62 protein-coding genes and 4 pseudogenes (1 of these 66 cut by a window edge) are annotated in these 81759 nt (G+C 41.8%); 38 read left to right on the top strand and 28 right to left on the bottom strand.

Annotated features, from left to right (window positions below; genetic code table 11):
• The 4 genes and pseudogenes from V7L31_RS20770 to V7L31_RS20760 form a co-directional block, all read right to left on the bottom strand.
• Positions 1-608: pseudogene (locus tag V7L31_RS20770) on the bottom strand (glucose-6-phosphate dehydrogenase); the annotation flags it as partial.
• Positions 609-619: 11 nt separating this feature from the next.
• Positions 620-919: a hypothetical protein gene (locus V7L31_RS20765; protein ID WP_334697996.1), complete on the bottom strand. Its 300-nt coding sequence runs from the start codon at positions 917-919 to the stop codon at positions 620-622.
• A 35-nt stretch (positions 920-954) separates the two neighbouring features.
• Positions 955-1083 (bottom strand): annotated as a pseudogene (locus V7L31_RS32665) (IS982 family transposase); the annotation flags it as partial.
• Positions 1084-1427: 344 nt separating this feature from the next.
• Positions 1428-2669 (bottom strand): hypothetical protein, encoded by a 1242-nt coding sequence (locus V7L31_RS20760; protein ID WP_334697995.1) that lies wholly within the window; start codon positions 2667-2669, stop codon positions 1428-1430.
• Positions 2670-2937: 268 nt separating this feature from the next.
• Between V7L31_RS20760 and V7L31_RS20755 the strand changes: the two genes are divergently transcribed.
• Positions 2938-3207 carry a hypothetical protein gene (locus V7L31_RS20755; RefSeq protein ID WP_334697994.1) on the top strand — a complete coding sequence of 90 codons (270 nt, stop codon included), beginning with the start codon at positions 2938-2940 and terminating at the stop codon, positions 3205-3207.
• Between the two features lie 75 nt (positions 3208-3282).
• Here the strand turns inward: V7L31_RS20755 and V7L31_RS20750 are convergent, their stop codons facing one another.
• The 5 genes from V7L31_RS20750 to V7L31_RS20730 all read right to left on the bottom strand — a co-directional run bounded on the left by V7L31_RS20750 (position 3283) and on the right by V7L31_RS20730 (position 12735).
• A complete protein-coding gene (locus V7L31_RS20750) occupies positions 3283-4017 on the bottom strand; it encodes a glutathione peroxidase (RefSeq protein WP_334697993.1) in 735 nt (244 codons plus the stop codon).
• A gap of 78 nt (positions 4018-4095) precedes the next feature.
• A complete protein-coding gene (locus V7L31_RS20745) occupies positions 4096-5025 on the bottom strand; it encodes an alpha/beta fold hydrolase (protein WP_334697992.1) in 930 nt (309 codons plus the stop codon).
• Positions 5026-5047: 22 nt separating this feature from the next.
• Positions 5048-5872 carry an SDR family oxidoreductase gene (locus V7L31_RS20740; protein ID WP_334697991.1) on the bottom strand — a complete coding sequence of 275 codons (825 nt, stop codon included), beginning with the start codon at positions 5870-5872 and terminating at the stop codon, positions 5048-5050.
• 146 nt (positions 5873-6018) lie between these two features.
• Positions 6019-6504: a glutathione peroxidase gene (locus tag V7L31_RS20735; RefSeq protein ID WP_334697990.1), complete on the bottom strand. Its 486-nt coding sequence runs from the start codon at positions 6502-6504 to the stop codon at positions 6019-6021.
• A gap of 498 nt (positions 6505-7002) precedes the next feature.
• Positions 7003-12735 (bottom strand): PAS domain S-box protein, encoded by a 5733-nt coding sequence (locus V7L31_RS20730; RefSeq protein ID WP_334698002.1) that lies wholly within the window; start codon positions 12733-12735, stop codon positions 7003-7005.
• A gap of 911 nt (positions 12736-13646) precedes the next feature.
• Between V7L31_RS20730 and V7L31_RS20725 the strand changes: the two genes are divergently transcribed.
• Positions 13647-14168, top strand: a complete 522-nt coding sequence (locus V7L31_RS20725; protein ID WP_334697989.1) for an Hsp20/alpha crystallin family protein — start codon at positions 13647-13649, stop codon at positions 14166-14168.
• A gap of 108 nt (positions 14169-14276) precedes the next feature.
• On the opposite strand, the gene V7L31_RS20720 is transcribed toward V7L31_RS20725, so the two are convergent.
• A complete protein-coding gene (locus V7L31_RS20720; RefSeq protein ID WP_334697988.1) occupies positions 14277-14636 on the bottom strand; it encodes a Rieske (2Fe-2S) protein in 360 nt (119 codons plus the stop codon).
• A 279-nt stretch (positions 14637-14915) separates the two neighbouring features.
• Between V7L31_RS20720 and V7L31_RS20715 the strand changes: the two genes are divergently transcribed.
• The 4 genes from V7L31_RS20715 (at position 14916) to V7L31_RS20700 (ending at position 21063) form a co-directional block, all read left to right on the top strand.
• Positions 14916-16760, top strand: a complete 1845-nt coding sequence (locus V7L31_RS20715; protein WP_334697987.1) for a vWA domain-containing protein — start codon at positions 14916-14918, stop codon at positions 16758-16760.
• Positions 16761-17083: 323 nt separating this feature from the next.
• Positions 17084-18127, top strand: a complete 1044-nt coding sequence (gap, locus tag V7L31_RS20710; protein ID WP_334697986.1) for a type I glyceraldehyde-3-phosphate dehydrogenase — start codon at positions 17084-17086, stop codon at positions 18125-18127.
• A 259-nt stretch (positions 18128-18386) separates the two neighbouring features.
• Entirely contained in the window at positions 18387-19817 is a 1431-nt protein-coding gene (gene pyk / locus V7L31_RS20705; protein WP_334697985.1) for a pyruvate kinase, read from the top strand.
• A gap of 241 nt (positions 19818-20058) precedes the next feature.
• Entirely contained in the window at positions 20059-21063 is a 1005-nt protein-coding gene (locus V7L31_RS20700; protein ID WP_334697984.1) for a transaldolase, read from the top strand.
• 188 nt (positions 21064-21251) lie between these two features.
• Here the strand turns inward: V7L31_RS20700 and V7L31_RS20695 are convergent, their stop codons facing one another.
• The 3 genes from V7L31_RS20695 to gyrA all read right to left on the bottom strand — a co-directional run bounded on the left by V7L31_RS20695 (position 21252) and on the right by gyrA (position 26861).
• Positions 21252-21629 carry a hypothetical protein gene (locus tag V7L31_RS20695; RefSeq protein ID WP_334697983.1) on the bottom strand — a complete coding sequence of 126 codons (378 nt, stop codon included), beginning with the start codon at positions 21627-21629 and terminating at the stop codon, positions 21252-21254.
• Between the two features lie 995 nt (positions 21630-22624).
• Positions 22625-24238: an apolipoprotein N-acyltransferase gene (gene lnt / locus V7L31_RS20690; RefSeq protein WP_334697982.1), complete on the bottom strand. Its 1614-nt coding sequence runs from the start codon at positions 24236-24238 to the stop codon at positions 22625-22627.
• Complete coding sequence (gyrA, locus tag V7L31_RS20685; RefSeq protein WP_334697981.1) at positions 24219-26861, bottom strand: DNA topoisomerase (ATP-hydrolyzing) subunit A; 2643 nt, start codon at positions 26859-26861, stop codon at positions 24219-24221. Before gyrA ends, lnt begins: the two co-directional genes overlap by 20 nt.
• A 570-nt stretch (positions 26862-27431) precedes the next feature.
• On the opposite strand from gyrA, the gene V7L31_RS20680 reads away from it, so the two are divergent.
• Entirely contained in the window at positions 27432-28352 is a 921-nt protein-coding gene (locus tag V7L31_RS20680; RefSeq protein WP_334697980.1) for an alpha/beta hydrolase, read from the top strand.
• 304 nt (positions 28353-28656) lie between these two features.
• Here V7L31_RS20680 and arsS read toward each other — a convergent pair whose 3' ends face one another.
• The 4 genes from arsS to V7L31_RS20660 form a co-directional block, all read right to left on the bottom strand.
• Positions 28657-29664 carry an arsenosugar biosynthesis radical SAM (seleno)protein ArsS gene (gene arsS / locus V7L31_RS20675; protein WP_334697979.1) on the bottom strand — a complete coding sequence of 336 codons (1008 nt, stop codon included), beginning with the start codon at positions 29662-29664 and terminating at the stop codon, positions 28657-28659.
• 51 nt (positions 29665-29715) lie between these two features.
• Positions 29716-30675 carry an inorganic phosphate transporter gene (locus tag V7L31_RS20670; protein ID WP_334697978.1) on the bottom strand — a complete coding sequence of 320 codons (960 nt, stop codon included), beginning with the start codon at positions 30673-30675 and terminating at the stop codon, positions 29716-29718.
• Positions 30676-30785: 110 nt separating this feature from the next.
• Positions 30786-31754: an arsenosugar biosynthesis arsenite methyltransferase ArsM gene (gene arsM, locus V7L31_RS20665; RefSeq protein ID WP_334697977.1), complete on the bottom strand. Its 969-nt coding sequence runs from the start codon at positions 31752-31754 to the stop codon at positions 30786-30788.
• Positions 31755-31875: 121 nt separating this feature from the next.
• On the bottom strand, positions 31876-35403 hold the full coding sequence (locus V7L31_RS20660; RefSeq protein ID WP_334697976.1) for an NB-ARC domain-containing protein: 3528 nt from the start codon (positions 35401-35403) through the stop codon (positions 31876-31878).
• A 223-nt stretch (positions 35404-35626) separates the two neighbouring features.
• Here V7L31_RS20660 and V7L31_RS20655 point away from each other — a divergent pair, with 223 nt between their 5' ends.
• The 6 genes from V7L31_RS20655 (at position 35627) to egtD (ending at position 40203) form a co-directional block, all read left to right on the top strand.
• On the top strand, positions 35627-36445 hold the full coding sequence (locus V7L31_RS20655; RefSeq protein ID WP_334697975.1) for a hypothetical protein: 819 nt from the start codon (positions 35627-35629) through the stop codon (positions 36443-36445).
• Between the two features lie 20 nt (positions 36446-36465).
• The gene (locus tag V7L31_RS20650) at positions 36466-36846 is read left to right on the top strand and encodes a DUF1304 domain-containing protein (RefSeq protein ID WP_334697974.1); all 381 of its coding nucleotides are present in this window, start codon (positions 36466-36468) and stop codon (positions 36844-36846) included.
• 200 nt (positions 36847-37046) lie between these two features.
• Positions 37047-37493, top strand: coding sequence for an urease accessory protein UreE (gene ureE, locus V7L31_RS20645; RefSeq protein ID WP_334697973.1), 447 nt, complete (start codon positions 37047-37049; stop codon positions 37491-37493).
• Positions 37468-38160 carry an urease accessory protein UreF gene (locus V7L31_RS20640; RefSeq protein ID WP_334697972.1) on the top strand — a complete coding sequence of 231 codons (693 nt, stop codon included), beginning with the start codon at positions 37468-37470 and terminating at the stop codon, positions 38158-38160. Before ureE ends, V7L31_RS20640 begins: the two co-directional genes overlap by 26 nt.
• A gap of 72 nt (positions 38161-38232) precedes the next feature.
• Positions 38233-38829 (top strand): urease accessory protein UreG, encoded by a 597-nt coding sequence (gene ureG, locus V7L31_RS20635; RefSeq protein WP_334697971.1) that lies wholly within the window; start codon positions 38233-38235, stop codon positions 38827-38829.
• 399 nt (positions 38830-39228) lie between these two features.
• Entirely contained in the window at positions 39229-40203 is a 975-nt protein-coding gene (gene egtD / locus V7L31_RS20630; protein ID WP_334697970.1) for an L-histidine N(alpha)-methyltransferase, read from the top strand.
• 123 nt (positions 40204-40326) lie between these two features.
• Here egtD and V7L31_RS20625 read toward each other — a convergent pair whose 3' ends face one another.
• Entirely contained in the window at positions 40327-40491 is a 165-nt protein-coding gene (locus V7L31_RS20625) for a hypothetical protein (protein WP_334697969.1), read from the bottom strand.
• A 64-nt stretch (positions 40492-40555) separates the two neighbouring features.
• On the opposite strand from V7L31_RS20625, the gene ovoA reads away from it, so the two are divergent.
• Entirely contained in the window at positions 40556-41893 is a 1338-nt protein-coding gene (gene ovoA, locus V7L31_RS20620) for a 5-histidylcysteine sulfoxide synthase (RefSeq protein WP_334697968.1), read from the top strand.
• 38 nt (positions 41894-41931) lie between these two features.
• Entirely contained in the window at positions 41932-42783 is an 852-nt protein-coding gene (locus V7L31_RS20615; protein ID WP_334697967.1) for a sterol desaturase family protein, read from the top strand.
• 590 nt (positions 42784-43373) lie between these two features.
• On the opposite strand, the gene ilvC is transcribed toward V7L31_RS20615, so the two are convergent.
• From ilvC to petH, 4 genes and pseudogenes are all read right to left on the bottom strand, one after another.
• On the bottom strand, positions 43374-44369 hold the full coding sequence (gene ilvC, locus V7L31_RS20610) for a ketol-acid reductoisomerase (RefSeq protein ID WP_334697966.1): 996 nt from the start codon (positions 44367-44369) through the stop codon (positions 43374-43376).
• 599 nt (positions 44370-44968) lie between these two features.
• Positions 44969-45691: pseudogene (locus V7L31_RS20600) on the bottom strand (Uma2 family endonuclease).
• A gap of 140 nt (positions 45692-45831) precedes the next feature.
• The gene (locus V7L31_RS20595; RefSeq protein WP_334698001.1) at positions 45832-47118 is read right to left on the bottom strand and encodes a homoserine dehydrogenase; all 1287 of its coding nucleotides are present in this window, start codon (positions 47116-47118) and stop codon (positions 45832-45834) included.
• Between the two features lie 270 nt (positions 47119-47388).
• Positions 47389-48735 (bottom strand): ferredoxin--NADP reductase, encoded by a 1347-nt coding sequence (gene petH / locus V7L31_RS20590; RefSeq protein ID WP_334697965.1) that lies wholly within the window; start codon positions 48733-48735, stop codon positions 47389-47391.
• A gap of 1200 nt (positions 48736-49935) precedes the next feature.
• On the opposite strand from petH, the gene V7L31_RS20585 reads away from it, so the two are divergent.
• Together V7L31_RS20585 and metK are read left to right on the top strand one after the other, a co-directional pair.
• Complete coding sequence (locus tag V7L31_RS20585; protein ID WP_292846298.1) at positions 49936-50940, top strand: phosphoribulokinase; 1005 nt, start codon at positions 49936-49938, stop codon at positions 50938-50940.
• A 262-nt stretch (positions 50941-51202) separates the two neighbouring features.
• Positions 51203-52477 carry a methionine adenosyltransferase gene (gene metK, locus V7L31_RS20580; RefSeq protein ID WP_334697964.1) on the top strand — a complete coding sequence of 425 codons (1275 nt, stop codon included), beginning with the start codon at positions 51203-51205 and terminating at the stop codon, positions 52475-52477.
• Between the two features lie 247 nt (positions 52478-52724).
• On the opposite strand, the gene V7L31_RS20575 is transcribed toward metK, so the two are convergent.
• From V7L31_RS20575 to V7L31_RS20565, 3 genes are all read right to left on the bottom strand, one after another.
• Complete coding sequence (locus tag V7L31_RS20575; RefSeq protein WP_334697963.1) at positions 52725-53075, bottom strand: Spx/MgsR family RNA polymerase-binding regulatory protein; 351 nt, start codon at positions 53073-53075, stop codon at positions 52725-52727.
• Positions 53076-53419: 344 nt separating this feature from the next.
• Positions 53420-53875 carry a pentapeptide repeat-containing protein gene (locus V7L31_RS20570; RefSeq protein ID WP_292846304.1) on the bottom strand — a complete coding sequence of 152 codons (456 nt, stop codon included), beginning with the start codon at positions 53873-53875 and terminating at the stop codon, positions 53420-53422.
• A gap of 272 nt (positions 53876-54147) precedes the next feature.
• Entirely contained in the window at positions 54148-55038 is an 891-nt protein-coding gene (locus V7L31_RS20565) for an alpha/beta fold hydrolase (RefSeq protein ID WP_334697962.1), read from the bottom strand.
• Between the two features lie 181 nt (positions 55039-55219).
• Between V7L31_RS20565 and V7L31_RS20560 the strand changes: the two are divergent.
• The 11 genes and pseudogenes from V7L31_RS20560 to V7L31_RS20510 form a co-directional block, all read left to right on the top strand.
• Positions 55220-55543: pseudogene (locus V7L31_RS20560) on the top strand (DUF1206 domain-containing protein); the annotation flags it as partial.
• Positions 55544-56156: 613 nt separating this feature from the next.
• Positions 56157-56720, top strand: coding sequence for a DUF2808 domain-containing protein (locus V7L31_RS20555; protein WP_334697961.1), 564 nt, complete (start codon positions 56157-56159; stop codon positions 56718-56720).
• A 357-nt stretch (positions 56721-57077) separates the two neighbouring features.
• Positions 57078-58154: an LLM class flavin-dependent oxidoreductase gene (locus tag V7L31_RS20550; RefSeq protein WP_334697960.1), complete on the top strand. Its 1077-nt coding sequence runs from the start codon at positions 57078-57080 to the stop codon at positions 58152-58154.
• Between the two features lie 104 nt (positions 58155-58258).
• The gene (locus tag V7L31_RS20545) at positions 58259-59899 is read left to right on the top strand and encodes an FAD-binding protein (protein WP_334697959.1); all 1641 of its coding nucleotides are present in this window, start codon (positions 58259-58261) and stop codon (positions 59897-59899) included.
• A complete protein-coding gene (locus V7L31_RS20540; protein ID WP_334697958.1) occupies positions 59896-60291 on the top strand; it encodes a ferredoxin family protein in 396 nt (131 codons plus the stop codon). The genes V7L31_RS20545 and V7L31_RS20540 overlap by 4 nt, the downstream gene beginning before the upstream one ends.
• A gap of 160 nt (positions 60292-60451) precedes the next feature.
• Entirely contained in the window at positions 60452-61267 is an 816-nt protein-coding gene (locus tag V7L31_RS20535) for a hypothetical protein (RefSeq protein ID WP_334697957.1), read from the top strand.
• Between the two features lie 234 nt (positions 61268-61501).
• The gene (locus V7L31_RS20530) at positions 61502-62317 is read left to right on the top strand and encodes a hypothetical protein (RefSeq protein WP_334697956.1); all 816 of its coding nucleotides are present in this window, start codon (positions 61502-61504) and stop codon (positions 62315-62317) included.
• 100 nt (positions 62318-62417) lie between these two features.
• The gene (locus V7L31_RS20525; RefSeq protein WP_292848569.1) at positions 62418-63221 is read left to right on the top strand and encodes a hypothetical protein; all 804 of its coding nucleotides are present in this window, start codon (positions 62418-62420) and stop codon (positions 63219-63221) included.
• A 634-nt stretch (positions 63222-63855) separates the two neighbouring features.
• Positions 63856-64962: an aliphatic sulfonate ABC transporter substrate-binding protein gene (locus V7L31_RS20520; protein ID WP_334697955.1), complete on the top strand. Its 1107-nt coding sequence runs from the start codon at positions 63856-63858 to the stop codon at positions 64960-64962.
• A gap of 134 nt (positions 64963-65096) precedes the next feature.
• Entirely contained in the window at positions 65097-66200 is a 1104-nt protein-coding gene (locus V7L31_RS20515; RefSeq protein ID WP_334697954.1) for an aliphatic sulfonate ABC transporter substrate-binding protein, read from the top strand.
• Positions 66201-66392: 192 nt separating this feature from the next.
• Positions 66393-67286 carry a MetQ/NlpA family ABC transporter substrate-binding protein gene (locus V7L31_RS20510; RefSeq protein ID WP_334697953.1) on the top strand — a complete coding sequence of 298 codons (894 nt, stop codon included), beginning with the start codon at positions 66393-66395 and terminating at the stop codon, positions 67284-67286.
• Between the two features lie 12 nt (positions 67287-67298).
• Here the strand turns inward: V7L31_RS20510 and V7L31_RS20505 are convergent, their stop codons facing one another.
• On the bottom strand, positions 67299-67631 hold the full coding sequence (locus tag V7L31_RS20505; RefSeq protein ID WP_334698003.1) for a hypothetical protein: 333 nt from the start codon (positions 67629-67631) through the stop codon (positions 67299-67301).
• On the opposite strand from V7L31_RS20505, the gene V7L31_RS20500 reads away from it, so the two are divergent.
• The 9 genes from V7L31_RS20500 (at position 67546) to V7L31_RS20460 (ending at position 78130) form a co-directional block, all read left to right on the top strand.
• Positions 67546-68265, top strand: a complete 720-nt coding sequence (locus V7L31_RS20500) for a MetQ/NlpA family ABC transporter substrate-binding protein (protein WP_334698000.1) — start codon at positions 67546-67548, stop codon at positions 68263-68265. The two genes, V7L31_RS20505 and V7L31_RS20500, sit on opposite strands and share 86 nt — an antisense overlap.
• A 72-nt stretch (positions 68266-68337) precedes the next feature.
• Positions 68338-69315 carry a methionine ABC transporter ATP-binding protein gene (locus tag V7L31_RS20495; RefSeq protein WP_334697952.1) on the top strand — a complete coding sequence of 326 codons (978 nt, stop codon included), beginning with the start codon at positions 68338-68340 and terminating at the stop codon, positions 69313-69315.
• A gap of 56 nt (positions 69316-69371) precedes the next feature.
• Positions 69372-70559, top strand: a complete 1188-nt coding sequence (locus tag V7L31_RS20490) for an LLM class flavin-dependent oxidoreductase (protein WP_334697951.1) — start codon at positions 69372-69374, stop codon at positions 70557-70559.
• A 401-nt stretch (positions 70560-70960) separates the two neighbouring features.
• The gene (locus V7L31_RS20485) at positions 70961-71617 is read left to right on the top strand and encodes a methionine ABC transporter permease (RefSeq protein WP_334697950.1); all 657 of its coding nucleotides are present in this window, start codon (positions 70961-70963) and stop codon (positions 71615-71617) included.
• Positions 71618-71734: 117 nt separating this feature from the next.
• Complete coding sequence (locus tag V7L31_RS20480) at positions 71735-72592, top strand: MetQ/NlpA family ABC transporter substrate-binding protein (protein WP_334697949.1); 858 nt, start codon at positions 71735-71737, stop codon at positions 72590-72592.
• 300 nt (positions 72593-72892) lie between these two features.
• The gene (locus V7L31_RS20475; RefSeq protein ID WP_334697948.1) at positions 72893-73099 is read left to right on the top strand and encodes a hypothetical protein; all 207 of its coding nucleotides are present in this window, start codon (positions 72893-72895) and stop codon (positions 73097-73099) included.
• Between the two features lie 29 nt (positions 73100-73128).
• Complete coding sequence (locus V7L31_RS20470; RefSeq protein ID WP_334697947.1) at positions 73129-74343, top strand: MFS transporter; 1215 nt, start codon at positions 73129-73131, stop codon at positions 74341-74343.
• Positions 74344-74685: 342 nt separating this feature from the next.
• Positions 74686-75753 (top strand): NADPH dehydrogenase NamA, encoded by a 1068-nt coding sequence (namA, locus tag V7L31_RS20465; RefSeq protein WP_334697946.1) that lies wholly within the window; start codon positions 74686-74688, stop codon positions 75751-75753.
• 955 nt (positions 75754-76708) lie between these two features.
• The gene (locus V7L31_RS20460) at positions 76709-78130 is read left to right on the top strand and encodes an MFS transporter (RefSeq protein ID WP_334697945.1); all 1422 of its coding nucleotides are present in this window, start codon (positions 76709-76711) and stop codon (positions 78128-78130) included.
• 428 nt (positions 78131-78558) lie between these two features.
• On the opposite strand, the gene V7L31_RS20455 is transcribed toward V7L31_RS20460, so the two are convergent.
• Positions 78559-79383, bottom strand: a complete 825-nt coding sequence (locus V7L31_RS20455) for an ABC transporter permease (RefSeq protein ID WP_334697944.1) — start codon at positions 79381-79383, stop codon at positions 78559-78561.
• 105 nt (positions 79384-79488) lie between these two features.
• Positions 79489-79665, bottom strand: a complete 177-nt coding sequence (locus V7L31_RS20450; protein WP_334697943.1) for a hypothetical protein — start codon at positions 79663-79665, stop codon at positions 79489-79491.
• Between the two features lie 697 nt (positions 79666-80362).
• Between V7L31_RS20450 and V7L31_RS20445 the strand changes: the two genes are divergently transcribed.
• Positions 80363-81759: the 5' portion of a vanadium-dependent haloperoxidase gene (locus tag V7L31_RS20445; RefSeq protein WP_334697942.1), read on the top strand. It continues 445 nt past the right edge of the window; only the first 1397 of its 1842 coding nucleotides appear in the window; its start codon is at positions 80363-80365; its stop codon lies off the right edge, out of view.

The following is an 81759-nucleotide window of genomic DNA, read 5'->3' as shown; positions in this document are numbered from 1 at the left end:
ACAATCTGGATGCTTTCAACATAGTTGCGATTCCAGATGGGTTCGAGAAAAGAGTTGGCAAACCGAAAATAGAGTAAATTCAGCAGTGGTTCTTTACCCAGGTAATGGTCGATGCGATAGATGGATGATTCGGGAAAAACTGATGCCAGAATTTGATTTAACTCACGTGCTGATTTCAAATCCCGTCCAAATGGTTTTTCAATTACCACTCGCGCATTTTTAGCACAGCCTGATTCGCCCAATCCTGACACTACTTGTGCAAACAAGCTCGGTGGAATTGCCAAATAGTAGAGGGGATGAGTAGCATTACCAAGGGCTTGACGTAATTTTTCGTAAGTTTCTGGTTTGTTGTAGTCACCGGCAACGTACTGGAGTAGTCCAGAAAGTTTCTCAAATGCATCTTCATCTATACCACCATGATGTTCTAAGCTATCACGTGCCCTTTCCCTAAGTTGATCCGTCGTCCAAGATCGTCCGGCAACCCCAATCACTGGGACATTGAGATTGCCCCGTCGTACCATTGCCTGAAGGCTGGGGAAGATTTTCTTGTAGGCCAAGTCACCTGTTGCCCCAAAAAATACCAGTGCGTCTGAATCAGGAGTTCCCATGACTAACCTCTTTAAGAATTAGCTTTTTCATCATACCCGCCAAACTGATAGCGTATGGCTGACAAAAGTTGATCGGCAAAGTCTGCCTCCCCACGCGAGTTAAAACGAGCAAAGAGTCCGTAACTTTTCACCGGAGTTGGCACAGATTCGTCAATTGCTGCGATCGCACTCCAGCGCCCTTTGCCAGAATTTGATACACGACCACCAAACTCTTCTAAATTGCGGCTTGTCAGTAAGGCGATCGCTGTCAAATCCAATAGCCAGGAAGCAATTACACTATCCTGCCGCCAGACTTCGGCAACATCTGCCAAATTAAAGTCATACTGATAATAACCTAAGTTGCTAGTTACAAAAATGCCTGCTTTAATGTGAAGGCAAAGATAAAAGCTCTTAGCTTCAGTAAAAAAGCTTTCATAGTCACTGCATGGATTGATTTAGGGAACTTCTGAGTAATGAGACTGAAAACTGTCTCAATAGACTCATCCGCAAAAAGGAAATGCTTGCTGTAACTGAACTTGACGGATTTAGTTGGGGACAGCGATCGCTATCTTAGTCTACGATAAAAATTGGGGTTTTCAGGCATTATGGGACAACAAATTAAAATTAAGGGATATGTCTATTTTGACAATGCTTTTTACTATAAAGAGTGAAATTATCATGCTGATATTCAGCACAAGTTTTTACACAAAATAATCATGTTTTTACTGGTAGTTGAAGAAAAGACACTATACTCTGCGTCAAGAGAGTGAGTTTTGGGAAAAAACAAAATCATAAAGTCTGCATTATTACAAGTATATTAATAAAACTTTGCATTGTGTCCTATTTTGCACCTATCCCGATTGTACTCCCACAATGTTTACAGTACGACAAATGCTTATAAGTAAGATTATGACAGTTTTGGCATTCAACGTCTTGATAATAACCGCAGTGCGGACAGTAAGTATCAAGATGTCGAATTTTCTTGGCACAATTGACACAGCGTGATTTTTGAACTCTGTTAGCTGCCTGGACTTTGACATTGAAGACAAATTTTTGAAAAAACTGGATAATTCCAAAGCCAATAATTGGAATCAGTAAGATATAAATATAATTGATTAGGAAAAGTAAACCACCAAAAAGGGCGCTAACTATATCAAAGAAGAATCTAAATATTACACCTATTTGGAGAAATTCAAATATTTTAACAATTAGTGGGATAAAAAAGATAACTAGCAAATGCCAGCTAATTAGCGAGACAAGTCCATATCCTCTTCTTTGGGTAAAATTGTGAACTGATAAGGCAATGAGAATCAGTGGTAAAAGAAAAAGAGACTGAAAAGTAAGCTGGATACTTGGATACCAAAATGATGCCTGCTGATAACCTTTTTGAACTTCTTGGAATTGATTAGTATCTTTAAGAAAGGTTAAAAAACTAATACTTTCTGGTTTGGTAAGTAGTTCATTTTTAAGAGTAGAAATTTCTTGTTTCAGGGTAGAGATTTGGCGATTATTTTGCTCTAATGTCTGTTTAGCTTTTTCCGCACTAACCTGATTAATTGATTGTTCGCGTCCCTGACCTGCAATTTTTTCTAATAACGTTGAGTCATATTGGGATTTAATAGTGCTATTGGTTTGTTCAAGCCTACTAATTCTTGCTTGTTCCCGATCAATAGTTTTAATAATTTCCTGCTTTTCAGGATTGTTAAGCTTATCTTTATAGTCTGCATATTGCAGGCAAGTTTTAGAAACCTTACCTAAATGTCCTACTTCAACTTGCTGATAGTTTCGCTGAAAACTGAGTTGATTGTTCGGGTTATATGGCAATGAAAGTCTAACAATTTCATAGTCTTTATCTTTAGTGGTTTTTGTCTGATAATTTTGCCACTCTGAATAACATGGATAAGCTGCGGTTGGACTAATATGCCATCTGCTGATATCATCAATTCCTGTAAAGACATTAATCAAGATAAAAATATCAATTATAATAATCACAACCAAACTTACTTTATTCAGTGGTTCGTTGTTGATTGTCCTTGATTTACTAAAAAATTGACTCAAAATTCGGCGAATTCTGGCAAACATATTGTCTTTTCAATAAATGGAAATTCAATCCGAATCAATTTTATCTGATCCGTAGTCAGGAACTAAACAAAAATACATCGATTCATCTGAAGATTTGTTAATTGCTTTGTATAATCAGGGGGTTCATGTTGCCCACCCCATAAGAATTTGATTTAATTCAATTTAGATGTTTTTCAATTTCATCACGAAAACATCCAAGAGATCACTGATGCTATAAAATTAAAATTTTTACACAATATAAGGTAATAAATACTTAATCTCAATCAGTATGGGATTGATTGTGGTGCTTCTGCTGGTTAGCTTATCGCTTGTCTTAATCAAAGTGTGGTCATCTCAACCACGGGGCAATGTTTCTAAGCCATACTTCAGCGATCCGAAAAACAGAAAACTGCAAAAACGTTTACTTATTTTACTTAACGGTGATTTGACAACAGCCGAACGATTACTTAAACAGCAGCGCCAGAAGCATCAGGGTCAATCGGATACATGGTATTTGGAGAAAGTGATTTATGACTTGGAACGCGATCGCCGTTACTAAAATTCACAACACAAGAAGGGCGATCTTTGAATACGTTCTAGGGGCGCACAGCTAGCTATGCGCCCCTAATGAAACCTATTTAGCAGCGAAGTAGGCTTCTAATGCCTCAGAGCCACCAATTAATTTACCATCGATAAACACTTGGGGAACTGTTGTCGCACCTGTAACCGCTCGTAACGAGCGTGTGGTGATATCTTTGCCCAAGGTAATTTCTTCATAGTTAATGCCATGTTCCTTGAGCATCGTTTTAGCGCGCGCACAGAAGGGACAACCAACTTTCGCAAACAGGGAAACTACTTCGGGCTTCACTGCTTGGGGGTTGATGTATCTGAGGATTGTCTCAGCATCGGACACCTTAAAGGGATCTCCCGGCTCTTCTGGTTCAATAAACATCTGGTTAATTACGCCATCTTTAACCAGCATAGAATAGCGCCACGATCGCTTCCCAAACCCCAAGTCTGATTTATCTACTAGCAGACCCATACCTTCAGTAAATTCACCATTACCATCAGGAATTAGCGTGACATTTTCTGCTTCTTGATCCTTGGCCCATTCGTTCATCACAAAGGCATCATTCACAGAAATACAGATAATGTCATCGACACCATTTTCTTTGAAAACCGGAGCCAATTCGTTGTACCCAGGAAGATGAGTTGATGAACAAGTTGGGGTATAAGCACCTGGTAAAGAGAAGACAACCACTGTCTTATTAGCAAACAATTCATCAGTTGTCACATCCACCCACTGGTTATCCTTGCGAGTATGAAACGTGATATTAGGTACTCTTTGTCCTTGGCGATTGGGTAACATAATTTTGCTTGCCTTTAGTAATCAACTCCAGTCATAACCTATCATGGGAGAACTGGCACAATGTAACTATACAATTGGCTAAGAAACTTCATTAACGAATGGAGCGATAGCTGCTACAAATTCAGTAGTTGATTCATAAGGTAAAACATTACGCCCATTTATTTTTATACCTTGAGATTGAGGGAAACAAGCAAGATAGTGAGCCAAACGTTCATCTGGCGTTTCTTTTTTATTGTCTTGGCTAATACTCGATGCAGTTTCCCCCACAACTGTTAATGTTGGTTGCCCAATAGAGGTAATAAAACTAGTATAATCATCTCGCCAAAACCCTGCTAAAAAAGAAAACACTGCATGGCGACTAGCAAGATTTTCTGCACCTGCAATCAATGTATTTAACCACTCTGCATCTACAGCACTTTCAGAAGCAAAGAGTTGACGAGTCGAGAAAGAACGTAAAAATTTTGGGGTGCGTGCATAGCGATAAAAAGGATTTCCAAAAGGCGAATCTAAGACATTCCAAAGGAATTTTTCTTGCCATTTTGGTGATTTATTTGTCATCAAAGCCCACGGTGGCGGCCCAGCAAGTACCAGTCCAGCAATTAAATTTGATTCCTTTTGGACTAATTGGATCGCAACTGGCAATAAAGCACCTTGTACTACTATAATTACAGGTTTTTGCACTACTTCTTGTAAAAAGTACTGCAACTGTTCTGCCCAATCACTAGGAGTGTAAGCCAGATGAGGCATATCACTTTCACCGCATCCTAGTAAATCAGGGTTGTAAATTGAATTTCGTTGACCTCGATTATACCACTCGCGACAAAATCGCTGCCAAAATTGCCGCGATAATCCAACGCCAATCGGATGAATTAGCAGTAAGGGAATGCCCTCAGATGTTGTATTAATTGGTTGATGAACTTCGTAGGCACAACGATAATTCTGCCAACGATAAAACTGGCTAGGAGATGCTGTTAAATTGGTTGTTTTTGCTACAGCAGATGGTTGCATAATTCCTAGTTGTTAATACTTACTAAAAAATCATCTGTGGATGAATCAACTCGTATCCAGCTTCTTTGAGTTTTTCATTGGATACCCAAGCATTATATGGCCGGATACTCTTAACAGAAGTATCCCATTTAACCTTGGGTAAATTATGTTTTTCAAATAAGCTATCTAACAAGTCTCGGCTAGTAAGATGTGCATCATCAACTAAATTGTAAATCCCTTGTAAACGACGGTTACGGGCAAATTCTATCGCACCAACAATATCATCCAAATGAATCCAGTTTGTGATATCTTCGCCACTGCCCGGACGGGTTGTACCAGAGTATCTGCTAAATATCTTTACTAGTTCTCTGCCGGTTCCATAAATTCCTCCTAAGCGGAAGATACAAACACGGAGATATTCGCTAGATGCTGATAGCAATATCTCCTCTGTTTTTCTAAGAATTTGTGCATTTAAATTAGCGGGTGCAAGGGGTGTTTCTTCATCTACCCATACACCATTTCTGTCACCATAGACAGCATAGCTTCCTGTGTATATTAATTGTTTCACACTCTTATTTTGCTGCAAGCATGAAACTAAAGCTTGGGCAGTTTGTAGATAAGTCTCTTCATAAACTTCTCCACTTTTTGCACCAATGCTCAAAAGTACAACATCTTGATTGTGCAAAACTGATTTTAGACCATCTATGTCATTACCGCAGGTAACTATAACTCTTTGAGATACTGATTGTAGTGCAGGTAGACGCTCAGGAGAAGTTGTGGTTACGCTGACAACAAAATTCATATTTTGCTGCCAATATTGAGCAACTTTATAACCAACATAACCACAACCAATGATTGCAACATTCATGACAAATTAGACACAAATAAATTTAACTACTCATTGAGACAATATTCTCAATTAAAGCACTAGACGCAAATAAATTTAACAGTCCAGAGTTAATAGTCAATAGTTAATAGGATAGAAAATTTTACCTAATGACCAATGACCAATGACTATTTTGCTAATTCTTTCTCAATTATGGCAATTATTTCTGGTGAATTTGGCTGCACACTACTATTAAATCGAGCTACTACTTCACCTTGCCTATTAACTAAAAATTTTTCAAAGTTCCAAGCAACAGTTCCCGTTGGCTCAACGGCTTTGGTAAGTCGCTCATAAAGTGGATGCTGCTGTGAGCCTTTGGCATGAACTTTATCGAATAGTTCAAATGTAACACTATATTTACTAGTGCAGAATTGCACAATTTCTTCATTGCTTCCTGGTTCCTGCGCTCCAAAATCGTTACAAGGGAACCCCAAAATACGTAACCCTGCTTCTCTATACTTCTGGTTTAGTTTTTCTAACCCCTCGTATTGAGAAGTATAACCGCAGTAGGAAGCCACATTCACAATTAAGAGTACCTTACCGGTGTACTCGTTTAATTGTTTATCCTCACCGTTAATGGTCTTGACTGCAATATCCGAAATTGTGTTACTCATCTTGAATCTGATTTATAGGGAATATTGCCAAGTCTCCCATATTACAGGTACTCTAAACCCACTTTCTTTAAGGAAATTAAGTTTGTTGGCCTTCTTAACCCTACGATTCTGTTTAACTCAGAAGATGTCTTAAATGTAACAGACGATCTGATGATATGGTTTACCTGCTCGTGTTCCAGTTCTTTCAACCCGAATACAAGTACTTAACTCCAATCCAATACTTGTCGGTTAAGGGAAATAGAGTAAAGGGAAAGGAAAAGAAAAAACCTTTAGGGAGCATCCTAAATGTCTAATTTCTATCAAATCCAGGTGATAAATTGTCATTGCCTACTCCTTCTTGTAAAGTTGGGTAAGAAGCGACAGCGTAGTGTTCGCAATGAAAAAATATGTTCTTGCAAAATTGGAATGCTCCCAACCTCTAACTTTTTCCCCCTACTACTGATTTGTCGTAAAATGCCATTAGGGGGGATATTTATGTTACCAAATCCACAATTCTGATTAACTGGATAATACTCCGGTAATACTCGTCAATTCCATAATTTTCTCAAACTGAAAATCGTGAGCCAAATTCTTGATGAAATTTATTAATACAGCATTCTCAGAAGGGATTTGCTCAATCAATTCTAAAATCAAATCATCACTACATTGGGCTGCGGCAGTATACAGATTTTTCACCCATTCTGGTGACATGGCAGATAATAGAGTCACTAAATCGGTGAGCGTCAACATTAATTTTGATCCTTCTTCTTTTGGGTTTGTTAGCTGATAGCTTTCTTCTTGGTAAATATATTGAACTCCTAAATATTCGCTTAATTTTTCTAGTAATTGTTCTTCACGGAAAGGTTTATTAATATAATCATCACAACCTGCTTTGATCATCGCTTCTCGTTGTTCTTCAAAGGCATTGGCAGTTAAAGCAATAATAATAGTTGTGCGATTTGGGATTGAGGTTGCTTCCCTAGTTTTAATAATTCTTGTGGCTTCATAGCCGTCCATAATCGGCATCCGCATATCCATTAAGATTAAGTGTGGTTGCCATTTCTGCCAAAGTGCGATCGCTTCAGTACCGTTTACTGCTTCCTGGACTGCAAAACCAATGGATGTCAGAATTTTCACTAGTACTAAACGGCTATCTGTGGCGTCATCAACTACTAAAATGCGGTATTCGCTTTGAGCGGGAGCTAAACTAATAACTTGACATCTAGTTTTTTTGACCTGGATTTCGCTAGCTGTGGCGAGATTAATTTGAATATCAAAAGCAAATTTACTTCCCTCGTCAATAGTACTGGCGACGCTAATACTTCCCCCCATTAGTTCCACGTATTTGCGGCTAATTGCTAAACCTAGTCCTGTTCCCTGTTGCGATTTTCTTCCGGTTTCAGTTTGCCCAAAAGCTTCAAACAATAGGTCAATTTCTTGTGGCGCAATCCCGCGACCGGTATCTTGTACCTCGAAGATTAGGGATTGGGGATTGGGGATTGGGGAAGGTGGGGCCCCCTCTGGGGATAAGAGGTAATGGGGATTAGGGATTAGGGATTGGGGATTGGGTATTGGGCATTGGGGATTAATTATTCCCCTCCGCTCCCCTGCTCTACTGCCCCAGTCCCCAGTCCCCAGTCCCCACTCCCCACTCCCCATCCCCACCCGCAACGTCACCCTTCCAGTATCGGTAAATTTGATGGCATTTCCCAGGAGGTTAAGTAAGACTTGACGCAGTTTACTTTCATCAGCTTGGATGTATTGAGGAAGACGAGATGTATATTCAAAGACTAATTCTAATCCTTTGGAGGTGGCACGGAAACGCAACATTTCTTCGAGGTTTTCCAAGAGGCGAATTAAGTCAAAACTGTTGAGATTTAATGTTATTCTGCCGGCTTCGATTTTAGACATTTCCAAAATGTCGTTGATTAAGTTGAGGAGATGTTCGCCAGCACGATTGATGATTGCTAGATTTTGCTGATGTTCAGTGGATAAAGTATGATCGTGGCTCATGACTTGGGTAAAACCAAGGATGGCGTTAAGTGGGGTACGCAGTTCGTGGCTCATGTTGGCGAGGAATTCGCTTTTGGCACGGTTAGCGGCATCAGCAATGATTACTGCTTCTTGCAATGCTTGTGACTGTCTTTGAGTTTGCGCCAGCAATTGTGCCTGCTGTAGTGCAACACCCAATTGATTGCCAATTTGAACCACGATGTTGATCTCTTCTGGTTTCCATTGGCGGGAATCGGAATTTTGATAACTCGCCAGTAATCCCCAAAGCTGACTACCATACAAAATAGGGACAATAATGTAGGCTTTGGCTTGAAAGCGCTCTAAAAGGTTGATATAAGTAGGATGAAATTCAGCCTTGTAAATGTCTGGGACACAGAGGAAACTTGTACCTGCGGTTGCTTGTAGATCGGCATCTTCTACTGGATTACCTGCAATATCCAAAATTTTTGCTAGGCAATGGCCATCTTGTAAAACACCCTCTGTGAGATCGGGATGATTGTTGTGTTCTTCTATGAGAGAAATCCAACCATTACCCACCGACTCGGAGACAAATTCGCCATTCCAGTGGGGATTGAAACGATAGACAACAACCCGATCGCAGTTGAGTACTTGCCGTAATTCTTCGGTTGTAGCTGCAAATATCGTCTCTAGATCGAGTGTTTGGCGCATTCTTTGAATTACTTGGGCGATCGCTCTTTCTCTTTCTGCACTCTCACACAAGGCTTCTTCTGCTAACTTTCTCTCAGTAATATCTGTAATTGTACCAATATAGCCTTTGATTTCTCCATCATCTCCAAATTCTGGCAAAGCCTGACAAATTACCCAGACTACTGTAATATCATCACGCAAGAAGCGATGTTCATACTTATACGTTGACTTAGTGGCTCTTGCTTGATTCCATATCAAGAATAGCTGTTCGAGGTCTTCTGGATGTACAGCATTTGTCCAACCTTTCCCCAGAGACTTTTCTATAGTGTATCCAGTAATTTCACTCCAGCGTTGATTAAAATATAAAGCATTGCAATTCATATCAGTGTGAAATATACAGACCGGTGAGGCTTCTGCTAGAAGTTGATATCGTTGCTGACCTGATTGCAAAGCTAGTTCTGCCAATTTGCGATCGTTAATATCTGCCCAATAACCAACCCATTCGATGGGGAAATTAGCTTCGTCACGAATTAACCTCATCTTTTCGTAGAACCAGTGATAAGTTCCGTCAACGTGTAGCCAACGGTATTCATAAGAAATGTACTCCTGCTCAACAAAATGGGAAAATTTTTCCGAGATCAGTTCAATATCTTGGGGATGGACATGATGAAGCCAAAAACTGGAGTTATTGATAAATTCCTGCGCTTCGTAGCCCACCATTTCTTTAACGTTCTCACTAATAAAGGTAGTGCCAAAATCTTCTGATGTTTTGCTATAAATGACTACAGGGCTAGAGGTGAGCAGATATTGTAGGCGTTCGTTGGCTAAACGTAGTTCTTGTTCGACATGTTTGCGATAGCTAATTTCTACTAACACTGTGCCGACACCAGAGGGGCGATCGTCTTCACCAAGAATCGGAAAATAAGAAGCTAAAAAATGGCGGATAATATCTGGTTCTTTAATTGATGCGCCGCTTAATTCTTGATTAATAATGGGTTGACCAGTTAACAAAACCTGTTGATAAATTGGTTCCACTAGAGGGGCGATGTGAGGTAAAGTTTCATGGATAGTTTTACCAATATGAGCTTTCTGGGGTACTCCATTAATCTCCGCCAGCAGTTGATTAATTTGCACAAACCGCAGTTGTTTATCTAAAATGTTCATGCCGACGGGGGCACTGCTAAAAAAGGCATTGAGACGAGCTTCTCTGAGTGCTAATTCTTGTTCTAGGGTTTTGCGCTCAATCAACCCACCCAACTGAGCCGCAACAGCACTGACTAGCAAGAGTAAACGCCGATCTACCAATACTGGGCTACGTTTAAAAAATACTAAAACAGCTAATACTTGGCTTCCGGCCACTATGGGAACACCAAAACCAGCTTTTAATCCTACCTTGGCTGCTTGTTGCGATCGCAAAAAAATTGGCTCTGTAACTTTAGAAACATCTTCTATCCATTCTGGTTCCTCGTTTTGCCAAACTCTTCCTGGTAGTCCCACTCCCAGAGCAAATTTGATCGCTTGGCTTTGGCGGGAAAATTCTGCTAAACTACACTCCTCACTGTACCAACCTAGACTGTGTTTTAAAACAGTCCCATCTTCATCAGGTATCCACGCTTCACCAAAATCCCAGCCAATGGTGTGACAAATTAAGCGCAAAACTAATGCTAAGGCGCTTTTGACATTACTGGCGCGAGTAATAGCTTGGGTTGTCAACAGCAGTAAACGGCTTTCATTTTCTGCCTGCTTGCGTTCAGTAATATCTTTTGCTGTGCCCAGTATGTACCAACGCCCATCAATCTTAATCATTTCTGCACTCAACAGTGTTGTCCTGATTTCTCCTGTTGTAGTGCAGACATCAATCTCAAAGTTGCGGATGGCTTTTGCTTGTTGCAAGACGTGGGTGAGAAAATTATATTCTTCTGGATTCACCCAAAAATTTAATTCTTCATCGGTGCGATCGATCACCTGAGAACGAGAATAACCAAAAAACCGACAAAAGCTGTCGTTAACTTCAATATAGCGTTTGTTGCGAACCGTAATTAAGGCAATTGGATCGGGAGATGACCGAAAAGCTGATGCTAACTTTTCTTCAGAAGCTCGTCGCGCTGCTTCTGCCCGTTGGCGTTCTTTTGCCTCCAACACCAAGGAGACTAAATTGCCCAAAGAGCGAGCAAAATTTTGGTCTTCTAGCGTCCAATGATGAGTAACTCCCACTGCCTCCATACATAAAACTCCTACAGTCTTACCCTCCAGCCTTATGGGTGTATCGAGTACAGAGGTAACATTTAATTTTAAGTAACATGCAACAAATTCTCTAGTTCTGGGATCGTTATAGGCATCATCTGTAGCGATTGGTTGGTCTTGTTGCAAAGCTGCAAAATAAGCTGGATAGTCTGCTGCTGATAAGGAAAGTCCTTGACTGTGTTGATTGCAACTACCTTCAAATAGATCGAAACACTGGATTTTCATGCCTGTTTTGTCATATAGCCAGACGCTAGCTCGTTCCATCCCAATATTCTTGACAGCTGCTTCTGTGATTTTACTTAAAGCTGTTTTTAAATCACCCTGATAAAGTGTCTGATTTTGTGCCAATTGCGTGAGGACTAGGTTATGGTTGCGGAGCTTAATTGCACTTTCTCGGAGTAATTTTTCCACTCCTCGACGCTGCGTAATATTACTAGCAGTGCCAGTTATGCCTATAACTTGACCTTCTTCGTTGCGTAATGCGATCGCATTAAACATTAGATAAAGTAAAGTACCATCTTTAGCAACACAGGTAGCTTCATGTTGAAAGATCGACTTTCCCTGAAGAACCCCCTCAAACGCTACTTTATCTTCAGCAACTTGTGTAGGCGAGATGAAATCAGTCAAGACACGCCCGATCATTTCTTGGGGTTCATAGCCATAAATCTGTTTGACTGCTGGGTTGACAAAGGTAATTAGTCCATTAATGTCCACCGACCAGATCATATCCTGAGATGTTTCTACCAAGTGCCGATACTGAATTTCACTCTTCTTCAGGGCAGCTTCGACTACAAGGCGTTCGCTTTGGTAAACTTCTCTACAAATGGCTTTGCTAAGGCTAACGGGAATTTCTTTAAAAATATCTTCTATTTGTCTGTCACGAATATTTAACTTAACTGCAACCAGTTGACGCTCTTTAATCTCCTGTTGCAGTTGAGCATTTTGCTCTTTTAATTGTTGTTTCAGCCTTTGGATAGTGAGTTGATTGTGTACTCGTAATAAAACTTCTCTAGTTTTAAATGGTTGACAAATATAGTCAATATTGCCTAAATCGAAAATATCGGTTCTTTCAAAAAAATCATCTAAATCACCGAAAAAAATTATCGGCATCTCTTGAGTTTTATCGTTAGCTTTCAACCTTTGACAAACTTCATAACCATCCATCTCCTGCATGAGAAAATTTAGCAAAAGCAAGTCAGGAGGAGAAGCAAGCGCCGTATTAATTGCCAATTGCCCAGAAATAACACTTTGCACCTGATAACCTTGGTGTTGAAGGATGTCTGATAAAAAATGTAAATTCTCTAAGTTGTCATCAACTAATAAAATTTTGATTTTTTGAGCATCCATATCAGTTCCTAAGTTAATTTTCAATCAAGAATAATTTGTTGAATCAAACTGAACATGAAATTAGAAAGCAAAACTCTATCACCAGATTGTAAATAAAATCATCGTTCCTTACCACCATACTTCAGCATCAGGTGGATAGAAAAATTTCAGATTAAGCAAGAGAACTTGTGAATACTGCCAAATCTCTGTGACGCAAGAAGAGCGAAATACAAAAATACAACAACGCGGACATTGCCCATACACGAATGGCACTAAGTTAAGATGCAGCCCTTCCCCCAACTGGTTCCCCCGAATTTCTCACGCATAGTGTGGGAAGTGTGGGGAGTGTCGGGGGGGGAAGAAGTCTTACTCCCCACACCTCCCACACCCCTTGGATTTCTCACACGTGAGAAATCCAGGTTTCCAACCTCCAGGCTGGGGACGAGGCTACATAAGTCTTTGGGCTTTTCTTCGTGCCATTGCCCACACACCTTGTTTATTTAATGGTTTCGCATTCACTGCTTGTTCTTTTCCATTTACAGCAAGCTACGTGCAGTGTATCTATCGACACAATATCAGCAGCTTTAGCCCTTAGTATTGGCTAGAGCTTCTGACTACAAACGAATGTAATTAAATTTACATTACGTAACGCAGTTTAATTTATTATTGCATACTTACTTTGATATCAGCTATTCTCAAGATTTTCATCCTTTTTTTCTTTGATACGGTAAATCCAACCGATGCTTGTACGGTTTACCCAACTGTTTTGAGATTTTGATTTTATTAAATTACTTACTAGAGAGAAGAAATAAAGCTCCTCTCAAAAAAACTAGAGGTTCGATAATTACTTAAATATCTGAAACTTCTAGATACCTCTAAAACTTTGTTTGATTACCCAAAATTGAATTAGAAAGTTAAGGAGAGATTGAAATATGGCACTCATTCGTTGGGAACCATTCCGTGAAATTGAGATTCTGCGTCGTCAAATGGATCAACTATTCTCTGATCTGACAGTCGCCGAGCGCGGCAACTCTGAAATTTCTCCATCATCGAGAACAGCATGGGTTCCTGCTGTTGAATTACATGAGAATGGTTCCGAGTTGCTATTAAAAGTTGAGATTCCAGGCGTTGAAGCTAAAGACCTGGATGTTCAAGTCACTCAAGATGCAGTTTCGATTGTTGGCGAGCATCGTTACGAAAAGCAATCCCAATCTAACGCTAAAGTTCATTCTGAATTCCGGTATGGCAAGTTCACGAGAGTAATAGCTCTACCAACCAAAGTTCAGAATCAACAAGTTAAGGCAGACTTGAAAGATGGGATTTTAATTTTGACTTTACCCAAACTTGAGCAAGAGCAAAGCAAGGTATTCAAAGTCAACTTAGGTCAATCTCAAAGTGCTACAGCTTCTATCGAAGCCGGCAATGCTAACACACAACCCAAAATTACATCATAATAAAGCGTTCAAATTGCGTAAATTTTAATAGAAACCCCAGCTAAATTTATTAGCTGGGATTTTTCTTTTTTGACTCAGAATTGTTTCGGCAAATTCAGTAAGAGGGTACTATTCCTCTTGCACATCAACCCAGATGCTACCTTCTTCCACACGAATTGGAAATACTGGTAGTGCTTTTGGTTGTGAAACTAACGAGAGTACCTTACCTACACCAGGGGGCCAAGAACACCAATCTTTAACCTCACCAGTCCGCAGGTCAAAAGCACTGCGATGGAAAGAACAAACAATTGCCCCACTTTCGGTTATTTTCCCACTTTTCAGGGGTAATTTTAAGTGAGGACAGGTATTATCTACAGCATAAAGCTGATTTTCGTGATTCAAAAGCAGAATTTTCCGATCGCCAACTTTCACTACTTCTCGCGCACCTGGGGAAAGTGCTTCGACTGCCAGAACTTTAGTCCAACTCATTCGGTTCTCCTCTCCTAACATCTCTGCTTTCAGTTTCCCGCAATTGTTACCAATGCGATCGCCTTTCAGCACCAGAGAGTGGAGAAGGATAAAGTTAACAGATCGCCAACTTTTCCCAAAAGAGCGATTATTGGGGAAATGCAAAAACTATAAAATCTTACATCAAATTCTTCTTTTACACTGAATAAACTTATTTCTGGGTAAACTAAATAAAGCACTGACTGTCCCGGCATCATAAGGCTTGTGGGTTCTCAAAGACAATTTGAAGGGATATAAAAAATGATTAAGACAAGTTACGAATTTGACCAGTCTATCCTCCCCGCAGGATCTTCATTAAAGACTAATATTTTGCTACGTTTTCGTGTTGACATAGCTGAATCTCCCCGACGTAACCTTAACCTTTCTCTTGTAATTGACCGTTCCGGCTCTATGGCAGGCGCGCCCTTGCATCACGCCCTAAAAGCTGCTGAGTCTGTAGTAGATCAACTTGAGCCTGATGACATTCTCTCAGTAGTTGTTTACGACGATGAAGTGGATAGCGTTGTGCCACCCCAGCCTGTAACTAACAAAGCTGCACTCAAAAATTCTATCCAAAAGGTGAGAGCAGGCGGTATTACCAATTTATCGGGCGGATGGCTCAAAGGCTGTGAACACGTAAAAGCGCAACTCGATCCGCAAAAAATCAATCGGGTTCTGTTGCTTACTGATGGTCACGCCAATATGGGCATTCAAGACCCCAAAATACTGACGGCGACATCGGGGCAAAAAGCTGAGGAAGGCATTATCACGACTACCTTAGGTTTTGGTCAGGGTTTCAATGAAGACCTGTTGATCGGGATGGCAAGGGCTGCTACGGGCAACTTCTACTTCATTCAGAGCATCGATGAAGCAACCGAAGTGTTTAGTATTGAGTTAGACAGTCTCAGAGCAGTAGTAGGACAGAACCTCAAGGTAACATTGGAATTGGCTGATGGTGTCAGCCTGGTTGATACCTTAAGTCTGGCTAAAGTTAGCCAAAATAATGCCAGTCAACCTGTCCTCACCTTGGGAGAACTGTATGAAGGTGAAGATAAACTCCTTGGTTTAAGTTTAGCGATCGCTAGCGCTAAAGTTGGTGATTTACCTGTGATGAAACTGCATTACAGCGCCGATGTTGTCCAAGATGATGTTATTCAAAATATCTCAGGTACAGCAGATGTCATCGCCAAAATTGGCACTGTTGAGGAAGCTGCTTTTGCCTCTACCAGCCAGATCATTCTTGAACTGAGTCGCCTCACCATCGCGAAAGCCAAAGAGACTGCCCTTAGTCTTGCTGAACATGGTAAGCATCAGGAAGCGGAAGAAATCCTCCGTGACCTTGTGAAAGATTTGCGAGATAAAGGGTTAAACGAGAATTTTGAAATAGCTGAAGAGATCGATCAGCTTGAGTATTTCGCAGGTCGAATCGCCCAAAAAGCTCTAGGCAATGCCGGACGCAAAGAGATGCGCGATCAGACTTACCAAACGATGACGCGCAATCGCAGCGATTTAGTAGGTCGCGGTGTGACTGCTGGCGATGAAGTGTATGCAATGCCGATTGTCAATGAAGTCGGTTCAGGTGTTGAATTGCACTGCGTTCGTGAAGGGGGTAAACTACGGGTGAAAGTCGTGTCTGATGGCTACGATTCCACCAAGAACGTCCAGTTTCCCCGGGCCATTCGTGCCGAGGGGGCACGCTATGTTGTTGAAGGATTGGAACCTTCAAGCGATGCCACTTTCTACCGTGTACGTGGTGATATCACCCGTTTTGCTCAACCCGGTCAAACAGATATTTTCGTTGCCCCTAGACAATCGAATTTCACTAACACAGGTAAAGCTTCCAAAGGCCCCGCCAGTGCCGCCGATCTTCCCTCAACTGATAGTGTCGGGGACAATATTTTAGTTCAGTGTGTTAAAGATGGCAGTAAGCTACGTGCGAGGGTAGTTTCCGACGGATATGAACCAGATTGGAACATGCGTTTTCCGCGATCGGTTCGGGAAGAAGGAATGCTTTACGTCGTTGATGAAGTCAAAACCGCACCCGATGGCAAGTCTTATATTGCCTGTGGTGAAATTAAGCGATTTGTTCAAGGGACTTCCAAATAAAAAAATATCCAATTCACTCTTGTGGGGTGGGCATCTTGCCCGCCATACAGACTGGGCTATCGTGTCGCCCACCCCACAAAATAGGATAATTTATTTCTTGGAGTTCCCCAACCAACTTGAATTGGGGAGCCGAGAAGAAGCAAGGGAGAAGAGTTTTCCTCTGCACCTCTGCCTCTTCTAACGCCCAATCCTTAAAATATGCCAAGTAAATATGCCTTAGCCGACTGAGACTGTCAGGATCAGAGAGTAAAGAGTAAAAGGCAATCTATTTTGACTTTTAACCTTCTCCTTTTGTTCAACTTTCCACAACGGGAGGTTTAATCTTGACTAAATTAAAAGTCGGTATCAATGGCTTCGGTCGAATCGGGCGACTTGTGCTTCGGGCTGGTCTCGATAATCCCAACATTGAGTTTGTGGGCATTAACGACCTAGTACCACCAGATAACCTCGCTTATCTATTAAAGTACGACTCAACCCACGGTAAATTAAAGCACAAGGTTGAAGCCAAGGAAGACGGCATCCTGATTGACGGACATTTCATTCCTTGTGTGTCAGTTAGGAATCCCGCCGAGTTACCTTGGGGAAAATTAGGTGCAGATTATGTGGTGGAATCTACGGGACTCTTCACTGACCATGAAGGAGCCGCAAACCACCTGAAGGCAGGTGCGAAGCGAGTGATAATTTCCGCTCCCACCAAAGATCCAGATAGAGTTGCTACCCTGTTGATGGGTGTTAATCATCACCTGTTTGACCCTAGCAAAGATATCATTGTCTCCAATGCTAGCTGCACTACAAACTGTCTAGCTCCCATTGCTAAGGTCATTAATGACAACTTTGGGTTGACTGAAGGGTTGATGACCACAGTTCATGCTATGACTGCCACTCAGCCAACTGTAGACGGCCCCAGCAAAAAAGACTGGCGGGGTGGTCGAGGTGCATCTCAAAATATTATTCCTTCTTCCACAGGTGCAGCTAAAGCCGTAGCACTGGTTTTACCAGAATTAAAGGGTAGGTTAACTGGTATGGCATTACGAGTTCCGACTCCTGATGTCTCTGTAGTTGATTTAACTTTTAAAACTGCCAAAGCCACCAGCTACAAGGAAATCTGTGCTGCTATGAAAGAGGCTGCCGCAGGTTCACTAGCAGGTATTTTGGGCTACACGGATGAAGAGGTAGTTTCCACAGATTTTCAAGGCGATACCCATTCCAGTATCTTCGACGCCGGTGCTGGGATTGAGTTGAATTCTAACTTCTTCAAGGTAATTGCCTGGTATGACAACGAGTGGGGTTACTCAAATCGCGTGATTGACCTGATGTTGTCTATGTCACAGAAGGAAAAACTCGCCCCGATCGCGGCTGTGGTTTGATTAGTCATTGGGAATTGGGCATAGGGCATGGGGCATAGGGCATTCTTGATGAAGTTTCTTCCCCAGTCCCCAGTCCCCAATTTGGGATTTGGGTCAGATGGTAAATACCCTGAAAATAAAACGTAATCTAGTATCTTTTTTAGCAAATCAGTGATATGAAGCACGTGTAAATTTGGATGTTTTGGGCGATGTCTACGACGGGCTACGCCTACGCTCAAGGCATCCAAATTTGCAGGTTACTCCTCAACCCCCAATCCCTATGCGTCGAACCAAAATCATTTGTACTGTTGGGCCGGCTACATCTGCACCTGAAAAGCTGCAAGCCTTAGTAGAAGCTGGAATGAATGTAGCGCGGCTAAATTTTTCCCACGGAGCTTATGAATTCCACGCCCAAACGGCTCACTATCTCAGACAGATTAGCACTGATCGGCAAAAGCCAATCGCAATTATGCAAGACTTGTGTGGCCCCAAAATTCGCTTGGGAACTTTACCACCGGAAGGGTTAAATCTGGAAGCTGGTACTGAAGTCACTTTTGTTTTGCAAGAAAAGGGTGAGAGTATTGACGAAATACCTCTACCGTTGCCGACTTTGTTCGCAATGATGCGACCAGGCGAACCAATTTTAATTAATGATGGTCGCGTCAAGTTAATTGTCACCAATCGTGATGCCGATCGCATTCGGGCACAAGTAAAAATTGGCGGTTTAATTTCCACCCACAAGGGAGTGAACCTTCCCCAAACTCCTTTACCTGTCAGTTCCATCACCGAAAAAGACTTACTGGATCTCCGCTTTGGCATTCAGTTGGGTGTAGACTGGGTAGCGGTGTCCTTTGTGCGATCGCCACAAGACTTAGAACCCGCCAGACGAATGATTGAAGCCGCTGGTGCTTCGATTCGTTTAATTGCCAAAATCGAAAGAGCAGAGGCAGTCGAGGAATTTGACTCCATTTTGAAGGTCGCCGACGGCATCATGATTGCCCGTGGCGATTTAGGCGTAGAAATGCCCATTCATGAAGTCCCTCTGATTCAAAAAGATATAACTCGCCGTTGTAATCATGCTGGTAAACCGGTGATTACAGCCACGCAAATGCTAGAGTCAATGATTAGTTCTCCCGACCCCACCCGCGCCGAGGCAACGGATGTTGCCAACTCTATCCTCGATGGTACGGATGCAGTAATGCTTTCTGGTGAAACAGCTGTCGGACAATATCCCGTCGCCGCTGTCCAGATGATGCACAATATTGCTGTGCGGACAGAACAGGCTCTAGATGAAGGTAGCAGACATTCCTGGTGTCATGAGGCAGGCAGTCTCAGCGTCACCGAATCTGTGGCAGAATCGGTATGTCGCATCGCTTATGAAACAGGCTCACGAGCAATTCTCTGTAACACTTCTTCAGGGAGTACAGCAAGAATGGTGTCTAAATACCGCCCAACTTCTCCGATTATTGCCCTAACCTCTGACATTACTGCTTATCGCCAGCTAGCCCTTTCTTGGGGTGTGGAACCTTTACTGATTCCACCAGTTCACAATGCCGAAGAGATGTTTACCAATGTCGTGAACACAGTTGTAGATATGGGTTTAGCAAATAAGGGCGATAAAGTGGTAATTACCTCTGGCGTTCCAATTGGTAAATCAGGAACAACTAGTTTAATCAAAGTGCATTCCATTGGACAGCCAATTTCGGCATAAGGCACTTAGAATAGGGCTGTGGCTCTGAATAGTAAGCAAACTTGGGCAATGATTCCAAAACAGAATTGAAGGGACTGGGGACTAGGGATTGGGCGCTGGGCACTGGGAAAGAGAATAATAACTCCTAACTCCTAACTCCTAACTCAGCACTTCTAACTCCTAACTCAGCACTTTTCACTAAGCACTCACTAAAGACCTGGGGAATTAAGTAAATCCTGTAACATTCATCACGGAGTATTTTATGTCTAAGAATTTACTAGAACAATTGCGAGAAGTGACTGTTGTGGTCGCAGATACGGGGGATATCCAGGCAATTGAAAAATTCAAACCCCAAGACGCCACCACCAATCCTTCTTTGATTACTGCTGCGGCGCAGATGCCGGAATATCAGGGAATTGTCGATCAAACTTTACTTCAGGCAAAGAAAGATGCTGGAGCCGGAGCCACCCAAGCACAGATCGTTTCTTTAGCTTTTGACCGTTTGGCAGTTGCTTTTGGATTAAAGATTTTACAAATTATTCCCGGTCGCGTGTCTACAGAAGTGGATGCTCGCTTGTCTTACGATACCGAAGCTACCTTGACAAAGGCACGGGAATTAATTGCCCAGTATAAAGCTGCTGGAATTGGTCGCAATCGCGTTTTAATTAAAATTGCCACTACCTGGGAAGGCATTCGCGCTGCGGAAATCCTGGAAAAAGAAGGTATTCACTGTAACCTTACCTTGTTATTTGGTCTTCACCAAGCGATCGCCTGTGCCGAAGCTGGCGTTACTTTAATTTCTCCCTTTGTTGGTCGGATTCTCGACTGGTACAAAAAAGATACCGGACGCGATAGCTACCCAGCAACCGAAGATCCAGGAGTTTTGTCTGTCACCAAAATCTACAACTACTACAAGAAATTTGGCTATAAAACCGAAGTTATGGGAGCTAGCTTCCGTAACCTTGGTGAAATTACTGAACTTGCAGGTAGTGATTTGCTGACAATTTCTCCATCACTTTTGTCTGAATTGCAGTCAACTGTCGGAGAACTCCCACGTAAGCTTGACCCTGCGAAGGTAGCAAATTTGGAAATTGAAAAGATATCCATTGACAAAGCTACTTATGACAAATTGCACGCCGCTGACCGCATGGCAACCGACAAACTAGACGAGGGCATCAAAGGTTTCACCAAGGCACTAGAAGACCTTGAGAAACTTTTGGCAGACCGACTGGTTCGCCTTGAAGGAGAGGTAGTAGCAAGTCATTAGGGACTTCCAATTAAAACAACATCTAAGCAATAGCGTGTGTTACGGCTAAAGCCGTAACGCACCATTATTTTATGGGTAATTTATTTTTTGGTATTTCTTGAGAACATAACAATAGCTAATGGTTAATGGTTCATAAAACAACCACTAAGGGACTTCCAAATAATTGATTTATTGGAAGTCCCTAACCATTAATACCGTCGTCGGATTATCTGCCGTTCGCCAAAGGGCTGCTGACGTTGGATTCTTTGCCGTTGTCTGAACTCCTGGCGTCGTCGAATCGTCTGATATCTTCCGATGGGCTGCCTTCGTCGGATTATCTGCCGTCCTCCAAAGGGTTGCCGGCGTTGAATTATTTGCCGTCGTCGGATTCTTTGGTATCGTCCTTCTCGCCGTTGAGCAATCAAAAACTCTCCGGTTTTATTTCCAACCAGGTTAGCATCTGGTGCAACGCTCTGTTCATTCAAAGCATTACTTTGAGAAATATTTTTTGCTTCAGCTAATGAGGGCGGAGACACAAAGGCAAATAGCAACATTGCTATTGAGGATAGCTTCCTGAAACCTTTCATGTTTTTGCTTCTCTAAACTTCGGTAATAACTTTATTAAAACACTTTCACGTCTGAAAATTATCACTTACACGCTTTTTTTAAACCGAATTTGGTATGAGATTCTGATATAGAATTTCATCCTTATGAATAGTTGCAATTTTGTTTAAATTGTGTGTATAAACATTCAACATTTAGCAGAATGTAATTTTTTCTACATCTAGAGTAAATAGATTATTAAGTGAATAAACGAAATTTATTTTGTTGCAAAATGGGGTTAAAAGCTTTACTCAGCATGGATTAAGACCATCTATTTTATTTAAGAAAGTCTTAGCTTGGACATCTCTCTACCCCACAAAATGTATCAAAGCTGTATGTATGTATGTAAATGATAACTGCTAAATATTTTTAGTAAAAACTGTAAATAATAAGCTATTATCAGGTTTTTAAATCCAACCAAACCGACTCAAATAAACCCTAAATATTTTGATATACGATATGCGATCAAAATACCTACAATTCCCCCGATAACACTCCATAGGATCGAGGTAATCGATAGCAAACTTCCACCCCATAATATCGGGATATAACTGCCAATAGTAGTTCCTAAAAACATACCAATTCCGATCAGCAATTTATTCATTTGCAAAAAGCCTCAAAAATAGTTGAAATGAGTGGCTATGAATGTCCAGAATTTAGCTTGCAAAGGAAAATTCCGTACTTCTACCTTGCTCAACTTTTGAGTCACTGGCAAGGGTAAAATTACAGCAGTTTTCATCTATTTGAACGACATCCATCGTCAGGGTACAGCAATGTTTATTGGTGTCAACTTAACGTGAAATTAAGTCTAGGACTGGCTTTTAGATTGCTTCGTTTCCAGCCTACAACTGGGAATGCTTGTTGTTGAGGCTCCGCCTCCCTTACTGACGGCAGAGCCGCTTTTGAGTTGCATTTCACGAGGTTTTAAAGGAGTTTCAGCTTACAGCTATAGACTCAATACACTAAGGTTTATCCAAAATTACTGAGATTTATTTATACTGCGAATTACCAGCCAAGCTCCTCCAGAGGAGATAAATAACAATGGTGTTAACCAATCACCCCAACGCACATATAAAGTCTGTGTCTGTCGCCGATAAATTGTTTCAGCATGAGTTTCGTAGGTATTATATCCAGATATCCACAAGGTTCCACCATGAGGATTTACAAAGGCTGAATATCCAGTATTAGTTGCACGTGCTGACCAGCGATCGCTTTCAATAGCCCGCATGATATCCTGTGCATGATGCTGAAATGGCATCGATGCAGTGTAATGAGCATCGTTAGAAGAACTGAGGATAAATTGTCCACCCGCCGCCGCTTGACGGCGAAATTGTTCAGGAAAAGCAGATTCGTAACATATACTAGCGATCGCACGACCGAATGGAGTGTCAAATATCTGATTTGCTGAACCAGCAACTTGATGTGCATCCAAAGGCGACAAGCGCTGAACTAGTCCACCTAAAATTCCTTCAAAGGGAATATATTCTCCCAGAGGTACTAGTTTGGCTTTATCGTAGCGGCTGACAATTTCACCTTTGCTATTGAAAGTAAACAAGCTAATTGTATAACTATCTCCCCGTTCGCCAAAAGACCCAATCCAAGCAACTACGCCTTTTTCTTTCACTGCTGCGACTAAGGCAGTTCCCAGCAAGTCACGCTGGAAAATAGGTAAGGCTCCTTCTGGGGTGAGGACTGCATCTACACCTTGATTTGCTAAAGTTAGATACCCATTGGTGTAATTTTCTTGAGCGCGACGAAACCCTTCAGAACTTCTTAAAAGTCGATTCGGGATATTACCTTGAATAATCCCCACTTTCAAGGCTGCTTCTGATGGTTGGGCGATGGGACGACTGTATAAGATAAAACCGATGAGGTGTAAGGTAATTAATAGTCCTGTGGCAGTAACTAAGTATTTATTAACGAACCACAGAGGCGCGGAGGACACAGAGGTTCTTTCTGCGCTCTCTGCGTGTTGGCGGTTCATCCATCCTTCAGCAATTAACCCATTAACAGCAACAATCGCCGCTGTCACAGCATTAGGCCCAGAGAGTTGCCCCAGATGTACAATTACGAGATTGTGCGGACTCTGCGTGTAAGCAAGTGAACTCCACCACAGAGGCCCAGCACTCCACAGACTTTCTAAGCCGCACCAGACGGCTGTACCAATCAATATACGTAACCACGGTTTTTGTCCGCCCACGCGAACCATCACAGCCGCCCAAATAGTAAGGAATAGCCCACCCAAGACACTGATAAATCCCCAACAAAAAAGGGTGATTGCCAAACTCGGCAACCACGGAACGCCCAACCAAGTCATCGGATGAATTCCGGTAATCCAGAATAGGGCGACACCGTGATAACCAATACCCCAGAAGAAAGCCGGGGGGAATTGGTTTTTACCTTTGGCTGAAGTAACAACTAGCACCCATAAGGGAACCACGGCAATCCAAGCTAACAACCATGCACCCACTGGAGCGACGGTTAGCCCCATTAAAATGCCGCTAGCTAAGGCAATCAAGTAAGGCAGTAAAGAGGTTAACCTCTCCCCCTGCCTCCCGTGCCTCCCCTGCTTTTTACTCTGCTTCTTCTGCATCGACAGCATCAGGTGGAACTATTGCCACTCCGGTAATAGCGTCATCTTCGTCTAAACGCTGCACTCTGACTCCAGTCGCCGATCGCGATTGGATAGAAATCGCATTCACCGCTTGCCGGATGATAATACCGCGATTTGTCACCATCATGATTTCATCATCATCATTGTTGACAATGCGTAGGGTTGCCAACTTATCTTTGGTTTTGCGGTTTTTGAACTTGGTTGCCATTAAACCCTGACCAGCACGATTTTGCAGTCGGAACTGGGCAACTGGTACGCGCTTACCATATCCTCCCATTGTAATTACCAACACCCAAGGGCCAACAACGCCACTGGTAGGCACTTCTGCGGACTCTTCATTAATTTCGGTAATTTCGATATCTTCTGTTTCGATTGCTTCGATTGTTTCGATTGTTTCGATTGTTTCGATATCTTCTGTTTCGGCTATTTCGGCTTCTATAACTGTATCCAAAGTTTCAAGAATTGCTGCGGGCAGAATATCCATACCCACGAGTTCATCTTTATTTTTGAGTTTCATGGCTTTCACTCCACGAGTCGCCCTACTTAAAGGACGCAGTTGTTCGTGGTTGCACCGGAAGTTAATCGCCATCCCGTTACGAGAACCAATGATTACACTGTCCTCGACTCTGGCACGTCGCACCCAGCGCAGTTGGTCGCCTTCTTCTAAGGAAATAGCAATCAAACCATTGGCGCGAATGTGACTAAAGGCTGCCAATTCAGTTTTCTTGATATTGCCACCCTTGGTAAGCATGACCAAATATTCTTCGTTGCTAAACTCGTCAACCGGTACAATTGAGGTGATTTTTTCCTCTTTGGGAATCGGTAGCATTTGGACGATTGGTGTGCCGCGACTGGTACGCGAACTTGCTGGAATTTGATAAGCTCTCAGGCAATAAACAACACCACGTTCACTAAAGAATAAAATACTGTCGTGATCGCAGCAAGTTAAGAAATGCTCAATGGTATCATCATCTTTGACCTTGGCTGCGGCTTTACCTCTAGTAGCACGGCTTTGCGCCTCAAAGGTGTTCACTGGCATCCGTTTGATGTAGCCTTGCTCTGTCACCAAAATAATCGCTTTTTCATTGGCAATGAGGTCGCGATCGTCTAATTCTCCTTCTCCTGGTAAAATTACCGTGCGCCGGGGTGTGGCAAAGCTAGTTTTGAGTTGCCCAACTTCAGTTTCAATGATTTCTAGCACTCTCTCCCGCCGGGCCAAAATATCCTGCAAGTCGGTAATCTTCGCTTGCAATTCATCGTGTTCCAGACGAATTTTGTCTGCTTCTAGGGCAGTCAAGCGCCGCAATTGCATCTGCAAAATGGCATCTGCTTGGACTTCCGAGAGTCCGTAATTTGTGATTAATTCACCTTTAGCTGTGGGTGCATCGGGTGCATGGCGAATCAAGACAATAATTGGATCTAACTGAGCCAGGGCAATTAATAACCCTTGGAGGAGATGGTCGCGTTCCTCAGCTTTTCGCAATTCGTAGCGGGTGCGTCTAGCAATGGATTCGATGCGGAAATCCAAAAAGACGGTTAAAAACTGCTTGAGGGTGAGTACTTGGGGTTCGCTATTCACCAACGCCAGCATATTTGCGCCGAAGTTGGCTTGCAGTGGCGTTTGCTTGTAAAGGTTGTTCAGAACGACGCGGGGATAAGCATCACGCTTGAGTTCGATGACAACTCGCATCCCGTCGCGATCGCTTTCATCCCTTATATCTGCGATGCCCTCTAGCCGCTTCTCGTTCACCATTTCGGCGATTTTTTCAATCAGCGCCGCTTTATTGGTTTGATAGGGCAATTCAGTAATGATAATTGCTTCTCTATCTGGGCGTCCCCGTTGTTCAACGGTTTCAATGTTAGCAACACCACGCATGGTAATGGAACCACGCCCAGTAGTGTAAGCTTCTCGAATAGCAGATGTCCCCAAAATTTGCGCCCCAGTCGGAAAATCTGGGCCGTGGACATACTGCATTAATTCGAGATCGGTGATTTCTGGATTGTGGATTACAGCCACCAAAGCATCAATCAATTCGCCCAAGTTGTGCGGCGGAATGTTGGTGGCCATACCCACGGCAATCCCAGAGGAACCGTTGAGCAATAACTGGGGAATCCGTGCGGGTAAAACTGTCGGTTCTTGCTGAGAACCGTCGAAGTTATCGGCAAAGTCTACAGTTTCTAATTCGATGTCGTGGAGTAAACCAGCACTAGTTAAAGCTTGCAAGCGGCATTCTGTGTACCGCATCGCCGCTGGCGGATCGTTATCTACCGAACCAAAGTTACCATGTCCATTAACTAGGGGCGATCGCATAGAAAAATCCTGCGCCATCCGCACCAAGGCATCATATACTGCCGTGTCGCCGTGGGGATGATATTTACCTAATACTTCCCCTACGACACGGGCGCATTTCTTAAAGGGGCGATCGTGGAGCAGACCTAGCTCGTGCATTGCGTAGAGAATGCGACGATGCACAGGTTTTAGACCATCCCTGGCATCTGGCAACGCCCGACCCACTATCACGCTCATGGCGTATTCCAGATAAGACTGCGACATTTCGGTTCGCAAGTCAATCGGGATAATCCTCTCCTGTGAGGTTGTCATAACCTAAAAATCTCCAAAAATCGTAGATTTTAGCTTTTTTACTCAACAAAGCGCAAAATTATTCTAAATTGCTCTTGAATAATTGCTATATTTTGATATAATCTTAGCATATATTGCTTTTTATTGCCTAAGCAGCGAACTCAAGCGTTTTAGTATAGTAGATTGCTTCTTGGTTTAATCTAAGTTGTAGTTTGATCGCTTGTAATGGTAGGTTATGTGAAGCAATCGCAGAACTAAACAATAGGTTATATTAGTTAGTCTTGCTAATTTTTACCCAACCTGGGGATCACTATTTGATCTGGCTTGATCTAGCCTTTGATAATTGCTTTAGCAATGTTGATATAGGAATATATCAAAAAACTTTGTCATACACAGATACCACAATTTACTCTACTTTTTGTATTTTCTGACCTGCTGCTCTAAGCCGTATTAGGGGGTCTTACCCCCTAATCACCAGCTGTATCCGTAAAAGTTGTCGGGGATATAAGCCTGGCAATTCTCGAAACTATTTTTACTACAATAGTTGACATGTTAGTAGCTTGCTGGGAAAATGGGTAAAAAATTAACCAGATGATTGACCATAGCGATCGCCTCGCATCTCATAGAGAAGGTACATTCCCAGGTGTTGGAGGACTTGACCTGTATTACCAAAGCTGGCATCCAGAGGGTAAAGTACGGGCAATATTAGCTATTTCGCACGGACTTGGAGCGCACAGCGATCGCTACAATAATGTAATTCAGCATTTGATACCCAAGCAATACGCACTCTATGCCTTAGATTTGCGTGGTCATGGACGCTCACCAGGTCAGCGAGGCTATATTAGCGCTTGGAGTGAGTTTCGCGAAGACTTGGGAGCATTTTTAGAGTTAATTCAGACTCAAAATCCTGGATGCCCAGTTTTTATCTTGGGTCATAGTTTAGGCGGGGTGATTGTATTAGATTACATTCTGCGCTATCCCCAACAAGCATCATTATTGCAGGGTGCGATCGCGATCGCACCAACCTTAGGCAAAGTTGGGGTTTCGCCGATTCGGATACTTTTAGGAAAAATGCTCTCACAGGTATGGCCGCGTTTCACCCTGAATACAGGTATTGACATCAGCGCTGGTTCACAAGATCGGCAAGTTTTAGCTGCTTATGCCCAAGATACACTGCGACATACCCGTGCTACCGCCCGTCTGGCTACAGAATTCTTTGCAACAGTTGATTGGATTAACGCTCACGCCGCTGATTGGCAGTTACCACTATTGATTCTCCACGGTGGCGCAGACCGAGTTGCTTTACCTGCGGGAAGTGATATTTTTTACCAAAGAGTAAACTACAGAGATAAGCTGAGAATCGAATATCCAGGAGCTTATCACGAACTTCAGAGTGACATCAATTATCGCGAGGTACTGGCTGATTTAGAAGATTGGTTGGAGCGACATCTACCATCTGAGGTGGTGCAGGTGAGACGGAGAAGCACTGAGTTAGAGTTTCCTAATTCTTAGACATCTCCAGAAATTAAATATGCGTTACCTATAACCCTTGTAGAGACGTAGCAGTGCTACGTCTCTACATTCTTTTTCGGAGGTCTACTCAGCACGGGCTAAACCTTAGCTATCCGCTAACAGCACTGTTTCGGTGAGGCTTGAGGGAACTCCAAGAAATAAATTATCCAATATTGTGGGGTGGGCAACATGAGCGCCCAGTCTGTATGGCGCTCATGTTGCCCACCCCACAAGAGTTAATCAAGAGTTAATTGGATGGATATTTTTTTATTTGGAAGTCCCTGATTAGCGAAACCTGCCCCCTTCACAGCAAAGCGCCACCACAACTAGAACCACACCCAGCAGTACAACCATAGCAATAAGCAGCAGTTTGTACCTCACTAATCAGGTCTAAACTGCCAGCTTCTAACAATTTGCCAACTGTTAAAGTTTCACCATTGCGAGTTTTTGCAGGCAAATTCATCATTTGGTTAAAGTCACAATCATATACATTGCCCAGATAGTCAATTGAAAGTTCGTCACGACACATTAAATGTTCAACGGTGCTGGGATTAAAATGCAACTCTAAAAACTGCAAATAGCTGGTGTATAGCTTTTTCCGTTCTAAATGCATTTTAGTTCTACCAACTGGTAGATTAGTAATGGTGAAGAGGTTGTTAAACACAATATCAAAATGTTCTTGTAAGAACATTTTGTAATCTCGTTCTAAGTTACCCTGTTCGGGAGCTAAGGAAAATTTGTCACCACTGGGTAATTGGGGATTAAATACCAAGTCCAAAATTAGATTTTGGTCTTTACCATAGCCAATTTTGTTAAGCCACTGCAAAGCTTTGACTGAACTATCAAAAACACCTGCACCGCGCATTTTATCAACATTATCTGCTAGATAACAGGGTAGAGAAGCCACAACTCTTATCTGGTGTTTAGCAAAGTATTCTGGTAAATCACCAAATCCATCTTCAAAATAAATGGTCAAATTAGACCGGACAATCACTTGTTTTCCAGTTGCTTTTGCTGCTTCCACCAAGGGCTTAAATCCATAATTCATTTCTGGTGCGCCACCAGTCAAATCCACAATTTTAATTTCGGGGAATTTATGAATTAGCGAAATCAATTGTTCGCAAATTTCAGGAGAAAGTTCTTCTGTACGCTTTGGCCCCGCTTCGACATGACAGTGTGTACAGGCAAGATTACAACGCTTACCGAGATTAATTTGTAAAACAGTGATTCCTTTTTTTGTTAAAGGGGAAGTGAGTTTGTGATTAAACGGTGTTACTGTTGGATCTAGTGTAATTATTGATTGAGTTTGCATTGTTTACTTATCCTTAAAAATTGCACAAACAAATATATTTAGACAATTTTTCTAGCCTTGCAATAATCTATAGACTATTCCACTAATAATTGCAGCAGTTGGTAAAGTTAAAACCCATGATAGTAATATCTGAGAAAAAACACGTCTATTAGCTTTTTTGCTAATCAATCCTACCCCAAAAATAGAACCAACTGAAACGTGCGTGGTAGAAACCGGAAGCCCAAATCGGCTAGCTGCAATTACCAAAACTCCGGTTACTATGTTGGCTGATAAGCCTTGAATATGATTCATTGAGGTAATCTTTTCACTCATGGTAACAGCAACTCTTTGGGAGTTGAGTAAACCGCCAAGTGCCATTGCGATCGCTATTGTAATCATTCCTCCTTGAATCGAAAAATACTCAATAATCAGAATGAGTGAAACAATCTTAGGAGTGTCATTTAATCCTCTAGCAAAACTGACAATTCCAGCACTGAGAAAATGGCAAGTATCAATCGTTTTTTGATTGATTGGTAGATGCCATTTGGAATTAATATAACCAGATAAGCTGTAAATTCCTGCTCCCAAAGGAATAGCCAGGATTGGACTAAGTAATAAAGGCAAAATAAAGGAAGTTCCTAAAATTGCAAAATTCAGTTGAAGTCCGATCGCCACTAATCCAGCGCCAACAATCGCACCTGTTAAACTGTGAGTTGTAGAAATGGGAAACCCCATGAGGGTAGCAATGAGTACAGTTAAACCAGCAGCGATCGCTACTGCAATATGAAACTCTGGGGCATTAGCGATCGCATCAGGTAATAGTCCTTTTCCAGAGAAGTTTTTAATTAGTGTCTGTGCTAAAAAAGTTGCAGTGATTGCGCCAGCAAAAGTTGTAAAAGTTGCCCACAAAATTGCTGTTTGATAGCTAGTTGTTCTACTGCCAAACAACGTTGCTACACCCTTAAAATTGTCATTTGCACCATTTGAATATGCTAAAAAAAGCGTAGCTAAAAATAGAATAATTAACAACATTTCGGGGTTTATCAAGAAGAAATCAGAATCCAGAATGAAATTAGTGAAATATTTAATTGTGCATTCATTTCCCAGTCGTACAGAATTATTCTGAATTCTTTCTGAAAAATTTAACAGCAACCACCACCGCTATAGTGCCAAGTTGAATTAGTAACAATAACTTCTTGTGGCTTGATAGCAGCAAGTTTAGTAGCGGTCTTATCACACACTGCTGCGGGAATACCTCGCTGAAGTAGATGACCTGCTGAATCATCAAAGAAAGGTTCAGTACCAGCATAAATTGCTGTTTTGCCAGTAAAAATGCAAGCACCATCCTCTGGAATTACAACTTTAAAAGAGACAGAATCTAGACTTTCTAAAAGTAGGTTTTCTTCTAAATTATAAGTTTGAGAATCTAGGAGACGGTAAGGACGACGAGCGCGAATTTCAACTTGACCAAAACCAGCATCTATAATCCGTTCAGTATACTGTTGATATGTGAGTGCGCCTGATAAACACATCGCTCTCAGTCGTTCATCTTGTTGGAGATGTTCTGGAATTGGACGAGTCGCAATTGGATCGCTCATCTGCAACCGTCCACCTGGTTTTAATACCCGATATGCTTCTTTCAAAGCACGAGTTAAATCTTCTGGTTCAAAGATGTTGAAAAGGCAATTCTGTGCCACAATATCGACGCTAGCATCAGCAACAGGTAAGTTAAAAGCATCACCTTCGCGGATTTCTACAAAGCTGGGGTCAAACCAAGGGTTTTCTTGAGCCGCAATTTCTAGATTACGTGTGGCTGCTTCCCGCATCGCCGCAACCGGTTCAATGGCAATTACAGCACTTGTATAGCGGGAAAAATAAGCGAATTGCAACGCTTCTAAGCCGCCACCAACGCCAACATAGAGTACAGTAGGCTGGTTTCCTAATTCTGTGGGGTGAACAGTAGTGCCACAACCATAATTCATTTCTTGCATTGGCAAAGGAATTTTCAATCCTGGTAGTTGCAGGGGCGTACTTTGCACACAACAAAGTCCAACTTGTGGGGTTTGGGCAACTTCGCGGTAAAACTGCGCTGCTGTTTCTAGATAGGTCATACCATTTTGGATTTTAGATTTTAGATTATGACAGCTTTGTGCATCCTAGTATAGTTAACTCCGAGTTGGATAAGTTTTTGCTGAGATTGCCAAAAACCCTAAATTTTCATAAGATGGAGGCTCAATTAGCACCTAATGCCTGCAAAGTTGCTAATTGAGCTTCTGTTAACCCTTGAATTTCTTCAATTTTCATACCTTCGTAGGGACGAGGCGCTCTCCAAGTTTGCTGACATTTACCAGTTTGCAAATCCCAGACTTTGAGAGTTGCGTCTAAGCTACCACTAAAAGCAGTCAGTCTGGCAGAAGTTGCATCTCCAATTGAGACAGAGGCTACTACTAAACTATAAATAAGCTCTGAGTGACCCACCAAAGTTTCATAGCATTCTCCTGTAGAGATATGCCAAAGCTTCAAATTGCGATCTAAACTACCACTCACAATAAACTGAGCGTCTGGACTAAACTGTGCCACCATCACCGGGCCTTCGTGTCCTGTAAAAGTTTGCAAACATTCTCCTGTGGAAACTAACCACAGTTTTAGGGTTTGGTCAAAGCTTGTACTTAGTAACCACTCTCCGTTAGAGTTAAAGGTAACTGACCATACACTGTTAGTATGTCCTGTTAAAGTTTGGCTGCATTCGCCAGTGTTAACATCCCACAGCTTAATTATCCCGTCAAACTCGCTACTAGCAAGCTGTTGACCATCTGGACTAAAGGCGACTGAAACAACTGAACTGGTATGTCCTTTGAAGGTTTTCAGACATTCACCTGTGCTAATATCCCAAAGTTTCACGGTTTGGTCATAGCTGCTACTGGCTAATTGTTTGCCATCTGGACTAAAAACTACTGTCCAAACCCAACTAGTATGACCGTGCAAGGTTTGTAAACAGGTTCCTAACTTCCAGTTCCATAATTTGATGCTATGGTCTGCACTACCACTGGCGAGTAAAGGATACTGGCTATTAGGTTGAAATGCTACTGACCATACGCGGTTAGTATGTTCCCGTAATGTTTGTACTAAAGTACCATTTTTGATGTCCCATAACTTAATTGTTTGGTCTTCGTGTCCACTTGCCAGATAGTCGCCATCTCGATTTAATGCCAGGGACAATACACTATTGGTATGTCCTTTGAATGTTTTTGTGCAGCGCCCTATTTGAATATTCCATAGTTTGGTGGCGTGGTCATCGCCACCACTGACCAATTGTTGCTCGTTGGGATGATAAGCAACTGTCCAAACGCGGCTGCTATGACCGAGAAAAGTTTTCAGACAATTTCCGGTGACGACATCCCATAATTTTACTGTGCGGTCAAAACTGCTGCTGGCTAACTGTTGACCTTTGCGACTAAATGCGATCGCTGTGACTGTTTGTCGATGTCCGCGTAAGGTTTGAAGACATCTTTGGGTTTTAACATCCCAAAGTTTGATGGTGTTGTCATAGCTACTGCTTGCAAGTAATTCACCATTTGGACTAAATGCTACAGATCGCACCCAGCGATCGTGTGCTTGCCAAACACAAAGGCAATTTCCGGTAGCAACATCCCACAGACGAATTGTACAATCTTCTCCACAACTGGCCAGGATTTGACCATAAGGATGAAAAGCGATCGCCCATACTCGACCTTCATGACCAACTAAAGTCTCAACTTCTGGGTTAAGCTTTTCTGATCCAACCTGCCACAAACGAATAGTTACATCTTGACCGCAACTCGCCAGGATATTACCATCAGGACTAAAAGCAACGGCATTAACTGAGTATGTATGTCCTTTGTATGTGTGCAGACATTGCCCAGTTTCCACATCCCATAACTTCACCAGATAATCATCAGCAGCGCTGGCCAGATACCGTCCATCTGGACTAAAAGTTACAGCCCATGTCCAATGTTGGTGTCCCCGACAACGAATTAGTTGTTTGCCTGTGCTACTATCCCAAATTTGAATTTCACCTTTGGTATCACCGGTAGCTAAATACTCTCCATCTGGACTAAAAGCAGCACTGAGTACACCGCCAAAAGTTTCTGCGAAGACGGTTTCGCTAATATTAACGCCAGTAAAATTAGTGTTGTGCAATGTAGCGTTGGCTAAGTAAGCTTGGCGAATAGCCAGATGAGAAAAATCAAAGCCACTCAGATCGGTTTGCAATATTGAGAATAGATTCAGCAAATTGCCCCCTGCATAGCCTACTTGTACTGCTGTTTGGTGTCGCAATTGGGCTAAAATTTGGCAAAGGTGCTGCTCAAGTCGGGCTTGGGTGTCGAAGTCGGTTAAAAGTCGTTCTACTAAGGGGTGCAGAATAAATTGAATTTGGGCTTCGCGCAGGTAATCTTGAGTTTGGGCTTCAATTAAGGCATGAGTTCTGAATAAGTTAAGTTCGCCTGTAATAATCTCCCGCTCAATAGTTTGGATAAATTGTTCTGTAACATATTCCATAATTACGGGTTGTTGCGTTAACCCTGTGGTTCTTGTTTCCACGAGAGAACGCCCCTTAAGTGATTCTAAGGCTTCTAAGAGTTCTCGCCAAAATACTTGCGGTAATATTTCGGTTTGTAACTTTGTTGGTGTTACCCCTTCTCGGTTAATCGCTAGCCAGTACATAATCTGCTGTTGCAGAGGCGATAAACGCTCGAACTGTTGCTTGAGTAAGTCCCACAAATCGCTAAAAAGGGTATTACCTTGTGCCAAGAATGCTTGTGTGTCACCGCAAAATATATCTTGAATAGCGGTTGCGGCAATTTTGAGGGCGAGTGGATTACCACCAAAATAATTGACCAAGGTTTGATGTTTTTGTGTTTTATCTAACCCTTTGACGGTCAGTATTTGCTGACCCTCTATTGCTGAAAGTCCTGACAAACAGAGCGATCGCACTGGTAAATTTTCACCCGATCGCGCCGCAATTTTAGCCGGTTTTTCTCGTCCGGTGACTATCAAACAACTTTGGTGGAGTTCATCGCAGATTCGCTCAAATAGCTGTTGATATGCTTCAAATCCTTGTTGGTATTGTCCTCCTCGGTTACCACTTTGTAAAATTGACTCGACGTTATCAAGAACTAATAAACAACGCTTTTGCTGCAATTGTTTCATCAAAAGATTAATTGAACTATCAATTGTTGCCTCTGAACCCATTAAAATCGGCAAAATCTCGCCCAGTAAAGTATTTAACGGTAGTGCTTGCTGTAAACTACGCCAAATCACATATTGAAACTGAGACTGGATTTGCTCTGCAAGCTTCACCGAGAGAGTAGTTTTGCCAATTCCACCTAGTCCAAAAATCCCAACAAAACGACAATTCTCATCTCCAATCCATGTTGCTAAAGTTTGCAGTTCTGCTTGGCGGCCGTAAAATCGGGAAACATCGATGGCCTCTCCCCAATCTTGGATACTGCTTTGGGATTGCTGATAGCGATGCAGAATAGCTTGGATATTTTTTTTAGAGACTTCTTCACCGATAACTTGGGAAAGCGATCGCCACAATTGCGAACCGACTTGTTTTACATAGTCGTAATCATAACCTATCTTATCCGCAATTTCCCCATAAGTTCGTCCGAGCCAACTTTCGAGAAAGACTACAGAGTGAACATCATTTAGCCCTTGATCCAACATAGTAGAGCTTAAAACAGCATCGACTATTTTGAGTGCCTCTTCTCCGGTCATGGCTCAACAAGATCCAGGTATCGTTTAAGTATTTAAACTTGTCTGTTCTTCGTGGAAAAATTATGGCGAAATTTACAATTCTTTACACAAGCAAGTTTACGTAAATTTACATTAGCTACTTACTTTTACTTACCTTTTCTCACCGACAGAGCGATCGCACTTGGGTTTTGATTAAGTTAAGGCAATAGAGATTTTTGTAAACAATTTAAAAATTGGAGCAATAATGAGCAAAAAAGTTACTTCTAGAGAATATAAGGTTCTGCTCAAAAAGGAATTGTTTATTGGTAGTGAGCAAGAACTTTTAGAATCCGCCAAAAACTTTTGGCACGCTTTTTCACAAGCTATCAATAATCTTGTAATTGAGGTCAATGGCGATTTAAACCAGATTGCAGACCAGCGAACTATCAGATTTTATGATACTGAGGAGTATATTTTATATAAAAACAATTACATTCTTCGTGAGAGGATTGATGTTAATAATAATGAGAGGGAAGTTACTCTAAAATTTCGTGATAGAGATCGATATATTGCTCAAGATCGCAATATGAATAGAGGAGAAGCGAAATTTGAGGAAGATATTAAGACTCCTTTTGAAGTATTGTATAGCTTTTCAGATACGCAAATAATCTCTAGAGAGAATAAACTGAATAAAATACAAGATGCTACACAATTATATCCAGATTTGCTAGACAAAGTAAGTCTTTTAAAAGCAGACGAAAAAATCAGAACAATAGGATTAATTATCCGTGAAATAGTAATTAAAGGGGCGAAATTCCAGATTAAAAATCAACCCAGACTAGACTCTAAGTGTGCTTTGATTATTTGGTATGATAGCAATAATGATCCAAAAAAACCAGTAGCAGTCGAGTTCAGCTTTAAATATGGGGATGAAAACGAAGTTTATAGCAGAAAATTGGCTCAAAGGGCTTATGATGTATTCCATATATTGCAAGAAATACTAACGTATTGGGTAGATTTAGATTCTGATACAAAGACGGCTTACATCTATAAGTTAGACAAAGCAAAGGTATCCGATTATTAATATTGAGGAGTGCAGTAACGGTGGAAAAAGTTGTTAATATACTTATAGGTATTATTGCATTTATACATATACTTTTTCTCATAGTGCAGATATTTTTCTGGAATACAGAGTTTGTTCAAAAAAGAATAGTCGGAAATTTCACTCCAGAGGAAATTTCTGCAATTCTTGCTAAAAATCAAGGGTTATATAACGGGTTTCTTGCTGCTGGCTTAATCTGGGGATCTTTTATATTACAAAAAGTTCCACAAATTGAGCCTTCATCGATTGTGATTTTCTTTTTAATTTGTGTAGCGATCGCAGGCATTTTTGGTAGCATTACCTTGAAACGCCCAACAGCATTTTTAATCCAATCACTACCTGCAATCTTGGCTTTATTCTTGCTATGGTATCCTCATTTTTAACGGTTAGGTTTCCAGACATATTTTCAAATTTTCAATTAAATCGTGAATTGCCCAGCGTACTCCCTCAATGGCTTGGTTCATAAATGTCCCCCTTTGGCTTGCTGCCTTCTTTACTTAATTTTATCTTTCCTTTGGACAAGGCAGTTATGGTATTTAAATTAGAACCATAATGAAAAGCTGAAGATCAAGCGAAACTCTGTATGCTGACATTTACCGAACTTAAACCACCTAATGACGATACTGCGGTTACTTTTACTCTGGCGCTGACAGCAGAAGAACGCACCCGCAGCCGTCATCGTTTTGAAACGGAAGATGGTAAAGTTGTGTTTTTACATTTACCTAGAGGAACTGTCTTACACGATGGCGATATTCTGCAAGAAGAAACCCATCGCAATTTAATCAGAATTACTGCTAAACCAGAACTAGTTTTGACTGCCTTTGCCCAAACACCACTTTTATTACTACGCGCTGCATATCATCTAGGAAATCGCCATGTACCTGTAGAAATTACTCCGACTTATTTACGCTTGTCTTCCGATTCGGTTTTACGTTCAATGTTGGAACAACTGGGGTTAGAAGTTAAAGAGGAAATTTTACCATTTCAGCCAGAATTAGGAGCTTATGGACAACACCATCATGCTAACTGATAGCCATCTTTTGAGCATTTTGCAGTTGGCTAGCCCTGCTTTACCTGTGGGAGCATATAGTTATTCTGAAGGCTTGGAAATGCTGGTGGAGAATGGTACGATCGCTAACCACACACATCTCAAAGATTGGTTAAAAGCCGAGTTGCTCTACGGGGCAATTCGGTTAGAGGCGGCTGTGATGGTACGATCGCAGCAAGCCGCCAAAATTGCTGATATTGAGTTGCTATGCCGTTGGAATCTGTGGTTATCCGCCGCTAGAGAAACAGAAGAATTACGCGCCTCTAGTTGGCAGATGGGGCGATCGCTGATCCAATTACTTGGTAAACTAGAACCGCAGATTGTACCTATTGCTAATACTGTCGGTAATCCTTGCAATTATGCGATCGCTTTTGGTATTGCCGTTGCCCATTGGCAAATTAGCATCCAAGCTGCATTACTCGGATATCTGCATAGTTGGGCAAGTAATTTGATTACTGTCGGCGTGAAACTTATTCCCCTTGGACAAACAGCAGGACAACGGTTATTGCTAGATTTGCAACCATTACTCAGTGCTGCGACCTTAGAAATTCTCGCGTTAGAGGACGATCAACTCGCCTGTTGTAGTTGGGGTTTGTCGCTAGCGAGTATGCAACATGAAACGCAGTATACAAGGTTGTTTAGGAGTTAGTCATTAGTCATTAGTCAAAAACTAAGAACTAGTAACCATCTACCAAGGGAAAGTGACAAAGGACAAATAAAAATGAATGCATTTCGAGTGGGAGTTGCTGGCCCGGTGGGTTCGGGGAAGACGGCTTTGGTGGATGCTTTGTGTAAGGGGTTGCGTGAGCAGTATCAGATTGCCGTAGTGACAAATGACATTTATACTCAGGAGGATGCTCAGTTTTTGGTGCGTTCTCAGGCGTTGGCAAGCGATCGCATTTTGGGTGTAGAGACTGGTGGTTGTCCTCACACTGCTATCCGCGAAGATGCTTCGATGAATTTGGCGGCAATTGAACAGTTAGAGGAACGTTTTCTCGATTTGGATTTAGTATTTTTGGAAAGTGGCGGTGATAATTTAGCTGCTACTTTTAGTCCCGAATTAGTGGATTTAACGATTTACGTCATTGATGTTGCAGCAGGCGATAAAATTCCCCGCAAAGGTGGCCCCGGTATTACTAAATCTGATTTGTTGGTGATTAACAAAACTGACTTAGCACCTTATGTTGGTGCAGATTTAAGTATGATGGAACGAGATGCTAGAAAAATGCGCGGCGATAAACCTTTTATTTTTACTAATTTGAAAACTAAGTCTGGACTTGCAGATGTAATTAACTTTGTTTGCACAAATATCTGTTGAAAAAGAATTCAGAATTCAGGAGTCAGAATCAAGATAACTAAACCTGCGTATGTTAGTGCGGATGCAAAAATACCGTTTATTCAGACGCTAGCTAACTCGCTATCCGCCACTCGTACAGAATTCATGCTGTTAGCGGTAGCGGAACGTTTAGCCCATTCTAACTCCTTACTCCTGAATTCTGCTTCACTATAGTTATCTTTATTTGTACTGACTTATTTGTTGGCTCATAATCTGATTATTCAATAAATATTAAAGCAGTCAAATCCTCGATGCTACTACAGTAAACCGATAAAGTTTTAGTATTATTAGAAAAACTAATTACGGAAAAAGGAGTATTGCCATTAAACAGTAAATCTGTCATATTTAAGAATCTAATTTAAAACCAAAAGCATTTACATTATGTTAGCGACATCTATAAAAATTCTTAATGAGCATTATCAATCTCTCAACAACGAGGGTATAGATGTCATTCAAGGATTAACTCGAAGTCCAAAAACCTTACCTCCAAAATATTTTTATGACGATCGTGGCTCAGAATTATTTGAGCATATATGTGAATTACCAGAATATTATCCAACACGAACAGAAGCATGGATTTTGCGCCAATATGCTGATGAGATTGCTCAGATTACAGGTGCTTGTGAACTTGTCGAATTAGGTAGTGGTAGTTCTACAAAAACAGAGTTTTTGTTAGATGCTTATCAAAAATTTGCTAGTTGTTGTAGATATATACCCATTGATGTTAGTCGGGGAATCCTTAAATCTAGTGTCATCAAGCTACAGCAAAAATATCCGACTTTCTTTATTGAGGGATTAATAGGAACCTATGAACAAGCACTCATAAAACTAGAATCTACTTTTGCAGCATCACGGCTAATTTTTTTCTTGGGTAGTTCTCTGGGTAACTTTAACCCACGAGAATGTGATGATTTTTTAAAACAGATTACTAAGACTTTAGAAGTAGGTGACTACTTTCTTTTGGGGATTGATTTACAAAAACCCAAGGAAATTTTGGAGCCAGCTTATAACGATACTCAGGGAGTTACAGCAGCTTTTAACATAAATATACTCTCTCACTTAAATTGGCGTTTTCAAGGCAATTTTGACCTCAATTTATTCACTCATCAAGCTATCTATAATGAGACTGATGCTCAAATTGAGATGTATCTGCATTGCCAAAAGAGTCACAAGGTATCTTTAGAAGCATTAGACTTACAAATTTTGTTTGCAGATGGAGAAAGTATTCTTACTGAAATTTCTCGTAAGTTTGATTTAGTCATTATGCAAAAGCAGCTAGAAATACACGGACTTAAAACACTTAAGACTTGGACAGATCCCAAGCATTTATTTGGATTAATTCTTTGTCAAGCTTAAATTTTATATCATGCTTGGTTAAAGAATTTTAATTACGTTCACAACAACATATCACTAGTAATTTGCTGGATATGATATTACTTATTGAACAGAATTCAGGAGTCAGAATAGGCTAAACCTTAGCTATCCGCTAACAGAATGAATTTTGTATGACTGGCGGATAGCACAGCGGTAGCGAGTATTTTCGAGTCGCGTCTGAATAATCGGCGTTTTTGCACCCCACCAAATTGGAAATTTGGCGATCGACAAGTGTTTTGAGATAAACCAGGGATATAAATTGTATGTCATTTAATTTTTATTCCAAAATAATTCCTCATCTGTACATTTTTTAAATATCAATTTAATTGACACCATGAACAGTTTTCAATCTACTTATCCGCCAAAACTTGATAGTTGCAATTCTCAAGTAATTCTAGATTACTTTAACAATGCTTGGCAGATAGAAGATATACTATTGAAAAGTCTAGTTGGGGAAGAGACATTCTATATAAATCCAGATCCTTTAAGAAATCCTCTAATTTTTTATCTGGGACATTCGGCAATTTTCTACATCAATAAATTAATTCAGGTAGGGTTATTAGAAAAACGCCTCAATCCAGAGTATGAAATTTTGTTTGAAATTGGAGTAGATCCAGAAAAACCAGAAGAGTTGAATGCAGCGATCGCTCATTTACAATGGCCGCAAGTTGCAGAGACTTGGAAATATCGAGAACAAGCATATACTGTAATTTCCGAACTAATTAAGACAACCCCAATTACTCTACCAATTCATCCCACTCATCCCCTCTGGGCTTTAATGATGGGGATTGAACACCAACGTATTCACATTGAAACCTCTTCGATGTTAATTCGCCAACTACCGATTGAGAGAGTAAAAAGTCCTCAAAATTGGCAATATGCTCCTTTTAATGGTTACACTCATCAGAACGAAATGCTCGAAGTAGCTGGTGGGATAGTGAAACTTGGAAAAGCCTTTGATGATTCGACTTATGGATGGGATATTGATTATGGCGATCGCACTGTTGAAGTTGCACCCTTTTTCGCCAGCAAATATTTGATTACTAATGGCGAATTTAGCTATTTTGTCAAAGCTGGTGGTTACGAAAATCAAGACTATTGGGATGAAGAATCTTGGAATTGGAAAACTCGATACAATATTCAATGTCCCAAATTTTGGTTACATGAAAATGGTAGCTACAAATATCGAGCCATGTTTAATGAAATTGACTTCCCCCTAGATTGGCCTGTGGAAGTCAATCATTATGAAGCAATGGCTTATTGTCGTTGGCAAGGAAAAGACACTCGCTTGATGAGTGAAGCAGAATACCATTTAGCAACTTATGGCAATAGTTTATTAGATGATGTAGAAAATTATAATCTCAATTTAAAATTTGGCTCACCTAGTCCCGTTGGGATGTTAGAAACAGCCAAAAGCTCTTCGGGACTGTATGATTTACGAGGTAATGTTTGGGAATGGTTGAGTAATAACTTAAACCCTCTTCCCGGATATCAACCTCATTTTCTTTATGAAGATAATTCTGCGATATTCTTTGACGATCAACATCAAATGATGTTAGGAGGATGTTGGATAACTAATGGTACAGAAGCTTTAAAATATTACCGTAATTGGTTCCGTCCCAATTTTTATCAGCACGCTGGTTTTCGGATTGTTCAAGATATTAAAGATTAACAGAATATGCCTTGGTTACATACTATAAGGTTACAGAGATGCAAAACTTTTTGAATTTCTGTTCTGAGATCGAATTTTATCTCAAGATCGCTATTAGTTGTACGATTGTTCAGCAAGTATTTTATTTGCTGTTAAACAATATTGAGATCGACTTGATAACGCAGGTGCTATTGTACTGGCTCTTTGGTTCTATCTCATTTTATAGTATTGGCATCCTCATTGAAAAAGGAATTAAAAGCAACGATGTTTTAAGAGATAAGCTGACTGCAAGAGTCAAGACAGTTAAAAATCAACCATTTCCTTCCTTTACTATTCAAGGCATCATTACAGGAGAAATTAAAGCTTTTTTATCAGCATTAATTATTCTATATTTAGCTCCAGAGGTTCATAGAGGAAATAGCTTACTCTTAAACTTTGGATGGTTTTTGATGAGAATAGTTGCTGCTGATTTCTGTTTTTATATTGCTCATCGGCTTTTGCACACCAGATTCTTACAGAAAATCCATCTTAAACATCATGAGTTTCGTGACTCATCAAGTTTTGTTGCTGGACATAAGAGTTTGCTTGAATATATTATTGTTGCGATCGCGGATATTTTGCCTATTTTTATATTTGGATATGACATCACTCAACTGCTTGCATGGAGCGTTATAGGCAATGCTTACAACCTAGAAGGACATAGTTCTTTATCAATATTTTTCATTCCATCAGATTTCCACGATCTTCATCACACTTGCTTTAATGGAAACTATGGCATTCAAGGATTTTGGGACAGAGTATTCAACACACTAAATCCTGTTACTAAGAAGCAAAGAATTATGTTTCCAGTAAGTTTTATCGAGCATATAACTATTAATTCGTCTATTAATAATGACACCGAAAAAATATAATTATTGTCAAGACGGCGATTCATTGCATCTCTTGTCTTAAGCAAACAGTATTGCCTCAAGGTTCTCATGCAGATATCTGGATTTGAGCGATTACGGCATTATTAGCAACTAAAAATCCTATATTCTGAAGGCACTAACAGGACGGGACAAAACCAACATTCCCTATGCGATCGCATTCTCTATGGGTGTAAAGAAACATTATTCAATCAATTATTTTGATGCCAACTGAAAACAACTTGCGTTTCAAGGGAATAATACTGCTTATTTTTGTTAATCTAATCGGTGCTACTACTTTTCTTTCCATTGACTAAAGACATAAATGTATCCTACTTTTTATTTAAGTAAGTCGGCGCAATTAAAGCTAACTAGTGAAGTTCATCATTTGTCATTTTTCATTAATCATTTGTAAGGGTTTTAAGCCTGTTTACGTTTGTCCACATAACTTTGTTTATTCCCGCCGACTTACTTAGCGAGCAAAGATTAGATTAATCCATACTTACTACTTTTTCAATCTTGCCTAAGCTTGTTGGTTCCTCAACTGGAGCATTTTTGTGGAGACGTAGCACTGCTACGTCTCTACATTCTTTTGCTTAAGCTTTTTTCAACCAGCTAAACATAGCGCGTAAATCTTTACCAACTTCCTCAATTTTGTGTTCAGCTTCTTTGCGACGCAAGGCGGTAAATCCTGGTTTACCAGCTTGGTTTTCCAGAACGAATTCTCGTGCAAATTGTCCAGATTGAATTTCACTAAGAATCTTCTGCATTTCAGCTTTGGTTTGTTCGGTGACAATCCGCGGGCCACGGGTATAATCGCCATATTCAGCAGTGTTAGAAATGCTGTCGCGCATTTTAGCTAAACCGCCTTCTACAACCAAGTCAACAATCAGCTTGACTTCATGCAGACATTCAAAATAAGCCAATTCTGGTTGATAACCAGCTTCTACCAAAGTTTCAAATCCGGCTTTGATTAAAGCACTCAAACCACCGCACAATACCGCTTGTTCGCCAAATAAATCTGTTTCAGTTTCTTCGCGGAAAGTGGTTTCAAGAACACCGGCGCGAGTACCACCGATACCTTTAGCATAAGACAAGGCGCGATCGCGTGCCTGACCACTGGCATCTTGATAAACTGCAAAGAGCGCTGGTACACCTTCACCACCTTCATAAGTCCGCCGTACCAAATGCCCCGGCCCTTTTGGTGCAACCATCACCACATCTACGTTAGCTGGTGGTACAACTTGCCCAAAGTGAATATTGAAACCGTGAGCAAAGGCTAATACATTTCCTTCTTCTAAATTGGGTTCAATCTCGTTTTTGTAAATCGTTTTTTGGACTTCATCAGGTAACAAAATCATGATGAAGTCAGCAGCATTGGCCGCATCTGCAACATTTTTCACAGTCAACCCAGCTGCTTCAGCTTTTGCCACTGACTTACTACCCGGATATAGTCCCACAATCACATTCAAACCACTATCTTTGAGATTGAGAGCGTGGGCATGACCTTGGGAACCATAGCCGATGATAGCAATAGTTTTTCCAGCCAAAAGGTCTAAATTGGCATCTTCGTCATAATACATCCGGGTCATAGAAGCATCTCCTGTCAGCAAGCATCGTCATTTATTGGCAGGCTTACGATTGTACCTCAAATTGAGTAACACAGATGAATTATCAATCATTGAATTTATCTCTTTGAACTCAGGGGAAGTGTTTACGACGGCAATAATCGCCTAAGAGACCATTTATAAAGTAAATCTTTAGACGACTAGACGACGTAGCATAATACGGATTTACTTTATAAATAGCCTCTAATTGATAAAGTCCTTGGACATGGGGGATTCGGGATTACTTATAAGGCATTGCATGTTGAGCTAAACCAGACAGTTGTCATCAAGACACCCAATGAACATCACAGCCATGACCCAGAATATGACAAGTATATATTGTTCCAAAGCTCGGTGCGCCTTTATCTCGCTTCGCTGATGAAGATTCCCTGCGATCGCCTTGATTCCTCATGCTCAATCTACGTAAAAATATTTAGAAAAATATTTTACAACTATAAAACCTGCTAGTTAACAATTGGACATTGGAGAAAGCAGATTAGGATTCTGGGTAAACGCCAAGCGATCGCAATTTAGCTCATCAATTAAGTTAAAAAGGGTTTTTTTCATACCAATCAGCTAAAAACCTATGCTTCTGGTTCAACACCGAGCGATCGCAATTGAGCAGTCAAGCGATCGGCTCTTTCATCACCAGTCAACAACAAATTACCCTGCAAATCCCACCAGCGTAGCCAAGGTAATTCCGCATTTTGATAAACTCCTTGCCAAATACCTAACTCAACTCCCAAGCGCGTAATCGGATAATGTCCGCGTTCATTTGCTGCTAATAACTGATATTGTCCACCAATTAATTCATAAACTTCTACACTGGCTTTATTCACTTCATAAATGCCATAATAAGCCGGATGGATTACTTGCTCATAAATCCAAAATTTCCCCTGCCAAGGGGTTTTATCTCGTTCTTCACTACCATCCCCAGAAACAAATTCTAAGGCAATTAAGGGGGCAATAAATTCTCACCACAGTACATAAGACCTCCGCGTTTGTCCATCAAGCAAAGGCGGTACATTTCTTACATAAAACCAATCTGGTGCTTCTGCGCTTCGTTCTGGCGGGTCTGTTAAGCGCCAGTAAATACCTAAGTCCTGACCTATACAATATTGACCTTCAGGATGTAATTTCTTAAGGATAGGTGTAATTGAGTCAGTGAGTAAAATGCTTTGGGGATGCTCTTGCCAATTTTTGCCTCCGGCACGCTCCGCGAACACGAAAGTACTATCTGACCCTGGTAGCTGCGTATGATCGGGGAAAGGAGTGAGGGCGGTGGATGGATCGGTTGCAGAGGTCATAGGTCTAGCCTCGCGCTGGGTGAAGTTTATTTTTTAGTTTAGCTTGCGTACTTAACCAAGTTTTACTCCCAGCTAATAATCCTTTGAGCTAATTAAAAATTGGAGCAAAGCAAGTTGACGAGCTTCACTCCCGACTAATCTCAAAGTACACGCAGTAAGCTAGGAATGCTTTCAATTGCTGATAAATCCCGAATTTCTGCCAAAGCTTGCCGAAAATTTCCTTCTCGCACATCATGAGTGACAACCACAATTTCTGCAAGTTCCCCTTGAAAGCCAGTTTGGACAATTGACTCTAAGCTAACGCCATAGTTACCAAAGCAAGTCCCCAATTTACCGATAACTCCAGGCTGGTCATTGGTAAGGAAACGGGCGTAAAATCGAGTTATCAATTCTGCCATCGGCGCAATTTGACAGTATTCTTGATGTCCACAAGTTAATAAGGGATTTGCAACTGCTGTATTAGTTTTGAGGACAGCAACTAAATTCAAAATATCCGATGTGACAGCACTGGCGGTTGCACCAGCACCAGCACCGGGGCCAAAAAACATTACCTGACCGATGGGTTCTCCTTCGACAAGAATGGCATTGTAAACGCCGTTGATGCTAGCCAAAGGATGGGCTTTGGGCACTAAGGTAGGATGAACTCTGACGGAGAGGGGAGATGCGGGAATATCACGTTTAGCGATCGCTAATAATTTAATCACAAATCCCAATTTTTCGGCGTAGGCAATATCTGTCTTACTGACTTGCCGAATCCCTTCAGTATAAACATCTTGTAAGTTGATGCGTCCACCAAAACCCAATGATGCGAGGATAGCAATTTTATCGCCTGCGTCTAAACCATCGACATCAGCAGTCGGGTCAGCCTCAGCGTAACCCAAACGCTGGGCATCAGCTAAGACATCGCTGAAGTTGCTGCCTTCTGTTTGCATCCGCGTCAGGATGTAGTTCGTTGTACCGTTTACGATACCGGTTATTGTGTGAATCCGGTTAACGCTTAAAGACTGTTTCAGGGGTTGAATCACCGGAATCCCACCACCCACAGCAGCTTCTAGCATGACGTATACGCCTGCTTGATTGGCAGTGGTGAAAATTTCTGCCCCAAAGCGGGCGATCGCTGCTTTATTGGCTGTAACTACATGCTTACCATTACTTAAAGCTTTGAGAATAAGCGATCGCGCCGGCTCTAGTCCGCCCATCACCTCGACAACTATATCTACCGCCGGATCGTTGACAATTGACTCTAAATCTGTAGTTAATACTTCCGTAGACAATTCTACACCACGGGGTTTATCTAGCGATCGCACTCCCACCCGATAAATTTCTATCTCTTGCAACAATGGGTGACGCCCAGCGCTATCTTGCAACAACTGCACTGTTCCCGTTCCCACGGTGCCTAATCCCAGTATTCCTAGTTTCACACCCACAAATTTTGCACCCAATTTATTTTTTAGTGCTGTTAGCGGATAGCTAAGGTTTAGCCCGTGCTGAGTGCTGAGTACTGACTAGTAATAAGTATTATTTAGTACTCTACTCTTCAGAACTGAGAACTCTTGCCTCAGCTATCTACAATATTCATAACAAAACAATTGTAGGTAGAGCGTTTGCCCTACCTACTGATTATCCTGCTTCCTTTGTCATTTGTCCTTCGTCTTTTGTCTAAAACTAATGACTAATGACCAATGACTAATGACAACTTAATAAGTTTCTACGTGCCAGCGATGAGCTTTCTTGAGTTGCTTCTGGTAATCACTCCAGGTTACGCCTTCTTTAGCAGCAGCAGTTGTTAAGGCTGCATCAATGCCTTCTTCCATACCGCGCAAACCGCAGATGTAGGTGTGGGTTTTTTCATTTTTAATCAATTGCCACAATTCATCAGCATGTTCTGCTACGCGGTCTTGGATGTACATCCTACCGCCTTGGGGATTTTTTTGTTCCCGGCTGATGGCAGCAGTCAAACGGAAGTTATCAGGATATTTTTGTTGAATTTCTTCCAGTTCTTCCTTATATAAAAGGTTTGGAGTTGTGGGCACGCCAAATATTAGCCAAGAGAATCCTTTAAATTGGTATTCTGGGTTAGCTGCTCTTTCTGCATCTTTAAACTGACGCCACAGATAAGCCCGCATCGGGGCAATACCCGTTCCAGTTGCCAACATGATGACATTAGCTTCGGGATCTTCGGGTAACAACATTTCCTTACCCACAGGCCCGGTAATTTTTACCTCTTCCCCTGGCTTGAGGAAACACAGGTGCGTAGAGCAAACCCCGTAGACTGTTTCGTTAGTTTCTGGGTGCTTGTACTCCAATTGGCGGACGCACAGTGATACTGTCTTATCATCCACATCATCGCCATGACGAGTTGAGGCGATGGAATAGAGTCTAAGTTTTTCTGGCTTGCCGTTCTTGTCTAATCCTGGTGGGATAATCCCAATACTTTGACCTTCTATATACTTCAAATCCCCGGCGGAAATGTCAAATTTGAGGTGTTGAACAATACCAATCCCACCTTCTTTGACTAGCGGTTCATTAGATACTACCTTGCCAATGAACGGAGCATTGGGACGGTAAGTGTTAACAGGAACGTCACCGTGGTCTTTTTTGGCTTTCGCTTGAGTCATGGTGTTGCCTTTCTTGTCCTTGTTCTTGAGCTGTTCTTCAGCTGGTGGTTTAGCAAAACCTTTGGTTTCACTATCAGCTTTTACAGGTGTGGCTTTACCATTCCCTTCACTGTTAGCAGTTTCCCCAGATGTAGCTAACTCGCTGACAACGCCTGTAGCATTCCCAAGTGAGGCTTTACCATTAACTGGCTCTAGCGCAGTTACAGGCTGGATACTAACAATTGTGCCGCCTAGACGAGTGATACGTCGCATTTCTTGATTCATGCGGTTGTAAGGCACTCTGATGAACACACTGCCACTTTTCCGAATTGGGTAGTTAGTTTGATCGGTTTCTTCACTCTGACGCAAACCCACTACTTCATAAAGGAAGATGCGGCTACCTAATTCTGTGTTGGCAGCACCCTCAACAGCACCTTGATTGTACATTCGTTCTACCACTCCGATAATTTACTTAACCGTTTTTCAAAAAAACTATTTCCCATCCCATGCCAGCTTTAGTTTACCGGATTTTCGTTTCACAAAACTGGAGAAAGAAGGAAAAACGGCATCATTAAATTAATGCCTTGCTAAGTACACTCACCAAAGACATGCAGGCATAGCAAAAAACACACCTGTTCACCTTCCAAGGTAAAGGATAAGTCTTGTGGAGAATGTTAATAATGAATCAATTTAATCTTTTTTTCGTTAACTAGCACCTCCATCAGGGAGATAGCTTTTTACCTTACTACTCAAGGAGTAACTTAAAATAGTAGATATTGTTAGAGGAATGCTTTAATTAGAAAAAGCTACCGCTCTGTTTACTTACCTCCAAAAGTTGCCGTTGTGCTTGCCTATTTCAAGAGTTGAAATCTAATAAATCCAAATCCCGGAAGGTTCTCTCCCGATTGGTTTTACTTCTCTAAATCTACTAATCTACCAGAATATTGTTTAGCGATAATTCATAACCCTTCTATGGATAATTACGTGGATAGGACAAATCTCACTACAGACATAACCATGATTTAAGCAACTATAATTTAGTTTCACTTGATGTGAAAAATCTGTCAACCTCTATCAGTACTTTGCCATAACACCGACACTTCTATTTGAGCATATCCATAAATTTACAGGCAATAATTTGACTAGTGCAAGTTGTTGACTCATTCGTTGGATAGATTTTGGCTTTGAATAGCTCAAGCATTGTCAAGCCAGAATTACAATTTAGGAAGATCAAAAAACTCGCTGCCAGAGTAAATTATACCTTATCTACTTGATTAGATAGAGTAACAAGTAGCAGAATGACAGCGCTGCAACACTTACGGCAATGGCGATCCCCATTTTTAAATTAACAACTAAATCAACAAAATCATTGATAAATCACGTTAATTCTTCTTGAAGGCAAATCTTGTATGGGATACCCCCTTCTGTTAAAATCAAATATACCACTAGGATTAAATACTTACCGGCACCAACATTCAGGCTAGTCCGGCGAGTAGCAACTTATTACTTTGTTGTCTACGCGTTTGGTGTCTTATAGATGTGCTAGGTAGCAAGAACGCAGGATAAACCAAAAGAGGTAAACTCCTGGCTTCGGAATCTGCTGTGTGAACAATTATTGACACAACTTTAGTATTTTAGAGGAGATTTATGACAAGTAAGCCGGAACGCGTGGTACTGATTGGAGTAGCCGGAGACTCTGGATGCGGTAAATCTACGTTTTTGCGTCGTTTGATAGATTTGTTTGGTGAAGATTTAATGACAGTCATCTGTTTGGATGATTATCACTCCCTGGATCGTAAACAGCGCAAAGAAACAGGGATAACAGCACTAGACCCCAGGGCGAACAATTTTGACTTGATGTATGAGCAAATTAAAGCGCTCAAAAGTGGTCAAGCTATTGATAAGCCGATTTACAATCACGAAACCGGCTTGATTGACCCGGCAGAGCGGGTAGAGCCGAATCACATTATCGTTGTTGAAGGACTGCATCCTTTATATGATGAGCGGGTGCGATCGCTAATCGACTTCAGTGTTTATTTTGACATTAGTGATGAAGTCAAAATTGCCTGGAAAATCCAGCGAGATATGGCTGAACGCGGTCATCGCTACGAAGATGTCTTAGCGCAAATCAATTCCCGCAAACCTGACTTTGAAAAGTTTATCGAGCCACAAAGAGAATTTGCCGATGTAGTTCTCCAAGTATTGCCCACAAACTTGATCAAAAACGACACCGAGCGTAGAGTCTTAAGGGTACGTATGCTCCAGCGCGAAGGTAAGGAAGGCTTCGATCCAACCTACCTATTTGATGAAGGGTCAACAATTAATTGGACTCCCTGTGGACGCAAGCTGACCTGTTCTTACCCTGGTATGCAGTTGTACTACGGTTCAGATGTTTACTACGGCCGCTATGTCTCAGTACTAGAGGTTGATGGTCAATTTGACAACTTAGAAGAAGTAATTTACATCGAAACCCATCTCAGCAATACATCCACCAAATATCAGGGTGAATTGACTCACTTGTTACTCCAGCACCGCGAGTATCCAGGTTCCAATAATGGTACTGGTTTCTTCCAAGTGCTTACAGGTTTGAAGATGCGTGCTGCCTATGAGCGTTTGACAGCTACGGAAGCAAAGTTAGCGGTTCAGGTTTAAAGCAGCAGTGTTTGTGTCAAAGCTTGTGGGGACGCTTCCGGGCGTCCCCCTTTTTTTGTGTCATTAAATACATTTTAACTGAAAAAGAATCACCATATATTTATATTATTTACGGATATTTATCTTATAGTTAGTGGTTTTTATCAATATCAAAAAGATACTAACGACTGAAGTATAAATATTGTTATGATTTCATAAATTAGTAGTTGAACTAAATACTCACATTTAGTCAACGAAAAAACTCTCGATGGAGGAATTTCCTTTGTCTCGTCGATATTTATTTACCTCCGAGTCAGTCACCGAAGGTCATCCAGATAAAATTTGCGATCAGATTTCTGATACTATTCTGGATGCTCTATTGACACAAGACCCCAGTAGCCGTGTTGCAGCTGAAGTAGTAGTTAACACTGGTTTGGTGCTAATCACTGGTGAAATAACCACCAAAGCCAATGTGAATTTCGTCAATCTCGCCCGCAAAAAAATTGCCGAAATTGGCTATACCAATGCCGATAATGGCTTTTCTGCCAATAGCACCAGTGTTCTGGTAGCTTTAGACGAACAATCACCTGATATTGCTCAAGGCGTTAACACCGCCCACGAAACCCGCGAGCAAGATAGTGATGAACAATTTGATAAAATTGGTGCGGGCGATCAAGGTATAATGTTTGGTTTCGCCAGCAACGAAACACCAGAACTGACACCATTGCCCATCAGTCTCGCGCATCGCATTGCCCGCCGATTAGCAGCAGTCCGCAAAACAGGTGAATTGCCATACCTGCGTCCTGACGGCAAAACCCAAGTAACTGTAGCTTACGAAGATGGACGCCCAGTAGGTATTGATACTATTCTGATTTCTACCCAACATGCAGCTACTATTGGGGAAATCACAGATGAGGTGGCTGTACAAGCCAAAATTAAACAAGACCTCTGGTCAGCAGTGGTCGAACCTGTTTTTGGCGATATTGACATTAAGCCTAACGATCAGACACGTTTTTTAGTCAACCCCACTGGCAAATTTGTCGTTGGTGGCCCTCAGGGAGATTCTGGTCTGACAGGACGGAAAATAATCGTTGATACCTACGGTGGTTATTCACGACATGGTGGCGGCGCTTTTTCTGGTAAAGACCCCACAAAGGTAGACCGTTCTGCTGCTTATGCGGCTCGCTATGTGGCGAAAAATATTGTCGCCGCCGGATTGGCAGACAAAGTTGAAATCCAGCTATCCTATGCGATTGGTGTAGCACGACCAACAAGTATCCTAGTGGATACCTTTGGTACTGGCAAAGTGGATGAAGAAACCTTACTGGACTTAATCAACAAGCACTTTGAACTCCGTCCAGCGGGGATTATCCATACTTTCAACTTACGCAACTTACCAAGTGAACGAGGCGGACGTTTTTATCAGGACGTCGCGGCTTACGGTCATTTTGGGCGGGCTGATTTAGACTTGCCTTGGGAACAGACCGATAAGGCCGAATTGTTGAAGCAAGCAGCAAAGGATTCACTTTCGGCAGTAGTTGCTCAGGCTGTGACTTAGACTTATACGCTACTGCAAAAACTTAGTTTATATACATGAGGGTATTGGCAACTTGACAAGTTACCGATGCCCTCATTTTTTTGCTAGCCGACTGCATCAGTGTAAGCAAAGTCCGTTGTAGACATCGCACTCAATACGGTTCGGTTAAGGCAAGAGACGCGATAAATCGCCGTCTCTACAAGGGACTGATTATTTATGTTGGGTTACGCTTTGCCCATTTAAGCTTGTCACGCCACTACATAGCGCTTTAATCTAATTTTTCTTTAACTACTGTCTCATCTCTAAAGCCAACCAGTACGGCTGTTCCATCTTTCACAAAAAGCGGACGCTTGAGCAGCATTGCATCAAGAGCGAAGGCATCAATCCACTGTCGATCAGTCCAAGTCTTTTTTTGTTCTCCTAAAGCGCGGTAGGATTGACCGGAGGTATTTCGCATGGCAGCGTAACCCAGAGACTTTACCCAGTTTTGGATCTGCTCACGGGTAGGTGGAGTATCTTTGGTGTTGATGAACTCATAGTCAATGCTTCTAGCTTGGAGCCACGTCAAAGCTTTTTTGCAAGTGCCACAGTTGGGGATGCCGTAGACTTCAAGAGACATAAACAGTTAAGCAACTATCTCTATATATTACATAACTGGTGTAACTTCTGCGACTAATTGTCTATCCTTGGATTTCTATTATAAATATTTATTACCGATGGCGATCGCATACTAAGTTTTCATACTTTCGTTGCCACTATACGCATTAACTTAATCACAAAAAGAAACCCTCTCTGCTTTTGTCATAGTAAAGTCATTACAAGACAGAGGGGTTTCATTTATCTTAATATTTCTGTAGAGGCAGGTTTTAAGGATAATTCTGGCAACAAAAAACTAGTTTATTTGATTTAAGACCCGCCAAGACTGAATGTTGTGTTGATTTTAACCTGCCAACTTAGTTGAGCCTATTTCCAATCGGGAATCTCGGCATCTTCACCACCAATCCCGATTCCAGTATTAAATACTTCTGCATCGGTCAGGTTGAGATCGTTCATTGATGCTTGATACACATTAGAATCGTGAATTGTAGCGCGAGTAAAATTTACTCCGTTGAGATTGACTTGCTTCAAATTCACATTCGTTACATAAGCAGATGTTAGGTTAGCACCTGCCAAGTTTGCACCAGTTAAGTCAGCACCTTCGAGGTTTGCTCCGACAAGGTTTGCTCCTTGGAGTTTCGAGCCTCTCAAGTCAGCACCAATTAAATGAGCGCCACTGAGGTTAGCTCCCGATAGATCGCACTTAACACATTCCCCAGTTGAAAGCAGCTTTTGTAAATCCTGTGGATTCTCGGCTCTAACCGAGCTAGCGAAAAATAGGGGTGTTGCTAAGGCCATGGCCGCTAATAGCTGGAGTTTCATAATTTTCCCCCTTAATAATCAAGTTGCGTCCGTTCTGTCCCTCACAACTCTATTATCTCACTAAACTTCGTGAGGTCAATCTATCTTGTGACAATCTATCTCCTGACAGGTTTGTTGCGATCGGAAAGAGGAATATAAAGTAATGTCACAAACACCATTAATTCGGATTTATGGCGATTTTACCTGATAATTCCGCACAAAAAGCCAGTATTAAATCACTATTAAATCTTTTGAAAAGCTGGATTTACTCACATAGTTGGGTTGATAAGTATTTATACTTTATCAATTGATGGTTGAGCTTCATTCCTCAGAAATTCTCGCATATACTGATTAACCAATTCCGGCTGTTCTTGCTGCACCCAATGGCCACAATTAGGAATGTACTTGATTTGAAAATCCCTGACATAAGCTGCGGTGTTGTAGGTTAGTTCCTTGCCGAGTGCGGTGTCATTTTCTCCCCAAATCATCAGTGTTGGCACTTCCAGAACGCCCCAATTTGGATTTAGCATTCTCTGCTGAAAAATATTGCGGTAATAGTTCAACATTGCTGTTAGGGCACCGCGTTTGGCAGCAGCATCTTTATATGCGTCAATATCAGCTTTGGTGAAAGCACTCTTGTTAACTGCTGTACCTTTAAAAATTGTTTCAATTGCTTGATAATCTGAAGATTGTAAGAATATTTCTGGCACCCAGGGTAGTTGAAAGAGGAAAATGTAGTAACTACGTTGCAACTGTGGAAGAGTGCGTAAGCCTTGGGCAAATTTGGCAGGATGAGGCAGGTTAAGGATAATTAATCGCTCTACAATTTCGGGATGAGTGTATGCAAAAGCCCAAGCGATCGCACCGCCCCAATCATGTCCAGCTAAAACACATTTTTGGTATCCTAAGGCTTTAATTACTCCTGCAACATCTTTGATAAATTCATCCATTACATAAGCTGATTGCTCTGTTGGTTTATCACTATCGTTGTATCCACGCAAATCAATGGCGACGACTTTAAAATCTTGAGCAAATTCCGATATTTGATGCCGCCAAGAGTACCAAAATTCAGGAAACCCATGCAACATCAACATTAAGGGGCCTTCACCTTGGGTAACGTAGTGTAGCTTCACCCCATTAGTAGTTATATATTCGTGTTTCCAAGTTGTTTCGATTACAGACATAATTAATCCCAATTCAGCATTACAAAACACTAAATAATAATATTTTACTTAATAAGTGTAATATGATTTTTAGGAACCTCACATCTATTAAAAGACAGTACTACAATAGTGATTTATTACAAAATAATTAAACAATTTGCCCTGGGATCAGGGCAAACGCATCTAATTTGGCAGGGATGGTAAAACAACTGATACCCAAGGCGCTCTGCAAACAATTGTCAATCAGCCATTTGGAAAGTTTTTGCTGGTTTTAGTTGCAATTGGCTTGATTGGATATGTAATCTGGCGTTTTGTACAGGCAATTAAAGACCCAGAAAATAAAGGTAACGATGCCAAAGGTTTAGCAGTACGAATTGCTTACGCAGTTAATGGCTTGATTTATGCAAGTCTAGCCTTAAGCGCTGTGCAAATCGTTATGGGTACAGGCAGTGGTAAAAATAGTAGGCGAGCAACGCGATTTGGTGAGATCGGGGAAAAAGGTGCGATCGCTAAAAATTTAATTTAGATACAATGTAATTTTATTTACAAGAGAAATCCTGCATCACAGGATAATTGATCTTGATGAGATATCTCAAAAAGATTACTAGCAAGCTATTTGACAATTATTTATAGACTACTTTAGTCATTCACTTTCCCGTTTAACATAATTCACTAATTATAAGTTCAGTAAAATTATTGAAATATAATTCAATTGATAAATTTACTACTGTATAAAATTATCAATTTTTAAAATAATTTGCTATTTATCATACGGTAACTATATCGATGTATGAGTGTATTAAGTTAGCTAAAATACGGTAACTATATCGACCTATGAGTGTTTGACTACGATAAAAGTCCGGTAAAATCATCGACTTTTGAGGGAATTTACTAATAAAAACTAGCTTAAAATTACTAATTTAAACTTAAATTTCAATATACGTTTTTATTCCTGGACAACTTAAAAGCGCGTGTTAGAATTACAGCAAAAGCGCATAATAAATAGTCGGTAAGCTTAATTAACTTACTAACTTTAAGGACTGTAATAATTGGTTTACTCAGGCTTGATTATGGGTATTTGAAGCAAGACTAAAATTATTGAGTCTTAAATAAAAAACATTGAGGTAAAAATATAAATCATGAAGTACGTAAATCGTTTTTTTAGTACTCTATTTGTTGTCAGCACTGGACTATATTTACTACCTCATTCGGTAGCCGATGCAGTTACCTTAAGCAATGGCACGATTGCCTTTGCCGAACCACCACGTTTAGTTAGTGCCAGTACTCCATACCGCGATACAAGTATTCCCAATACGACATACTATTTCACTCTGGAAGTGCCAGCGACAGCCGGGGAACCCTTGCAGGAGGTTACTTTTAACCAGATTCAGGGGGCTGAAGATATTGAATTCAATCAAAAAGATACTTTTGCCTTTGAAGGCACACGCAATCGAGAAGGTTCAAAATTAGCACTCAAAACTGTAAAAGGTAACGACAAACAGCAGACTATCACAGTAACCTTTGATACTCCCATAGCACCAGGTAAGACGGTTACTATTGGTCTGCAAACTTACGAGAATCCTTTTAATGATGGCGTCTATTTATTTGACGTTAAGGCTTTTCCCTCTGGTGAGAAAACTGCTGGCCAATCTCTCGGCATTGGGCGCTTTCAATTTTATGGGCCTATGGGTACAGAGAATTAATTTGATTTGGGACTGGGGATTGGGAAAGAGTTTTCCTAATACCCAATACTTAGTCCCTTTTGTCTGACCTATTCGATGGAAAATCTGTTATTTTAAGCATTGGGGACAAGTATAATTCTTGTCCTTTATTTTTTTGAGAAGTTTTCGCCACAAACTAAACTCTCTTCAGGAGTAATGTCAATAAATTTTAATAACCTCTTGTTTTTTACCACAATCTATGCAAATCTCATAACTGTATACTACGGCATATTAATCGGTTTACCGTAGATTCACAGTAAATTAGGTGGGTTATCCGATAAACTCAAAATTTAGTGCCAAGTAAACTTTTAGCGTCCATTACAAGGGTTCTTGAAAGCTATGTCTGAGCCACGCTACGGGATCTGGATTCCCGTTTACGGCAACTGCGGCGTAATGAACCATCCTCTTGAACCTCGTGATGCCAGTTATTCACGAGCTAAGGATCTTATCCAGTTGGCTGAACAGTGTGGGTTTACTACAACTTTGATCGCAGAACACATCATTAATCCCAGAAATCAACAACTAGATCAGCTGGAAACTTGGACAGCAGCAGCAGCCCTTGCCGAAGCCACAAATTCTATCGAAATTATTGCCGCTGTGAAGCCTTTACTTTTTCATCCAGCAATCTTAGCGAAGATGGCATTAGGTATTGATGCGATAAGTGGTGGGCGTTTTGCAATCAACTTAGTAAGTGCTTGGTTTAAGCCAGAAATGGAGAAATCAGGCATATCTTTTCTTCCCCACGATGAGCGCTACCGCTATTCCAATGAGTGGATCAGAGTAGTCAAGGCGCTGTGGAGTGGAGAAAGAGTTAACTTTCAAGGAGATTATTTTCAGATCAGCGATCTCAGCTTTAATCCTCCTCCCGTAGCTAATCCTCATCCACGCGTGTATGTGGGAGGTGAGTCAGAATCAGCGCAGGCATTAGCGGCAAAAGAGGCAGATGTATTTTTTCTCAATGGTCGTCCTATAGAAGTGATCCGAGAAACCATTGCTCAAGTTGCAAAACAGCCGCGCGATCGCTCCAAACCACTGGGCTTTGCAATGTCCGCATTTGTGATTGCTCGACCCACAGATGAAGAAGCCCAAGAAGAATACCACAACTTGCGGGCAATGGTAGTAGCACAAGACGATCGCTCAGAGTTGCTCAAAGGAGTCGATTCGGAAGTTGTGATGTTTAAGAACTTGGCCAAGTACCCAGGCGTAGGAAGTAACGGTGGCACGGCTGCTGGCTTAGTTGGTAGCTATGACACCGTGGCTAGTCGCATTGCCGAATTTAACAGAGTGGGAATTGGCACATTTATGCTGCAATTTCAGCCGTTCGCGACTGAAATGAGGCATTTTTCCGAGGAGGTAATGCCACGAGTGCGTAGGCGTAGCCCGCCGGAGGCATCGCTAGAACTGGTGGCAGGATAGGGACTGGGAAAGAAGCAAGGGAGCAGGGAGCAGGGAGAAAGGGAGAAGAGTTTTCCCCTCTGCCTTTTTTCAATTCCCAATTCAATAAGTTAGGAGGTGTAATAGTGAGTTTATATCAATCTGAGTCAGGCAATAGTACTACATCACAACTGAATTTAGAGACAGATGTTTTAGTCATCGGCGGTGGCCCATCGGCAACTTGGGCGGCTTGGAATGCTGCCGCCCAAGGGGTAAGAGTGATACTCGTAGATAAAGGCTACTGCGGTACGAGCGGAGCAACAGCACCTTCTGGTACTGGTGTTTGGTATGTTCCACCTGACCCAGAACAGCGGGAAGCGGCGATGGCGAGTCGGGAAGCTCTAGGGGGTTTCCTCTCAGAGCGTCCTTGGATGGAACGTGTATTAGATCAGACTTATACAAACCTGAATAAACTGTCAGATTGGGGCTATCCTTTTCCTGTAGATGATGAAGGGCGTCCCCATCGGCGATCGCTACAACAAGCTCATGATTATATGCGCTTGATGCGGAAAAAGATTACTAGAGCAGGCGTGAAAATACTTGACCACAGTCCAGCTTTAGAATTGCTGGTAGATACAGAAGATGTCGTGGCGGGTGCTAAAGGTATTTGTCGCCAAACGGGCGATCGCTGGACAGTAAAAGCCGGAGCCGTAGTAATTGCTACTGGTGGTTGTGCCTTCCTCAGTAAAGCTTTAGGTTGTAACGTTCTCACAGGCGATGGTTACTTAATGGCAGCTGAAGCAGGTGCAGAAATGTCAGGAATGGAATTTTCCAATGCTTACGCCCTATCACCAGCTTTTTCTTCCGTTACCAAAGGCGCTTACTACCGTTGGGCAACCTTCTATTACCAAGATGGTACAGAAATTGAAGGGGCAGGTTCTCAAAAAGGGCGATCGATCATTGCCCGTACCCTGCTTACCCAACCTGTTTATGCTTGCCTAGATAAAGCAACTCCCGAAATTCAAGCGATGTTGCGGACTGTGCAACACAACTTCTTGTTACCCTTTGACCGTATGGGTATCGACCCCTTCACCCAACATTTCCCCGTAACTCTGCGTCTAGAGGGAACAGTACGCGGTACAGGTGGCATTCGGATTACCGATTATACCTGTGCTAGCACCGTACCCGGACTCTATGCTGCTGGTGATGCCGCAACACGGGAATTGATTTGTGGTGGCTTTACCGGTGGTGGTAGTCATAACGCCGCCTGGGCAACCTCTTCAGGATATTGGGCAGGTGAAGCAGCAGCCAACTACGCCCGCCAACTGGGAACTCAAGCCAATCAACGCACCGTCCGCGGACTTGGAGAAGCTGGAGTGTCTGCCAATAACGCCAGCAGTAGCAGCTTTGCTCCCTCAGAAGTGATTCGAGCAGTCCAAGCAGAAGTATTCCCCTACGATCGCAATCTATTCCGTACAGAGCAAGGATTGACAGAATCTCTTGGTCGCCTAAATCACCTCTGGAAAGAAATTCGCAATAGTCAAGGAGTGTCAGAAGATCAAGCTGTTCAAGCTAGAGAAGCCACTGCAATGGTAGCGACAGCCCGGTGGATGTACTCTAGCGCCCTAGAACGCAAAGAAAGTCGTGGTATGCACAAACACTTAGACTATCCTGAGCAAGATCCAAATCAATACCACCGTTTACTAAGTGGTGGTTTAGATCGAGTGTGGGTAAAGCCTCAAAAACTAGAAACTACTGCTAAAGAGAGGGAATTAGTAGCACTGTGATTGAACTAGTTAGTGAATCTCGATGTATTAAATGCAATATCTGCGTTTCGGCCTGTCCCACCAACGTCTTTGACAAAGTGCCAGACGGGCCACCAAGAATTGCTCGTAAAAGCGACTGCCAAACCTGCTTTATGTGCGAACTGTATTGTCCAGTAAACGCATTGTTCGTTGCTCCACAGGCAGATGAGTCTGTGGAAGTTGATGAAGAAACTCTCATAGCAGCAGGATTGTTGGGCGGATACCGAGAAACCCTTGGTTGGAATCCCGGAGGCACTCCAGCAGGTGTCAGAGAACAATCAGCCAAAATATTTATGGGTCGTAACAATTTGCCCAGCGACCCCCAAGGCAGGATTCTTCCTTGGAGCAACTCATCTAATTCCCAGTCGAATTAAGGCGAGGGATTGGGGACTGGGGATTGGGGACTGGGGACTGAGGGAAAGTTTTCCAAATACTCAATGCTCAGTACCCAATACCCTCAATAATTGGGCGATCGCTCAACCAAAAAGTACTGATTAGCTTGTCTTATTTAAAACTCACACACAGGAAAAAACCATGACTGCAATTCTCACACGTCCAGCTTGGACAATTGAATTTGAAACTGAAACTATTGACAGACTAATTGATAAGCACGCTCCGCATATTCCGAAAAAGCGGTTGTATGAACAAAGAGCGATCGCTACAAAAGAAGAAATAGATAATTTCTACCCCTTCCGCGTTGGTGGAGCAGCTCACGATCTATTTATTGTGCAAGTTGTCGCCAACATCATCGATAAAATTCCCGACCCGGAATTGCAGCTATTTTTAAGTCGGCAACTTGGTGATGATGGCGCACACGCTGAAAATACCCGTCGGCGTATAGAAGTATTATTTGGCCACGACCCCATAGACGATATTCAAAAGCAAGTACAAAAGCATTGGGACTATTTGGGAGACTTGCCCATACGTGATTGGTTAGGCTGGTTAGCCTGGGAACTACATTATGAACATCATATTGTTGCCCCTGGCGTGTTAAATCGGCGGCTGTCAAGATTGTACGATCCAATCTCGTCAACCTTTGCTACAGAGAGAATCATTCCCGATGAAACATACCACCGTGCAGGAGTCGCGCAGTGGTGGCACCGTAAATTTGACAAAGCCTCATCAACTGAAAAAGCCGATTTAGCCGCACAAGTAATAGAAGCAGACGAAGAAGTTCAACGCCGCCGCAATCCCTATCTTAAAGAGCATGGACAGATTACCCGCCGTGCCCTTGGCGTTGAAGTTGAAGGAGGAGATGTAATTTACGACACTTGGCGACAAGAGGTACTATCTTACTTCTTCGATATTCCTGTTTCCAAACTACCAAAACTCGTGAGTATTAACGATTAAACAAGGGACTGGGGACTGGGGATTGGGGACTAGGAACTGGGACGTATTTTCAAACTACTCGTTTAGCCTCCTAAAGTTTGAAAATCCTCTAAATTCTCCATTCTCCTTAAAAAGGCTCAGAGCAAGCCTTTTTAAAGAAGGTCGAGTGGATCTAATACTTTGAAAACACGTGCTAGGAAGCGCTAATCCCCATTCCCCATTCCCCATTTCCCAATCCCCAATCCCCAAAAAAATATGACAGCAATCCTCACACGTCCAGCTTGGACAACTGAATTAGAAGTTGAAATTTTCAACAAACTGATTGACAAGCACGCTCCTCATCTTCCCAAAACACGTCAGGAAGATCCCAGACCACCAGTAACACCAGAAGAAAAACAGAATTTCTACCGATATCGTGTTGCTGGTGCAGCCCATGATTTATTCATTGTCCAAGTTTGTGCCAAAGTAATAGACCAAATTTCCGACCCAGAATTACAGCTGTTTTTGAGCCGACAACTGGGAGATGACGGCGCACACGCTCAAAATACTCGTCTCAGAGCGCAAGCTATATCTGGATATGACCCTATTGAAGATATCCAAAAGCAGGTACAAAAGCATTGGGACTACCAAGGAGATTTACCCATTCGTAACTGGCAAGGTTTCTTGTCTTTTGAATTGCATTACGAACTCCATATCGTATCTCTGCTTTTGCTCAACAGTCGGATTAGCAAAATCAATGACCCAGAATCAGCAAAGTTTGCTGCTGAGAGAATCTTGCCAGATGAAGCAGTTCACCGTCTAGGAGTTGTGGATTGGTGGCAGCGTAAATTTGACAAAGCCTCGCCATCTGAGAAAGAGGATTTAGTCGCACAAGTCCTAGAAGCAGATGAAGAAGGTCAACGCCGCCGCAGTACCTATCTTAAAGATCATTGGCAGCTAGCTAACCGCGCTATTGGCATTGAAGTTGATGATTTGCCAGTAATTTATGATGCCTGGCGGCGGGAAGTACTCTCTTACTTCTTGGATATTCCCATCTCCAAACTGCCCAAACTTGTGAGTGTTAACGATTAGGTACTAGAGATGAGGGAGCAGGGAGAAGAATTTTCCCCTCCGCCCCCTGCCCCTCTGCCTCTTTTCAATGCCCAATTCCCAATTTCCAAAAAGAAACTTTATGACTGCAACTCTAACTCGGACTTGGAATGTAGAGTTTGAACAAGAAACTCTAGAAAAATTGATTAGCAAGCACGCGCCTCACGTTCCCCTGACTCGTGAACACGCTAGCCGTCCCCCAGAAACAGAAGAAGAAAAAGCAGGTTTTTATCAGTACTGGGCTGCAACAGGTGGACACGACTTGTCTATTGTGCAAGCAGCTAGTAAGGCAATTTTGTTGATTCCTGACCCCGATTTGCATTTAATTTTAAGCAGACAAATTGGGGATGATGGGGCCCATGCGATCGCCTTTCGGGAACGAATTATTGCTCTCACCGGACGCGATCCCATTGACGATATCCGCAAGGAAGCTGAACGCCATTGGGAGTTTTTAGGAGATGTACCCTATCGCAATTGGCTAGGTTTTGTTGCCTGGGAACTGCATTACGAGCATTACATCTTGCCTCAAGTTTGGTTCAATAAACTGACATCCACAATTGGAGACGAGGAATTAGCCCAGAAGAGTAAAGAGCATTTCAATGATGATGAAGCGGTTCATCGGATTACGATCGCTAATTGGTGGCGCAAAAAGTTTGAGCAAGCCTCACCGACTGAAAAATCGGAAATCGCCGCACAGTTATTAGAACTCGACGAAGAAATTCAGCAACGTCGCGCTCCTTATATTAAACAGCGCTGGCAAGATGCTGAAAATTTCAATGGTGCTAATACCAAAGGCATCGAGCCAGTATACGATGCTTGGCGTAAAGAGGTAATTTCTTACCTACTTGATATTCCTAATCCTCAACTCACTTCTATTAGTCAATAAGCAAGTAGAACGAACCATTCAGAGGGAAGCACAAAACTTTTGTTGCTGGAAGGGGAGTCGCCCGCCAGGGAATAAATTCCCTGGCTAATAGCTTAAGTCTACTGAAGTAGACTGGAGATTTTTGTCGATATTTAGTCATCTTCAGATGACTTTAGTTATGAGACGGGAATTTCAATTCCCGGCGGACGATCGGTTTCGCGTTAAGTTGACACCAATGGGCACTGCCGTGCCCCTACGGGTGTACTCACGAGATCGGGAAACCCTATATACTCTTTTTATTATTTTTTTAGGAGCATAACTATTCCGATAATAGTTATGAATTTTGCTGTTTACCAATAAGGCAAAGAAAATTTAAAACTTAATATTCTTTATAAAAATATTTTTTATATTATCAAATTTAGTTATCACGAACACTACGCCGTTAGACAGATTAATTGTATTATCACTCAGCTAAATAATTGCAATCAAACTTTTTCTGAAGTTTAAATTTATTCTTTCAGAAAAAATATTCGTAGATAGGTTTTCAACATAGTGATTTTCTCTAAGTTGAGGCTCGTGCTTCTTAATTATTTATAACAAATTATTCCCTGGTTTGGATGCCAATCAAATTTTTCTGTAACGCCAAGGAGGAAGGATGTTAAATCGACTTGTGAATCAGTTTTTAGCTTGGATAAATCAGAGAAGCTTATTGAAGTTTACGAAACAACCTGGCATACAAGCTTTTGCTCTACTATTTGTAATTGGTTTGGGCTTGAGTATTGCGATCGCATCTTGCACCCCGAATAATGCCGCTAACTCTGTCACTGCACCGAAACAAGAACCCCAAAAAAGTCAGCTAACAGTCCTGAAAATGGGGCATCAAAAAGGGGTAGCACTACTAAATATTCTCAAAGCACAAGGAAGCCTAGAGAAGCGTTTAAAACCTCAGGGTATTTCTGTCACCTGGAATGAATTTTCTTCTACAGCACCACTACTTGATGGGATGGGTGCAGGTGCAATAGTCTTTGGTGCTGGTGGTGGTACAGGAAGCGTCTTTGCTCAAGCAGGCGATAAACCATTTGTGCGCGTAGCTGTATCACTCAGTAGTGGTACAAAGGGTTCACCAATTTTAGTCAAGGAAAATTCACCCATCAAAACCGTTGCCGATCTCAAAGGTAAAAAAGTTGCTTTTGCTAAAGGCTCCGGTCAGCATTACATCATAGTACGGGCTTTAGAAAAAGTAGGTTTAACATATAACGACATTAAACCTGTTTTTCTCACACCAGCAGAAGCTTTACCTGCATTTGAACGTGGTGATATCGATGCGTGGTTAATTTGGGACCCATATACCGCTCAAGCCGAACAAAAAATTCGCACTCGTTCAATTGCAGACAATGGCACTATCTTTGGTGACAAAGCTGCAATCGAAAGTCCAGGTTTTTATTACGCTTCTCAAGACTTTGTACGCGACCATCCAGACCTTTTAAAAATCATTTTGCAAGAGGTGGAAAAGGCAGCTGATTGGTCTAATAAGAACACTAATGATTCTGCAAAACTGCTTTCTAAGGTGTACAAGATTGATTTGGCAACAATGAAAACTGTTGAGGAACGCAGTGGAACTAGACAAGTAGTACCTGTGAATGACGAATCACTCTCAGGGTTACAACGTATGGCGGATGAGTTCTATAAGCTAAAAGTTATTCCCAAAAAAATTGATGTCAAAGATAAAAATTTCAACTGGATTCCTGACCAGAAGTGGTAAACCTACTACCATTTTGGATTTGGGGTTTTAGATTTTGGATTGGGAATTACATTGATGTGAACTCATCTGTCGAATCATTTTTCAAATTGGTATAACCTGTTTACCTGAATAAAGCAAGCAACAAAGGAATAATTATGTTCACTCGATTGATGAATCAGTTTTTAGTTTGGATAAATCAGAGGAGGTTGTTAAAGTTTGTTCAGCAACCTGGAATGCGATCGCTGGTGCTACTATTTGTAATTGGTTTAGGTTTGAGTTTTGCGATCGCATCCTGTACCCCGAATAATGCGGCTAATTCTGCCAGTCCGCAGAAACAGGAACCACAAAAGAGTCAGCTAACAGTGCTGAAAATGGGGCATCAAAAAGGGATGTCTCTACTAAATATTATCAAAGCCCAAGGTGCGCTAGAAAAACGCTTACAACCTCAAGGGATTTCTGTAAGCTGGAATGAATTTTCCTCGACTGCACCTTTACTTGAAGGGATGGGAGTAGGTGCGATCGTTTTCGGTGGTGGTGGTGGTACCGGAAGTGTATTTGCTCAAGCGGCTGATAAACAATTTGTACGGGTAGCTGCGAGTACAAGTAGCCCCAGAAGTTCAGCTATTTTGGTGCTAGAAAATTCACCGATTAAAACTCTTGCCGATCTTAAAGGCAAAAAAGTTGCTTTTGCAAAAGGAGCGAGTTCGCAATATATGATTGTCCGCGCTTTAGAGAAAGCGGGTTTGAAATACAGCGACATTCAACCTGTTTTTTTGACACCAGCAGAAGCTTTACCCGCTTTTCAACGTGGTGATTTTGATGCCTGGGTAATTTGGGACCCTTACACTGCTGAAACAGAGCGCAAACTGCGGACTCGTCTATTGGCAGACAATACTACAGTATTTGGTGACAAAGCTATTGTAGAAAGCCCAGGTTTCTACTTTGCCTCTCCAGATTTTGTACGCGATCATCCAGATATTCTAAAAGTAATTTTGCAAGAGTTAGAAAAGGCTGGTGTTTGGGCTAAAAACAACAACAAAGATTCTGCTAAACTGCTTTCAAAACTCTATAAAGTTGATTTGCAAACAATGGAAATTGTCGAGGGACGTGGTGGAACTAGACAGGTTTTGCCTGTAGACACTGAAGTTCTGACGGGCTTACAAAATATGGCAGATACATTCTATGAATTAAAAGTTATTCCCAAGAAAATCGATGTAAAAGATAAAAACTTCAACTGGGTTCCTGACCAAAAATGGTAAAGCAGAAATGAATTCTGAATTCAGAATTCAGGAGTCAGAATTCAGGAGTCAGAATCAATATCCTTGTGGACTCCCTAACTATGAAATTTGCACAGAATCTCATTCTGTTAGCGGTAGCGGGGCGTTTAGCCCATTCTGACTACTGACTCCTGAATTCTTCTTTATTAATTGACAGAAAAAAGAGGCGATCGCATGAAAATTCCTTTAATCCAAATTAACCGCCGCTTCTTTTTAATCGCGGCTACATCATTTGCAGCATCCACAGTATTTACTAGCTGTAGCTCACCCAATTCTGCTTCTAATCCCGCACCAAATCCGGCAGCAACACCAGCAGCTAATACCGTCGCTACGGCAACAAAAGAGAAAGTCAAAATTGGAGTTACACCTGTACCCGCAGGAGAAATTTTAGAATTTGTCAAAAAGAATTTAGCACCAGAGGCAGGATTAGATATTGAAATTGTTACTTTCAATGATTTTGTCCAAAATAACTCAGCGCTTAGGGATGGACAAATCGATGCTAATTACTTTCAGCACGTTCCCTTTATGGAAGACTATGGCAAGCATAACAATATTAAAATGGTTGCTTTTAATCCTCCAATTCACTTAAATCCAGTCGGAGTTTATTCTAAGCGCCATAAATCTTTAGCTGAAGTTCCGCAAAATGGACTTGTAACTATTCCTGATGATGCTAGCAACGCTAACCGAGCTTTGAGAGTGCTAGAAAGCGCTAAATTAATCAAACTAAAAGACAATATTAAAGGAGTAGCAAGTGTCAAAGACATTGTTGAAAATCCCAAAAAACTCACAATCAAAGAAATACCAGGAGCGCAGGCAATTCCCTCACTTCCTGATGTGGATTTAGCAGCAATAACAGGTAACTGGGTTGTCCAAGCAGGGATGCGAACTGATAAAGATGCCTTAGCGTTGGAATCTGCTCGAAACCCAATTTATGCAGTTACTCTGACTACGTTACAAGGAAAAGAAAACGACCCCAGAATTAAAAAAGTCTATCAATTGCTCCGGGATCAAAAAGTTAAGAATTTTATTAAAGAGAAGTACAAAGGTGCTGTGCTGGCAATTCCCTAATGATGTAAGTTTTTAGATGGAATTTTGGAGTTCAAAAAGCAAGTTAATCTTTTTAACTCCTTCAACACTATACAAAGGCGATCGCATGAAAAATCCTTTAATCAAAATTAACCGCCGCTTTTTTGTAATAACTGCTATATCATTTACAGCATCAACATTATTTGCTAGCTGTAGTTCACCCAATTCTGCCTCTAATACCGCAGTCAATACATCAGCAAAAACAACTGCTAATACAGTTGCAACTACACAAGAAGAGAAAATAAAAGTTGGAGTTTCACCTGTCCCAGCCGGAGAGATTTTAGAATTTGTCAAAAAGAATTTAGCACCAGCAGCAGGACTAAACATCGAGATTGTTACTTTTAGTGATAGCGTGCAAGACAACTTCGCACTGAGAGATAAACAAATAGATGCTAATTACTTTCAACACGTCCCTTTTATGGAGGACTTTGGCAAGCAACACAATATCAAAATGGTAGCCTTAAACCCTCCAATTCATTTGAATCCAGTTGGCATTTATTCCAAACGGCATAAATCTTTAGCTGAGGTTCCTAAAAATGGGTTAGTGATTATTCCTGGCGATATCAACAATGCTCATCGCGCGTTGAAGGTACTAGAAGAAGCTAAGTTAATCAAGCTGAAAAATAATCCTGGGGTTTTAGTAAGTATTAAAGATATTGTCGAGAATCCCAAAAATTTGCAAATCAAAGAAGTTATATCTGGTCAGTTGTTACCCTCTCTTCCTGATGTCGATTTAGGTGTGATGACAGGTGCAACAGTTCTAGCAGGAGGAATGCGAACAGATAAAGACGCTTTGGCATTGGAATCAGCGAAAAACCCACTCTATGCAGTTACTCTTACTACTTTGCAAGGGCAAGAAAATGACCCTAAAATTCAGAAACTTTACAAATTGCTCCGGGATCAAAAAGTCAAGGATTTTATTAAACAAAAGTATCAAGGTGCAGTGATTCCTATTCCTTAGCAAAAAAAGTCAATTCAAGTTTTTTACTTTATCAAACAAGACATATATCCTTTTTTTGGAGTAATTATTAAGATGATCACATTTACTGATGTACGCAAAGTTTATCACCAAGGACATCAAGAGATCGTAGCACTGGATGGCGTGAGCTTTGAGGTCAAACCAGGTGAGATTTTTGGGGTTTTAGGACAGAGTGGTGCAGGTAAAAGTACCTTAATTCGTTGTGTTAATCAATTAGAAAAGCCTACATCGGGTTATGTCACAGTGGATGGACAGGAAATCACCAAACTCTCCGGTATCAGGTTGCGCCAAAGTCGTCAGCGAATTGGAATGATTTTTCAGCACTTCAACTTACTCAGTTGCAGAACTGTGGCAGAAAATATCGCTTTTCCTTTGGAAGTGATTGGTTACAGCAAACTGAAGCAACGGGCAAAAGTTGAAGAATTAATCTCACTAGTTGGTTTGGCAGGTAAAGCTAATGCTTATCCAGCACAACTTTCGGGCGGTCAAAAGCAACGGGTTGGTATTGCCAGGGCGCTAGCTGGTGAACCAAAAGTATTGCTTTCTGATGAAGCGACTTCAGCACTCGATCCTCAAACGACGCGATCGATTTTAGAACTATTGCGCGATCTCAATAAGCGTATGGGGCTAACAATTTTGCTGATTACCCATGAAATGGGCGTGGTTAAGCAAATCTGCGACAGTGTAGCGGTACTCAATGCTGGCAAGGTTGTAGAACAGGGGCGAGTCAGCGATTTAATCGCCAAGCCAGAATCACTTCTCGCCCAAGAAGTTTTCCCACGTCGCAATGGACACTTAGCACGTCCTGGCGCAGTGCTAGCAACGATCGCCTTTGCCGGAGAACAAGCTAAACAACCAATCTTCGCCACTTTAGCACGTCGTTTTGATGTTGATATCAATATCCTCAGTGGTAGCGTCGAAACCGTAGGCGATCGCCGCGTTGGTCAATTTCACATCGAACTAGAGGGAGCAAAGATCACGCAAGCCTTGAAATATCTACACGAATCAGAGTTTGAGGTAGAAGTGCATTAGAGTGCTGAGTGCTGAGTTAGAAGTTATTATTCCCTTGCCCAATCCCCAATCAAACTATGAATGCAATTGATACTACTTTACTTAAAACACGTGCCACGCCGGCTAGTCCAGCAGATTATCCTGATAGCCCGTTGTCGCAAGCTTTACGACAGCCCGTTTTGCTCGGATTATTCTTACCTATTCATCATGGTGGTTGGAGTTCGTCAGCCTTACCGCGCACTACCGACTGGTCATTTGACTATAATGCCAAGCTGACCCAAAAGGCTGAGGAACTCGGTTTTGACCTCGTTTTCGGTTATTCTACCTGGCAGCCTAAAGGTGGACAAGGCCCGACACGAACGGAAGCGGGTTTAGATGCCTTCATCACCACTGCATCCCTTGCCAGTATTACCTCACGCATCTTGCTAATCTCGACAATTCACGTCCTCTACGGGCCGTGGCATCCGATCCATCTTGCCAAATTTGGCGCAACCCTTGACCACATTTCCAAAGGTCGATGGGGTATCAATGTCGTCACCGGACACCGGGCTTATGAGCATGAACTATTCGGCTGGAGCCAGATCGAACACGATCGCCGCTACGAACTCGCTGATGAATTTGTCTCCATCCTCGAAAGACTCTGGTCTGAAACCGAAAACTTTTCTTATCAGAGTCAGGCTTCCTGGCAGTTCAAGGATGCTTACATTAGCCCGCGATCGCTTTATGGTCGGCCGATTTTGGTCAACGCCACTGGCTCCGATGCAGGTATCAATTTTGCAGGTCGCCACTCTGATATCGTGTTCATTACTAGCCCAGGTGGTGGCGATATCGAAAGCGCCCTATCCTCGCTACCCGCTCACACTGCCCGTGTCAAACAGTCTGCGATCGACAATGGCCGACAAGTACGCACTCTCCTAAATCCGCTAATTGTCGTCCGCGAAACCGAACGAGAGGCGGAAGAATATGCTCAAGCGATCATCGACCACGCCGATCGCGAATCAATCGCTGGACGTTCTCAGTTCACCAGCGATGCACATGCCTGGAAGGGGCATCAAAAGGGCAATCTGCGGCATGGTGTTGGTAGTGCGATCGGCGGTAACGTCCAACTGATCGGCTCCCCTGAACAGATTACCGACCAACTTCTGCAACTAAAAGAAGCTGGTGTTGATGGCTTCCAACTCGCCTTCTACGATTTTGAACCCGATCTCGATTTCTTCGGCAAGCGCGTTCTCCCACTACTAAAACAGGCAGGATTGCGACTCTGACGCGAATGGCACTAAGTTAAGTTGGAGAGTAAACATTGTTTGGATTGCAGAGGGGCAGGCGTGCAGAGGAGAATTTCTAAATATCCGAACGCAATACCTTAAACTTCTTCTTTCTCCCCTGCTCCCCTGCTCCTCTGCCCCTCTGCCCCTCTGCCCCTCTGCTCCTCTGCCCCTCTGCCTCCTTCAATTGGAAGTTCCTAGAGGCCTACATCCATAAGCCCCTACCCTTGTTTTTTATCTTCATCTATGCAAATCTTATAGTCAATACAACGCTAACTCTATTGATTTATCGTAGTATGCAATCGCCGCGTTGGTCAATTTCACATCCAACTAGAAGGATCAAAAGTAACCTAAGCCTTGAAATATTTACCCAAATCAGAGTTTGACGTGGAGGTTTATTGATGCAAGGGCAAGAATTGCTACAAAGTTTATGGCTGGCTACTGGTGAAACCTTTTACATGGTGAGTATATCAGCGGTAGTAGCGATACTTTTAGGTTTGCCTTTGGGCTTAATCTTGGTGATGACAGCCCCAGGGAACCTGCTAGATTTTCCACAGGTACATAAAGTGTTGGGTGCGATCGTCAATACCGGGCGATCGTTTCCCTTTATTATTTTGCTAGTCGTCTTGACACCAATAACGCGATTGATCGTCGGTACTTCCATCGGTAGTACAGCCGCGCTAGTTCCCCTAACCCTCGCCGCCATCCCATTTTTCGGCCGCATCGCTGAAACCAGCATTCTGGAAGTTGATAAAGGACTAATAGAAGCCGCTCAAGCAATGGGTTGTAACCATTGGCAAATAGTTCTGAAAGTATTGATTCCTGAGGCTTTCCCATCCCTGCTATTGGGTATGACAATTCTCGTTGTGAGTCTACTGAACTCTTCCGCAATGGCAGGGGCCGTTGGTGGTGGCGGCTTAGGTAATTTGGCAATTCAATACGGCTACCAACGATTCGATGTTGGTGTGATGATTTCCACCATTGTGGTTCTGATTGCCCTAGTGCAAATCGTACAGTTATTAGGCGATTTACTGGCGCAGCGAACAAGAAAACGATAAATCGATCGCCATTTTGCCAAAATTCGTAAACTTTTCAATCTTCTCTCTGCATCTTCCGCATCTTGTAGAGAAATCGGTTAGTTTACCTCCGATCTTGAATCACCAAGAATATTGCTCATGAACAGACAACATCCAAAAATTAACCGCCGATTTTTTATCACAGCTTTCGGCTCATTTACTGCTTCTATACTCTTTGCTAGCTGTAGCCAACAACAAGCTCAAGTAACTTCAAATACAGCCCAAGCAACGGCACAAAAAGAAGTCATTCAAGTTGGAGTGACGGGAATTATATCTGAAGATATTTTGAAGTTTGTAAATACTAAGCTAGCACCTCAAGAAGGATTAGAAGTAAAAGTTGTCATGTTTAACGACTGGATACAACCAAATACAGCTTTAAGAGACAAAGTAATTGATGCCAATTTTTTCCAACATCGACCTTTCATGAATAATGCAGTCAAGGAACTCAAAATCAATTTAGTCCCATTAAATTTAGTTTCCTTAAGCACACTTGGTCTTTTCTCAAAAAACCTTAAATCTGTGAATGAGGTTCCTCAAAATGCTACTGTCACAATTGCCAATGATGTGATTAATAATGACCGAGGATTGAGGTTACTGGCAAGCAATGGCTTAATAAAACTTAAGGAAAATACCAAACAATTTGTAACTCAAAGAGACATAGCTGAGAATCCGAAAAAATTGCGAATCAAGGAAGTAGAAGGAGTCCAGGTAGTTCGAGCTATTAATGATGTAGACTTCATTGTTTCTTCGGCTCAAACCGTTGCTCTAGCAGGAATAACACCGCAATCTATGGGACAGGAGACAGCTAAAGATAAAAAATATGCTTTGGCATTAGTTACATTACAGGGTCGAGAAAATGAGCCGAAAATTCAGAAGCTAAATAAGTTACTTAACGATCCACAAGTTAGAGATTTTATTAACAAGCAGTATCAGGGACGAATAGTACCTGTATTTTAAAGGTGAAGAAGAATTCAGGAGTCAGAATTCAGAAGTCAGGAGCAAAGCCAAAGATGCTACACGTAGCTTGCTTCTCTGTAAGGGTACGCCGACTTGCTATTAGTCGGGGATACACTGCGGGAAGTAAGCTAACCAAATTCTCAATTTGGTGTGAGTGCAAAAACCCACGATTATTCATTCTGAATTCTGGCTCCTGACTCCTGAATTCTGTTCGATGAAAAATGACAAATTTATTACTTCATCTTTCCGAAATTAGGATTTACGAAACTTAAACTTTGAGCATTAATGGAGAGTAAAATTATGCTTTTTGGACAAATCGAAAAAGAATTACTTTGTGGAGAAATTTGGTCAATTTGGCAAACAACGAAATTACCAGATCATCTACAGTTATTAGCGGATCAAGAACTAGGAAAACGCGATATTTGGGAATTACAGACCCAAAAGCCTAAGAAAAAGCCTAATCATCTAAATCTTGAGGATGATTCTAGTCATTCAACAAGTATTTAAGCTACTATTCAATATTTTGGTGCATCATAATGAGTTCTAAAGAGCATACTGCTCTAACCACTGATAGCAATTCGCTAACGCAACGGAGTACTGTTTTAACTTTAGCGATCGCTTGTGGTTTAGCAGTGGCTAATGTCTATTACAATCAGCCGCTACTAGCTGATATGGGACGTAGCTTGAATATCTCTGTCCAACAAGTGGGATTTATTCCCACTCTTACCCAAACTGGCTATGCAGTCGGACTACTGTTATTAGTTCCTTTGGGCGATCGCATGGAACGCCGTTGGTTAATTGTTAGTATGCTAGGTTTGCTGGCTGGTATCTTAGTCGTGGAAGCCACAGCACCTAATATCGCTTGGCTTTCTGTGTCAAGTTTCGTACTTGGTTTCTGTAGCATAGTAGCACATCTAGTTATTCCACTAGTCGCCCAACTAACACATCCTTCAGAACGGGGTAAAGTTATTGGAACCCTACTCAGTGGTATGATCCTCAGCGTTCTTCTTGCCCGTTCAGTCAGTGGGATAATTGGCGAATATCTGGGTTGGCGAGCCGTATATGGCATCTCAGCAGGTGTAATGCTGATCTTAGCTTTTGTGATCCAAGGGCGGATACCTGTAAGTAAGCCTTCATCTACCCTGTCATACCAGCAACTAATGCAGAGTCTTGTGCAATTAGTTCGTGAGCAGCCTGTATTACGTGAAGCGGCGCTGAATGTTGCACTAGTATTTGCAGCCTTTAATGCTGCGTGGGTAACTCTAGTTTTTTTACTAGAATCTCCCGCGTATAATTACGACAGTCGAGTTGCAGGTTTATTTGGCTTAGTTGGCTTAATCGGCGTTTTTACCACCCCAATTGTTGGACGAGTAGCAGACAAGCGGGGCCCCAGAATGTTAATTGGCGTAGCTGTTGTGGTATCTCTATCAGCTTTTGTCATCCTTTGGATAGCTGGTGGAACTCATTTGCTCGGTCTTATATTAGGGGTGCTTATTCTGGACTTAGGAATGCACACTGGTTATGTTTCAAATCAAATCCGCGTTTACAACTTAGTTCCAAATGCTGAGAGCCGTTTGAATACGGTATACATGGTGACAAACTACACTGGCGGCGCACTTGGCTCTTTTCTTGGCACTTATGTCTGGGGCTTGTGGCAATGGAACGGCGTTTGCGCCTTGGGATTATTTTTGTTGACAGTGGCGTTTATCGCTCATTTCAGTGTACGTAAGAGAAAATCTACAGTAGTTTAACTGGTTGTGGAGACTGGGGATTGGGGACTGGGGACTGGGTACTGGGAAATTATTTCAAAACTTGGGAGGGTTCAAAATCGAATAGGACTAAGAAAAGCCGAAAGGCTTGTGTCACCTTGTTCTCAATCTGAAGGCTGGGAATGTATTCCCAAAGGCTCTGCCCCTAGTCAGCCTACTGGAGACGGAGCCTCTGGAAACCAGTCAGTCTAAGGGCTGTATCTTAACTTAGTGCCATTCGAGTCAAAGTCCCTTACATAATTCTTACGAGTAAAATCCCAGCCCCTAATCCCCAATCCCCAATCCCCAACCCCTTTTACCTAGCAAGAGAAGGAATCAATATCAATGGCACATCTGTTTGAACCATTCAAAATTCGTGAAGTTACCTTTCGCAACCGCATCGCCGTTTCACCGATGTGTCAATATTCCAGTACAAATGGATATGCTAATGATTGGCACTTTATTCATCTAGCCTCTCGCGCAGTGGGCGGCGCTGGGATAGTGATCACAGAAGCGGCAGCGGTGGAGCCACGTGGACGCATTAGCCCGCAAGATTTGGGAATTTGGTCAGATTCACATATAGAAAGTTTAGCTAAGACTGTGGCATTAATTCATAACTTTGGTGCTGTTGCGGGTATTCAACTTGCTCATGCAGGTAGAAAGGCCAGCACTGCCAAACCGAGCAAAGGAGGAAAAGCACTAGATGAATCTCAGGAAGGTTGGCGGCCGTTAATTTCGAGTAGTGCGATCGCTTTTAGCCAAGATAGCCCAGTTCCAGAAGCCCTCAGCCTTGAGGGAATTCAAGAAGTGATTGATGCCTTCGCCCAAGCCGCTAAACGTTCTCTACAAGCTGGTTTCAAGGTCGTGGAAATCCATGCTGCCCACGGTTATCTACTGCACCAATTTCTCTCACCCCTTTCTAACCAGCGTCAAGATGATTATGGTGGCAGCTTTGAAAACCGGACTCGTCTCCTCAGAGAAGTAGTTCAAGCAGTCCGAGAAGTTTGGCCCCAGACACATCCACTCTGGGTACGCATCTCCGCCACCGATTGGGTAGACAATGGCTGGGACATTGAGCAAAGTATCGCTTTAAGCGACAAACTCAAATCTTTAGGAGTCGATCTCATCGATACTTCTTCAGGAGGTACTATACCGGGCGTTCATATACCAATTAAACCTGGTTATCAGACTGAGTTTGCCGAACGCATCCGCCGCGAAGCTAATATTCATACAGGAGCCGTGGGCTTAATTACATCCCCTGAACAAGCTGACGAAATTATTCGTACAGAAGTAGCTGATATAGTGCTGTTAGGACGTGAACTCCTCCGTAATCCTTACTGGCCTCATCTGGCAGCCAAACAACTAGGACACGATAAACTCTGGCCTGTTCAATACGATCGCGCTTGGCTATAATTTCACCCATACTAAATTCTTACTTTTCACGTCATCTGAAAAGCTCTTTTCTCTGTATTTTCTGTGCCTCTGCGGTTAAACAAATTGCTTTAAACCGCAGAGACACTGATAGTGCTGAGAAAAACAACAGATTTTAAGCTGTTCCACATTTAAATTGCATAAGCTGGGCGCTCATGTTGCCCACCCACAAGATTTATGTTTGATTCGATTATGCAATTCAGATGTTTTTTAGCTTACATACAGCGCTTCCGGCAGCTATGAGGTACATCCTCAAAGCTGAAAGCTATGATAGGAAAGGGCAAGAAGAAAAACTGTACTGTATTGCATAATAGCTGTCAGTGCTTTAACCCAAGTTTTTCTAGTCCTCTTCTAGAGGACTTGCACCATTAGACAGGGAATTCTATTCCCTGGCTGTCTGTATTGCATAATAGTATATTTATTCCCGCCGTGCAGTTACAACATACTTACATATTTGACCAGACATGATATGATACATACTCTAATCATAGTCTCGCCATTTTTTTTGTTCTAATAGTAAGTATACAAACTTTCTGTTTTACGAACATTAAGTATTGCTAATACTCATTCAGGGCTGGTAATATGCAGGTTTGCTAAAACTTCATCAGAAAAATTAATAGAGACGTTGCCTTGCAATGTCTCTATTAGTGTCCTTGTCTGTGCGAATTATCTTATCCAAATGAAGGAAGAAGCATGAACAGAGTGAACGCAAAGCGATGCTACGTAAATACAACGAAGTAAGATGAAAATTTTTGGGCTATGGTAGTCTGTCTCATTAATTTTGAGGGATTAGAAAAGTTTCTAGCTAAGTACAGCCCACCACAAAAAGAGTCAAGATCCCCGTAGGGGTACGCAGTTAAACCCAACATCAACCCTCAATTTTTCCGAACCAATTTTACGGTGACGTGTACTTAGTAAGGGGCTTTAGGCTTTGAAATTGAGCGATAAATCGCTGAATACAAATTACCAACTCAGATTTTCAAGTGAAATCTATTCTGACAGAACAGGGCTGCAAGAACTTTTAATCAGGGAAAGAATCATGATACCAAGTAATAGAGAACACTTCCAAAAAGACAAACTAAAGTTTACTTCTTTTGAACTTCCACCTGCGCTTAAATCGGTAAACTTTGCTTGTTTTGTTATTGGCGAAAGTTTATCTTTTTTTGGGTCTTGGATGACTCAAATTGCTTTAGTATGGCTAGTATATCAACTAACTAATTCGGCTATCTTAGTAGGTGTAGCTGGATTTACAAATCAAGCAACGGGCTTAGTTATTACTCCTTTAGTAGGAGTTTTGTTAGATCGTTGGAACTTACGATATGTCTTATTAACTACTCAGTTAGTATCTATTTTGCTCTCTTCTACCCTAACCTTTCTAACTCTTAGTGGTAACATCAACGTTGTATGGATTATTCTCATTGGTACACTTCAGGGAACGGTAAAAGCTTTTGATTTACCAGCACGTCAGGTAATTATTCCCAGACTTTTGGATAAAAAATCAGATACTTATAGTGCAATGGCTTCTCATTCATTCTTGATTAATACGGCGAAGTTTGTTAGTCCGATGATTGGGGGTTTAGTGATTGCTAGGTCTGGTGCAGCTTCCTGTTTTCTCGTAGATAGTATTAGTTATTTACCCTTTATATCTGCAATCTTAACTGTCAAAGTAAACCCAGTTATACATAATGCATCTAATCACAAGTCCCAAATTTGGAACAACCTCAAAGAAGGGTTTGTTTATGCATACAAATTCTTGCCAATTAAATACTTATTGATATTGCAAATTATTGTCTGCTTTATGGGGATGACCTACGTCAATTTAGTACCAATTTTTGCTCAAGAAGTTTTGAAAGGTAACGCAGAAACTATGGGTTATCTGATGACAGCTTCGGCACTTGGTTCTATAATTTCAGGTGTTTATCTCATTTCCAGAAAAAATATCATCGGATTAGGAACAATCATCGCAAGTTCTACAGCAATTTTAGGTTTAGGGTTAATAATTTTTTCAAGGTCGACTAATTTAAATATTTGTCTAATATTCATGTTTATCATCGGCATGAATAATAGTCTTACTTTGGCTTCAATTAGTAACTTTATGCAATCGATTCTGCTTGAAGAAGATAAAAGAGGTAGAGTAACTAGTATCTTTACAACTGGTTTTTTAGGAATACTGCCTTTTGGTAATTTATTTTTTGGAGCATTGGCAGGTTACTTTGGCGTTAGCAATGCTTTAATGTTTGGTGGTATCTGTTGTATTCTCGGAGCATATTTCTTTAGTAGACAACTCCCCAAAATAGGAAAAATAGTAGATCCAATTTACGCCCAGTTGGGGTTATTTCCACAATCAAATAAAGGCTAAGTACAGCTCATCCAAAAAAGAGTATGGAATTTAATCATTCGTAGGTTGGGTGGTAGCTTGCTTTCCCGTATGGGTACGTAGTGAAACCCAACATCAACCTCGATATTTTCGAACCTCTTTTATGGTGACGTGTACTAAGTACAACATTTTATTAATTCATAGCCAATTAGCTTTGGCAAAACTCTGCGTAATAATGTACTTTTAATTTGCATAACTAGGGCGGGCAAGATGCCCACCCCACAAGAGTTTTAATGCCAGGTAAGCTGTTGTGATTATAGTTTGCACATTGAGGCGGCAGGGGAGCAGGGTGCAGGGAGCAAGGGAGAGGATTTACAGGTTTTGCCTAATCATACTTGTGATGCAATTTGCAGGCGCAACAGCTTAATGTGCAAGTAAAATGTCCAACAGCGCCTAATTATATCAACTGTTTAATTACGTTTCATACCCCATTTTTGTACTGTGTTTATTTCAATTAATCGAAAAAGATAATTGACAGCTAAACCCAAAATTGCAATTACCACTAATCCGGCAAATACGCGATCGGTTTGTAGGAAGTAGCGACTGTTATTAATCTGCCATCCCAAACCGCTGGTAGCACCTCCTGAACCAAATATTAATTCAGCGGCAATCACGGTACGCCAACCAAAAGCCCAAGCAGTTCTTAAGCCTGTTAAGATGTGAGGTAATGCCGCCGGGAGCATAATTTCTCTAATCAGTTTAAAACCATCTAGGCCAAGGTTTTTTCCCACCATAAGAACCGTTGGGTTGATAGTACTGAGTCCCATTTCTGTATTCAGGGCAATTGGCCAAATTGTCGCATGGGCAGTAACTATGATAATAGAAACAGAAGTGAACCCAAACCAAATCATCACTAGGGGTAAAATAGCGATCGCAGGTAAGGGATTCAGCATCGAACTCATCACAATTAGCAAATCTTGACCAAAACGAGAAACTTTAGCGAAAGCTGCTAATGCCGTACCTACAATCACACCCAATACCATACCGATACATAACACAGACAAAGTACTGAGTGTTGCTTGCAGCAGTTTTTGACTCAATAAGTCGTGCCATAGTACTTCTAAAACTGCTATTGGGCCAGGAATCAGCAAGGCGGGAACTTGGGCAATCCATATATACAATTGCCAAAAAATCAATAAGCTACAAAAAATTATTCCACGCCTGAAAGTACTACTAGCTTTGAGATCGGCATATAACTTCTCAAATTTATTGGAATTTGCTGTTGTTCGACTCACAAATTTCATACTCTAAAAGCCAATACAGTTCAGTTAAACTTCTCTTCCTTTTTTTTCTCTTCTTTATACAAAGCTTTACGAGTCCTGATGCGTAAAGCCCCCGCTTCAAAAACGAGAGAGTATGTCAATTGGCTCAATTCCATAAGCAACTGCTTTATTATTAAGCAACTTTTTATACTGTTCCTGTGAGACTTTTCCGCCATCTATTTCTGAGAGAATTTTGGCTGCTTCATCAGGTTTTTCATTCACGAGTTTAGTAGCATTGGCGATCGCAGTATACAAAGCTTTACCAAACTAGTATTATTCCAATTAATAAAATCCACGTTCTAAATCTCTTGAATATCATGGTTATTTTTTACCTTGTTTAAGAGATTTATGTTATCTGTTAATTTAAACGAAAGTATCACACAGCTAGCAGCAAAAAACAAGGTATTTGCAAGCTAGACCCCACGGAAGGTTCGGCCAGAACGAGAGAATGAAAACTTTTTCCCCCACTCCTCATCCTGTTCTGACGTAACTCCTCTGGGACTTTCAGGCTCTTGGTAAGTTTATTGTAAAAACCTCTTGATTTTGATCGCCGTTTGTGAGAAAGTCTCATTTAACATCAAAAATACGGTAAATCGATAGACTTGCAGATATTTGCAGTCTGACTGGAAGAAAGTGCAGCTCATATAGCGACTCTTGAATCTTGGCAACAAGCTATCGGACTGATTCAGACTACGGAAGTGTAATAACCATACGATGAGAGCTTGAGTATTAGCATTAAATACTTACATAATTGTCGGGAGAACAATCTCCAATGCAAGTTACTTGCTAGTAGAACAATCCCAGATTGCATCACAAATTCAGTGAGATTGCCATCTTTTTATAGAGGTGGGTATTCCGTGTGTGGCTCAAAGTCATTCTAGCTTTTAGCCGCTCATGTATTTACTCATGCCTGGATTTTTGAATTATTTTTTGCCAGTGGAGAACAACTTAGATGCAAGCAGATCCCAATTCTCATCAAGACTCTGAAGAAAATGCTCAGGCTGATAGTGAAATAAGACAAACTAAGCAATTTCAAACTAACGCAGGTAGTAGAAAATTATCCCTTGGTCGCGCCAGCAGACGCTCATTTCTCGGCCGCGCCGGCTTATTTAGTGCAGCTAGTGTTGTCGCTGGGGTTTTTAGCTCATCCTTTTCCTCGAAGAAAGGAGAAAATATTGTCCAGGCCCAGGAACCTGCTGTCAAGCCAAACTATAGCGACTTACGCGAAAAAGCCTTTCAAGTACGTACAACCGCAGCCAAGGTTAATCGGGAAATTCCCATTCCTCCCCATCCCACCAACGGAGATGAGGCCAAGTACGCCAACAAAATTGCTACAGATACACGAGGATTGCCCCATAATCAACTGGGTGAAGTGGATCTGAAGGCTTATCAATCTTTGATTAATGCGCTGAAATCTGGCGATCCCAACGAGTATGAAAAAATCATTCTGGGCGGCAAACGGAAGCTGGTACAACCTCTCACTCCATTAGCAATTAGCTTGAGTGGGGTGAATACTTCTCAATTGGCGATTCCAGTACCACCCACCCTGGATAGTGCAGAACAGGGGGCTGAGTTCCTGGAAATTGCTTGGCAACAACTCTTACAGGATGTACCTTTTAGCGAATTCCGCAATGATACAACTAACCCGCTGATTCTGGCGGCGGTTAAGGATCTGAACCGGTTATCAGCATTTAAAGGGCCTAAACAAAACGGACGAGTTACACCCGAACTACTGTTTCGAGGCACCGCAATTTACGTTGACGCCTCTGGGAAAACGATTTATCACACCCTACCAGGGGTAGATGTGGGCCCTTATGTCTCCCAGTTTTTACTGCGTCCAATACCCGCAGGAACCCATAGTTATGCTCAACTTAACCGTGTTCCTCTAGCTATTCCCGAAAATAGTTTCCAAACTAACTATGACGAGTGGTTGTTAGTACAAAATGGTGGCGATCCTGGTCGAACGATTAAGTTTGACTCAACCCGTCGCTACTTTATCAACGGGCGCGACCAGTCAGAGATTGCCCACACGCCGCCACCAGTCTATACAAATGCAGCTTTGATTCTACTTGCCAAGCCAGTCAGTGATAATCCTCTGGCTGGCGGTGTTGGTTCACCTTACAATGCTGGCAATCCTTACAACAAGTCGAAGACACAATCTAGTGGTTCTGGAACATTTGGCCCAGGATATTCACAATCTCTGATCGGTTGGGTTAGTCCACATGCTATTAGAGCGGCTTATTGGCAAAAATATTACGTACATCGTCGTCTACGAGCCGAGGCTTATGGTGGGTTGGTTCACAACAACAAGGTGAATAAAACTAACCATCCGATTCACTCTGAAGTTTT

This window comes from Nostoc sp. (assembly GCF_036916655.1).
GTDB lineage: Bacteria > Cyanobacteriota > Cyanobacteriia > Cyanobacteriales > Nostocaceae > Nostoc.
The sequence above is the reverse complement of the archived record's forward strand: the minus strand, read 5'-3'. Positions and strand labels throughout refer to the sequence as shown.

What these genes read in the sequence shown, in the direction of transcription:
- V7L31_RS20735 (WP_334697990.1), bottom strand. Translation starts at nt 6,504, where the DNA reads ATGAGTAACACAATTTCGGATATTGCAGTCAAGACCATTAACGGTGAG.
- V7L31_RS20745 (WP_334697992.1), bottom strand. Translation starts at nt 5,025, where the DNA reads ATGCAACCATCTGCTGTAGCAAAAACAACCAATTTAACAGCATCTCCT.
- V7L31_RS20670 (WP_334697978.1), bottom strand. Translation starts at nt 30,675, where the DNA reads ATGTTGTTAATTATTCTATTTTTAGCTACGCTTTTTTTAGCATATTCA.
- V7L31_RS20760 (WP_334697995.1), bottom strand. Translation starts at nt 2,669, where the DNA reads ATGTTTGCCAGAATTCGCCGAATTTTGAGTCAATTTTTTAGTAAATCA.
- V7L31_RS20525 (WP_292848569.1), top strand. Translation starts at nt 62,418, where the DNA reads ATGACTGCAACTCTAACTCGGACTTGGAATGTAGAGTTTGAACAAGAA.
- egtD (WP_334697970.1), top strand. Translation starts at nt 39,229, where the DNA reads ATGTTAGCGACATCTATAAAAATTCTTAATGAGCATTATCAATCTCTC.
- V7L31_RS20520 (WP_334697955.1), top strand. Translation starts at nt 63,856, where the DNA reads ATGTTAAATCGACTTGTGAATCAGTTTTTAGCTTGGATAAATCAGAGA.
- V7L31_RS20495 (WP_334697952.1), top strand. Translation starts at nt 68,338, where the DNA reads ATGATCACATTTACTGATGTACGCAAAGTTTATCACCAAGGACATCAA.
- V7L31_RS20575 (WP_334697963.1), bottom strand. Translation starts at nt 53,075, where the DNA reads ATGTCTCTTGAAGTCTACGGCATCCCCAACTGTGGCACTTGCAAAAAA.
- V7L31_RS20660 (WP_334697976.1), bottom strand. Translation starts at nt 35,403, where the DNA reads ATGACCGGAGAAGAGGCACTCAAAATAGTCGATGCTGTTTTAAGCTCT.
- V7L31_RS20680 (WP_334697980.1), top strand. Translation starts at nt 27,432, where the DNA reads ATGATTGACCATAGCGATCGCCTCGCATCTCATAGAGAAGGTACATTC.
- V7L31_RS20515 (WP_334697954.1), top strand. Translation starts at nt 65,097, where the DNA reads ATGTTCACTCGATTGATGAATCAGTTTTTAGTTTGGATAAATCAGAGG.
- V7L31_RS20510 (WP_334697953.1), top strand. Translation starts at nt 66,393, where the DNA reads ATGAAAATTCCTTTAATCCAAATTAACCGCCGCTTCTTTTTAATCGCG.
- pyk (WP_334697985.1), top strand. Translation starts at nt 18,387, where the DNA reads ATGCGTCGAACCAAAATCATTTGTACTGTTGGGCCGGCTACATCTGCA.
- V7L31_RS20565 (WP_334697962.1), bottom strand. Translation starts at nt 55,038, where the DNA reads ATGTCTGTAATCGAAACAACTTGGAAACACGAATATATAACTACTAAT.
- ureE (WP_334697973.1), top strand. Translation starts at nt 37,047, where the DNA reads ATGCTGACATTTACCGAACTTAAACCACCTAATGACGATACTGCGGTT.
- V7L31_RS20625 (WP_334697969.1), bottom strand. Translation starts at nt 40,491, where the DNA reads ATGACATACAATTTATATCCCTGGTTTATCTCAAAACACTTGTCGATC.
- V7L31_RS20615 (WP_334697967.1), top strand. Translation starts at nt 41,932, where the DNA reads ATGCAAAACTTTTTGAATTTCTGTTCTGAGATCGAATTTTATCTCAAG.
- arsS (WP_334697979.1), bottom strand. Translation starts at nt 29,664, where the DNA reads ATGCAAACTCAATCAATAATTACACTAGATCCAACAGTAACACCGTTT.
- V7L31_RS20555 (WP_334697961.1), top strand. Translation starts at nt 56,157, where the DNA reads ATGAAGTACGTAAATCGTTTTTTTAGTACTCTATTTGTTGTCAGCACT.
- V7L31_RS20730 (WP_334698002.1), bottom strand. Translation starts at nt 12,735, where the DNA reads ATGGATGCTCAAAAAATCAAAATTTTATTAGTTGATGACAACTTAGAG.
- V7L31_RS20485 (WP_334697950.1), top strand. Translation starts at nt 70,961, where the DNA reads ATGCAAGGGCAAGAATTGCTACAAAGTTTATGGCTGGCTACTGGTGAA.
- V7L31_RS20480 (WP_334697949.1), top strand. Translation starts at nt 71,735, where the DNA reads ATGAACAGACAACATCCAAAAATTAACCGCCGATTTTTTATCACAGCT.
- gyrA (WP_334697981.1), bottom strand. Translation starts at nt 26,861, where the DNA reads ATGACAACCTCACAGGAGAGGATTATCCCGATTGACTTGCGAACCGAA.
- V7L31_RS20725 (WP_334697989.1), top strand. Translation starts at nt 13,647, where the DNA reads ATGGCACTCATTCGTTGGGAACCATTCCGTGAAATTGAGATTCTGCGT.
- V7L31_RS20755 (WP_334697994.1), top strand. Translation starts at nt 2,938, where the DNA reads ATGGGATTGATTGTGGTGCTTCTGCTGGTTAGCTTATCGCTTGTCTTA.
- V7L31_RS20490 (WP_334697951.1), top strand. Translation starts at nt 69,372, where the DNA reads ATGAATGCAATTGATACTACTTTACTTAAAACACGTGCCACGCCGGCT.
- V7L31_RS20585 (WP_292846298.1), top strand. Translation starts at nt 49,936, where the DNA reads ATGACAAGTAAGCCGGAACGCGTGGTACTGATTGGAGTAGCCGGAGAC.
- V7L31_RS20700 (WP_334697984.1), top strand. Translation starts at nt 20,059, where the DNA reads ATGTCTAAGAATTTACTAGAACAATTGCGAGAAGTGACTGTTGTGGTC.
- petH (WP_334697965.1), bottom strand. Translation starts at nt 48,735, where the DNA reads ATGTACAATCAAGGTGCTGTTGAGGGTGCTGCCAACACAGAATTAGGT.
- V7L31_RS20470 (WP_334697947.1), top strand. Translation starts at nt 73,129, where the DNA reads ATGAGTTCTAAAGAGCATACTGCTCTAACCACTGATAGCAATTCGCTA.
- V7L31_RS20720 (WP_334697988.1), bottom strand. Translation starts at nt 14,636, where the DNA reads ATGAGTTGGACTAAAGTTCTGGCAGTCGAAGCACTTTCCCCAGGTGCG.
- V7L31_RS20640 (WP_334697972.1), top strand. Translation starts at nt 37,468, where the DNA reads ATGGACAACACCATCATGCTAACTGATAGCCATCTTTTGAGCATTTTG.
- ilvC (WP_334697966.1), bottom strand. Translation starts at nt 44,369, where the DNA reads ATGACCCGGATGTATTATGACGAAGATGCCAATTTAGACCTTTTGGCT.
- ureG (WP_334697971.1), top strand. Translation starts at nt 38,233, where the DNA reads ATGAATGCATTTCGAGTGGGAGTTGCTGGCCCGGTGGGTTCGGGGAAG.
- namA (WP_334697946.1), top strand. Translation starts at nt 74,686, where the DNA reads ATGGCACATCTGTTTGAACCATTCAAAATTCGTGAAGTTACCTTTCGC.
- V7L31_RS20535 (WP_334697957.1), top strand. Translation starts at nt 60,452, where the DNA reads ATGACTGCAATTCTCACACGTCCAGCTTGGACAATTGAATTTGAAACT.
- V7L31_RS20530 (WP_334697956.1), top strand. Translation starts at nt 61,502, where the DNA reads ATGACAGCAATCCTCACACGTCCAGCTTGGACAACTGAATTAGAAGTT.
- V7L31_RS20750 (WP_334697993.1), bottom strand. Translation starts at nt 4,017, where the DNA reads ATGTTACCCAATCGCCAAGGACAAAGAGTACCTAATATCACGTTTCAT.
- ovoA (WP_334697968.1), top strand. Translation starts at nt 40,556, where the DNA reads ATGAACAGTTTTCAATCTACTTATCCGCCAAAACTTGATAGTTGCAAT.
- V7L31_RS20715 (WP_334697987.1), top strand. Translation starts at nt 14,916, where the DNA reads ATGATTAAGACAAGTTACGAATTTGACCAGTCTATCCTCCCCGCAGGA.
- V7L31_RS20655 (WP_334697975.1), top strand. Translation starts at nt 35,627, where the DNA reads ATGAGCAAAAAAGTTACTTCTAGAGAATATAAGGTTCTGCTCAAAAAG.
- V7L31_RS20475 (WP_334697948.1), top strand. Translation starts at nt 72,893, where the DNA reads ATGCTTTTTGGACAAATCGAAAAAGAATTACTTTGTGGAGAAATTTGG.
- lnt (WP_334697982.1), bottom strand. Translation starts at nt 24,238, where the DNA reads ATGCAGAAGAAGCAGAGTAAAAAGCAGGGGAGGCACGGGAGGCAGGGG.
- V7L31_RS20505 (WP_334698003.1), bottom strand. Translation starts at nt 67,631, where the DNA reads ATGTTTAGTCCTGCTGCTGGTGCTAAATTCTTTTTGACAAATTCTAAA.
- V7L31_RS20550 (WP_334697960.1), top strand. Translation starts at nt 57,078, where the DNA reads ATGTCTGAGCCACGCTACGGGATCTGGATTCCCGTTTACGGCAACTGC.
- V7L31_RS20570 (WP_292846304.1), bottom strand. Translation starts at nt 53,875, where the DNA reads ATGAAACTCCAGCTATTAGCGGCCATGGCCTTAGCAACACCCCTATTT.
- V7L31_RS20740 (WP_334697991.1), bottom strand. Translation starts at nt 5,872, where the DNA reads ATGAATGTTGCAATCATTGGTTGTGGTTATGTTGGTTATAAAGTTGCT.
- arsM (WP_334697977.1), bottom strand. Translation starts at nt 31,754, where the DNA reads ATGACCTATCTAGAAACAGCAGCGCAGTTTTACCGCGAAGTTGCCCAA.
- V7L31_RS20695 (WP_334697983.1), bottom strand. Translation starts at nt 21,629, where the DNA reads ATGAAAGGTTTCAGGAAGCTATCCTCAATAGCAATGTTGCTATTTGCC.